The 113,366-nt window shown below is 73.1% G+C and carries 105 protein-coding genes, 1 tRNA gene and 1 pseudogene (1 of these 107 running past the window's edge); 67 read left to right on the plus strand and 40 right to left on the minus strand.

Features of this window, described 5'->3' with window-relative positions:
* On the minus strand, positions 1–269 hold a 269-nt coding region (locus ASD19_RS11500; RefSeq protein WP_055992865.1), incomplete at its 3' end, for a hypothetical protein.
* A gap of 86 nt (positions 270–355) precedes the next feature.
* Here ASD19_RS11500 and ASD19_RS11505 point away from each other — a divergent pair.
* A complete protein-coding gene (locus ASD19_RS11505) occupies positions 356–1,327 on the plus strand; it encodes an SDR family oxidoreductase (protein ID WP_055992868.1) in 972 nt (323 codons plus the stop codon).
* 9 nt (positions 1,328–1,336) lie between these two features.
* On the opposite strand, the gene ASD19_RS11510 is transcribed toward ASD19_RS11505, so the two are convergent.
* Genes ASD19_RS11510 through ASD19_RS11525 form a run of 4 tightly spaced genes read right to left on the minus strand, consistent with a single transcriptional unit; the run spans position 1,337 to position 4,916 of the window.
* Positions 1,337–2,689 (minus strand): plasmid pRiA4b ORF-3 family protein, encoded by a 1,353-nt coding sequence (locus ASD19_RS11510; protein WP_055992871.1) that lies wholly within the window; start codon positions 2,687–2,689, stop codon positions 1,337–1,339.
* 9 nt (positions 2,690–2,698) lie between these two features.
* Entirely contained in the window at positions 2,699–3,601 is a 903-nt protein-coding gene (locus ASD19_RS14555) for a hypothetical protein (RefSeq protein ID WP_162246670.1), read from the minus strand.
* Between the two features lie 10 nt (positions 3,602–3,611).
* On the minus strand, positions 3,612–4,130 hold the full coding sequence (locus tag ASD19_RS11520) for a hypothetical protein (RefSeq protein ID WP_055992878.1): 519 nt from the start codon (positions 4,128–4,130) through the stop codon (positions 3,612–3,614).
* 9 nt (positions 4,131–4,139) lie between these two features.
* On the minus strand, positions 4,140–4,916 hold the full coding sequence (locus ASD19_RS11525) for an alpha/beta fold hydrolase (protein WP_055992881.1): 777 nt from the start codon (positions 4,914–4,916) through the stop codon (positions 4,140–4,142).
* Positions 4,917–4,977: 61 nt separating this feature from the next.
* Here ASD19_RS11525 and ASD19_RS11530 point away from each other — a divergent pair, with 61 nt between their 5' ends.
* Complete coding sequence (locus tag ASD19_RS11530; RefSeq protein WP_055993372.1) at positions 4,978–5,403, plus strand: hypothetical protein; 426 nt, start codon at positions 4,978–4,980, stop codon at positions 5,401–5,403.
* Here ASD19_RS11530 and ASD19_RS14120 read toward each other — a convergent pair.
* Genes ASD19_RS14120 through ASD19_RS11540 form a run of 3 tightly spaced genes read right to left on the minus strand, consistent with a single transcriptional unit; the run spans position 5,360 to position 7,633 of the window.
* Positions 5,360–6,124: a nuclease-related domain-containing protein gene (locus ASD19_RS14120; RefSeq protein WP_162246671.1), complete on the minus strand. Its 765-nt coding sequence runs from the start codon at positions 6,122–6,124 to the stop codon at positions 5,360–5,362. The two genes, ASD19_RS11530 and ASD19_RS14120, sit on opposite strands and share 44 nt — an antisense overlap.
* A gap of 13 nt (positions 6,125–6,137) precedes the next feature.
* Entirely contained in the window at positions 6,138–7,202 is a 1,065-nt protein-coding gene (locus ASD19_RS11535; protein WP_156377193.1) for a hypothetical protein, read from the minus strand.
* Positions 7,203–7,240: 38 nt separating this feature from the next.
* Entirely contained in the window at positions 7,241–7,633 is a 393-nt protein-coding gene (locus tag ASD19_RS11540) for a (deoxy)nucleoside triphosphate pyrophosphohydrolase (protein ID WP_055992887.1), read from the minus strand.
* Positions 7,634–7,733: 100 nt separating this feature from the next.
* On the opposite strand from ASD19_RS11540, the gene ASD19_RS11545 reads away from it, so the two are divergent.
* The 6 genes from ASD19_RS11545 to ASD19_RS11570 all read left to right on the plus strand — a co-directional run bounded on the left by ASD19_RS11545 (position 7,734) and on the right by ASD19_RS11570 (position 13,660).
* Positions 7,734–8,888: an exonuclease SbcCD subunit D gene (locus ASD19_RS11545; RefSeq protein WP_055992890.1), complete on the plus strand. Its 1,155-nt coding sequence runs from the start codon at positions 7,734–7,736 to the stop codon at positions 8,886–8,888.
* Positions 8,885–11,872, plus strand: coding sequence for an AAA family ATPase (locus ASD19_RS11550; RefSeq protein WP_055992893.1), 2,988 nt, complete (start codon positions 8,885–8,887; stop codon positions 11,870–11,872). The genes ASD19_RS11545 and ASD19_RS11550 overlap by 4 nt, the downstream gene beginning before the upstream one ends.
* A complete protein-coding gene (locus ASD19_RS11555; RefSeq protein WP_055992896.1) occupies positions 11,869–12,066 on the plus strand; it encodes a YkvA family protein in 198 nt (65 codons plus the stop codon). Before ASD19_RS11550 ends, ASD19_RS11555 begins: the two co-directional genes overlap by 4 nt.
* Before the next feature lie 197 nt (positions 12,067–12,263).
* Positions 12,264–12,446 (plus strand): hypothetical protein, encoded by a 183-nt coding sequence (locus ASD19_RS11560; RefSeq protein WP_055992899.1) that lies wholly within the window; start codon positions 12,264–12,266, stop codon positions 12,444–12,446.
* The gene (locus tag ASD19_RS11565) at positions 12,446–13,060 is read left to right on the plus strand and encodes a nucleoside deaminase (protein ID WP_055992902.1); all 615 of its coding nucleotides are present in this window, start codon (positions 12,446–12,448) and stop codon (positions 13,058–13,060) included. Before ASD19_RS11560 ends, ASD19_RS11565 begins: the two co-directional genes overlap by 1 nt.
* 42 nt (positions 13,061–13,102) lie before the next feature.
* Complete coding sequence (locus ASD19_RS11570) at positions 13,103–13,660, plus strand: hypothetical protein (RefSeq protein WP_055992905.1); 558 nt, start codon at positions 13,103–13,105, stop codon at positions 13,658–13,660.
* A 142-nt stretch (positions 13,661–13,802) separates the two neighbouring features.
* Here the strand turns inward: ASD19_RS11570 and ASD19_RS11575 are convergent, their stop codons facing one another.
* Both ASD19_RS11575 and ASD19_RS11580 read right to left on the minus strand, forming a co-directional pair.
* Positions 13,803–15,257: a lipase maturation factor family protein gene (locus ASD19_RS11575; RefSeq protein WP_055992908.1), complete on the minus strand. Its 1,455-nt coding sequence runs from the start codon at positions 15,255–15,257 to the stop codon at positions 13,803–13,805.
* Positions 15,258–15,464: 207 nt separating this feature from the next.
* Positions 15,465–17,540 (minus strand): NAD(+) synthase, encoded by a 2,076-nt coding sequence (locus ASD19_RS11580; protein WP_055992911.1) that lies wholly within the window; start codon positions 17,538–17,540, stop codon positions 15,465–15,467.
* A gap of 221 nt (positions 17,541–17,761) precedes the next feature.
* On the opposite strand from ASD19_RS11580, the gene ASD19_RS11585 reads away from it, so the two are divergent.
* Entirely contained in the window at positions 17,762–21,301 is a 3,540-nt protein-coding gene (locus ASD19_RS11585) for a TM0106 family RecB-like putative nuclease (RefSeq protein ID WP_235563043.1), read from the plus strand.
* A 21-nt stretch (positions 21,302–21,322) separates the two neighbouring features.
* Here the strand turns inward: ASD19_RS11585 and upp are convergent, their stop codons facing one another.
* Positions 21,323–21,955, minus strand: a complete 633-nt coding sequence (upp, locus tag ASD19_RS11590) for a uracil phosphoribosyltransferase (protein ID WP_055992913.1) — start codon at positions 21,953–21,955, stop codon at positions 21,323–21,325.
* A 96-nt stretch (positions 21,956–22,051) separates the two neighbouring features.
* On the opposite strand from upp, the gene tadA reads away from it, so the two are divergent.
* Together tadA and ASD19_RS14125 are read left to right on the plus strand one after the other, a co-directional pair.
* Positions 22,052–22,483 carry a tRNA adenosine(34) deaminase TadA gene (tadA, locus tag ASD19_RS11595; protein WP_055993375.1) on the plus strand — a complete coding sequence of 144 codons (432 nt, stop codon included), beginning with the start codon at positions 22,052–22,054 and terminating at the stop codon, positions 22,481–22,483.
* Positions 22,484–22,682: 199 nt separating this feature from the next.
* Positions 22,683–23,353 (plus strand): annotated as a pseudogene (locus ASD19_RS14125) (DUF1731 domain-containing protein).
* Positions 23,354–23,427: 74 nt separating this feature from the next.
* Here ASD19_RS14125 and ASD19_RS11610 read toward each other — a convergent pair.
* A complete protein-coding gene (locus ASD19_RS11610) occupies positions 23,428–23,721 on the minus strand; it encodes a DUF503 domain-containing protein (RefSeq protein WP_055992919.1) in 294 nt (97 codons plus the stop codon).
* 16 nt (positions 23,722–23,737) lie between these two features.
* Positions 23,738–24,709 carry a cation diffusion facilitator family transporter gene (locus ASD19_RS11615; RefSeq protein ID WP_055992922.1) on the minus strand — a complete coding sequence of 324 codons (972 nt, stop codon included), beginning with the start codon at positions 24,707–24,709 and terminating at the stop codon, positions 23,738–23,740.
* An 88-nt stretch (positions 24,710–24,797) separates the two neighbouring features.
* Here ASD19_RS11615 and proC point away from each other — a divergent pair, with 88 nt between their 5' ends.
* From proC to ASD19_RS11630, 3 genes are all read left to right on the plus strand, one after another.
* Positions 24,798–25,670 (plus strand): pyrroline-5-carboxylate reductase, encoded by an 873-nt coding sequence (proC, locus tag ASD19_RS11620; RefSeq protein ID WP_055992925.1) that lies wholly within the window; start codon positions 24,798–24,800, stop codon positions 25,668–25,670.
* A gap of 82 nt (positions 25,671–25,752) precedes the next feature.
* Positions 25,753–27,117 carry a TrkH family potassium uptake protein gene (locus tag ASD19_RS11625; protein WP_156377194.1) on the plus strand — a complete coding sequence of 455 codons (1,365 nt, stop codon included), beginning with the start codon at positions 25,753–25,755 and terminating at the stop codon, positions 27,115–27,117.
* 25 nt (positions 27,118–27,142) lie between these two features.
* Positions 27,143–27,838: a potassium channel family protein gene (locus ASD19_RS11630; RefSeq protein WP_200941113.1), complete on the plus strand. Its 696-nt coding sequence runs from the start codon at positions 27,143–27,145 to the stop codon at positions 27,836–27,838.
* Positions 27,839–27,847: 9 nt separating this feature from the next.
* On the opposite strand, the gene ASD19_RS11635 is transcribed toward ASD19_RS11630, so the two are convergent.
* A complete protein-coding gene (locus ASD19_RS11635) occupies positions 27,848–28,519 on the minus strand; it encodes a potassium channel family protein (RefSeq protein ID WP_055992931.1) in 672 nt (223 codons plus the stop codon).
* On the minus strand, positions 28,512–29,951 hold the full coding sequence (locus ASD19_RS11640) for a TrkH family potassium uptake protein (RefSeq protein WP_055992934.1): 1,440 nt from the start codon (positions 29,949–29,951) through the stop codon (positions 28,512–28,514). The genes ASD19_RS11635 and ASD19_RS11640 overlap by 8 nt, the downstream gene beginning before the upstream one ends.
* An 86-nt stretch (positions 29,952–30,037) precedes the next feature.
* Here ASD19_RS11640 and ASD19_RS11645 point away from each other — a divergent pair, with 86 nt between their 5' ends.
* The 7 genes from ASD19_RS11645 to ASD19_RS11670 all read left to right on the plus strand — a co-directional run bounded on the left by ASD19_RS11645 (position 30,038) and on the right by ASD19_RS11670 (position 33,721).
* Positions 30,038–30,451 (plus strand): ArsR/SmtB family transcription factor, encoded by a 414-nt coding sequence (locus tag ASD19_RS11645; RefSeq protein ID WP_055992937.1) that lies wholly within the window; start codon positions 30,038–30,040, stop codon positions 30,449–30,451.
* Between the two features lie 223 nt (positions 30,452–30,674).
* Entirely contained in the window at positions 30,675–30,866 is a 192-nt protein-coding gene (locus tag ASD19_RS11650; protein ID WP_055992940.1) for a helix-turn-helix domain-containing protein, read from the plus strand.
* Between the two features lie 115 nt (positions 30,867–30,981).
* A complete protein-coding gene (locus ASD19_RS14130) occupies positions 30,982–31,080 on the plus strand; it encodes a 30S ribosomal protein bS22 (protein ID WP_003792170.1) in 99 nt (32 codons plus the stop codon).
* A gap of 145 nt (positions 31,081–31,225) precedes the next feature.
* On the plus strand, positions 31,226–32,770 hold the full coding sequence (locus ASD19_RS11655) for a molybdopterin-dependent oxidoreductase (protein ID WP_055992943.1): 1,545 nt from the start codon (positions 31,226–31,228) through the stop codon (positions 32,768–32,770).
* 45 nt (positions 32,771–32,815) lie between these two features.
* Positions 32,816–33,109 carry a rhodanese-like domain-containing protein gene (locus tag ASD19_RS11660; protein ID WP_055992946.1) on the plus strand — a complete coding sequence of 98 codons (294 nt, stop codon included), beginning with the start codon at positions 32,816–32,818 and terminating at the stop codon, positions 33,107–33,109.
* Between the two features lie 11 nt (positions 33,110–33,120).
* A complete protein-coding gene (locus ASD19_RS11665) occupies positions 33,121–33,390 on the plus strand; it encodes a glutaredoxin family protein (RefSeq protein WP_055992949.1) in 270 nt (89 codons plus the stop codon).
* Between the two features lie 31 nt (positions 33,391–33,421).
* A complete protein-coding gene (locus tag ASD19_RS11670; RefSeq protein ID WP_055992952.1) occupies positions 33,422–33,721 on the plus strand; it encodes a Dabb family protein in 300 nt (99 codons plus the stop codon).
* A gap of 7 nt (positions 33,722–33,728) precedes the next feature.
* On the opposite strand, the gene ASD19_RS11675 is transcribed toward ASD19_RS11670, so the two are convergent.
* Positions 33,729–34,196 carry a DUF2231 domain-containing protein gene (locus ASD19_RS11675; protein ID WP_055992955.1) on the minus strand — a complete coding sequence of 156 codons (468 nt, stop codon included), beginning with the start codon at positions 34,194–34,196 and terminating at the stop codon, positions 33,729–33,731.
* Positions 34,197–34,314: 118 nt separating this feature from the next.
* Here ASD19_RS11675 and ASD19_RS11680 point away from each other — a divergent pair, with 118 nt between their 5' ends.
* The 3 genes from ASD19_RS11680 (at position 34,315) to ASD19_RS11690 (ending at position 36,096) form a co-directional block, all read left to right on the plus strand.
* Complete coding sequence (locus ASD19_RS11680) at positions 34,315–34,842, plus strand: sigma-70 family RNA polymerase sigma factor (protein ID WP_055992960.1); 528 nt, start codon at positions 34,315–34,317, stop codon at positions 34,840–34,842.
* Positions 34,839–35,498 (plus strand): zf-HC2 domain-containing protein, encoded by a 660-nt coding sequence (locus ASD19_RS11685; RefSeq protein ID WP_055992963.1) that lies wholly within the window; start codon positions 34,839–34,841, stop codon positions 35,496–35,498. The genes ASD19_RS11680 and ASD19_RS11685 overlap by 4 nt, the downstream gene beginning before the upstream one ends.
* Before the next feature lie 88 nt (positions 35,499–35,586).
* Positions 35,587–36,096 (plus strand): COG4315 family predicted lipoprotein, encoded by a 510-nt coding sequence (locus tag ASD19_RS11690; RefSeq protein ID WP_055992966.1) that lies wholly within the window; start codon positions 35,587–35,589, stop codon positions 36,094–36,096.
* Positions 36,097–36,117: 21 nt separating this feature from the next.
* On the opposite strand, the gene aspS is transcribed toward ASD19_RS11690, so the two are convergent.
* Entirely contained in the window at positions 36,118–37,899 is a 1,782-nt protein-coding gene (gene aspS / locus ASD19_RS11695; protein WP_055992969.1) for an aspartate--tRNA ligase, read from the minus strand.
* A 177-nt stretch (positions 37,900–38,076) separates the two neighbouring features.
* Here aspS and ASD19_RS11700 point away from each other — a divergent pair, with 177 nt between their 5' ends.
* The gene (locus ASD19_RS11700) at positions 38,077–38,736 is read left to right on the plus strand and encodes a DedA family protein (RefSeq protein ID WP_442922540.1); all 660 of its coding nucleotides are present in this window, start codon (positions 38,077–38,079) and stop codon (positions 38,734–38,736) included.
* Positions 38,737–38,789: 53 nt separating this feature from the next.
* On the opposite strand, the gene ASD19_RS11705 is transcribed toward ASD19_RS11700, so the two are convergent.
* Positions 38,790–40,784, minus strand: coding sequence for a hypothetical protein (locus ASD19_RS11705; RefSeq protein ID WP_055992972.1), 1,995 nt, complete (start codon positions 40,782–40,784; stop codon positions 38,790–38,792).
* Positions 40,785–40,877: 93 nt separating this feature from the next.
* Here ASD19_RS11705 and ASD19_RS11710 point away from each other — a divergent pair, with 93 nt between their 5' ends.
* The 4 genes from ASD19_RS11710 to resB all read left to right on the plus strand — a co-directional run bounded on the left by ASD19_RS11710 (position 40,878) and on the right by resB (position 44,947).
* Complete coding sequence (locus ASD19_RS11710) at positions 40,878–41,507, plus strand: histidine phosphatase family protein (protein ID WP_055992975.1); 630 nt, start codon at positions 40,878–40,880, stop codon at positions 41,505–41,507.
* A 327-nt stretch (positions 41,508–41,834) separates the two neighbouring features.
* Complete coding sequence (locus tag ASD19_RS11715) at positions 41,835–42,470, plus strand: TlpA family protein disulfide reductase (RefSeq protein ID WP_235563044.1); 636 nt, start codon at positions 41,835–41,837, stop codon at positions 42,468–42,470.
* 28 nt (positions 42,471–42,498) lie between these two features.
* On the plus strand, positions 42,499–43,257 hold the full coding sequence (locus tag ASD19_RS11720; RefSeq protein WP_055992977.1) for a cytochrome c biogenesis CcdA family protein: 759 nt from the start codon (positions 42,499–42,501) through the stop codon (positions 43,255–43,257).
* On the plus strand, positions 43,238–44,947 hold the full coding sequence (gene resB, locus ASD19_RS11725; RefSeq protein ID WP_055992980.1) for a cytochrome c biogenesis protein ResB: 1,710 nt from the start codon (positions 43,238–43,240) through the stop codon (positions 44,945–44,947). Before ASD19_RS11720 ends, resB begins: the two co-directional genes overlap by 20 nt.
* A gap of 3 nt (positions 44,948–44,950) precedes the next feature.
* Here the strand turns inward: resB and ASD19_RS11730 are convergent, their stop codons facing one another.
* Entirely contained in the window at positions 44,951–45,388 is a 438-nt protein-coding gene (locus ASD19_RS11730) for a VOC family protein (RefSeq protein WP_055992982.1), read from the minus strand.
* A gap of 83 nt (positions 45,389–45,471) precedes the next feature.
* Here ASD19_RS11730 and ccsB point away from each other — a divergent pair, with 83 nt between their 5' ends.
* The 4 genes from ccsB (at position 45,472) to ASD19_RS11750 (ending at position 50,625) form a co-directional block, all read left to right on the plus strand.
* The gene (ccsB, locus tag ASD19_RS11735; protein WP_055992984.1) at positions 45,472–46,464 is read left to right on the plus strand and encodes a c-type cytochrome biogenesis protein CcsB; all 993 of its coding nucleotides are present in this window, start codon (positions 45,472–45,474) and stop codon (positions 46,462–46,464) included.
* Between the two features lie 325 nt (positions 46,465–46,789).
* Entirely contained in the window at positions 46,790–47,569 is a 780-nt protein-coding gene (locus tag ASD19_RS11740) for a DeoR/GlpR family DNA-binding transcription regulator (RefSeq protein WP_055992986.1), read from the plus strand.
* Positions 47,566–48,519 carry a 1-phosphofructokinase family hexose kinase gene (locus ASD19_RS11745; RefSeq protein WP_055992987.1) on the plus strand — a complete coding sequence of 318 codons (954 nt, stop codon included), beginning with the start codon at positions 47,566–47,568 and terminating at the stop codon, positions 48,517–48,519. Before ASD19_RS11740 ends, ASD19_RS11745 begins: the two co-directional genes overlap by 4 nt.
* Positions 48,520–48,603: 84 nt before the next feature.
* Complete coding sequence (locus ASD19_RS11750; RefSeq protein ID WP_055992989.1) at positions 48,604–50,625, plus strand: PTS fructose transporter subunit IIABC; 2,022 nt, start codon at positions 48,604–48,606, stop codon at positions 50,623–50,625.
* A gap of 164 nt (positions 50,626–50,789) precedes the next feature.
* Here the strand turns inward: ASD19_RS11750 and ASD19_RS11755 are convergent, their stop codons facing one another.
* Together ASD19_RS11755 and ASD19_RS11760 are read right to left on the minus strand one after the other, a co-directional pair.
* Positions 50,790–53,075 (minus strand): YhgE/Pip domain-containing protein, encoded by a 2,286-nt coding sequence (locus ASD19_RS11755; RefSeq protein ID WP_235563045.1) that lies wholly within the window; start codon positions 53,073–53,075, stop codon positions 50,790–50,792.
* Positions 53,072–55,840 carry an MMPL family transporter gene (locus ASD19_RS11760; protein ID WP_055992991.1) on the minus strand — a complete coding sequence of 923 codons (2,769 nt, stop codon included), beginning with the start codon at positions 55,838–55,840 and terminating at the stop codon, positions 53,072–53,074. Before ASD19_RS11760 ends, ASD19_RS11755 begins: the two co-directional genes overlap by 4 nt.
* Positions 55,841–55,957: 117 nt before the next feature.
* Here ASD19_RS11760 and ASD19_RS11765 point away from each other — a divergent pair, with 117 nt between their 5' ends.
* Positions 55,958–56,623, plus strand: a complete 666-nt coding sequence (locus tag ASD19_RS11765) for a TetR/AcrR family transcriptional regulator (protein WP_156377195.1) — start codon at positions 55,958–55,960, stop codon at positions 56,621–56,623.
* A gap of 21 nt (positions 56,624–56,644) precedes the next feature.
* On the opposite strand, the gene ASD19_RS11770 is transcribed toward ASD19_RS11765, so the two are convergent.
* Entirely contained in the window at positions 56,645–57,640 is a 996-nt protein-coding gene (locus ASD19_RS11770; protein ID WP_055992993.1) for an o-succinylbenzoate synthase, read from the minus strand.
* 100 nt (positions 57,641–57,740) lie between these two features.
* Here ASD19_RS11770 and ASD19_RS11775 point away from each other — a divergent pair, with 100 nt between their 5' ends.
* The 3 genes from ASD19_RS11775 to ASD19_RS11785 all read left to right on the plus strand — a co-directional run bounded on the left by ASD19_RS11775 (position 57,741) and on the right by ASD19_RS11785 (position 60,737).
* Positions 57,741–58,565 (plus strand): LLM class F420-dependent oxidoreductase, encoded by an 825-nt coding sequence (locus ASD19_RS11775; protein ID WP_055992995.1) that lies wholly within the window; start codon positions 57,741–57,743, stop codon positions 58,563–58,565.
* A gap of 89 nt (positions 58,566–58,654) precedes the next feature.
* Positions 58,655–59,554, plus strand: a complete 900-nt coding sequence (locus ASD19_RS11780) for a 1,4-dihydroxy-2-naphthoyl-CoA synthase (protein ID WP_055993387.1) — start codon at positions 58,655–58,657, stop codon at positions 59,552–59,554.
* Between the two features lie 19 nt (positions 59,555–59,573).
* On the plus strand, positions 59,574–60,737 hold the full coding sequence (locus tag ASD19_RS11785) for an AMP-binding protein (protein WP_055992997.1): 1,164 nt from the start codon (positions 59,574–59,576) through the stop codon (positions 60,735–60,737).
* A gap of 115 nt (positions 60,738–60,852) precedes the next feature.
* Here ASD19_RS11785 and ASD19_RS11790 read toward each other — a convergent pair whose 3' ends face one another.
* Positions 60,853–61,317 carry a MarR family winged helix-turn-helix transcriptional regulator gene (locus ASD19_RS11790; protein ID WP_055992999.1) on the minus strand — a complete coding sequence of 155 codons (465 nt, stop codon included), beginning with the start codon at positions 61,315–61,317 and terminating at the stop codon, positions 60,853–60,855.
* Between the two features lie 35 nt (positions 61,318–61,352).
* Positions 61,353–63,284, minus strand: a complete 1,932-nt coding sequence (locus tag ASD19_RS11795) for an FAD-dependent monooxygenase (protein ID WP_055993001.1) — start codon at positions 63,282–63,284, stop codon at positions 61,353–61,355.
* A gap of 113 nt (positions 63,285–63,397) precedes the next feature.
* Here ASD19_RS11795 and ASD19_RS11800 point away from each other — a divergent pair, with 113 nt between their 5' ends.
* Positions 63,398–64,351, plus strand: coding sequence for a 1,4-dihydroxy-2-naphthoate polyprenyltransferase (locus ASD19_RS11800; RefSeq protein WP_374198152.1), 954 nt, complete (start codon positions 63,398–63,400; stop codon positions 64,349–64,351).
* Positions 64,352–64,438: 87 nt separating this feature from the next.
* Here ASD19_RS11800 and ASD19_RS11805 read toward each other — a convergent pair whose 3' ends face one another.
* Entirely contained in the window at positions 64,439–64,741 is a 303-nt protein-coding gene (locus tag ASD19_RS11805; protein WP_082543169.1) for a DUF4229 domain-containing protein, read from the minus strand.
* A 76-nt stretch (positions 64,742–64,817) separates the two neighbouring features.
* Here ASD19_RS11805 and ASD19_RS11810 point away from each other — a divergent pair, with 76 nt between their 5' ends.
* The 3 genes from ASD19_RS11810 to ASD19_RS11820 all read left to right on the plus strand — a co-directional run bounded on the left by ASD19_RS11810 (position 64,818) and on the right by ASD19_RS11820 (position 67,936).
* Entirely contained in the window at positions 64,818–65,279 is a 462-nt protein-coding gene (locus ASD19_RS11810) for a PLD nuclease N-terminal domain-containing protein (RefSeq protein ID WP_055993005.1), read from the plus strand.
* Positions 65,239–66,981: a 2-succinyl-5-enolpyruvyl-6-hydroxy-3-cyclohexene-1-carboxylic-acid synthase gene (menD, locus tag ASD19_RS11815; protein ID WP_082543170.1), complete on the plus strand. Its 1,743-nt coding sequence runs from the start codon at positions 65,239–65,241 to the stop codon at positions 66,979–66,981. Before ASD19_RS11810 ends, menD begins: the two co-directional genes overlap by 41 nt.
* Positions 66,982–67,069: 88 nt before the next feature.
* Positions 67,070–67,936 (plus strand): polyphosphate kinase 2 family protein, encoded by an 867-nt coding sequence (locus ASD19_RS11820; protein WP_055993007.1) that lies wholly within the window; start codon positions 67,070–67,072, stop codon positions 67,934–67,936.
* Between the two features lie 115 nt (positions 67,937–68,051).
* Here the strand turns inward: ASD19_RS11820 and ASD19_RS11825 are convergent, their stop codons facing one another.
* Positions 68,052–69,380, minus strand: coding sequence for a bifunctional o-acetylhomoserine/o-acetylserine sulfhydrylase (locus ASD19_RS11825; RefSeq protein ID WP_055993009.1), 1,329 nt, complete (start codon positions 69,378–69,380; stop codon positions 68,052–68,054).
* 132 nt (positions 69,381–69,512) lie between these two features.
* Between ASD19_RS11825 and ASD19_RS11830 the strand changes: the two genes are divergently transcribed.
* The 4 genes from ASD19_RS11830 to ASD19_RS11845 all read left to right on the plus strand — a co-directional run bounded on the left by ASD19_RS11830 (position 69,513) and on the right by ASD19_RS11845 (position 72,352).
* Entirely contained in the window at positions 69,513–70,307 is a 795-nt protein-coding gene (locus ASD19_RS11830; RefSeq protein WP_055993011.1) for an SDR family oxidoreductase, read from the plus strand.
* 92 nt (positions 70,308–70,399) lie between these two features.
* Positions 70,400–70,906 (plus strand): phosphoribosyltransferase, encoded by a 507-nt coding sequence (locus ASD19_RS11835; protein ID WP_055993013.1) that lies wholly within the window; start codon positions 70,400–70,402, stop codon positions 70,904–70,906.
* 17 nt (positions 70,907–70,923) lie between these two features.
* Positions 70,924–71,634, plus strand: coding sequence for a uracil-DNA glycosylase (locus ASD19_RS11840; protein ID WP_055993394.1), 711 nt, complete (start codon positions 70,924–70,926; stop codon positions 71,632–71,634).
* 31 nt (positions 71,635–71,665) lie between these two features.
* Entirely contained in the window at positions 71,666–72,352 is a 687-nt protein-coding gene (locus tag ASD19_RS11845; RefSeq protein ID WP_055993015.1) for a GNAT family N-acetyltransferase, read from the plus strand.
* On the opposite strand, the gene ASD19_RS11850 is transcribed toward ASD19_RS11845, so the two are convergent.
* The 7 genes from ASD19_RS11850 to ASD19_RS11880 form a co-directional block, all read right to left on the minus strand.
* The gene (locus ASD19_RS11850; protein ID WP_055993018.1) at positions 72,343–73,170 is read right to left on the minus strand and encodes an NAD(P)H-dependent flavin oxidoreductase; all 828 of its coding nucleotides are present in this window, start codon (positions 73,168–73,170) and stop codon (positions 72,343–72,345) included. The two genes, ASD19_RS11845 and ASD19_RS11850, sit on opposite strands and share 10 nt — an antisense overlap.
* 86 nt (positions 73,171–73,256) lie before the next feature.
* The gene (locus ASD19_RS11855) at positions 73,257–74,048 is read right to left on the minus strand and encodes an ABC transporter ATP-binding protein (protein WP_442922544.1); all 792 of its coding nucleotides are present in this window, start codon (positions 74,046–74,048) and stop codon (positions 73,257–73,259) included.
* A complete protein-coding gene (locus tag ASD19_RS11860) occupies positions 74,042–74,827 on the minus strand; it encodes an ABC transporter ATP-binding protein (protein ID WP_055993019.1) in 786 nt (261 codons plus the stop codon). Before ASD19_RS11860 ends, ASD19_RS11855 begins: the two co-directional genes overlap by 7 nt.
* On the minus strand, positions 74,824–75,705 hold the full coding sequence (locus ASD19_RS11865) for an ABC transporter permease (protein ID WP_442922545.1): 882 nt from the start codon (positions 75,703–75,705) through the stop codon (positions 74,824–74,826). The genes ASD19_RS11860 and ASD19_RS11865 overlap by 4 nt, the downstream gene beginning before the upstream one ends.
* Positions 75,706–75,710: 5 nt before the next feature.
* Complete coding sequence (locus ASD19_RS11870) at positions 75,711–76,661, minus strand: ABC transporter permease (RefSeq protein WP_055993023.1); 951 nt, start codon at positions 76,659–76,661, stop codon at positions 75,711–75,713.
* A gap of 19 nt (positions 76,662–76,680) precedes the next feature.
* Positions 76,681–78,204, minus strand: coding sequence for an ABC transporter substrate-binding protein (locus ASD19_RS11875; protein WP_055993025.1), 1,524 nt, complete (start codon positions 78,202–78,204; stop codon positions 76,681–76,683).
* Between the two features lie 47 nt (positions 78,205–78,251).
* Positions 78,252–79,187, minus strand: a complete 936-nt coding sequence (locus ASD19_RS11880) for an alpha/beta fold hydrolase (protein ID WP_055993027.1) — start codon at positions 79,185–79,187, stop codon at positions 78,252–78,254.
* A gap of 214 nt (positions 79,188–79,401) precedes the next feature.
* On the opposite strand from ASD19_RS11880, the gene ASD19_RS11885 reads away from it, so the two are divergent.
* The 3 genes from ASD19_RS11885 (at position 79,402) to ASD19_RS11895 (ending at position 81,134) form a co-directional block, all read left to right on the plus strand.
* The gene (locus ASD19_RS11885; protein ID WP_055993029.1) at positions 79,402–79,887 is read left to right on the plus strand and encodes a carboxymuconolactone decarboxylase family protein; all 486 of its coding nucleotides are present in this window, start codon (positions 79,402–79,404) and stop codon (positions 79,885–79,887) included.
* Positions 79,884–80,600 (plus strand): tyrosine-protein phosphatase, encoded by a 717-nt coding sequence (locus ASD19_RS11890; RefSeq protein ID WP_055993031.1) that lies wholly within the window; start codon positions 79,884–79,886, stop codon positions 80,598–80,600. Before ASD19_RS11885 ends, ASD19_RS11890 begins: the two co-directional genes overlap by 4 nt.
* A gap of 72 nt (positions 80,601–80,672) precedes the next feature.
* Positions 80,673–81,134: an SIP domain-containing protein gene (locus ASD19_RS11895; protein ID WP_055993033.1), complete on the plus strand. Its 462-nt coding sequence runs from the start codon at positions 80,673–80,675 to the stop codon at positions 81,132–81,134.
* Here ASD19_RS11895 and ASD19_RS11900 read toward each other — a convergent pair.
* The 5 genes from ASD19_RS11900 to ASD19_RS11920 all read right to left on the minus strand — a co-directional run bounded on the left by ASD19_RS11900 (position 81,121) and on the right by ASD19_RS11920 (position 87,516).
* Entirely contained in the window at positions 81,121–81,609 is a 489-nt protein-coding gene (locus ASD19_RS11900) for a Fe-S oxidoreductase (RefSeq protein WP_235563046.1), read from the minus strand. The genes ASD19_RS11895 and ASD19_RS11900 overlap by 14 nt on opposite strands.
* Positions 81,606–82,430 (minus strand): arginase family protein, encoded by an 825-nt coding sequence (locus ASD19_RS11905; protein ID WP_055993035.1) that lies wholly within the window; start codon positions 82,428–82,430, stop codon positions 81,606–81,608. Before ASD19_RS11905 ends, ASD19_RS11900 begins: the two co-directional genes overlap by 4 nt.
* Positions 82,431–82,651: 221 nt before the next feature.
* Complete coding sequence (locus tag ASD19_RS11910) at positions 82,652–83,389, minus strand: PspA/IM30 family protein (protein WP_055993038.1); 738 nt, start codon at positions 83,387–83,389, stop codon at positions 82,652–82,654.
* 54 nt (positions 83,390–83,443) lie between these two features.
* On the minus strand, positions 83,444–85,459 hold the full coding sequence (locus ASD19_RS11915; RefSeq protein ID WP_055993039.1) for a TPM domain-containing protein: 2,016 nt from the start codon (positions 85,457–85,459) through the stop codon (positions 83,444–83,446).
* Entirely contained in the window at positions 85,459–87,516 is a 2,058-nt protein-coding gene (locus ASD19_RS11920; protein WP_235563047.1) for a TPM domain-containing protein, read from the minus strand. The genes ASD19_RS11915 and ASD19_RS11920 overlap by 1 nt, the downstream gene beginning before the upstream one ends.
* 224 nt (positions 87,517–87,740) lie before the next feature.
* On the opposite strand from ASD19_RS11920, the gene ASD19_RS11925 reads away from it, so the two are divergent.
* The 7 genes from ASD19_RS11925 to ASD19_RS11955 all read left to right on the plus strand — a co-directional run bounded on the left by ASD19_RS11925 (position 87,741) and on the right by ASD19_RS11955 (position 96,195).
* Complete coding sequence (locus ASD19_RS11925; protein ID WP_055993040.1) at positions 87,741–88,574, plus strand: DUF3097 domain-containing protein; 834 nt, start codon at positions 87,741–87,743, stop codon at positions 88,572–88,574.
* 23 nt (positions 88,575–88,597) lie between these two features.
* Positions 88,598–89,347: a tRNA (guanosine(46)-N7)-methyltransferase TrmB gene (gene trmB, locus ASD19_RS11930; protein WP_055993042.1), complete on the plus strand. Its 750-nt coding sequence runs from the start codon at positions 88,598–88,600 to the stop codon at positions 89,345–89,347.
* Between the two features lie 12 nt (positions 89,348–89,359).
* Positions 89,360–90,223 (plus strand): CPBP family intramembrane glutamic endopeptidase, encoded by an 864-nt coding sequence (locus ASD19_RS11935; RefSeq protein WP_055993044.1) that lies wholly within the window; start codon positions 89,360–89,362, stop codon positions 90,221–90,223.
* A 43-nt stretch (positions 90,224–90,266) separates the two neighbouring features.
* Positions 90,267–92,084 carry a gamma-glutamyltransferase family protein gene (locus tag ASD19_RS11940; RefSeq protein WP_055993047.1) on the plus strand — a complete coding sequence of 606 codons (1,818 nt, stop codon included), beginning with the start codon at positions 90,267–90,269 and terminating at the stop codon, positions 92,082–92,084.
* A 92-nt stretch (positions 92,085–92,176) separates the two neighbouring features.
* A complete protein-coding gene (locus ASD19_RS11945; protein ID WP_082543172.1) occupies positions 92,177–93,652 on the plus strand; it encodes a serine/threonine-protein kinase in 1,476 nt (491 codons plus the stop codon).
* A gap of 169 nt (positions 93,653–93,821) precedes the next feature.
* A complete protein-coding gene (gene hutH, locus ASD19_RS11950; RefSeq protein WP_055993049.1) occupies positions 93,822–95,402 on the plus strand; it encodes a histidine ammonia-lyase in 1,581 nt (526 codons plus the stop codon).
* A 10-nt stretch (positions 95,403–95,412) separates the two neighbouring features.
* Positions 95,413–96,195, plus strand: a complete 783-nt coding sequence (locus ASD19_RS11955) for an IclR family transcriptional regulator (protein WP_327040896.1) — start codon at positions 95,413–95,415, stop codon at positions 96,193–96,195.
* 39 nt (positions 96,196–96,234) lie between these two features.
* On the opposite strand, the gene ASD19_RS11960 is transcribed toward ASD19_RS11955, so the two are convergent.
* A tRNA-Arg gene (locus tag ASD19_RS11960) sits at positions 96,235–96,310 on the minus strand.
* 451 nt (positions 96,311–96,761) lie between these two features.
* Between ASD19_RS11960 and ASD19_RS11965 the strand changes: the two genes are divergently transcribed.
* Positions 96,762–98,072 carry an HNH endonuclease signature motif containing protein gene (locus ASD19_RS11965; RefSeq protein ID WP_055993053.1) on the plus strand — a complete coding sequence of 437 codons (1,311 nt, stop codon included), beginning with the start codon at positions 96,762–96,764 and terminating at the stop codon, positions 98,070–98,072.
* 8 nt (positions 98,073–98,080) lie between these two features.
* Here ASD19_RS11965 and ASD19_RS11970 read toward each other — a convergent pair whose 3' ends face one another.
* The gene (locus ASD19_RS11970) at positions 98,081–98,893 is read right to left on the minus strand and encodes an SGNH/GDSL hydrolase family protein (protein ID WP_055993055.1); all 813 of its coding nucleotides are present in this window, start codon (positions 98,891–98,893) and stop codon (positions 98,081–98,083) included.
* Positions 98,894–99,047: 154 nt separating this feature from the next.
* Here ASD19_RS11970 and ASD19_RS11975 point away from each other — a divergent pair, with 154 nt between their 5' ends.
* The 11 genes from ASD19_RS11975 to ASD19_RS12025 form a co-directional block, all read left to right on the plus strand.
* Positions 99,048–100,715 (plus strand): arginine--tRNA ligase, encoded by a 1,668-nt coding sequence (locus ASD19_RS11975; protein WP_055993057.1) that lies wholly within the window; start codon positions 99,048–99,050, stop codon positions 100,713–100,715.
* Positions 100,716–100,722: 7 nt separating this feature from the next.
* Positions 100,723–101,523 (plus strand): LmeA family phospholipid-binding protein, encoded by an 801-nt coding sequence (locus ASD19_RS11980; RefSeq protein ID WP_055993059.1) that lies wholly within the window; start codon positions 100,723–100,725, stop codon positions 101,521–101,523.
* 23 nt (positions 101,524–101,546) lie between these two features.
* Positions 101,547–102,347 (plus strand): hypothetical protein, encoded by an 801-nt coding sequence (locus tag ASD19_RS11985; RefSeq protein WP_055993061.1) that lies wholly within the window; start codon positions 101,547–101,549, stop codon positions 102,345–102,347.
* Between the two features lie 244 nt (positions 102,348–102,591).
* Positions 102,592–104,070 (plus strand): diaminopimelate decarboxylase, encoded by a 1,479-nt coding sequence (gene lysA, locus ASD19_RS11990; RefSeq protein WP_235563048.1) that lies wholly within the window; start codon positions 102,592–102,594, stop codon positions 104,068–104,070.
* Entirely contained in the window at positions 104,067–105,401 is a 1,335-nt protein-coding gene (locus ASD19_RS11995; RefSeq protein WP_055993064.1) for a homoserine dehydrogenase, read from the plus strand. The genes lysA and ASD19_RS11995 overlap by 4 nt, the downstream gene beginning before the upstream one ends.
* Positions 105,398–106,330, plus strand: a complete 933-nt coding sequence (gene thrB / locus ASD19_RS12000; protein WP_055993066.1) for a homoserine kinase — start codon at positions 105,398–105,400, stop codon at positions 106,328–106,330. Before ASD19_RS11995 ends, thrB begins: the two co-directional genes overlap by 4 nt.
* 61 nt (positions 106,331–106,391) lie before the next feature.
* A complete protein-coding gene (thrC, locus tag ASD19_RS12005) occupies positions 106,392–107,798 on the plus strand; it encodes a threonine synthase (RefSeq protein ID WP_055993069.1) in 1,407 nt (468 codons plus the stop codon).
* Between the two features lie 208 nt (positions 107,799–108,006).
* Positions 108,007–110,055, plus strand: coding sequence for a transcription termination factor Rho (rho, locus tag ASD19_RS12010; RefSeq protein WP_055993071.1), 2,049 nt, complete (start codon positions 108,007–108,009; stop codon positions 110,053–110,055).
* A gap of 4 nt (positions 110,056–110,059) precedes the next feature.
* The gene (gene prfA, locus ASD19_RS12015) at positions 110,060–111,139 is read left to right on the plus strand and encodes a peptide chain release factor 1 (RefSeq protein ID WP_055993073.1); all 1,080 of its coding nucleotides are present in this window, start codon (positions 110,060–110,062) and stop codon (positions 111,137–111,139) included.
* 84 nt (positions 111,140–111,223) lie between these two features.
* Complete coding sequence (locus tag ASD19_RS12020) at positions 111,224–111,895, plus strand: hypothetical protein (protein ID WP_055993075.1); 672 nt, start codon at positions 111,224–111,226, stop codon at positions 111,893–111,895.
* Positions 111,862–113,366 carry the 5' portion of a DUF4012 domain-containing protein gene (locus ASD19_RS12025; RefSeq protein ID WP_055993077.1) on the plus strand. The gene runs 310 nt beyond the window's last position, so 1,505 of the gene's 1,815 nt are visible here — the first part of the coding sequence; it begins with the start codon at positions 111,862–111,864; the stop codon falls past the right edge of the window. Before ASD19_RS12020 ends, ASD19_RS12025 begins: the two co-directional genes overlap by 34 nt.

A 113,366-nucleotide genomic window follows, 5' to 3' on the forward strand; every position in this document is an offset into this window, starting at 1 on the left:
CGTTCGAGCAGCTCGATCCCGTTCCGGCAGCCGTGCTGCGCGGACAGCCGCTCGTCGAGCATCCGGTCGGAGCGGGCGTCGATCTCCCCGGCGGTGCGGACCCGGACCCCGTCCGTGAGGCGGCCGAGTTCCTCGGCGAGCGGCGCGAACGACACCGTCTCCGCGTCGCTCATCCCCGCGATCTGCGGCTGCACCGACCGCAGCACCGCGATCGCCGCCCGCATCGCCTCGTGCGGGGAGAGAGCTTCGAAGATCGGCTGCTCGGCCATGACCCCAGTATAGTACGCAGCTACGACATTGGAAAGGGTGTGGAGTACTTCAGTTCGAAGATATCTTCGAGCGGTAGCTTGTGCGCATGCGCATCCTGATCATCGGCGGCACCGGCAACATCAGCTCCTACGTCACCGCGCTCGCGGTTGAGCGCGCGCACGACGTCACGGTGCTCAACCGGGGCCAGAGCACGCTGCCCGACGGCGTGCGCGGGCTGGTCGGCGACGCAGGCGATCCGGTGTCCATCGAGAAGGCGATCGGCTCCGAGACCTTCGACGTGGTCGCGAACTTCCGCAGCTTCTCGCCGCAGCAGGTGGCCGACGACATCCGGATCTTCACCGGTCGCACCCGCCAGTACCTCTACATCTCGAGCGCCTCGGCGTATCAGAAGCCGATCGCGCGGCTGCCGATCGTCGAGTCCACGCCGCTGCGCAACCCGTTCTGGCAGTACTCGCGCGACAAGATCGCGAGCGAGGATCTGCTGGTCGCGGCGTATCGCGAGGCGGGCTTCCCGATGACGATCGTGCGACCGAGCCACACGTACGGGCCGTCGCTGATCCCGCTCAAGGGCGGGTGGACGGCGCTGCAGCGCATCCGCGACGGGCGCCCGATCGTCGTCCACGGCGACGGCACCAGCTGGTGGACGCTCACGCACTCGCGCGACTTCGCCCGCGCGTTCGTGGGCCTGTTCGGCAATCCGCACGCGATCGGCCAGGCCGTGCACATCACGAGCGACGAGAGCCTCACGTGGGACGAGATCGCGCGCCTCCTGGCGGCGCCGCTTGGCCGCGAGCCGGAGATCGTGCACGTCCCGTCGGACGCGATCGCGCGCGAGGTGCCGGCGATGGGGCCTGGTCTCATCGGCGACAAGGCGCACTCGGTGCTGTTCGACAACACGCTCATCAAGCAGCTCGTGCCCGGGTGGGTCGCGACGACGCCGTTCGCCGAGGGTGCGCGCGAGATCGTCGAGTGGTACCTCGCGGATGCCGCGCGGCAGAAGGTCGACGCGGACCTGGACGCCGCGTTCGACCGGATGATCGAGCGCTACGGGTCCTGACCGGCTGCGTCAGCGCGTGCCGAGCAGGAGCGCCTCGCGGGCGAGCTCGCGCGCGACCGGGCTCAGGACGCGCTTGGTCGCCGCGAGCGTGCGGACCTCGCCGAGCTCGGTCAGCACGGCGATCGGCATCGTCCAGGGCGTCGCGACGAGGTAGTCGCGCACGCTCGCGCCTTCGCTTTCGCGCCATCCGACCGCGCTCAGGGTGTCCGCGAGTTCCGCCCGGTCGATGGGCGCGCCGATCGTCGTGGCGGCGTGAAGCAGGGCCAGCAGCATCTCGTGCGCCGGGTAGCCGTCGTGCGGGTAGGCCGAGATGGCGCGCCGGATGACGCCCCAGAGCACCGTCGGATCGCTGTGGCAGCGCGTTCCGAGCTTGGTGCGCACGAGGTGTCCGCGATACTTGCGGATCAGCCCGAGGCTCTGCAGGCTCTGCCGGAACTCGTGCACGGGATGCGCGTCGGCCTCGCGGTTCACGCCGCGCACCCAGACCCGCATCGACGGGATGACGTCGGCCGCCTGCTTCACCAGCGTGGGCGGCAGGAATCCGGCTGAGGTGAGCTTGATGCCGTCACCCGCGGTGTGGTCGAGGAACCAGATGTATGGTGCGAGCGCCTCGAGTCGTTCGGCGTCGGACGGCGGGCGGCGCCGCACCAGGAGATCGGCGAGGCGCATCACCAGGCGGTGGCCGAGCTCGGTGCCGTAGAGGCGGTCGACCATGTCGACGAGCCGCCCGTCGACGCCCGCCGTGAGCAGCTGGAACATGAGGCTGTCGAAGGCCGCGTTCAGCGTGTCGGGATCGAACGCCTCGGGATCGTCGAGCAGCCGGGCGAGCGAGGCTCCGTCGGCGCGTCCGCCCGAGTCGTCCGGGGGAGCGGCGCGCCTGCCGTCGATCATCCGGATGGGCGGGTCGACGCGGCGGGGCGCGCGTGTGCTCACGAGCGTGAGGGTGACGGCCCAGTGGTCGCCGTAGTCGTAGACGTAGTGCAGCTCGTCGTCGGGCGTGCCGAGCACCGTGTGCAGCGCGACGCGTCGCTCGGGGAAGGTGCTGTCGTCGTCGGTCTCGCTCTCCTCGTACTCGCCGACGAAGGAGACGAGGTCGTCGCCGAAGAGCGAGGAGTCGTAGGTGAAACGGTGAAGGTGGGTGCCGTTCCAGGCGAACGCGACCTGCAGCACCTCGTGGAGGATGTCGAGCGTCAGATCGGACCGGATCTCGAACTCGCGCCAGATGAGCGGATCGGAGCGGTCGAGCTCCGCGCGGATCGTCAGGATCCGGGTGTTCCGGGTCAGGGGAAGGGTCAGCGGCGTCGATTCCTCGACGCCGGAGATCACCTCGGCGAAGCGCTCGTCGAGGTCGTCGTCGGGCATGTGCCCATGCTAGGCGGGGCACCCGGCGGCGGCCGGGTTCTCGGTGCAGTCGCTCTGGACCAGCGCCGTGTGCACCTCGACGACGCGGATCTCGCGACTCGCGCCGGGCGCCGAGACGACGCCGTCGACGGGGCGGGTTCCGTACGGGCCGAAGTCGACGACGGCGGTGTACAGCGCGGTGATCGTGAGCGTGTAGGTGCCCTTCTGCGCGTAGGCGTGACTCGTCGCGGTGGGCGTGTACTCGGCCTGGCCGAGCGCCGGCCAGGACGCGCCGCCGGTGCCCGACTCGCTCATCGTTCCATCGCCCCAGTCCTGCCGGAAGCCCGCCGGCGTGAAGGCGACCGACACCGGCAACCCGAACAGGTCGCCCGCCACGGTGTGGGCTTCGCTGCCGGCGATGGAGTTCATCGGCATGTTCTTCGCCGCGATGCCGTCGGGCTCGGTCGAGACCGACGGCGGCGTGGGAACAAAGCTGGCGATGTCGGCAAGCGTGATGACGGCCGGGATCTGCGGCTCCTCAGGCTCGTCGGGCTCCGGTTCGGGATCGGGCGCGAACGTGGCGCAGTCTCCGCCGACCACGCCGCCGCTGGAGTCGAGGCACGTGATCGGGAAGTCGGACTCGTCCGGTGGAGGTGGAGGGGGTTCGGAGGGACGGTGGGTTGTGCCGTGGTGGACGGGTGAGCCGAACGGATTTGTGTCTGGCAGGGGCGAACGCCCACCGCCGCTTCCGAGATCGACGGTTTGGCTCAGATCCACTTGGCTGCCTCGATTGGAAGCACCTGGGCCGTTCGAGGCGTTGCAAAGACCGGCTTGAAGCATGTCGATGCTGCAACCTGAGCTGGTTTCGACTGCGCCGATCCCCGCAGGCGCGAGGCTCAGGATCAGAGCAAGTGCAACCGGCAGATGCGGCACGGGCGGGACCTCAACAGTCCTCATCGACGAGCACGCTGTCGATGATCACGAGCTCAGATCGGTCGACCGTTGTGAACTCGACATCGAACGCGAAGCGCGTCGGGACGTCCTCAAGGGTCACGTCGTCTCCATCTGCATTGACGAGCCGACGATCCGAAGAGTCGTGGCACACAATCAGATGGATGGTCGCGGCACCTGCCACGACGTTCGCGGCGTCCTGATCCACTGAGACGATCTTCAGATCGCCCTCTGTACGAAGCCCTGCGTCTTCTGACTGTTTCATCAGTTCGGCTTCGCGCTCGCGCATTTCGCCCGAGAAGTACTTCAGGGGGTCTGCGCCCGGGTCACCCGCGTGGTAGGCGTTCAGTTCGTCGACGTACGCCCGATACGTCTCCTCAGCCGCGGCAAATGCCTCATCCTCGCTCGCGAATCCCGTCGGTGTCGGGGTCGGCGCGGGTGTCGGGGTGCATCCGGTCAGCCCGGCAAGGAGGAGCCCGGCGACGACCAGCGAGACACGACGCGACAGCATGCCCCCACGCTACGGATTCGTGGCGTCGGCTGTCGCGGTTATCCCCAGCCATGCCAGGATCCGGTCGGCCGCGGGATCCGGGTTCTTGATCATGGCCTCGTGCCCGACGCCCGGCACCTCGACCAGCGTTCCGCGGGGGAGCGAGCTCGCGACCTGCTCGCACCAGGCGTGCGGGGCGACCTCGTCGTCCTCGCCGCGCAGCACGAGCGCGTCGCCGGCGACCCGCGGGTATGCGAGCTCCGGCTTGTGGACGAGCATCGCGCGCATCTTGAGCCGCAGATTCGGCCCGGCGCGCAGGTACTCGCGCGCCCCGACGACGAAGACCTTCGGGCTCTCGTCCAGCAGATCCCGCCCGAGCCGGGCGAGCTGGGTCCAGGCGTTCCGCTGGCCGATCTCGACCGTGGGACCGATCAGCACCAGTCGTGCGTCCAGGTCCGGGTGGCGCGCGGCGATCTCGGTGATCACCTGCGTGCCCATGGAATGCCCGATGAACACCGGCGCGGCGATCCCTTCGGAGCGCAGGAACGCGGCGACGATGTCCGCGAGTCGCTCGACCGTGGGCGTGCGCGGCGGCTCGGGTGCCTCGCCGTACCCGGGGAGGTCGATCGCGATGACGCGTCCGTGTTCGGCGAGCCGCTCGGAGAGCCCATTGAACACCGTGCGTCCCATGCCGATGCCGTGGACGAGCACGAACGTCGGCTCACCGGATCCGCGCGCCTCCCAGATCAGCGTCGCGCCCTCGTGCGTGAAGGGGCGGGCGGGCTGGATCGCGGGATCGGAGGACATGCAACGAAGGTAGTCGGCGACACCTGTGGGGCCAGTGCGCTTGACGCGGGACACTGGCCTCATGAAGGGCGTCAAGAAGCGGTTCCTGCGGGTGCTCAACCGCACGCTCAACCCGCTCACGCTACGCGCGGCGAGGGGCGGACGCGGACCGTTCTCGATGGTGGAGCACGTCGGTCGCAAGTCGGGCCGGACCTTCGAGGCGCCGCTGATCCTGGCGGAGGTCCCCGGCGGCTTCGTCGCCGAGGTCACCTACGGCGAGGACGTCAACTGGTACCGCAACGTGGTCGCCGGCGGCGGCAGCATCCTCCACTGGGGACGGTGGTACCGGATCACCGGCGTCGAGCCGTACGGCGTGGAAGAGGGGCTACGCGCGTTCGGGGCGCCCGCGTCGTGGGTGCTGCGGCTGTTGCGGCGGCGGGAGTTTCGGTTGCTGCGGTGGAGGTTCAGTAGCCAAGTAGCTTCAAGGCCGGTGGTAGCCCGACGCTGAACGCAGCTGTCACGACGCCGGTGAGCGCTCCGAGGGCCCAAGCCAAGCGCGTGCGTTTTGCGCCCTTGACCTCACGCTGCAAAGCTGCGAATCGCTCATAGTCGCCTGCAGTCAAACCGACTTGAACGCCCCACCTGCGTGGATCGACGATCGCCTGTCTCGCGGCACTCAGCTGATCGGACGAGAGCACGACGGGTCGTTTCGCCAGCCATCGCGTCAGCTTCTCGGCGCGCAGCACGAAGACGTCAATCGGGGCCGCTTTGACGACCACCTCGCGTGCGCCGACAACCGCGACGATCGGGACGACTGGTGGAGCGCCAATGTCGGACAGCACTTTTTTCACGCGCGATGCCTCGAACCGCGCGTTTCGAATGTGATCTGTCTTCTGACCGTTCACGAGCAGCCGACGGCTTCCCACCCAGACCCTCGCGCCCTCGTGGAACTTGCTGTTGATGGTGAAGACGCCAGCGGGCCCGACCACCAGGTGATCGATGTCGCTTCCGCGCGTCCCGATCGGGATCGAGTGCGCCACAGCCCAGTCCGGGCCGAGTGCGGCGAGGCGTCGCGCGACGTCCAGTTCGCCGAGCGCGCCGAGGTACCAGGGGCGAGAGTCGGCGCTTAGTGGGCTGCGGCCGATGACGCGTGCCAGGCGCTCACGCTTCGCGACGCTCGCCTGTGCACGGAGACATTCGGCGATAACCGATGCCGCAGGGGCGCTCAACAGCTCGTCGCGATCATGCCAAGGGGGCGTCCGGGGTCAGGACGCTAAACCCTGCCCCTGCCTGCATGGCAAGGGCGATACCGTTCGTCCGCACCAGGTCGGTGAGGCTGCCGGTCGGCGCGCCGGGCAGGAGGATCATGGGCTTCGCCTTGTAACCGTGCATCCGTGCAACGTGGGCATAGTCGAGCGATTGGCCGATCGCTGTGCGAACGTGCTCCCGCGCGACCGACCGCTTCGCTTCGACGATCCAGCTTCGGGAAGACACGTACAGATCAGGGGTGATGATCGTGCCGTCGACCGGCAGGCTGAGGACGCTCACGCGCTCGCCCTGCCGAGTAAGCCATTCGCCGAACGAACGTTGCAATTCGAACTCGCGTCGGGAGATGCGGCGGCCTGCAGCGAGTTCACGTGCTCCGGTGGCAACCACATCCGTGGAACTGGGGGCGGTCCACGCGGACTCGGTAGCGACAGCGCTGGACACGTCTGCAGTTGCGAGGAGCGTCGGATCGGCACTGACCGGAATCAGTTTGAAGATGATGCCCGTTCGCATGTTGCCGTTGCGATCGGGAATTTGTCGGAGCTCGTACGCGGGCGTCCCGGTGGCGAATTCCCCGACGTACGTCACATACCGCGGCTCCTGTCGGAAAAGGCGAATCTTTTGACCACGCTGGGCCGACTCAAGGAGGGCCTTGTTACCGCGGAGGAAGGCCTGATCGCCCTCCTGTCCCGCGCCCGTATATGTGTAGCTGCCGTCCGGCATGAGGCGCTCGTATAGGTCGTACCCATGCCGCGCGCCGCGCTCGGGATCGGTAAAGACGAAGAGGTCTGGGAACCGACTGGATGCGATGATCCCGCCTTGAATCGAGCCGCCGTACGCATCATGAAGCTCGCGGCGCAGAACGCGATCACCCGGGACGAGGTGCCAGTGAATCGGGCGGGTAGCGCCTTCGCGTCGTAGTTCTGGGGCGACCGCCTCTGCCTCCGACTCAGTGAGATCGCGGACGTGAAGGCGCTCCCAGAGCTCGTGTTTCCCGAGATTTGTTCGCAGCGCGAGTTGTGCGAGGGAAACCGGAGGCATGGGCACAACCTATCGTGCGCGAATGGTCTGTGTCGACGCTAGATATTGCGTCTGGCAAGGGCGGTCACTGCTGGAATATCCGCGGGTGCCCAGTCAAGGGAATGTAGCTCGCTAGGGCGAAGCCAGGTCACCTCGGAGTGCTCCGTGGGAACGGGGTCGCCGGCAACGATTGAACACACGTACGTATGCAGGGTGATTCGAGCAAACGGATACGAATGCGTGTGGGAGTTGACATTCGCATCGACGCTGATCTCGCAACCAAGCTCCTCGCGGATCTCGCGCACGAGAGCGTCGTGCGGGAGCTCGTTCGGTTCGATCTTTCCGCCGGGGAACTCCCAGAGGCCGGCGAGCGGGCCGCCCGGCCCACGACGCGCACAGAGAATCGCGCCGTCTCGAACGATGGCGGCGCCCACGACGTCGAGCTCCTTCATCGCCCACCTCCGTTCGCAGCCAGCCTAAGTGAGCCCTCCGTCCGAGCAACCCGCGCCCCGCCTCCCGGGCAATGTCCCACCCCGTCCTTACCGTGGAGGCATGCGGATCCTGCACACCTCGGACTGGCACATCGGGCGGTCGTTTCACGGCCACCAGACGCTCGATGCGCTGCGCGGTGTGCTCGCGACGCTGACCGAGCAGGTGCGGGAGCACGAGGTCGACGTCGTGGTGATCGCGGGCGACGTGTTCGACTCCGCGACGCCGGCGGCCGCGTGCTACACGCTGCTGACCGACGTCCTGCGCGACCTCAGCGCAACCGGCGCTCAGATCGTGGTGACGAGCGGCAACCACGACAACGCCGCTCGGCTCGGATTCCTCGCGCCGCTGCTGCGTGACGGCATCCACGTGATCACCGACCCCGCGACCGTCGGCACCCCCGTGAGCCTGAACGACGAGCACGGGCCCGTGCACTTCTACGGCATCCCGTACCTCGAGCCGATCGTCGTGCGCAGCATCTGGCCGGGCGCCGCGCTGCGCACGCAGGAGCAGGCCATCACCCACACGATGGGGCTCGTCGAGGCGGACCGCGCCGAGCGCGGCGGTCGGTCGGTCGTCGTGTCGCACTGCTTCGCCGCGGGCGTCGAGCCGTCGCACGGCGTGGAGCGCGAGATCCGGCAGGGATCGCTCGACGTCGTGCCGCTGTCGGCCTTCGACGGGCCCGACTACATCGCCCTCGGCCACATCCACGGGCGCTCGCGCTTGGCCGAGCACATCCGGTACAGCGGCGCCCCGCTGCACTACAGCTTCAGCGAGGCAGACAAGCCGCGCGGCTCGTGGCTCGTCGACCTCGACGCCGACGGGCTCGCGAACGTCGAGTGGCTCGAGCTTCCCGTTCCACGGCCGCTCGTCACCCTGCGCGGCACGCTCGAGGAGCTGCTCACCGACGCCGCCCACGACGCGCACGTCGCCGCGTGGGTGTGCGCCGTGCTGACCGACGCGACCCCGCAGCCCGAGCCCATGCGCCGCCTGCAGCAGCGCTTTCCGTACTGCGCCACCATCCAGCCCGACCCGCAGAACCGCGCGGCCGACGACGGGCTCAGCTACCGCTCGCGCGTGCAGCAGACGACCAGCGACCCCGAGCTGATCGACACATTCCTCACCCTCGTGCGCGAGGGCGAGGGCGCGACCGACGACGAGCGCGAGCTCATCGCCGACGTCGTCGCCGGCCGCACGCTCGCCGAGGTGTCGGCATGAGGATCCACCGCGTCGAGATCGAGGGCTTCGGCCCGTTCCGCTCGCGGCAGACCATCGACCTCGACGCATACGCCGCCGACGGCATCTTCCTCATCTCGGGCCGCACCGGCGCGGGCAAGTCGAGCATCCTCGACGCCATCTGCTTCGCGCTCTACGGCTCCGCGCCCCGCTACGAGGACGGCGAGAAGCGCCTGCGCAGCGACCACGCCGACCCCGAGGACCCCACCGAGGTCGCGCTCGAGTTCACCACCGGCGGCCGTACCTGGCGTATCGAACGGAGCCCCGAGTTCCAGCGCCCCAAGAAGCGCGGCGACGGCCTCACACCGCAGAAGGCCGAAGCCCGCATGTTCGAGCGGGTCGACGGCGAATGGATCGGACGCGCCGCGCGACCCGTGGACGTCGCCACGCTCGTCGACGAGGTCATCGGGCTCACGCAGCAGCAGTTCCTGCAGGTCATCCTGCTCGCGCAGGGCCACTTCGCCCGCTTCCTGCTCGCCAAGAACGACGAGCGGCAGGCCCTGCTGCGCACGCTGTTCGGCACCAAGCGGTTCGAGGAGTACGAGAAGGCCCTCGACGAGCGCCGCAAGGAGGCCGTCGCGCAGGTCGAGAGCCGCAGCCACGCGCTCACGGCCCAGCTGGGCGAAGCGGAGCGCGTCGCAGAGGGCCTCGTCGACCCCGTCGACGGCGAGCCGCCCCTCGAGGAGCGGATCGAGCGGATCGGCCGCGCCGCCCTGCGGGCACGTCACCTCGCCGAGAGCGTCGACGCCGCCGAGCGCGAGACCGCCCAGGCGCTCGCCGCGGCCGAGAGCCTCCACACCGAGCGCGCCTCGCAGCGCGAGAAGCAGCAGCGCCGCGACGCCGCCCGCGCCACGCTCGCGACCCTCGAGGAGCGCGCGGACGAGATCTCCGGCCTCCGCGCAGAGCGCGACGCCGCACTGCGGGCCGAGCCCGTGCGCGGGGCGAAGGACGCGGCGACCCGCGCGCTCGCCGCCGTGAACGCCGCGGCCGCGCGGCTGGACAGCGCTGCCGCGGCATGGGACGACGCCGAGCGTCCCGAGATCGACGACGACCCGACGGCGCTCGACGCGTTCGTCGCCGAGGCCCAGCAGCGCATCGGCGCGTGGCGCCCGCTCGGCGACATCGAGGCGCGGCTCGACGCCGACGCGGCGGCGCTCGAGGCCCTGCGTGCGGACGCCGACGCCACCGCGGCGCGCGCCGCCGAACTCGAGGAGCGGGCGAAGGCCCTGCCGCAGGAGCAGAAGCGCGTGCAGGATGCGCTCGACGCCGCGACCGGCCTCGCGGCCACGGCGGAGTCGTTGCGCGCCGCCGTCGCGCAACTCGAGGCCCAGCTCGCGGCCGCGCGCTCGATCCCGGCCCTCGCCGAGGTGCAGCGGCAGGCGTTCGAGGCGCTGCAGCAGGCGAAGCGGCGCAAGGACGAGGCCGAGGAGCACCTCGCCGACCTGCAGCGCCGCCGCTTCGCGGGCATGGCCGGCGAGCTCGCGGCCGAACTGGTCGACGGCGAGGCCTGCGCCGTGTGCGGCTCGACCGAGCACCCCGCGCCCGCGACCCGCGGGGACGACGCCGTGTCGGTCGACGACATCGAGGTCGCGGACGCCGCGCGGGTCGCCGCGACCGCCGCGTACGAGGCCGCGAACACCGCCCTGGCCGCCGCCGATCGCGCGCACGCCGACGCGCAGAAGGACGCCGGCGGCCGCGCGGCCGAGGAGCTCGAGGCCGAGCTGGCGACCAAGCGCGAGGAGCTCACCGCGGCCGAAGCCGCCGCGACGGAGAAGGACGCGCTGGCAGCCGAACGGGCGGCGCTCGAGGCCGAGGCGCGTGAGCACAGTGCACGCTCCGAGGCGTTGGTCGCGGAGCGCACGCAGCTCGAGGCGCGCATCGCCGCCGCCACCGAGACCCTCGAGCGGAATCGCGCCGCCGTCGCGGAGGCTCGGGGCGCGGCCGACTCCGTCGGCGCGCGCATCCGGTCCGAGGAGCGGCTCGTCGCCCTCGCCGCCGCCTACGCGGAGGCGCAGCGCGAGGCCGCGCGCGCCGAGACCGCCGCGGCCGAGGCCGCCGAGCTGCTGCAGGCGGCCGTCGACGAGGCCGGGTTCGCCGCGCCGGCCGACGCGCTCGCCGCCCTGCGCGACGCCGCCGCGCGCGAGGCCCTCGACGCCCGCGTGCGCGAGCACGAGACCGCGCTCGCGAGCACCAAGGCCACGCTTATGGACCTCGAGCTCGAGGTGCTGCCTGACGAGCCCGTCGACACCGCCGCCAGCGCCGAGGCGGTCGCCACGGCCAAGGCCGCGTGGTCGGACGCGGTCAAGGCGCACACCGCGGCCGCGCAGCGCGCCCGCACGCTCGAGGACGCGGTCGAGCGCGTCGCCATCCTGCACGCCCAGATCGCCGACCTCGCGGCCGAGGCCGCGCGCATCCGGCGCCTGGCCGACACGGTCGCGGGCCGCGCGCACAACAGCAAGCGCATGAAGCTCGAGACGTTCGTGCTCGCCGCCGAGCTCGAGGAGATCGTCGCGGCCGCGAACATCCGGCTCGGCGAGATGTCGGGGGAGCGGTATCGCCTGCAGCACACCGACGCCCTCGCGGCCCGCGGGGCGGCGTCGGGCCTCGGCCTCGAGGTCATGGACCGCTACACCGGCCGGGCCCGCCCGCCGCACTCGCTCTCGGGCGGCGAGACCTTCCTCGCCTCGCTGGCGCTCGCGCTCGGGCTCGCCGAGGTCGTCACCAGCAGGGCCGGCGGCATCCGGCTCGACACGCTGTTCATCGACGAGGGCTTCGGGTCGCTCGACGCCGAGACCCTCGACACGGCCATGGCCACGCTCGACGAGCTGCGCCAGGGCGGGCGGACAGTCGGCATCATCAGCCACGTCGAGGCCATGAAGGAGCAGATCCCCGCGCAGCTGCGCGTCGAGCAGACGCCGCAGGGCTGGAGCCGGGTCGTCCAGGACATCGCGGTGGGAGCGGCATGAACAAGCGGAAGGCCGTCGGAGCGGTGCTGCTCGGCGTCGCGGGACTCCTCTATGGCGTCTCTCCGATCGATCTCATCCCGGATGTGCTGGCGCCGCTGGGGCTCGGCGACGACGCCGTCGCGATCGTCGGCGCGGCGATCGGCGCCTGGCGGCTGTGGTCGAGCGCGAAGCGGAAGCCGACCGACCGGGGGTGAGGCGGGGCGGTGGGGTGTGAGTCGCGGGAGGCTTCGAAGGTTTCGACTCGCTTCGCTCGCTCAACCCGTTTCGTCTCCGCTCGCTGGCGCTCGCTCCGCTCAACGACCGGGGAGGCCGCGCTCGCTCCGCTCAACGACCGGAGGAGCTCGCTCAACCAGCAACAAAGCGGAAACGTGGCGGAACTAGGGTGGGGAGCATGAAGGTCAGCTCGATCTGGACGATCCTCGGCGTGCTCGTCGCGGTGGTCATCGCGTGGTTCACCGTCGAGCTGATGTTCCGGCTCATGTACTGGATGGCGAAGCTCGGTGCGGTCGTCGTCGTGGCCGTGATCGTCTTCTTCATCCTCAACTGGATCTTCAGCCGCGGAGGCGACGACTGATGGACTTCCCGCCCCTCGCGACCCGGTTCACGATCGAGCTGCCGGAGTGGATCCGCGACGAGCTCGCCGACGTGCCCGACGTGATCCCGAGCCGGGACGAGCGGATGGCGCTCGTCAACCGGCTCGCCGACCGCAACTGGCGTGAGGGCAACGGCGGCCCGTTCGCCGCGATGGTCGCCGAGACCGCGACCGGCCGGATCGTGTCGGTCGGCGTCAACGTCGTACTCAAGACCAACATCTCCTCGGGCCACGCCGAGGTGACCGCGCTCGGGCTCGCGCAGGCCCGCCTCGGCGCGTGGGACCTCGGTGGCGAGGGCCAGGCCGAGCACGAGCTGCTGGTCAACTGGCGCCCCTGTGTGCAGTGCTACGGCGCCGCGATGTGGTCCGGGATCCGCACGCTGATCATCGCCGGTTCCGGCCCCGAGTGCGAGGACCTCACCACGTTTGACGAGGGCCCGATGATCGCGGACTGGGCCGGGGCGTTCGAGGCGCGCGGCATCCGCGTCGTCCAGGACCTGCGTCGCGACGAGGCGGTCGACGTCTTCCGGGCCTACCGCGAGGCGGTCGACGGCGGCGGCGTCACGGTCTACAACGCCCGCAACGGCGCCGCCTGACAGCCCCTTCCGGATCCGCTTCCGCCCGACTTACAGTGGGGCATGGAGAACACGACCGGAACCATCGTCGCCGTCGTCGGATCCGCGTCCGACGAGGTCCTGGCCAGCCTCGAGGGCATCGAGGGGGTCGAGACCCTGTCGCTGCGCGACTCCGACCCGGCGCTCGCCACCCATCGCATCGCCGCCGCATCGCGGCCGTGGGTCGTGCACGACGCCGACCCGCTGGAGCACGTCGCCGCGGCGTGGGTCGAGCTGTTCGAGGAGCGAGCCACGCTCGGGACGCTCGAGCTCGAGGTGCAGCAGGCGCTCGAGCACTTCGCGGGCGGGACCGCGCTGATGCCGGACTACTACATCGTGCTCGAGCCCGAGGAGGCGCCCGACACCTGGCGGCACTGGTGGTGCGGGGCGCTCGGCTACCGCGCGCCGCGCCGCGTGCTGCCGGTGCACGCGCCGGAGTCGTCGCTCGACGGGGCCATCCGGAACCTGCTGCGGGCCCTGCCGTCGTCGCGTCTCTGGCCCGAGCCCGAGACCTGGCTGCCGGGGCTCGCGTTCGAGATCCCGGACCGGATCGGCCTGCGGGACCGCGTCGACGAGGGCTGAACGGGGAGGCTCAGCGGGTTTCGACTCGCTTCGCTCGCTCAACCAGCACGATGTTGGAGCGCTTCACTCGCTCAACCAGCACGAGGTTGGAGCTCGCTCAACCAGCACGAAGTTGGAGCTCGATCAACCGGCACGAAGCGGATCAGCGCGACGACAGCGTCACCGGATCCACGATCACCCTGCGGCGGTCGCGGATCCACACCACGCCGTGCTCGCGCCGCTCCTCGCGCGTCGCGAACCGGTAGCGGTACGACACCACGCGCACCCAGCGGGGGCGCGCCCCCTCGAACGGGTCCCGGCGCAGCAGCCTGAGCAGCTGCGGGTCGGCCTGCAGCAGCTTGACCAGCAGCGCCTGGAACCAGTCGTCGAGGTGCCGCCCGAGCGGCAGGAACCACATCAGCCAGTCCAGGCGCAGGTGATACGGCGCGTACTGGCGAGGGATGCGGCGCTGGTCGCCCGGCTTGCCCTTGAACTCGTACTCGCGCCAGCTCGCGCGGATCGGGTCGTCGTCGAGCGTGCCCTGGACGATCCACTCGATGCGCCGCTTGGTCACCGTGCCGAACGCGCCGTACGCGTTCGCCAGGTTCCAGCGGTTGAAGCTGGCGTTCATCAGCTGATTGCGCGCGAACAGGTTGCGTGCCGGCCACCAGCTCAGCACCGCGTAGAGCGCGGTCACGGCGAGCGTGATCACGAGCCAGTACAGCGGGAGGTCATCGCTCGGCGCCCGCAGGGCCGGCACCGCGATCGCGGACGCACCGAGCACCACGGTCGACCAGTTCAGCCACGCGAAGTTGCCCGTCACGATCAGCCAGAGCTGCGTGCCGATCACGATCACGGCCGCGACCGTGCCGATCAGCTGCGGGATGTCATCCGGCAGCCACAGACCCAGGATGGGCGCGAACAGGAACCACGGCACGACCAGCTGCGCGAAGTGGTTGCCCACGACCTCGCCCATGTGGAACCAGCGCGGCAGCAGGTGCGCCTGGCGGCTGAGCGGGCCGGGCATGGGCTGGGTCTCGTGGTGGTAGGTGAGCGCCGTGAGGTCGCGCCACTCCCTGCCGCCGCGGATCTTGATCATGCCGGCGCCGAACTCGAGGCGGAACAGCAGCCACCAGAACAGGACGATGATGTGGGTGGCTGGCGGCTGATCCTGCGAGCCGAGGAAGGCTGCGAGGAACCCCGCCTCGAGCAGCAGCATCTCCCACCCGAAGCCGTAGAACGTCTGGCCGAGCGACACGACCGACATGTATCCGAACCACAGCGCGAGGAAGCACAGCATCGGCACCCACGGCGGCCCGAGCTGCGGCACTCCCGCGATGAGCAGCGCGGCGACGACCATCCCGCCGATCGCGAGCGCGCGCAGGCGGCGATCGGTGTACCGGATCCAGCGGAACAGCGTCGGGCGCAGCATCTTCGCGCGCCGCTCGGATGAGCGCGCCCACTCGAGCAGCCCCGGCGACGGCAGCAGGCCGCGCTCTCCGAGCAGCGCGGGGAACTGGTTGAACGTCGACATGAAAGCGATCAGGTACAGCGCGGCGATGCCCCGCTGCAGCACCTCTCGCGCGAACCAGAAGTCGACCGCCGCGAACCCGTCCACGCCGCCAGGCTAGGGCGCGGGCCGGGGGATGTCGCGGGGGTTGACGCGGCGGCGGGGCTTCCCCCTGGTGCTCGTTGAGCGGAGGGCGCTCCAGCGCCCGGAGTCGAAACGGAGGAAACCGCTGGTGGGGTCGGATGCAGTGGGCGACTTCGGGCGTTTCGACTCGCTTCGCTCGCTCAACGAGCACGGAGCGCGACGCCCGCGGGGTCAGTCGACGAGGTGGGGGAGCGCGGCCTTCAGCTCCGCGAGCCACGCTCGGGCGTTGCCGTCCGAGGGGGCGCGCCAGTCGCCGCGCGGCGAGAGCGAGCCCGACGGCGCGACCTTCGGTCCGTTCGGGATCGCGGAGCGCTTGAACTGCGAGAAGCCGAAGAAGCGCTTCAGGAACACCTGCTCCCACTTCACGATCGTCTCGAGGTCGTACGCGTAGCGATCCTCGGCGGGGAAGCCGGGAGGCCAGGCGCCGGCATCCGGATCCGACCACGCATGCATCGCGAGGAATGCGATCTTCGAGGGCCGGTAGCCGAAGCGCAGGATGTGGTGGAGCGTGAAGTCGTGCAGCGCGTACGGGCCGATCGTGCTCTCGGTCGACTGGACCTGGCCGTCCTGCCCCGCGGGCACGAGCTCGGGGCTGATCTCGGTGTCCAGCACCGACTGCAGCACCTCGGCCTCGTGCTCCGAGACGCCCTGCTCGTCGCCGTGCGCGATGACCCAGCGGATCAGGTGCTGGATCAGCGTCTTGGGAACGCCCACGTTGACCGCGTAGTGGCTCATGTGGTCGCCGACGCCGTACGTGGCCCAGCCGAGCGACAGCTCCGACAGGTCGGACGTGCCCACCACGATGCCGCCGTGGTGGTTCGCGAGGCGGAACAGGTAGTCGGTGCGCAGGCCCGCCTGGACGTTCTCGAACGTGACGTCGTAGACCGGCTCGCCCTTCGCGAAGGGGTGGCCCATCTGGCCGAGCATCTCGGTCGCGGCCGGGCGGATGTCGATCGTCTCGATCGAGGCGCCCACCGACTCGGCGAGCTTGATCGCGTTCGACTTGGTGTGGTCGCTCGTCGCGAAGCCCGGCATCGTGTAGGCGAGGATGTCGCTGCGCGGCCGGCCCATCCGATCCATGGCGCGCGCGATCACGAGCAGCGCGTGCGTCGAGTCGAGGCCGCCGCTCACGCCGATCACGGGCTTGGGGTCGCCGATCGCGCGCATGCGCTGCATCAGGCCCGCGACCTGGATGTTGAAGGCCTCGTAGCAGTCCTGCGCGAGGCGGGCGGGGTCGTCCGGCACGAACGGGAAGCGGTCGAGGTGGCGCTTCAGCCCCACGTCGCCGGTCGGCGGGTTCAGCGCGAACCGGATCGTGCGGAAGTCGGGCTCGCCCTCGGTCGCCGCGAACACGGTGCGGCGGTTGTCGTCGAACGTGCCCTGGCGCAGGCGGTCCTGGCGCAGGCGGTCGAGGTCCACGTCCGCGATCGAGTGCCGCGGCCCGTCGGGGAAGCGCTCGGTCTCGGCCAGCAGGTTGCCGCCCTCGTAGATCATGGTCTGGCCGTCCCACGACACGTCGTTGGTCGACTCGCCCATGCCGGCCGCGGCATACGCATACGCGGCCAGGCAGCGCAGCGACTGCGACTTGCAGAGGTCCTTGCGGTCCTCGGCGCGCGCGATCGTGATCGGGCTGCCCGAGAGGTTCAGCAGCACGGTCGCGCCGGCCAGTGCGGCGGTCGCCGACGGCGGGATCGGCACCCACACGTCCTCGCACACCTCGGCGTGGATGGTCAGGCCCGGCACGTCCTCGGCGTCGAACAGCAGGTCGGGCCCGAAGGGCGCCTCGGTGCCGGCGACGGCGATCGTGCCGCGCTGGTCGTCGCCCGGCGCGTACCACCGCCGCTCGTAGAACTCGCGGTAGGTGGGCAGGTACGACTTCGGCGCGACGCCGAGGACCTTCCCGCGGTGGATGATCACCGCGCAGTTGAAGATGCGGCTGCCGCGCGCGAGCGGAGCGCCCACCACCAGCACCGGCATCAGGTCGGCCGACTCGGCCGCGATCCGCGCGATCGCCGCGTCGACCGCGTCGAGCAGCGCATCCTGCATCACCAGGTCGTCGATCGCATACCCCGACAGGCACAGCTCGGGGAACACCGCGACCGCGACCGCCTCCTCGTGGCACTCGCGCGCCGACGCGAGCACGTGATCCGCGTTCGTCGCCGGATCCGCGATCGCGAGGGGGATCGTGCACGCCGCGATGCGCGCGAACCCGTGCCGGTAGGCGCTGGCGAAGTCGAAGTCGGTCACGCGTCCAGTCTGGCACGCGGGGTCGGAGGGGGTTCGTGCCGCGAGAGGCACGGGCCGTTTCGACTCCCTCGCTGGCGCTCGGTCGCTCAACGAGCAAGGGGTGGCGCAGCCCCGTGGTGGTTGAGCGAGCGAAGCGAGTCGAAACCCCTGAAGCCTCGCGGTCAGAGCAAGCGCCGCGCCGACGCCCAGGCGGTGTCCGAGGCCCGGGCTAGCCTCGGAACGTGCGATACATCCCCTCCGAGAGCTCCACGGCCGGCGTCCTGACGGCGCCGCGGGTCGTGTGGAGCGCCAGCGACCTGAAGCTCGCCGCCGAGTGCGAGTTCGCGTGGCTGCGCAAGCTCGACGCGAAGCTCGGGCGCGTGCCCGAGGTCGAGGAGCCCGAGGACGAGATGCTCGAGCGCGCCGCCCGCCTCGGAGACGTGCACGAGGCGCGGGTGCTCGAGGCGTATCGCGCGGAGTTCGGCGCCGGTGTCCTCGAGATCGCGGCGACGCGGTCGGCCGACGACGACGGGATGGCCGCGGCGGTCGACGACACGCTCGCGGCCCTGGCGGATCCGGATGCGCGGATCGTGTTCCAGGCCGCCTTCTCCACGGACGAGTTCGTCGGGTTCGCCGACTTCCTCAAGCGCGAGGACGACGGCCGCTGGCGCGTGCAGGACTCCAAGCTCGCGCGGCGGGCCAAGGTCACGGCCCTCATGCAGCTGGCCGCGTACGTCGATCAGCTCGACCGGCTCGGCATCCCGCGCTCCGACGAGGTGGACCTGCTGCTCGGCGACGGCACGACCAGCACGCACGCCGTGTCCGACCTGATGCCGCTCTTCCGCGTCCGCCGCGCGCGGCTGCGCGCGCTGATCGCCGACCGGCGGCTCGACCTGGGCGCGGCGGGGGAGGCGATCGCGTGGGCCGACCCGCGCGGCGAGCTGGGCGTCGTCGCGTGCGGGCGCTGCGCCACCTGCGAGCAGGAGGTCGTCGGGACGCGCGACGTGCTGCTCGTCGCCGGAATGCGCCCGGTGCAGCGCGAGCGGCTGCGCGCCGCCGGCATCCGCACGATCGACGACCTCGCGGCCGCCGCCGCGCCGCCGCAGGGGATGAACCCCGACGTGTTCGCGGGCCTGCGCACCCAGGCGCGCCTGCAGATCACCAGCCCGGCGGGCGTTCCGGGTCCCTCCGGGGAGACGCCGGATGCCGCACCCGCGTACGAGGTGGTGCTGCCGGAGGCGCTCGCGACCATGCCGCGCCCCGACCTGGGCGACATCTTCTTCGACTTCGAGGGCGACCCGCTCTACAGCGAGCCCGGCGCGCACGGCGCCGAATGGGGCATCGACTACCTGTTCGGTTGGATCGACATGCAGGAGCAGTACACGCCGCTCTGGGCCCACGACCTCGCGAGCGAGCGCGAGGCGCTCGAGAGGTTCTGCGACTTCGTCGCGGCGCGGCGCGCGGCGCATCCGCACATGCACATCTACCACTACGCGCCGTACGAGCCCACGCACCTGGCGGCCATGGCCGCGCGGCACGGCGTGCGCGAGGCCGACGTCGACCGGATGCTGCGCGACGAGCTGTTCGTCGACCTGTACCCGATCGTGCGCCGCGCCCTGCGCGTGGGCTCGCGGTCGTACTCGATCAAGAAGCTCGAGCCGCTCTACATGGGCGACGAGGTGCGCACCCAGGACGTCAAGGAGGGCGGCGACTCGATCCTCCGCTACGTCGAGGCGCGCGAGCTCCTCGCCGCGGGCGACGCGGCGGCCGCGCAGCTGATCCTCGACGACCTCGCCGACTACAACCGCTACGACTGCGTCTCGACCCGGCGCCTGCGCGACTGGCTGGTCGAGCGCGCCCGCGAGAGCCGCGTGCTGCCCGCCCGGCCCGACGAGCACGAGGCGTTCGCGTACGAGCCGTCGCAGCTCGCCCTGGCGCTCACCGCGCGGGCCGCGGAGCTCGGGACCGAACACCCGGATGCGCAGGCCCTCCGGCTGGCCGCCGCCGCGATCGACTACTACCCGCGCGAGCGCAAGAGCTTCTGGCAGGGGCACTTCCAGCGCCTGCGCGAGCCGCTGCCGCTGTGGGCGGACACGCGCGACGTGATCGCGGTGGACCCCGCCCGCAGCCGCGTGCTGCACGACTGGCACGTGCCGGAGGGCGGCCGCGCCACCCGCCGTGTGGTCGAACTGCGCGGTGACCTGGCCCCGGGCACGCGACTGAAGGAGGGCGTGCAGCCCTTCCTGCTCTACCCGCGACCCGCGCCGTTCGAGGCCGAGGCGTCGTCGCGCTGGATCCACGTCGGCCGCAGCGCCGAAGTGCTCGCCGAGCTCGAAGACGGCGTCGTGATCGCCGAGGGCTCGATCGGCGGCGCGACGTGGGACGAGCTGCCGATCGCCGTCACCCCGGCCGCGCCGCCGCAGGCCGGCAACCAGCAGAAGTCGATCGACGCGTGGGCCGAGACCCTCGCCATGGGAGCCGAGCTCCCCACGGATCCCGCGACCGACATCCTGCGCCGTCGTCCGCCACGCACCCGGTCGGGCGCGCTTCCGGCGTCGGAGGGCGACGACGTCGCGGCGATCGTCGCGGCCGTGCGTGACCTCGATCGCAGCTACCTCGCGGTGCAGGGCCCGCCCGGCACGGGCAAGACCTACGTCGGGTCGCACGTGATCGCGCGGCTCGTGAACGAGCACGGCTTCAAGGTCGGCGTCGTGGCGCAGTCCCACGCGGTGGTCGAGAACATGCTCGACCGGGTCGTCGCCGCGGGCGTGCCGGCGGCGCGGGTCGCCAAGGCGCCCAAGTCCGGCGCCGGCGCGACGCCGGAGCCGAGCTTCACGATCATCCCCAAGAACGGCGTCGCCGCGTTCACCGCCGAGCGCCCGGACGGGCACGTGATCGGCGGCACCGCCTGGGACTTCGCGCACGAGGGCCGCGTGCCGCGCGGCAGCCTCGACCTGCTGGTGATCGACGAGGCCGGTCAGTTCTCGCTCGCCTCGACGATCGCCGTCTCGCTCGCGTCCCCGCGCCTGCTGCTGCTCGGGGATCCGCAGCAGCTGCCGCAGGTCAGCCAGGGCACGCACCCGGAGCCCGTCGACACGTCGGCGCTCGGCTGGGTGATGGACGGCGCTCAGGTCATCCCGGCCACCCACGGGTACTTCCTCGCGCGCTCGTGGCGCATGCATCCGGCGGTCTCGGCCGCCGTGTCGGGGCTGTCGTACGCGGGACGTCTCGCGTCGCACGAGCCGGCCGCGCTGCGCCGCATCGACGGCGTCGAGCCCGGCCTGCACGTCGTACCGGTGCGGCACCACGGCAACGCGACCGAGTCGCCCGAGGAGGCCGCCGAGGTCGTGCGGATCCTGCGCGAGGTGCTGGGGCGCGCGTTCACCGACATCCGGATCGGCGACGGCGGCACGGGGGAGCCGTGCCCGCCGCGGCCGCTCACGCAGGCCGACGTGATCGTCGTCGCGCCCTACAACGCGCAGCAGCAGTGCGTCGAGCGCGCGCTCGCCGAGGCGGGGTTCCCAGATGTCCGGGTCGGGACGGTCGACCGGTTCCAGGGGCAGGAGGCGGCGGTGTCGATCGTCACGCTCGCCGCGTCGAGCGGTCGCGACGCGCCCCGCGGCAGCGACTTCCTGCTGCTGCAGAACCGCCTCAACGTGGCGGTCTCGCGCGCGATGGTCGCGGCGTACCTGATCCACTCGCCCGCGCTGCTGGACGAGCTGCCCCGCACACCCGAGGGCGTCGCCCGGATGAGCGCCTTCGCGCGGCTGGTCGGGGCGTAGCCGGGGCGGCGGCGCCTGCGCTCAGACGGTGCCGTAGAGGCGGTCGCCCGCGTCACCGAGGCCGGGCACGATGTAGCCCTTCTCGTTGAGGCGCTCGTCGAGCGCACCCAGCACGAGCGTGACGTCGCGGCCGTCGACCTGCTTCTCGATCGCGGCGATGCCCTCGGGGGAGCCGAGGATGCAGACCGCCGTCACATCCTGCGCGCCGCGCTGGAACAGGAAGTCGATCGCGGCGCCCAGCGACCCACCGGTCGCGAGCATCGGGTCGAGCACGAAGCACTGCCGGTCGCTCAGGTCGTCGGGCAGGCGCTCGGCGTAGGTCATGGGCTCGAGGGTCTCCTCGTTGCGCGCCATGCCGAGGAAGCCGACCTCGGCGGTGGGCAGCAGCTTCACCATGCCCTCGAGCATGCCGAGGCCCGCGCGCAGGATCGGCACGACGAGCGGCCGCGGGTCGCTGATCTTCACGCCGGTCGTGGTGGTCACGGGCGTCTCGATCTCGAACGGCTCGACGCGGACGTTGCGCGTCGCCTCGTACGCGAGGAGCGTGACGAGCTCCTCCGTCAGCTGGCGGAACACCGGCGACGGGGTGCGCTTGTCGCGGAGCACCGTGAGCTTGTGGGTGATGAGCGGGTGGTCGGCGACGTGCAGGCGCATGAGAACAGGCTACCGGCCGCGCGTCTCGCTCTCCGAGAGAACGCCCGGCGGCCGTAGGCTCGTGACGTGATCCCGGACGACCGCGACGCCGACGCGATGAGGCGCGCCCTCGCGCTCGCGGCCGAGGCGTCGGCGGCGGGGGAGGTGCCCGTCGGTGCGGTCGTGCTCGACGAGGACGGCGCGGTGCTCGGCGAGGGGCGCAACCGGCGCGAGCTCGACCACGACCCGTCGGCGCACGCCGAGATCGTCGCGATGCGCGAGGCCGCCCGGCGGATCGGCTCGTGGAACCTCGAGGGGTGCACGCTCGTGGTCACCCTCGAGCCGTGCGTCATGTGCGCGGGCGCGCTTCTGCAGGCCCGCGTCTCGCGGCTCGTGTTCGGCGCGTGGGACGAGAAGGCCGGCGCCGCCGGATCCATGTACGACGTCGTGCGCGACCGGCGCCTACCGTACCGCGCCGAGGTCGTCGGCGGCGTGCGCGAGGACGACGCCCAGGCGCTGCTGCGCGCCTTCTTCGAGGCGCGGCGCTGACGCGGCGCGAAGCCGCGGGAGGCGCGGCGATCCGGCCTCCCGCCCCCCCTCATAACACGTGTCATGAGCGGCGACACGCGATCTTGGCGCCAGGATCGCGTGTGCTCGCTGACAACACGTGTTGTGAGGGGCAGAGGGTGTGAGGGGCAGAGGGGTAGCGTGAGGCCATGCTGATCGCCGTCCTGTGCACGGTCTCCGGATGACCCCTGTCGCCGTGCTCGCCGGCGCGAGCGGCTTCATCGGCACGGCCCTGCGCGACGCGCTCGCGGACGAGGGCTATGAGATCCGGACGATCGGGCGATCCGGGCCCGTCCGCTGGGGCGACACGGCGGCGATCCGCGCCGCGGTCGACGGCGCCGACCTGCTCGTCAACCTCGCGGGGAAGTCGGTGAACTGCCGCTACACCGACCGCAACCGCGCCGAGATCCTGCGCTCGCGCGTCGAGACCACGCGCGAGCTGCGGGACGCGGTCGCCGCTGCCGCGCACCCTCCCCGGGTGTGGATGAACGCCAGCACCGCCACGATCTACCGGCACGCCATGGACCGCCCGCAGACCGAGAGCGACGGCGAGCTCGGGACCGGCTTCTCGGTGGATGTCGCGCGCGGATGGGAGCGCGAGCCGTGAACCTCGCTTCGCCGGCGCCCAGCGACAACCGGACCCTGATGGCGAGGCTGCGCCGCGCCGTCGGGGCGCCGATCGGGCTGCCCGCATGGCGGTTCATGCTGGAGCCCGCGATGTGGTTGCTCCGGACCGAGCCCGAGCTGGTGCTCAAGAGCCGGTGGGTCATGCCGGAGCGGCTCGAGGCCGTTGGGTACCGGTTCGCGTGGCCGGAGCTCGAGCCCGCGCTGCGCGACGTCGCGGGCGGCTGAGTCCGGGGGAGGCTTCGGGCGTTTCGACTCGCTTCGCTCGCTCAACGAGCACGGGTACAGCGACCGGTGGGGGCTCAGTCTTCGCTGGAGGCGAGGCCGCGGTGTGCCGACAGGAGCGTGACCTCGGGGCGCTCGGCCATGAGCCGCTCGGCGCCGTCCAGCACGTCGCGCACGTGCGAGGGCGAGGTGCCGACCACGGAGACGCCGATGGACGCGCGCCTGTGCAGGTCGTGCGCGCCGACCTCGGCCGCGGCGGCCTCGGTGCGGCGGCTCAGCTCGGCGACGATCGGGCGGATGACCGACCGCTTCTCCTTGAGCGAGTGGACGTCGCCGAGCAGCAGATCGAACTCGATCCAGCCGATCCACATGGCGACCCCTCCGGGGTCAGTCCGAGGACTTGAGGACGACCGCCTCGGTCGACAGCTGCTGCTGCCCAGCCGGGCGGAACACTTCCGGCTCCAGGTAGATCACGCGCGCGAACGGGACCTCGCGGCGGATGCGCGCCTCGACCGAGTTGATGTCGGCGGCGACGTCGCCCAGCGGCTTGTCGTGGGGGACCCCGACCTTGGCGGCGACCAGCAGCTCCTCCGGGCCGATGTAGAGGGTCTTGATGTGGATGAGCTTCTCCACCTCCGGGCCCTTCTCGATGGCCGCGATGATGCGGTTGAGGTCGGCCTCGGTCGCGCCCTCGCCCACCAGGAGGCTCTTGGTCTCGATGCCGACCACGATCGCGATCAGGATCAGCAGCACGCCGATGAAGAGGGTGCCGAGCGCGTCCCAGAACGGGTTTCCGGTGATCACCGTCAGGGTGACGCCGAACAGCGCGAAGATCAGGCCGACGAGCGCGCCGATGTCCTCGAGCAGCACGACCGGCAGCTCGGGAGCCTTCGCGTGCCGGATGAACGACACCCACGACTGGCCCTTCTCGCGCACGGCGTTGCTCTCGACGACCGCGGTGCGCAGCGAGAACGACTCGAGCATGATCGCGACCACCAGGATCACGATCGGCAGCCACCACCACTGCTCGCTCAGCTCGTGGGGGTGCGTGAGCTTCTCGACGCCCTCGTAGATCGAGAACAGACCGCCGATCGAGAACAGGATGATGCCGACGATGAACGCGAACACGTAGCGCTCCCGGCCGTAGCCGAACGGGTGCTCGAGCGTCGCCGCGCGCTTCGCGCGTCGGCCGCCGAGGAGGAGCAGCAGCTGGTTGCTCGAGTCGGCGACCGAGTGCACCGCCTCGGCGAGCATCGATGCCGAGCCCGACAGGAGCCATCCGATGAACTTCGCGATCGCGATGCCCATATTGGCGAGGAACGCCGCGATGATGGCCTTGCTGCCGCCGTGTGCACTCATGCCCCTGAGTCTATTCACGCGGGGCCGCTCGTCCACGGCGGGGCGACGTCGCCGGATGCGCGGCGCGCGCCGTCCCTAGAATCGGAGCATGGTCGACTCGCTGCCCTCGCTCGCGTTCCTCGGTGCCGGATCGATGGGCGGCGCGATCCTGCGCGGCGTGGTCGCGAGCGGCATCCCGGTCGAGGGCGGCATCACGGCGACCAACCGCACGTCCGAGAAGGCCGCCGAGCTCGCGCGGCTCGACGGTGTCACGAGCATCTCGCTGGAGCAGGACCCCGAGGGCAACGTCCGCGCGGCCGCGTCCGCGCGCGTGGTCCTGATCGGCGTGAAGCCCGTCATGGTGCCCGACCTGCTGCGCGAGATCGCGCCGCACCTGCGCGACGACGCGATCGTCGTCAGCCTCGCGGCGGGGGTCACGCTGCGGACGTTCTCGTCCATCCTGGGCGACGGCGTGGCGACCCTGCGCTCGATGCCCAACACCCCGTCGCTGGTGGGCAAGGGCGTCACGGGGCTCGCGGCCGGTCCCGCCGCGGACGAGGAGGCCGTCGCGATCGCGCGCCGCCTGTTCGAGACCGTCGGCACCGTGATCGAGCTCCCGGAGGAGAGGATCGACGCGCTCTCGACCATCTCGGGCTCGGGCCCCGCCTACGTCTTCCTGCTGATCGAGGAGCTCACGCGCGCGGCCCTGGACCAGGGCTTCTCGGAGCACGAGGCGCGCACGATGGCCGAGGGCACGTTCATCGGCGCGACCGCGCTGCTCGAAGCGACCGGCGAGGACCCCGCCGAGCTGCGTCGCCGCGTGACGAGCCCGAAGGGCACCACCGAGCGCGCCATCGCCGTGCTCGAGCGCGCCGACCTGGGCGGCATCTTCCGCGAGGCGACGTCGGCCGCCCTCGCGCGTGCCCGCGAGCTCGCGGGCGAGAGCACGCCGACCACGGGCACGATCCCCGGCGGCAGCTGAACCGCGCCCGCCTCCGGGCGGGGCGTATGGATAGCGTGAGGATCGCGGATCCGCCCGATCCGCGCGAGTAGCGTCGCCACTCGTGGCTTCCCGTTCCCTCGTGCCGGCGCGTCCCCGGGCGCGCCTGCATCTCGCCCCCGCGCAGGCGATCGCGACCGGCTTCGGCATCGCCGTGCTCGCCGGCACCCTGCTCCTGATGCTGCCGATCGCATCCGCGGACGGCCGCTGGACCGGATTCGTGGACGCGCTGTTCACGTCCACGTCGGCCGTGTGCGTGACCGGGCTGATCGTGGTGGACACCGCCACCTACTGGAGCCCGTTCGGCAAGGTCGTGATCATGCTGTTGATCCAGCTCGGCGGTCTCGGCATCATGCTGTTCGCCGCGCTGGTGGGCCTCGCCCTCGCGCGCAAGCTGTCGGTGCGATCGCGGCTCATCGCGAGCGCCGAGACCAAGGCCGGCGGCATCGGCGACGTGCGCCGCATCGCGCGCGGCATCCTGGCCACCACGCTCCTGATCGAGGCCGTCACGGCCGCGATCTTCTTCGTGCGGTTCCTCACGGGGTACGGCTACGACCTCGGCAAGGCGGCCTGGCACGCGGTGTTCCACGCGGTCTCGTCGTTCAACAACGCAGGCTTCGCGCTCTACACCGACAGCATCATGGGCTTCGTGGCCGATCCCTGGATCTGCCTTCCCATGTGCGCCGCGATCATCCTGGGCGGGCTCGGGTTCCCCGTGCTGCGGCAGCTGCACCACGAGCTGCGCCGCCCGCTGCACTGGACCATGAACACGCGCGTGGTGCTGGCGGCGACCGCGACGCTGCTCGTCGTCGGCACGGTCTTCACGACGGCCGTCGAGTGGGACAACCCCGCCACGCTCGGCGGCCTCGACCCCGCGGCCCGGGTGCTCGCCGGGTTCTTCCACTCGGTGCAGGCCCGCACCGCGGGCTTCAACTCGATCGACACGTCGCAGCTGCACGACGAGACCTGGCTCGTCACGGATGTGCTGATGTTCATCGGCGGCGGCCCGGCGGGCACCGCGGGCGGCATCAAGGTCACCACGTTCGGTGTGCTGTTCTTCATCATGTGGACCGAGCTGCGCGGCGGCACGGCCGTCAACGTGTTCGGCAAGCGCCTCTCGCGCGCCGTGCACCGCGAGGCCATCACGGTCGTGATCGTCGCGATCGGCGCCATCATGGCCGTCGTGATCGCCATCCTCGCGATGACCGACCTCGACCTGGACCGCGTGCTGTTCGAGGCCGTCTCGGCCTTCGGCACGGTCGGGATGTCCACGGGCATCACGGCCGGGCTGCCCGACGCCGCCCTCGTCCTCCTGACGCTCCTGATGTTCCTGGGCCGCCTCGGCCCGCTCACCCTCGGCTCGGCCCTCGCGCTGCGCGAGCGCCACGCCCCCTACGAACTCCCCAAGGAACGGCCGGCGATCGGCTGATCCGCACGCATCGAAAGGATCCCTCGTGGTCAAGTTCCTGTCGTTCGGCGAGGACGCGCGCCGCATCGCCGAGGCCGACTCGGTCGCCGTGATCGGCCTGGGCCGCTTCGGCTCGTCGCTCGCGCTCGAGCTGATGGCCTCGGGCACCGAGGTGCTCGGCATCGACTCCGACGAGGAGCTCGTGCAGTCGCTGAACGGCGAGCTCACGCAGGTGGTGCGCGCCGACTCCACCAAGCTCGAGGTGCTGCAGCAGCTCGCCGTCGGCGACTTCGACCGCGTCGTGGTCGCGATCGGCACCGACATCAAGGCGTCCATCCTGACCGCCTCGCTGCTGCTGCAGATGCAGGTGCCGGTGATCTGGGCCAAGGCCGTCGACGAGCAGCACGGGCTCATCCTCGAGCAGCTCGGCGTGCACAAGGTGATCTACCCCGAGAAGGACATGGGCCGGCGCGTGGCGCACCTGGTGCGCGGCGCCGCGGCCGACTATCTCGAGATCGACAAGGGGTACGCGATGGTCAAGACCGTCGCGCCCGGGCACCTGCACGGCATCACGCTCACGGAGGCGGGCGTGCGGGCCAAGCACGGCGTCACGATCGCGTCGTACAAGCCGGGCCACGGCGAATGGCGCAACGCCGACGCCGACACGGTGCTGCGCGAGGGCGACATCGTGCTGGTCGTGGGTCCGACCAACCGGGTCGAGGCGTTCGCGCAGCTGCGGTGAGGGGAGCTGTCAGCGGTCGAGGGCTGCGAAGCGCTCCACGTCGACGTTGGTGCCCGACACGATGATGAGGTCGTGGTTGGTGACGACCGTGGTCGCCTCCGCGTAGCGGAACGGCTTGCCGGGGCTCTTCACGCCCACGACCGTGACGTTGTACTTCGACCGCACGCCCGACTCGTTCAGGCCGATGCCGCGCACGAACTTGGGCGGGTACATCTTCGCGAGCACGAAGTCGTCGTCGAAGCGGATGAAGTCGAGCATCCGGCCGCTCACGAGGTGAGCGACGCGCTCGCCGGCCTCGCGCTCGGGGTAGATCACGTGGTTCGCGCCGACGCGGGCGAGGATCTTGCCGTGCGACTGCGAGACCGCCTTCGCCCAGATCTGCGGCACCTTGAGGTCGACGAGGTTCGCCGTGATCAGGACGGACGCCTCGATCGAGGAGCCGACCGCCACGACCGCGACCTGGAAGTCCTGCGCGCCGATCTGCTTGAGCGCGTCGATGTTGCGCGCGTCGGCCTGGACCGTGTGGGTCACGCGCTCTGACCACTTCTGCACGAGGCCGAGGTCCTCGTCGATCGCGAGCACGTCGCGATCCAGTCGGTCGAGCTCGCCGGCGCACGCGGCGCCGAAGCGCCCGAGTCCGATCACGAGCACGGGCGCGTCGCTGCGGATCTGCTCAACCAACGATCGGCCTCTCGACGGGCAGCGCGTAGAGCTGCGAGCGGGACGTCGCGGCGACCGCCGCGGCGAGAGTGACTGTACCAACGCGCCCCATGAAGATCGTCAGGGCCAGCACGTACAGCGCGGAGTCCGGCAGCTCGGCCGTGAGTCCCGTCGAGAGGCCCACGGTCGCGAACCCCGAGATCACGTCGAACAGCACCTCGGCGATCGGCGCCTTCGTGATCTGAGCGATGACGATCGTCGCGAGCGCGACGATCGTCGCGCCCCACGCGAGGACCGCGACCGCGACGCGCTGCACGTCGCTCGGGATGCGTCGGCCGAACGCCTCGACGCTCGAGCGGCCCTTCGCCTCCGACCACACGGCCAGCGCCAGCACCGCGAGCGTCGTGACCTTGATGCCGCCGCCCGTCGACGCGGAGCCGCCGCCCACGAACATCAGCATCGAGCCGACCACCAGGGAAGAGCCGTTGAGCTCCCCGATGTCGATCACGGAGAACCCGCCCGAACGCGTCATCGCCGAGAGGAAGAATGCCTGGAACGTCGTGTCCCACGCGTCGCGCGTGCCGAACGTGCCGGGGTTCTCGTACTCGAGGGCGAGGAAGGCGGCCGCGCCGAGCACGAACAGGATGACCGTGGTCACGAGCGTCAGCTTGGCGTGCAGCGGCCAGCGGCCGGGAGCGGTCAGCTGCTTGGAGAGCGCGTAGATCACCGGGAAGCCGATGCTCCCGAGGAAGACTCCCGCCATCAGCACCGTCATGAAGAAGTAGTCGTACTGGAATGCCTCCAGGCCGCGGTCGTTGAGCGTGAACCCGGTGTTCGTGAACGCCATGGCCGCGTACTCGGGTGCGATCCACAGTGCGTCCATCCAGCCGTAGCCCGCGCGGACGATCGGCAGGTAGAGGAGCACCGCGACTGCGGCCTCGATGATGATCGTCGAGAGAGCGACGGTCCGGAGCAGCTGGCCGACCTCGCCGAGCCGCACGGCCTGGCTCTCGCTCACGGGCCCGCCGTGGGAGCGCAGCGGGTTCGTATCGCCGGCCGCGATGAGCTTGGCCCGCAGGCCCAGCTTCTTGGACACGATGAGCCCCAGCATGGAGGCGAGCGTCAGCGCGCCCATCCCGCCGATGTTGACACCGACGAAGATCACGACCTTGCCGAACACCGACCAGTGCGCGGCCATGTCGACCGTCGTGAGGCCGGTCACGCAGATGGTCGACACGGCGGTGAAGAGCGCATCCGCGAACCGGGTCCGCTCACCCGCAGCCGCCGCGATCGGCAGCGACAGCAGGGCCGTGAAGATCAGGATGAGCGAGACGAACACGAGGATCGCGAACCGCGACGGCGACGACGTCGCGAAGTCTCGGAAGAAGTCGCCGACGCGATCCCAGAAGCGGTTCCATGCCTCGCGGGGCACGGACGACGCGCTCGCCGTCATCGTCTGCCCCCTCGATCCCGAATCCGACCCCGGCCTGCCGGGACTGTGACATGGTACTCCGGTGCCTGCGCGGCTACCCTAGCCACATGGCGGACATCTTCGACGTGATCGCGGACGGCACGAGGCGCGAGATCCTGCAGCTGCTGCTGAGCCGATCGTCGGAGGGGGATGCAGGCACGAGCGTGTCGCAGATCGTCGCCGCGCTCGGCGTCAGCCAGCCCACGGTCTCGAAGCACCTCAAGGTGCTGCGCGAGGCCGAGCTCGTGTCCGTGCGCGAGGAGGGCCAGCACCGCTACTACAGCCTGTCGCCCGCGCCGCTCGAGGCCGTCGACGACTGGCTCGTCCCCTTCTTCGTCGAGGAGGGCGACTACGAGGGCGTCGTCGACTTCAGTGCGCACCAGCTGCCCGAGCCCGCCGCCCGCGCGGCCGAGGCTGTCGGCCGCGCCGCCGCGTCGGCGAAGGTCGTCGTGCAGTCCGCGCTCAAGCGCCTCGGGGCATAGATCCCGGGCTCTCATGCCATCGGGAGAGCGCACCGCACTCGGGGGAGGCGGTGCTCTCGTTCCGCGCGGGTGCCGAACGGCGCCTCATTCCGTGCCCGGTACGCGCCTGGTCGATCCGCGCGAGGATATCGTCATCCGTCACACGGGTCACACGGGCACCTCGGGTTTACACCAGACCCGGGATGCCCCTAAAGTGAACGTCAGTTGAAGAGGGGGAGGCTCCGTGCCCGAGATGCCGGATGTGCGGTTCCTGACCGTCGCCGAGGTCGCCGAGATCATGCGCGTGTCGAAGATGACGGTCTACCGGCTCGTCCATTCGGGCGAGCTCCCCGCCGTGCGCTTCGGCCGGAGCTACCGCGTGCCCGAGTCGGCCGTGACGGCCGCCCTGCAGCGTCCCATCGCCGACGCGGGCTGACGCCCGCAGGGCGCGCTCGCCGCATACGGTAAGCTGTCCCGAAGGCACGCTTCTGCTGTGCCCGTTCCCGGACGCCGCGGCTCGGCGTCCAACCCCCTGACATTGTGAGGTTTCCGTGGGTTCTGTCATCAAGAAGCGCCGCAAGCGCATGGCGAAGAAGAAGCACCGCAAGCTGCTTCGCAAGACTCGCCACCAGCGTCGCAACAAGAAGTAAGCGACTGCAACCACTGACGCCGGTCCCGCTTCGGGCCGGCGTTTCTGGTTTCCGGGGGGCTCTCGGCCGGGGCCTGGCGGCCGGGGCCGCCGCGGCGGACGATGAGACCGGGCCGGCCGCGGAGCGCCGGCATCGGGAGGACGCCATGAGCGACGACCGCGGGCGGGCGACGAGCCGAGCCGTCGTGCGGTGGGCGGCGGCGGGAGCCGGGGTCGCGGCCGTGGTCGCGGGAGCCGGGCTGGGGGAGCTGATCGCCGCGTGGCTCGCGCCGCGCGCCAGCCCGGTCGCCGCCGTGGGCGGCGTGCTCGTGGACCTCGCGCCCGCGTGGGCCAAGGACCTCGCGATCGCGCTGTTCGGGACGGCCGACAAGATCGCGCTGCTCACGGGGATCGCGCTGGCGCTCGCCGGGGTCGCCGCGGCGGCGGGGCTGCTGCAGCGCGCGCGGCCGCCGTGGGGCGCCGTGCTCGCGGCGCTGCTCGGCGGGCTCGGCGTCGCGGCGGCCCTCAGCCGCGAGAACGCCGGGCCGTTCGCGGCCGTGCCGTCGATCGTCGCGGGTGTCGTGGCGTCCGCGGCGGTCACCTGGCTCGCGCCCAGGGCGGACGCGACGCCGGCGCCGGACGCGTCGGGCGTCTCGCGTCGGCGCGTGCTGATCGGGGGCGTGGGCGCCGCCGTGGCGGGCGCGCTCGCGATCGCGTGGGCCGCGTCGCTGCGGGCGGGGGAGAGCGCGGTCGCCGCGGTCCGGGCGGGACTGCGGCTGCCCGCCGCCGCGCGGCGCGCCGAGGTCCCGGCCGCCGCCGAGCTGGGCATCCCCGGCCTCGCGCCCGTCGTCACCCCGAACGTCGACTTCTACCGCATCGACACCGCGCTGATCGTGCCGGAGCTGGACCCGGCCGACTGGCGGCTGCGGATCCACGGCATGGTCGAGCGCGAGGTCGTGATCACGTGGGGCGAGCTGCTCGCGCTGCCGCTCGAGGAGAGCGTCACGACCCTGGCCTGCGTGTCCAACCCGGTCGGGGGCGACCTGATCGGCACCGCGGTCTGGCTCGGGCATCCGATCCGCGAACTGCTCACGCGGGCCGTGCCGCTGCCCGAGGCCGACATGGTGCTGTCGCGTTCGCACGACGGCTTCACGGCCGGCACGCCGCTCGAGGCGCTCACCGACGGGCGCGACGCGATCCTCGCGGTCGGCATGAACGGCGAGCCGCTGCCCTTCGAGCACGGCTTCCCCGTGCGGATGGTCGTGCCCGGCCTGTACGGGTACGTGTCGGCGACCAAGTGGGTCGTCGAGCTCGAGGTGACGCGGTTCGACCGCGCCCGCGCGTACTGGACCGACCGGGGCTGGTCCGAGCGCGGGCCGATCAAGCTGCAGTCGCGGATCGACGTGCCCCGCGCCGGCGAGGTGCCGGCCGGCGAGACGGTGCTCGCGGGAGTCGCGTGGCAGCAGCACGTCGGCATTGTAGGCGTCGAGGTGCAGGTCGACGACGGGCCCTGGCAGCGGGCCGATCTCGCGACCGCGATCTCGGCGGACACGTGGGTGCAGTGGTCCGCCCGCGTGCCGCTGGAGGCCGGCGGGCACGTCATCCGGTGCCGCGCCGTGAGCGCGGCCGGCGAGACCCAGACGCGCGAGACCGCGCCGCCCGCGCCCGACGGCGCGACGGGATGGCACGAGCGCCGGATCACCGCGGTCTGATCCGGCCGGACGCCCCGGCCCCCGTGCGGCGTCGATAATGGACGCATGAACGAGATCTCGGTCCAGGAGCTCCACGACCGCAAGGACGTCCCGCTGGTGGACGTGCGCGAGGTGCACGAGTACGAGGCCGGTCACGTGCCCGGCGCCGTGAACATCCCCATGTCGCAGCTGGGCGAGCGGATCGGCGACCTTCCGGCCGAGCCGTTCGACGTGATCTGCGAGCTCGGCGGCCGCTCCGGTCGCGTGGTCGAGGCGCTCAGCGAGCGCGGCTACGAGGTCACCAACGTCGCGGGCGGCACGAGCGCCTGGCGCGAGGCCGGCTACCCCGTCGAGCTCTGAGCCCCGCTCACGTGACGACGCTCACGCTGATCGGCAAGCCCGACTGCCACCTGTGCGACGTCGCGCGCGAGGTGATCGACCAGGTGCTGGCCGACCTCCCCGATCCCGTCGCCGACGCCGTCGAGGTGCGCGAGGCGTCCATCCAGGACGACCCCGCGCTGTACGACCTGTGGTGGGAGAAGATCCCGGTCGTGCTGATCGACGACCGACTGCACGGCCACTGGCGCGTCGCGCCCGAGCGGCTCCGCGCCGCGCTGATCGACGCCGCTCCCACCGCCTGACCCACGACCCTCTTCCCCGAAGGATTCCCGGATGCTCCGCCACATCGTCATGTTCCAGCTGACCGCCACCGACCCCGCCGAGAAGGACGCGCAGGTCGCCGAGGCCAAGGCGCAGCTGGAGGCGCTCGTCGGCGTCGTGCCCGGCCTGCGCGCCATGGACGTGTCGCGCAACGTCGCGTTCGAGGGTCAGAACATGGACTTCGCGCTCGTCGCCGACTTCGACGACCTCGCCGCGCTCGAGGCGTACGGCACGCACCCGGCCCACGTGAAGGCGGCCGAGTACATCGGCACCATCCGATCGGGCCGCGCGGCGATCGACGTCGAGATCTGACGCCGGCTCAGCCCAGCAGCCCGCCCCACACGGCGCGGGCACCCGATTCGCCCGCGAGCACCACGGCCACGACCACGCCGACTGCGACGACCAGGACCGCGGCGCCGATCCCGAGCGTGATCGCCCGCGCGGCGCCGTCTCGCCGGATGCGGTCGTGGCCCCGGCGGAACCACGCCCACTGACCCGCCGCCACGACCGGCAGCGCGAGCGCCCAGGGCTGGACGGCGCGTCCGCGCGCCTCGTGCGCCTGCACATCCGGGAGCGGCCCGACGACGGCCGCCAGCGCCTCACCGGCCGCGATCGTGAAGGGCACGAGCGCCGCGACCGCGACCGCCGCGATCAGCGGCACGAGGCCCAGCCGCCGCCGCGCGGCCGGCCACAGCTGCGCGAGGATCAGCGCGAGCGCCGTCAGCGGGATCAGCACCACGACGAGGTGCACCACGAGCGGGTGCGCCGGGAGCCCCTGGATCTCCATGCCGGGACCACGCGACCGGGTGTCGCGCGGTTCACGCAGTGACCACAATGAACCTGACGGGCGCCGGCGACGTGTGCACGGCATGGACGATCGGCCCCGAGGGCGGAGCGCGTGGCCGATGACGGCGCAGCCGAGGCGGGCGGACCGCGGCCGGGACGCGGCCCTGCGGGAGCTGCACGACCGCCACGCGGGCGCGATCTGGCGGTACGTCGTGGCCCTGACCGGCCGTCCGGCCGACGCGGACGACGTCGTGCAGGAGACGCTCCTGCGGGCCTGGCGCACGCCCGGCATCCTCGACGAGGAACCGGATCAGCTGAGCGGCTGGCTGTTCACGGTCGCGCGGCACCTCGTGATCGACCAGGCGCGCAGCGCGCGCCGCCGGCACGAGCAGACCCAGGACGAGCCGGCCGACGAAGCCGTCGAGGACCGCACGGAGGAGCTGCTGGACGCGATCCTGCTGCAGGACGCGCTCGCGTCGCTGCACGAGCACCACCGGGAGGTCATCGTGCGGGCCTACTTCGGCGGGCGCAGCACCGCCGAGCTCGCGCGCGAGCTGCAGATCGCCGAGGGCACCGTGAAGTCGCGGCTGCACTACGGGCTGCGCGCGCTGCGGCTGGCGTTCCAGGAGAGGGGCGTGACGCGATGAGCGACCACGACGCGCTCGCCGAATGGGACGCCGCGTACGTGCTCGGCGCTCTGACTCCCGCCGACCGGCGCCGGTTCGAGGCGCACCTCGAGGAGTGCGCGCGGTGCCGCGCAGCCGTCGGGGAGCTCGTGCCCATGCCCGGCCTTCTGGCACGGGCGGGCGCACCCGACGCCGCGCCGCCCGCCCCTCCCGCCGACCTCCTCGATCGCATGCGGGAGCGGGAGCGGCGCCGCGTGCGCGGCGTCCGCGCGCGGATCGCCGGATGGGCGGCGGCCGCCGCGGTCGCGCTCGCACTCGCGATCGGGGTGCCCGCGGCGATGGAGGCGCCGGACGAACCGGACGTCACGGTCGCCCTGGAGTCGGCCGCGATGTCGGTCGAGGTCGGGCTCGAGCCCGTCGCGTGGGGCACGCGGCTGGTCATCCGGTGCGAGTACCCGGACGCCGGATACGGCTATGGCGCCGGCGCCGGCTACGCGCTCGTCGTGACCGACGTGGACGGGCGCTCGCAGCAGGTGTCCACGTGGGGCGCGATGCCGGGCCGCGCGGTCGAGCTCGAGGCCGCGACCTCGCTCCCGGTCGAGCGGATCGCGAGCCTGGCCGTCCGCGCGGAGGGCGGCGACATCCTGATGAGCGTCCCGGTTCCGCGCGAGGGGTGAACGCCGGGGACCCGCGGCTCGTGTTCCCGTCGGACCGTCTTCGCGGCCCGCGACCCCGAGGGGTCGACTCCGACGAGGGGAGCACGTCATGAGGACGAGGTTCAGCCGCCGCGCCGCGGCGGTGCTGCTGGGCGCGACGGCGCTCGCGACCGCGCTGGCCGGATGCGGCGGCGGTGCGGGCGACGGGCCGATGTCGCCCGGGACGGATCCGTACGGCTCCGACGGCGGCGAGACCGGCACGATGGGCGCGGTGTCGCTCACCACCGCCGAGACCGACCTCGGCACGATCGTCGTGGACGGCGACGGCAAGGTCGTCTACCAGTTCGACAGCGACGAGCAGGGTGCGGGCGTCTCGACGTGCGAGGGCCAGTGCCTGGGGAACTGGCCGCCCGTGCCCGGCGGCGAGGACGTCGAGGCCGAGGGCGTGACCGGCGAGGTCGGCACCATCACCGGCGTCGACGGCGAGCCGCAGCTCACCCTGAACGGCTGGCCGCTGTACTACTTCGCGGGCGATCAGGCGGCCGGCGATACGAACGGCCAGGGCGTCGACGAGGTCTGGTGGGTCCTCGATCCCGCGGGCGAGCCCATCCGGGACTGACCGCGGTCAGTCCCGGGGGGCTCAGGCCTCGGCGGGCTCAGGCACGGCGTCCACGCCGGCCTCGGCGCGCTGCTGCGGCGTGATCGGCGCGGGCGCCTCCGTGAGCGGGTCGAAGCCGCCGCCCGACTTCGGGAACGCGATGACCTCGCGGATCGAGTCGGTCTTGGTCAGGTGCTGCAGCACGCGGTCCATGCCGAGCGCGATGCCGCCGTGAGGCGGGGCGCCGAACTTGAAGGCCTCGAGCAGGAAGCCGAACTTCTCCTGCGCCTGCTCCTCGTCGATGCCCATCACCTTGAAGACGCGCTTCTGCACGTCCTCGCGGTGGATGCGGATGGATCCGCCGCCGAGCTCCGAGCCGTTGCAGACGATGTCGTACGCGTAGGCGAGAGCCGATCCGGGGTCCGTGTCGAACGTGTCCTCGAACTCGGGCTTGGGGCCCGTGAACGCGTGGTGCACGGCCGTCCACTCGCCGGCGCCGACCGCGACGTCGCCCGATGCGACAGCGTCGCCCGCGGGCTCGAACATCGGGGCGTCGACGACCCACGTGAACGCGAAGGTGTCGGGGTCCATCAGGCCCAGGCGGCGGCCGATCTCGACGCGCGCGGCGCCGAGCAGCGCGCGCGAGGCCTTGGTCGTGCCGGCCGCGAAGAACGCGCAGTCGCCGGGCTGGGCGCCCACGAGCTCGGCCAGGCCCGCCTGCTCGGCCTCGGACAGGTTCTTGGCGACCGGGCCGCCGAGCGTGCCGTCCTCGTTGAACAGGACGTACGCGAGGCCGCGGGCGCCGCGCTGCTTGGCCCACTCCTGCCACGCGTCGAGCGTCTTGCGAGGCTGGCTCGCGCCGCCCGGCATCAGCACCGCGCCGACGTACTCGGACTGGAAGACGCGGAACGGGGTGTCCTTGAAGTACTCGGTCGCCTCGACCAGCTCCAGGCCGAAGCGCAGGTCGGGCTTGTCCGAGCCGTACTTCGCCATGGCGTCCGCGTACGTGATGCGGGGGAGCGGGGTCTGCACCTCGACGCCGATCGTGGCCCACATGGCCCGGATGACGTCCTCCATCATCTCGATGACGTCCTCCTGGTCCACGAAGCTCATCTCGATGTCGAGCTGCGTGAACTCGGGCTGACGGTCGGCGCGGAAGTCCTCGTCGCGGTAGCAGCGCGCGATCTGGAAGTACTTCTCGACGCCGCCCACCATGAGCAGCTGCTTGAACAGCTGGGGGCTCTGCGGCAGCGCGTACCAGCTGCCCGGGTGCAGGCGCGCCGGCACCAGGAAGTCGCGGGCGCCCTCGGGCGTCGAGCGGGTCAGGGTCGGGGTCTCGACCTCGACGAACTCGCGGGCGTGCAGGACGTCGCGGATGGCCTTGTACACCTGCGAGCGCAGGCGGATCGCGTGCGCCGGGCCCTGGCGGCGCAGGTCGAGGTAGCGGTGCTTGAGGCGCGCCTCCTCGCCGATCGGGTCGGCGTCGGCCAGGCCGCTCGCGACCTGGAACGGCAGCGGCGCGGACTCGTTGAGCACCTCGACGTCGCTCGCGATGAGCTCGATCTCGCCGGTCGGCAGGTTCGGGTTCTCGTTGCCCGCGGGGCGCTTCGACACCTCGCCGGTGACCTTCAGCACGAACTCGCTGCGCAGCGGATGCGCCACGGACTCGTCGCGGATCACGACCTGCGAGATGCCCGACGCGTCGCGCAGATCGATGAACGCCACCCCGCCGTGATCGCGTCGGCGGTCGACCCAGCCCGTGAGGGTGACGGTCTGACCGATGTGCTCGGCTCGCAGCGAGCCGGCGGTGTGGGTGCGAAGCACTTCAGGATCCTCCTGGGGCGTGACGGAACCCGACAAGTCTAGGCGGTGCGGTTTTCCGCGGCGGATCGCGGCGGTTCGGGACAGCCGGAAGCGGATCCGGGGGCCCGCACCCAGGATCCGGACACCTCCGCTCGATAGCGTCGGAGGGATCGTGCCCCGACCGGAGGATGCCGCCACATGATGACGACGACCGAGACCACGACCGACGGCTCCTGGCTGGGGTCGCTCGTCGACTTCGTCGTCTCCCTGATGGACGTGATCGGCCCCTACGGCGCCGGCATCGCGATCGCAGCCGAGAACCTGTTCCCGCCGCTGCCCAGCGAGGCCATCCTGCCGATGGCGGGCCTGGCGGCGTCCCGGGGCTCGTTCGCGCTGTGGGAGGCCATCCTGTGGACCACGGTCGGATCGATCGTGGGCGCGCTCGTGCTCTACGGCATCGGCGCGTGGTTCGGCCTCGAGCGCCTGCGCCGGATCGCCGACCGCCTGCCGCTCATGAAGGTCGAGGACGTCGACCGCACGGTGGCGTGGTTCCACCGCCACGGCGGGGCCGCGGTGTTCTTCGGCCGGTTCATCCCGATCTTCCGCAGCCTGATCTCCATCCCGGCCGGCGTCGTGCACATGCCGCTGTGGCGCTTCGTGCTCTTCACGGGCGCAGGCAGCCTGATCTGGAACACGATCTTCATCCTGGTCGGCTGGTACCTCGGCGAGGCCTGGCACATCGTCGAGCAGTACATGGACGTGTTCCAGAACATCGTGATCGCGGTCGTGATCGTGGCGGTGGCCTGGTTCGTCGTGGCCCGCATCCGCGCGCTGCGCGCCGAAAACCGCGCCGACTGACCCGCCGTTGCCCCGAGTCGCCGCCACGTGGCGACAACTCGGGGCAAGCCCTTTCAGTCGGCGGTCAGCGCCGCGGCGATGCGCTCGACGGCCTCGACGCCCTCGCGCATGCGCCACTGCGCCGGGTCGTCGGTGCTCGTCGTCGTGACCACGATGCGGTAGCCGGGGAGCCAGGACTCGAGCTCGAGGCCCGTGGGCACGTACGCGCCGACCACGAATCCGCCGGCGGCGTCCAGGATGTCCGAGCGCTGCACGCCGCCCAGCTCCGTCTTCTCGGCCTCGGAGCGGCGCTGCGCGACCTCTTCGGCGTCGGCGCTCTCGCGCGACACCCACACCTGCACGCGCGACCGGATGCCCGGGTCGGTGACGGCCTTGCCGCGCTCGCTCGCCCAGCCGCACGCCACGCGGCCGGTGCCCGAGGCGGTGATGCCGCGCAGGCCGTGGAAGCCCTCGGCCAGCGGAGCCGCGAGCTCGTAGATGTCGTCGCACGACAGCAGCGAGAGCCCGAGGCCGGCGAGCGCGTCGACCGCGAGGCGGGCGGCCTCCGGATCCGCCCACTGGTCGGGCAGCTGCGCCGCGAAGCGGGCGCGGTCGTCGGGGGAGCAGGATGCGAAGGGCGCGACCGCCGCGACCGTCGCCGTCGGCCACCCGGGATGCGTCGCGAGCGAGCCGTCGGTGCCCGCGAACTCCGGCGCACCCGCCAGGTTCGCGAAGAGCGCGGCGGCGTCCGCCTCGGCGTCGTCGCACGTCGGCTCCCACGCGCCGAGCTCGGCCGGGTCGGATCCGCCCAGCACGGTCCAGGATGCGCCGCCCGCAGGCGCCGCGGCGGCCGCCACGAGCGCCTCCGAGCGCGCCTCCGCCAGCTCCTCGAAGGCGCCGGATGCGCCGATGCGCGCCGCGGCCTCGGCCGCGCGGCGGCCCTGGACCTCGGCGGCGGTCGAGGTCTCGCCCGCCCCCGGCACCTGCCGCGCGCACGTCGTGAGCTCGGCGCCCAGGGCCGCGACCGCGGATGCGTCCTGCACGTCGCCGCCCCCCGCGGTGGCGCAGCGGAACAGGTGGGACAGCAGGCCCGTCGTGGACGCATCCGGGACCTCGCCGAGCGAGACGCGTCGCGCGAACGCGGCGAGCAGATCCAGCGCGGCCGTCCGGACGTCCACGTACGCGACCGCGCGGTGCGCGCCGCCGTCGGGCTCGCTCAGGCCCACGTCCACGCCGCCGCCCGGAGGCAGCAGCGCGGTGCGCTCGTCGTCCACCAGGCTCGCCGCCAGCGTCCAGAACCGCGATCCGCCGCGCTCGCGCGTGATCCAGTCGAAGGCGGCCTCGCCCGTGAGGGTGAGCGCCCGGGGGACGTCGCCACGGCTGCGCGTGCGCACCGTCAGCACATCGGAGCGGTGCGTCTCGACGCACGCCGTGATCGCCGACTCGGGGCGCTCGGCATCCGGATCGGCGTAGGTCGCGACCCAGCCGGGCAGGTCGGCGTCGCCGCACGCGGGCAGGTCCACCGCGGGAGTCGGCGCGGGGCCGTCCTGCACGGACGCCGCGGCCCACGCGACTGTCCCCGGCTGCGTGATCCCGGCGGTCAGGCGGCCGCCCTCGACCACGGCGCCGGGCTCGGGCGCCCACACGCGCAGGTCGGGATCCCAGCGCACGAGCGACGCGCTCGCCGCGGCCTCGGCCGGCAGGGTCGACAGATCCCACGTGACGGTGATCGGATCGGCGAAGGTGCCCGCCGACTCCAGCCGGACCGGCGTGCCGAAGACCTCGCGCGCGATCCCGGAGTCGGCCTCGCCGATCCGTGCGCCGACCGTGACGTTGGCGACGTTCGTGCGCACGGCGCCGTCGGGCACGTCGATCGCGACGCCGGCCGCGCCCCAGCGCGCGCCCTCGGCGTCGACCTGCGTCGTGCGCGCGTCGGCGAAGGACGGAGCCGGGTCGCGCTGCGCTTCGCCGTCGGAGGGCTCCGCGACACACGCGGTGAGGGAGAGCGCCACGGCGGCCGCGATCGCGCCCGCCGCGAGGCGGCGGATCCGGCGCGGGCGACTGATCACGCGCCCACGGTATCCGGGGTGCCCGGGGCGAGCCCGACGGCGCTCCGGCGCACGTCGGAGAGGGCCGCGCGCGGCTTCCGTAGGATGGGGCACGTGACGGCCGAACGGATCCACCTCGTGCGTCACGGCGAGGTCTACAACCCCGATCGCGTGCTCTACGAGCGGCTGCCCGGCTTCCGCCTGAGCGACGACGGGCGCCGGATGGCGCGCGCGGCGGCGGAGCACATCCTGTCGCTCGACCGGCCGGTCTCGGCGCTGCTGAGCTCGCCCCTGCAGCGCACGCAGGAGTCCTCGGAGCCGCTCGCCGAGCTGCTGGGGCTCGAGGTGCGGCTCGAGGAGCGCGTGATCGAGCCGACCAACGTCTTCGCGGGCATGCGGATGAGCCGCGCGCTGCGCAAGCCGTGGAACTGGCACCACCTGCGCCGCCCGTCGCTCCCCAGCTGGGGCGAGCCGTACTCCCAGGTCGTCGACCGGATGCACGCCGCGCTCGACGAGGCGTGGCACGGCACGCACTCGGGCGACGTCGTGATCGTCTCGCACCAGGCGCCCATCTGGCTCACGCACCTCTCGGTCGCCGGTCTGCCCCTGCCGCACGACCCGCGCACCCGCCGCTGCGCGCTCTCGAGCGTCACGTCGTTCGAGCGCCACGGCGACGTCTGGCGCGAGGTCGCGTACGCCGAGCCCGCCCCGCTGCAGGACGCGGTCGACGTCGGCGCGGTCTGAGCCAGACGGTCGCTTCGCTCGCACGACGGTCGCCCCCTCGTGGTCGTTGAGCGGAGCGAAGCGGAGTCGAAACGGGCTGAGCGAGCGCAGCGAGTCGAAGCCGACACCCCCGTGGTCGTCTCGCTCTGAGCGCCAGCGAGGATCCGAAACGGCGCCGATGCTCCTCGGCCGGTCGGGTTGATCCGGCCACGTTTCGACTCCGGCGCTGGCGCGCCTCCGCTCAACGACCACGGGGAAGATGTCGGTCGTCGAGCGGGCGCGCCCCGGCGGGCGGCGCTTTCGGCTGGCGCACAGCCGCCGCATATGCGCGAACGTAGGATTGGGGGCGTGCCTCCCGTCGCCGTCCCGACCGTCTCGCCGCGCGTGCGCGGCGCACGCCGGATCGCCGCGGCGCTGGTCGCCGCCGGGCTCGCGTTCGCGCTCGCCGCGTGCGCTCCCGATCCCGTGAGCCAGCAGTATCTGGAGGGCGGGAACCAGGGCTACATCTCGGGCGAGTTCGCCGTCACCGAGATCGGCGAGGCCGATCGGGGCGAGCCCGTCGAGTGGGCGGGCGTCACCGAGACGGGCGAGGCCCTCTCGAGCGAGGACGTCGCCGGCGAGGTCGTGGTGGTCAACTTCTGGTACGCCCAGTGCGACCCGTGCCGCGCGGAGGCCGCCGACCTCGAGTCCGTGTGGCAGGAGTACCAGGCCGAGGGTGTGCGCTTCGTGGGCATCAACACCCGTGACCAGGCCGACCAGGCGATCTCGTTCGCCGAGAAGCACGGCGTGACTTACCCCAGCATCATCGACGTGCACGACGGCGCCGTGAAGCTCGCGTTCGTCGCCGCCACGCCCGTCAACGCGACCCCGGTCACGCTCGTGCTCGACCGCGAGGGCCGCGTCGCCGCCCGCATCATCGGCCAGCTCGAGAGCGCGTCGATCCTGTCGACCCTCGTGGGGGAGACCCTCGAGGAGGGCGCGTGACCCAGCGGTCGCGCGCGGCGGGCCGCGGATGAACCCGGGCTCGGTCGTCTTCGACGGCGCGCTGTGGGCCGCGATCCCGATCGCGCTTCTGGCGGGCCTGATCTCGTTCCTGTCGCCGTGCGTGCTGCCGCTCGTGCCGGGCTACCTCGGCTTCATCGGCGGCGCCGTCTCGCCCAAGGGCGCCGAGGCGCCCGCCGGACGCGGCCGGCTGCTCGGCGGCGTCCTGCTGTTCATCGCCGGGTTCACGCTCGTGTTCGTCACGATCATCGTGCTCGGCGGCATCGCGGGAGGCGCGACGCAGCGGTTCTCGCTGCTCTACGGCGACGCGATCACGCGCGTGCTCGGCGTCCTGATCATCCTGCTCGGCCTCGTCTTCATCGGCTTCTTCGGCTTCGCGCAGCGCACCGCGAAGCTCCACCTGAAGGGCGACCTGGGGCTCGTCGGGGCGCCGCTGCTCGGCGTCGCTCTGGGCCTCGGCTGGGCGCCCTGCATCGGCCCGACCCTGACCGCGATCCTCGCGATCTCGTACGACCAGGGCGACGCGGGCCGCGCGACCCTGCTGGGGCTGGCGTACTCGCTGGGCCTCGGCATCCCGTTCCTGCTCGTCGCGCTCGGCTTCGGCTGGGCCACCCGCTCCCTCGCGTTCCTGCGCCGCCACGTGCGCGTCGTCAACATCGTCGGCGGCGTGCTGCTGGTCATCCTGGGCGTGCTCATGGTGACCGGCGTGTGGACCATGATCATGAACCGCCTGCAGGGGGTGTTCGCGAATGTCCCGCTCCCTCTCTGACCAGACCGACGCCCGGAAGGCCGCGCGGGACGGATCCGAGCCCCTGCGCCCGTCGGACCACGTCGAGAGCGACGCCGACTCCGGCGTGAACCAGCCGGCGCTCGGCGTCGTCGGATGGCTGCGCTGGGGCTGGCGGCAGCTCACCAGCATGCGCACCGCGCTCGTCCTCCTGCTGCTGCTCGCGATCGCGGCCGTGCCCGGGTCGATTTTCCCCCAGCGGATGGCCAACCCCAACGGCGTGACGCAGTGGGAGCGGGAGAACCCCGACCTGTTCCCGATCCTCGACGCCATGCAGATGTTCGACGTCTACGTGTCGGCCTGGTTCTCCGCGATCTACCTGCTGCTGTTCGTCTCGCTCGTGGGCTGCATCCTGCCGCGCACCAAGCACCACTGGAAGGCGATGCGCTCGCGCCCGCCGCGCACGCCGGCGCGGCTCGCGCGCCTCGACGACCACCTCGAGGACCGGATCGCCGGCGACGCGGACGACGCGGCCCACGCGGTCGACCTGGCCGAGGCGCAGCTGCGCTCGAGCGGCTACCGGGTCGAGCGCTACGACGGGCGAGGCGCGTTCTCGGTCTCGGCCGAGCGCGGCTACCTGCGCGAGACCGGCAACCTGGTGTTCCACGCGTCCCTCGTGGGAGTGCTGGTATCGGTCGGGGTGGGCGGCGGCTTCGCGTACACGGGTCAGCAGGTGATCATCGAGGGCCAGTCCGTGGTCAACTCGCTGGTCGACTACTCGTCCATGAACCGCGGCCGCTTCGTGGGTGACGACGCCCTGACGCCGTACGCCATGCGCCTGGACTCGTTCGACGTCACGTACCAGCCCATCGGCACCAGCGGCGCGGGCCAGGCGGGCGACTTCCAGGCGAACGTCACGGTCGTCGAGCCGGGTGGCGCCGAGCGCCAGGAGGCCGTCCGCGTCAACCACCCGCTCGACGTCGCGGGCGACCGGGTCTACCTGCTGGGCAACGGCTACGCGCCGACCATCACGGTCAAGGCGCCCGACGGCACCACGGTCTACAGCGAGCCCGTGCCGTTCCTGCCGCAGGACGCCAACATGACCTCGCTCGGCGTCGTGAAGATCCCCGACGGCCTGCCGGAGCAGGTCGGCATGATCGGCTTCTTCTACCCGACCCAGATGCAGCTCGCGAGCGGCGCTTTCTCGTCCGGATTCGGCGAGCTGCTCAACCCCGTGCTGACCCTGAACGTGTACGTCGGCGACCTCGGGGTCGACGACGGCGTGCCCAGCTCGGTGTACGAGCTCGACCCGAGCGGCATGGAGCAGATCGCCGGGCCGCAGGTCGACATCGACTCGCTCGAGCTCGCGCCCGGGGAGACCGTCGAGCTGCCGAACGGCCTCGGCACGGTCACGTTCGAGGACGAGACCCCGGCGGATGCCGACCGCTCGCAGGTGGGCCTCACCGAATCGGTCAAGCGCTTCGTGTCGCTGCAGACGCACCACGACGGGTCCGCGATCTTCGTGCTGGCGTTCGCGGTGCTCGCGATGCTCGGCCTGCTCACCGCGCTGTTCGTGCCGCGCCGCCGCGTCTGGGTCAAGGCGACCGCGGACGACGCGGGCATCCGGCTCGAGTACGCGGCGCTCGCACGCGGCGAGGACCCGACGCTCGCGACCGCGATCGCGGACCTGCGCACCAAGCACCGCGCCGCGCTCGGCGCCGACGACGCGTAAGCGTCAGCCTTTCCGCAGATCTTGAGCCAGCATCACCAGGATGCCGCTCGGGCCGCGCAGGTAGGTCAGCCGGTAGAGGTCCCGATACGTGGCCACGCCCCGCAGCGGGTGGCATCCGTGCCGCGCGGCGATCTCGAGCGACGCGTCGAGGTCGTCCACCGAGAACGCGACGCGATGCATCCCGATCTCGTTGGGGCGCGTCGGCTCGGTCTCGATCACCTCGGGATGCAGGTATTCGAAGAGCTCCAGGCGCCCCTGGCCGTCGGGGGTCGCCAGCATCACGATGCGCGCGTGGTTGCCGTCCAGCCCGACGGCCGTGTCGGTCCATTCACCGCTGACCGTGTCGCGTCCGACGACCTCCAGGCCCAGGTCCGTGAAGAAGGCGATCGCCTCATCCAGATCCCGGACGGCGATGCCGACGTTCTCGAGCGCGATGGCCATGCCCGCACGCTACCGGGGCCCGGGCCCCGCGGACAGGGCCCGCCCACAGAGAGCGCGAAGCGGGCGCTCGTATAATCGGGCTCATGCACCCTGACGCGCTCTCGCTGGACGAGATCTCGGTTCTTCTGATCTGGACGGCGATCTCGGTCTACGCCCTCGCGTTCGTCGCGTACGCGTTCGACCTGGCGCGCCGCTCGCAGCTCTCGCTCGAGCGTCAGGATGCCGCGCGCGAGCGCGTGCTGGTCGGGGCCGGATCGGGGACCACCGTGAACGGCGTCGCGCAGGACGCGCCTGCCGCCGCGAAGCCGCGCATGGTCATGGGCCGGATCGGCACCTCGCTCACGGTGCTCGGCTTCCTGTTCCACCTCGGCGGCACGGTGCTGCGGGGGATCGCGGCGGGACGCGTGCCGTGGTCGAACATGTACGAGTTCGCGATGACCGGCACCCTGCTCATCACGGCCGTGTATCTGGGCGTGCTGTTCTGGCGCGACCTGCGCTTCCTCGGCACGTTCATGGTGGGGCTCGTCACGGTGCTGCTGGGGGCGGCGACCCTGTCGTTCTACGTGCAGATCGTGCCGCTCATGGATCCACTCAAGTCGGTCTGGCTCGTCATCCACGTGTTCGTCGCGTCGCTCGCCACGGCCTTCCTCGCCCTCGCGTTCGGGCTCTCGGTGCTGCAGCTGCTGCAGGCGCGCCGCGAGCGGCTCGCGCTCGAGGCGAAGGACGCCGAGCCCCAGCGCTCGTTCCTGCGCACGCTCCCCAGCGCCGAGGCGCTCGAGGGGATGGCCTACCGCTTCGCCATCATCGGCTTCATCTTCTGGACGTTCACCCTCATCGCCGGCTCCATCTGGGCGCAGGACGCGTGGGGCCGCTACTGGGGCTTCGACACCAAGGAAGTCTGGACCTTCATCATCTGGGTTCTCTACGCCGGCTACATCCACGCCCGCGCGACGCGCGGCTGGCGCGGCACCCGCTCGGCCTGGCTCTCGATCGTCGGCTTCACCGCCGTGATCTTCAACTTCACGATCGTGAACATGTTCTTCGAGGGTCTGCACGCGTACAGCGGCCTGAGCTGAGAAGGACTTCTTTTCTAGAAGCGATCGCACGCTCGCGCGACGGTAGATGACCGGCCTGTTCCCGGTCGTTGAGCGGAGCGAAGCGGAGTCGAAACGGGCTGAGCGAGCGGAGCGAGTCGAAGCCGGGACCCTCATTCGTGGTCGTTGAGCGACGAGCGCCAGCGAGGAGTCGAAACGGGCTGAAGCGACCCAGCCGGTCGGGGAGGTTCGGCCACGTTTCGACTCCGGCTCGTTCCTCGCCTCCGCTCAACGACCACCCGCAGAAACAACATCTGTGTTTCTGTGGGATTGTGTTGTAGTCTGTGGGCATCCGAAGGAGGGTGCCATGTACGCGACGGAGCGACGAGAGCTCATCGAGCAGGTGCTGCGGGACGAGGCGCGCGTCGCCGTCGCCGACCTCGCGGAGCGGCTCGACGTCACGACCGAGACCGTGCGCCGCGACCTCGCGCTGCTGGAGCGCGCCGGCGTCCTGCGCCGCGTGCACGGCGGGGCCGTCGCCGCCGACCGGGGGAGCGCCGCCGAGGCCGACCTGCGCGAGCGCGCCGGACAGCGCGGCCCCGCCAAGCACGCGATCGCCCGCCGGGCCGTCGAGGCGCTGGGGGACGACTTCCGCGGATCCGTGCTCCTGGACGCGGGCACCACGACCGGCGCGGTCGCCGAGCTGCTGTCCGACCGGCTCGCCGGCCCCGACGCCCAGGTCGTGACCCACTCCGCCGTGCTCGCCGCGCTGCTCACCACGCGCGGCGGCGTGCCCCTCACCACGATCGGCGGGCGCGTGCGCGGAATCACCGGCGCCGCGGTGGGCGCGGGAACCGTGCAGGCCATCGAGTCGATGCGCCCCGACATCGCGTTCGTGGGCACGAACGGGCTGAGCGCCGCCTTCGGGGCGAGCACCCCCGACCCGGACGAGGCCGACGTCAAGCGCGCGATCGTCCGCTCCGCGCGTCGCGTGGTGCTGCTCGCGGACGCGTCCAAGTTCGGCGACGAGTCGCTGCAGCGGTTCGCGCGCCTGGACGAGATCGATCTGCTGGTGACCGACCGCGCGCCCTCCGGCGCGCTCGCCGCGGCCCTCGAGGACGCCGACGTGGAGGTGTGGATCGCATGATCGTCACCCTGACCGCCAACCCGTCGCTCGACCGCACGATCCAGCTGGCCGGTCCGCTCGAGCCGGGGGCCGTGCAGGCCGCGGAGTCGTCGAGCGTTGATCCGGCCGGCAAGGGCGTGAACGTGTCGCGCGTGGTCGTCGCCTCCGGCGCCGAGACGCTCGCGGTGCTGCCGCTCGCGGACGACGACCCCTACGGCGAGCACACCGCGGGGCTCCCCGTGCGCGCGGTGCCGATCGAGGGGCACGCCCGCTCCAACATCACGCTCACGTCGCCCGACGGCGAGACCACCAAGATCAACCTGCCGGGCGCCGGGCTCGCGCCGGCCGAGGCGGCCGCCCTGATCGACGCGGTCGTCGAGGCGGCCGACGGCGCGCGCTGGCTCGCCCTGTGCGGCTCGCTCCCGCCGGGCGTCGCCGCCGACTTCTACGTCGAGGTCATCCAGGCCGTGCGGACGCGCGCCGCCCGCGCGCCGCGCATCGCGGTCGACACGTCGGGCCCGGCCCTCGCCGAGGTGCTCGCCTGTGGCGCCGTCGACCTCATCAAGCCGAACGACGAGGAGCTCGTCGACGCCGTGGCCCGCCTGGGTCTCGCGACCTCGAGCGAGGCGGACCAGGACACCGTCGCGGACGCCGTCCGGCTCGCCTCGACCCTCGTGCCGCATCGCGTGGGCGCGGTCCTCGTCACGCTCGGCGGCGACGGCGCGGTGCTCGTGGACGCCGAGGGCGCCCACCACGCCGCGGCGCCGCCCACCGATGTGCGCAGCACGGTCGGAGCGGGCGACAGCGCCCTCGCCGGCTTCCTGCTCGCCGACCTCGCCGGAGAGGACGCCGACGGCCGGCTGCGCGCAGCCATCCGATACGGCTCCGCCACGGCCGCCCTTCCCGGCACGCGCATCGCGACGCCGGCCGACCTGCCCGGCGGGGACATCCCCGTCCGGAGGCTTCCCTGACCCGCGGCTCGCCGCATCCACCCCCACCCGATCCACCCGCCGCCTCGCGGCGCACCACGGACGCTCAGCCTCGAGGAGGAGACCATGTCCACCATCACCCCCCAGCTCGTGAGCCTCGATGAGGACCTCGGCACGGACAAGCAGGCGGTGCTCCGCGCCCTGTCGCAGCGCTTCGTCGCGCAGGGCCGCGCGACGGACGCCGAACAGCTGTTTGCCGCCGCCTGGGCCCGCGAGGAGCAGGACGCCACGGGCCTGCCCGGCGGCATCGCGATCCCGCACGCCAAGAGCGCGGCCGTGTCGCAGGCGTCGCTGGCGTTCGCCCGCCTGAACCCGCCGGTGGACTTCGGCGCCGAGGGCGAGCCGAGCGACATCGTGTTCATGATCGCCGCGCCCGACACGGCGGCCGAGGAGCACCTCGCGGTGCTGTCGTCGCTCGCGCGCAACCTGATGGACGAGGATTTCCTCGCCGCGCTGCGTTCGGCCGCGACGCCGGATGAGGTGGTCGGCATCGTGCGCCGCGCGATCGGCGAGGAAGAGGCGGCCGAGGCGCCGGCACCCGCCGCCGCGGCTCCGGCTCCGGCCGCGGCCGCCGCCGGCGACGCCATCCTGGTCGACGGCCGCCCCGCGCGGATCGTCGCGGTCACGGCCTGCGCGACGGGCATCGCCCACACCTACATGGCGGCCGACGGCCTGGCCGCCGCCGCGCGCAAGGCCGGTGTCGAGCTCCACGTCGAGACCCAGGGCTCGAGCGGCTACACCCCGGTCCCGGCCGACACGATCGCGGCGGCCGACGCCGTCGTGTTCGCGGTCGACGTCGACGTGCGGGAGCCGCAGCGGTTCGCGGGCAAGCCCGTCATCCGGCGGACGGTCAAGGCGGGCATCGAGAAGCCCGCGGAGCTGCTCGCGCTCGCCGCGGCCGCCGCGAAGGATCCGTCCGCCGAGCGGGTGAGCGGCACGGCCGAGACGGCCGCCGCCTCGAACGTGCCGGTGGAGTCGTTCGGCGCGCGCATCAAGCGCATCCTGCTGACCGGCGTCTCGTACATGATCCCGTTCGTCGCGGGCGGCGGTCTGCTGATCGCGCTCGGGTTCCTGCTCGGCGGCTTCGACATCAACGAGTCGGCCAACGCGATCGTGCTCGAGAACGCCCTGTGGAACCTGCCCGAGGGCGGGCTGCTGCAGTACCTCGGCGCCGTGTTCTTCACGATCGGCGGCGTCTCGATGGGCTTCCTCGTGGCGGCGCTGGCCGGGTACATCGCGTTCGCGATCGCCGACCGGCCCGGCATCGCTCCCGGCTTCGTGGCCGGCTCGGTCGCGGTGCTGATGAGCGCGGGCTTCCTCGGCGGCATCGTCGGCGGCCTGCTCGCGGGACTCGTCGCCTGGTGGCTGGGCCGCCTGGACGTGCCGCGCTGGCTGCGCGGCCTCATGCCGGTCGTGATCATCCCGCTCGTCGGCTCGATCGTCGCCTCCGGCCTGATGATCCTGTTCCTCGGCTGGCCGATTGCGGCGCTCATGACCGCCATGACCGACGGCCTGAACAACCTCGCCGACAGCGGCCTGATCGTCGTCGTGGGCGTGCTGCTGGGCCTCATGATGTGCTTCGACCTGGGCGGCCCGGTGAACAAGGTCGCGTACGCGTTCGCGGTCGCGGGCCTCGGTGCCGCGTCCGACCAGAACACCGTGCCCTACGTGATCATGGCGACCGTGATGGCGGCGGGCATGGTGCCGCCGCTCGCGATGGCGCTCGCCTCGACCGTGCTGGCGCGCGGCGCGTTCACGCCGGTCGAGCAGGAGAACGGCAAGGCCGCGTGGCTGCTCGGGGCTTCGTTCATCTCGGAGGGTGCGATCCCGTTCGCGGCCGCCGACCCGCTGCGCGTCATCCCGGCGTCGATGATCGGCGGCGCGGTCACGGGCGCCCTGACCATGCTGCTGGGCGTGGGATCGCGCGCTCCGCACGGAGGCGTGTTCGTGTTCTTCGCGATCGACCCGATCTGGGGCTTCCTGCTCGCGATCGCCGTCGGCACCGTCGTGTCGGCCCTCGCGGTCGTGGCGCTCAAGAAGTACGCGCACCGTCGCACCGCGGCGGCCCCTGTGGCCGTCGCCGCCTGATCCCGATGCCCGAACGGCCCGGCCCTCGTCTCGAGGACCGGGCCGTTCCGGCGTCGTGGCGACCCGACCGGCTTCGACTGGTCTTCGGCGACGAGACTGGTCTCGGCGGGACCAGCCTCGTCGCCCGGGACCAGTCGAAGCGCAGGGGGACGACCCCCGCGGCATCAGGCGGGCTGGGCCAGCAGCGCCTGGGCGGGGATCGTGCGGCGGCGCGCCACGGCCAGCGTCGTGGCCGCGAAGGCCAGCACGGCCCACACCAGCAGCGCCGTCACCGCCGCGCCGGTGCCGCCCGCGTCCGTGACCGCGCCGAGGAGCGCGCGGTACGCGGGGGCGGTGGGCAGGATGTCCGCCAGCTCGCCGAGCCATCCCGGCATGGTCGAGACCACGCCGGTCGCGATCGCGATCGCGCCGACGAGCGCCGCGACCCAGCGTCCCGCGCCGCCGAGCGCGGCCACGAGGGCCTGGTGCACGGCCGCGAATGCGACGCCGATCAGGGCGCACAGCGCGAACAGCGCCGCCGCCGTGCCGCCGTCGTAGCCGCTCACGGCCTGGATGACCGCGGCCACGAGCACGCCCTGCACCGCGCCGACCAGCGCGGCGGGCAGCAGTGCGCCGCCGGCGAGCAGCGCGGATGCGCGGCGCGACGTCAGGGCGCGCGCCGTGACGGAGCGCATCACGACGAACGTCGCGAGACCGCCGAACCACAGCACGACCGCGGCGAGCAGCGGCACGGCCGACGACCCGAACATGGTCAGGTCGTCGCCCGCGGTCGCCGACACCGGATCCGCGAGCACGGTCGCGAGATCGCCCGCCTCCGCGTCGCTGTACGACGGGATCTGCTCGGTCGCCCGGCCGAGGCCGTCCGCCAGCGAGCGCGTGCCCTCGGACAGGTCGCCGATGCCGTCGCCGAGCTGCGTCGTGCCGGTCGCCAGCCGCCCGGCGCCCTCCGACAGCCGCGTGGCGCCCGACGCGAGCTCGCTCGTCCCGGTCGCGAGGCCGCCCGCACCCGTGGCGAGCTGCGCCGCGCCGGTCGACAGCTCGCCCGCGCCGCCCGCGAGCTGCGATGCCCCGGCCGACAGCCGGTCGGCGCCGCCCGTCAGCTCCTCGAGCCCGGCCGTGAGCTGAGACGCCCCGGCCGCCGCGCCGTCGGCGCCGGTCGCGAGGGCGCCGAGGCCGCCGGCGAGCTCCGTCGCGCCGCCCGACGCCGCGCGCAGCTGGGCCGCGAGCTCCGTGGGCAGCTGGGTCGCGAGCTGCTCCAGCCCGCCGGACGTCCCCGATGCCGCCGCATCGGCCGTGTGCGCGGCCTGAGTGATCGCCGCGAGCTGCGCGCAGAACTCGGCGCCCGCCCCCGAGGCCGCGCAGGATGCGCTCAGCCCGTCGAGTCCGTCCGCGACGCCCGCGGCCGCCTGCGCCGCGCCGGCCGCGGCGCCCGTGAGCTCGGCCGGCACGACGCCGTTCCGCTCGATCGCGTCGGCTCCCGCGCCCAGCTCGGACGCCAGCGTCTGCGCACCGGAGGTCGCGTCGTGCAGACCGGGCGCGAGGCCCGGGTTCGCGGCGGTGCCGTCGCCCGCGAGGCCGGTCGCGAGCTGCCTGGCGCCGTCCGCCAGCTGCGACGCGCCGCCCGCGAGGTCGGCCGCGCCGCCCGCGACGCCCTGGGCGCCGTCGGCCAGCGCGCCGGCGCCGCCCGCCACGCCGGCCGCCCCGCCGGCCAGCTGTGACGCGCCGTCCGCGAGCTGCCGCGCGCCTGACGCGAGCTCGCCCGCGCCCGTGCCGAGCTCGGCGGCGCCGCCCGCGAGCTCCTCCGCGCCGTCCCGCGCGGCCCCCGCGCCGTCGGCCAGCTGCGCGGCGCCGTCGGCCGCCTCGCCGAGCTGCTCGCCCAGCGTCGTGTAGCCGATGAAGACGTTCTCGAGCGTCGCCTCCGACAGCATCCGGCCCATCGACGCGGTCGCGACCGACGCGATCTGGTTCGCGATGGCCTCGTCGACGATGCGCGCGTCGGGTGCCGTCACGACGTCGATCGTCGCCTGCTCGGGGGCCTCCTCAGACCCCGACAGGTTCTGGCCGGCCGAGGTCGCGGCCGCCGAGAACTCCTCCGGGATGGTCACGACCGCCTGGTACGTGCCGTCGGCCAGGCCCTCGGCGGCGTCGTCCTCGTTGGACAGCACCCAGGTCAGATTGCCGTCGACGTCATCCGAGCCCTCGACCAGGCCCGCCGCCAGCTGGCGACCCAGCGGCGTGTACTGGTCCTGGACGGTCACGGGCTCGTCGAGGTTGACGATCGCGGCGGTCATGTTGTCGAGGCGCTCGGCCGGGTCGTACAGCGCGGCGACGAGCACGCCGCCCACGAGCGCCGGGAGCAGCAGCACGCCGAGCACCGTGAGCCACGAGACGGGCCGGGTGCTGCGGGCGCGCTCGACTCCGGCGAGGGTCAGGCTGCGGAGGCGGTTCATGCGGAGACCTCATTCGGGATGGTCGCGGGAGTGGGGGAGACGTCGACACGACGGACGCCGACCCAGCCGGCGTCGGACAGGAGCCGCTGCGCGGCGGACGGGTCGGATGCCGTCAGCACCACGGTGAGCGGATCCGGCGCGAGCGCGTGCCGCGCGTCGCGCAGCACGGCGGCGACCTGGTCGCGCGCCGCCGGCTCGAGGGCGTCGGCGCCGTCGATCACGACGATCGGGGCGCGCGCCGCGGCGCGCACCGCCCGGGCGGGCGCCTCGCCCGGCTGCGGGTCGGCGAGCAGGGCCAGGCCGACGTGGGCGCGCACCCAGGCGGCGCGGCCGGGGAGCAGGTGCCCGGCGACGCGGAGCAGGCCGCCGGTCGCCGGCGTGCGGCCGGCGATCGCGAGCCCCACGGCGCGGGCGCCGCGCGGATCCGCCGAGGCCAGCACCAGGGCGTCGCCCGGCTCGGCGCGCAGCGTCACGCCCGAGGCCAGGACGGGGCCGTCCTCCACCGCGACCTCCAGGTCGTCCGCCGCAATCACCGCGGTCGATCCGGGCTCGGGCCAATCCGCCAGCGCGCGCTCGCGCTCGACCGCCTCGCCCTCGATGTCGAAGTGCGGCAGCATCCGGTCGAGCCACCGGGGCATCCACCACGCCTTGTCGCCCAGCAGCGCCATGACCGCGGGCACGAGCGTCATCCGGACCACGAACGCGTCGACCGCGATCCCCACCGCGAGCGCGAGCGCGATGGGCTTGAGGTTCGCGTCGCCCTCGGGCACGAAGGCCGCGAACACCGCGAACATGATGATCGCCGCCGCGGTGACCACGCGCGCCGAGGCCGCGAACCCGCTGCGCACGGCCTCGACCGCGACCTCGCGCGAGCCGCCGAGCCGGCGCGCGGCGTGCACGAAGTCCTCGCGCATGCGCGAGACCAGGAACACCTCGTAGTCCATCGCGAGGCCGAACAGCACGCCCATCACCACGATCGGCATGAACGCGATGACGGGGCCCGTGCGCGTCACGTGCAGCAGGTCGGCGCCCCAGCCCCACGAGAACACGGCCGCGACCACGCCGAACGCCGCGAGGATCGACAGCAGGTAGCCGAGCGCGGCCTTGAGCGGCACCCAGACCGAGCGGAACACGATCATCAGCAGCACGAAGGACAGGCCGACGACGAAGATGCCGAACGGCACGAGCGCGGCGCCGAGCCGGTCGGAGATGTCGATCGACACCGCCGTCGTGCCCGTGACCTTGAGGTCGATGCCGTACTCGTCGAGCCATTCGTCGTGGTGCGCGCGCAGCTCCCGCACGAGCTCGCTCGTGGCCGGGTCGTCGGGCGCGGTCTCGGGCACGATCTGCACGATGCCGGTGTCCGCGGTCTCGTTCGGGGTCGCGAGCGCGACCTCCTTGACGCCGTCGATCTGCTCGACCTCGGCGCGCAGATCGTCCATCAGGCCGACCGGATCGGTGGACGTCACGATCGTGCCGGTCAGGATGAGCGGGCCGTTGAAGCCCGCGCCGAAGTGCTCCGACGTGAGGTCGTAGCCGATGCGCGCCTCGTTGTCCTCGGGCAGCACGCCGGCGTTCGGCAGCGCGAGGCCCAGGCTGCCGACCGGCAGGGCCATGAGCCCGAGACCCAGGACGACCGCGACCGTCGTGATCACGGGATGCCGCGTGACGCCGCGCACCCAGCGCGTGCTGAAGCCCTCCCGCGGCGCCCGGGCCGGCTCGGCCTTATGCGCGCGGCGCGGGCGGCCCACCACGCGGTGCTTCACGAAGCCGAGCAGGGCGGGCGTGAGCGTGACGGCGATCAGCACGGCCACCGCGACCGCGACGGCCGCCGCGATGCCCATCGTGGTGAGGAACGGGATGTTCGCGAAGCCGAGACCGATCAGCGCGATCAGCACGGTCACGCCCGCGAACACGACGGCGGATCCGGCCGTTCCGGTCGCGCGGCCCGCGGACTCCTCGAGCTCCATGCCGTCGCGCGCCTGGTCCTGGTGCCGCGCCGCGATGAACAGCGCGTAGTCGATGCCGACCGCCAGCCCCAGCATGAGCGCGAGCATCGGGGTCGTGGCCGACACCGTCGCGAACTGCGTGGCCGCGACGATCCCGAGCAGCGAGACGCCGACGCCGATCAGCGCGACGCCGAGCGGCAGGCCCGCCATCACGAACGACCGGAACGTCACGATCAGCACCAGGAGCGCGATCACCACGCCGACCGCCTCGGTCAGCGTGACGGTCGGCAGCTCCGTGGCGAACAGCTCGCCGCCGAGCGCGAGCTGCGAGCCCTCCGGCAGGTCGGGGCGGAGCGCGTCGACGACCTCCTGGAGCGACTCCTTGTCGTCGTCCGTGACATCCGTCATGGTGCCCTCGAACTGGAGCCGAACGATGGCCGCGGACTCGTCGCCCGACACCATGCCGGTGACCAGCTCGTCGTACGGCGAGGTGGCGCTGCTGACGCCGTCGACGTCCTCCAGCTCGGCGACCGCGTCCTCGATCGGCGTCCGGTAGGTCTCCTCCGTGACGTCGTCGCCCGGGGCCGCGACCACGATGAACTGCGCGCTCGTGCCCGACACCTGCGGGAACGTCCGGCTCAGCTGCTGCAGCCCCTCCTGCGCCTCCGTGCCCGGGATCGAGAACGCGTTGTCGAAGCCCCGATTGAGGCCGAGGGCTCCGCCGCCGACCGCGAGCAGGATGAGCAGCCAGCCCAGGAGCACCCGCCACGGGTGACGGAACGACCAGCGGCCGAGCGAGTAGAGCAGGGTGGACACAGGCGCCTCCGGATGAGGGGAATGGCAGGGTTCGATACAACGCTGTATCCGATACAAGTGTGTATCGTAATCGCCGGCCCGTGCAAGCGGCTGGGCGTGCGGTGGGAGAATCGCAGGATGGAGACCCGGATGACCGAGACGAGCGAGGAGCGCGTGCCGACCCGCAGCCGCGAGAACACGCGCGCGCGGCTGCTCGACGCCGCCGCCCAGGTGTTCGCCGAGGTCGGGCTCGGCGAGGCCTCGGTCGAGGCCGTGTGCGAGCGCGCGGGCTTCACGCGCGGAGCCTTCTACTCGAACTTCGACTCGAAGGACGAGCTGTTCGTCGAGCTCGCCGGCCGGTTCGTGAGCCAGCAGGTCGAGGCCGTGCGCGAGCGCGTCGCCGCGCTCATCGAATGCGGCCCCGCCGCCGACGGCGCGCCCGACGACATGGTCGGCCTGGTCGAGGCGCTCGACGTGCCCGGCGACGTCCGCCTCGGCGTGCTGCTGATGAGCGAGATCCGCAACCGCGCCATGCGAGACGCCAAGACCGCCGAGGCCTACCTCGCGCAGGATGCGCGGATGCTGCGCGAGGTGTCGCAGCTCCTCGAGGACATCGCCCAGGCCAAGGGGCTGCGCCTCACGCTCCCCGCGGAGGAGGCGGCCCGCATCGTTCTCACCGCGTGGGAGGGCGTCTCGGCCCGCGCGATCATCGCCGGCATCCCCGAGCCCGAGCTGCTCGAGGTCCGCGCCCGCGAGATGGCGCGGATCGGGCATCTGATCATCGACGACCAGCCCGGTCGCTGAGCGAAGCGGAGGCGCAGCGGCTTACGCGCCCCCGCGCTCCAGCACCGCGTGGCAGCGGCGGATGCGGTCGAGCCACCAGGCGCGGCGGTCGTCCGCCGCCGCGTGGCGGTCGAGCAGCGCCGCGTCGGGGGTGAGCCGCCCCACGGGGATCACGCCGCCGCGGGGGGCCAGCGGCTCGGTCACGACGTCCGCCGCGAGCAGCGACGCGGTGCCGAGGCCGCAGTCGAACTCGAGCGACGGCAGCGCCGCCGCCAGCGCCGCGCCCTGCGACAGGCCGATCGACGTGTCGAGCGCGCTCGATACGATGGCCGGAAGTCCCGCCTCGGCGACGATCTCCAGCGCGCGGCGCACGCCCCCGAGCGGCTGGGCCTTCACGACCAGCAGGTCGGCCGCTCCCGCGCGCGCCACGGCGAGCGGATCCGCGGCCTTGCGCACCGACTCGTCCGCCGCGATCGGGATGTCCCAGTCGTGCAGGCGCGCGCGGATCTCGGCGAGCTCCTCGACCGTCGCGCACGGCTGCTCGGCGTATTCCAGGTCGAACTCCGCCAGCTCGTGCAGCGCGTGCTCCGCCTCGTCGACGTTCCAGCCGCCGTTCGCGTCGACCCGGATGCGCCCCTCGGGCCCCATCGCCGCGCGCACCGCCCGCACCCGGGCGACGTCGTCCGCGCGGGTCTGACCGCGCTCGGCGACCTTGACCTTGGCGGTGCGGCAGCCGTCGAAGCGCGCCAGCACCTCGGCGACGCGATCGGCCGGCACCGCCGGGACCGTGGCGTTCACCGCGATCTCCGCGCGGTGGGGCTGCGGCTGCGGATGCCAGGCGAAGTCCAGGGCCGCCGCGAGCCACGTCGCGGCCTCGGCGTCGTCGTACTCGAGGAAAGGAGAGAACTCCGCCCATCCCTCCGGCCCCTCGATCAGAGCGGCCTCCCGGTGATCCACTCCGCGGAACCGCGTCGCGAGCGGCAGTGACACCACGCGTGCGGTGCCGAGGATGTCGTCGAGCGGGGGGAGTGGCGTCATGGACTCATCCTGCCTTTCCTGATGCCCGGACGCAGTGCTCGCCCATCCGGAATCCGCGCATCCGGAGCCCGCCCCGTCCGGGCGCCTCTAGTCTGGCGGCATGCCAGCCATCGACATCCCCGTGCGCCTCGGCGTGCAGCTCCAGCCCCAGCACCACGCGTCCTACGGCGCCGTCCGCGACGCGGTCACCCGGCTCGAGGACATGGGCGTGGACGTCCTGTTCAACTGGGACCACTTCTATCCGCTGAGCGGCGACCCGGACGGCACGCACTTCGAGTCGTGGACCATGCTCGCGGCGTGGGCCGAGCAGACCGAGCGGGTCGAGTTCGGGGCCCTGGTCAACTGCAACTCGTACCGAAACCCCGACCTGCAGGCCGACATGGCCCGCACGGTCGACCACATCTCGAAGAAGGGCGGCGACACGGGTCGGTTCATCTTCGGCACCGGATCCGGGTGGTTCGAGCGCGACTACGTCGAGTACGGGTACGAGTTCGGCACGGCGGGATCCCGCCTCGACGACCTGGCCGAGGCGCTGCCGCGCATCGAGGCGCGCTGGGACGCGCTCAACCCCGCACCGACCCGGAAGATCCCGGTGCTGATCGGCGGCAAGGGCGAGCAGAAGACGCTGCGCCTGGTCGCCCGTCACGCCGACATCTGGCACAGCTTCGTGAGCCCCGAGGAGATGCCGCACAAGCTCGACGTGCTCGCGCGCTGGGCTGACAAGGAGGGCCGCGACCTGTCGGCCCTCGTGCTGTCGAACGAGCTCGGCCACCGCGACGAGCGCGCCGACGCGCTGTTCGACGCCGGCGTGCGGCTGTTCACGCTCGGCATCTCGGGCGACAGGCTCGACTACGACCGCGTGCAGCACTGGCTCACGTGGCGCGACGAGCGCAACGGATCGGCCGGCACGGTCGTCGACGCCTGATCCGGCGCCGCCGGGGGGAGGGGCGCCGGGCCGTGGGCCGACCGCGGGAATAGGCTGGACGGGTGAGCGACACCCCGAATCCGACGCCCGTGGTCTCCGAGCTGTTCGACGCGGCGGAGTGGGATCCCGCGCCCGGGTCCGAGGGATTCCGGGACATCACGGCGCACATCTCGAAGGACGGCCGGATCGCCCGTATCGCGTTCGACCGGCCGGAGGTCCGCAACGCGTTCCGCCCCGCCACGGTCGACGAGCTGTACCGCGCGCTCGACGCGGCGCGCCAGGATCCGCGGATCGGCGTCGTGCTGCTGACGGGCAACGGCCCGAGCCCGAAGGACGGCGGCTGGGCGTTCTGCTCGGGCGGCGACCAGCGCATCCGCGGCCGGGATGGCTACAAGTACAGCGAGGACGAGACCTCGGTCACCGACGCGGCGCGCGCGGGCCGCCTGCACATCCTCGAGGTGCAGCGCCTCATCCGGTTCATGCCCAAGGTCGTCATCGCGGTGGTGCCCGGATGGGCCGCGGGCGGCGGCCACTCGCTGCACGTCGTGTGCGACCTCACGATCGCCTCGGCCGAGCACGGCCGGTTCAAGCAGACCGACGCGGACGTGGGGTCGTTCGACGCCGGGTACGGCTCGGCCTACTTCGCGCGGCAGATCGGCCAGAAGCTCGCGCGCGAGGTGTTCTTCCTCGCCGAGGAGCATTCCGCGCAGCGCATGTACGAGATGGGCGCCGTGAACCGCGTCGTGCCGCACGCCGAGCTCGAGCGCGAGGCGCTGAGCATGGCCCGCACGATCCTGACCAAGTCGCCCACCGCGATCCGGATGCTGAAGTTCGCGTTCAACGCGGTGGACGACGGGCTCCCGGGCCTGCAGGTGTTCGCGGGCGAGACCACGCGCCTCGCGTACGGCACGGACGAGGCGGTCGAGGGGCGCGACGCGTTCCTCGAGAAGCGCGACCCCGACTGGTCGGCCTACCCCTGGCACTACTGAGCGCGGGGCCCGGCCGGACATGAGGCTCGAGCGGCTCGACTCGGACGACCCGCGTGACGTGCTGCGCGCGCTGCGCACGGCGCTCGGCGCGGGGCCGGCCATCGCGCTCGGCGCGGGAGAGCGCGAGCTGCCCGCCGAGGTGCCGGCCGGCACGGCGGTCGTGGTGACGACGTCCGGCTCGAGCGGGGTGCCGAAGAGCGTGATGCTGTCGCGCTCGGCGCTGACCTCGAGCGCGCTGGCGACCGCCGCGCGGATCGGTGCGGGGCAGTGGCTGCTGCCGCTCGCGGGCGGGTACATCGCGGGCGTGCAGGTGCTGGTGCGCTCGCTCGTGCAGGGCACCGAGCCCGCCATTCTGTCGGGCCGCTTCTCGGCGGCCGCGTTCGCGCATGTCGTCTCGGGCATGCACTCGTCGCGCGGGGGAGAGCGCGTCCCCACGTACACCTCGCTGGTGCCCGCGCAGCTGCAGACGCTGGTCGACGCCGCGGACGAGGACCCGGGCGTCCGTCGCGCGCTCGCGTCGTTCGAGACGATCCTGGTGGGCGGCCAGGCGCTGCCGCAGCCGATGCGCGAGCGCGCCGAGGCGCACGGCGCGCGCATCGTGCGCACGTACGGCTCGAGCGAGACGGCGGGCGGATGCGTGTACGACGGCGTGCCGCTGGACGGCGTGCGCGTGGTGGCCGTCGACGGTGAGCTGCGGGTCGCAGGGCCCACCCTCGCGGACGGCTACTTGGGCGATCCGGGCCTGACGGAGCGGGTGTTCGTGCGCGACGCCGACGGCGTCCGCTGGTACCGCACGGGCGACGCGGGCGTCGTGGAGGACGGTGTCGTGCGCGTGACCGGGCGGATCGACAACGTGATCGTCTCGGGAGGCGTGAACGTGTCGCTCGACCGGGTCGAGCGCGTCGTGCGCGAGCTGCCCCCCGTGCCGGGCGCGTTCACGCTCGCGGACGCCGTGGTGGTCGGCGCGTCGGACGAGCGCTGGGGCGAGACGCCCGTGCTCGTCGCGCGCCGGGCCGACGTGGGGTCTCCCGACGCCGCGCTCAGCGCGGCCAGGGCCGCGGTCGGCGCGCAGGTCGGCAAGCCCGCGCGGCCGTCGCGCATCCTGCTCGTGGATGCGCTGCCGCGCCTGGCCTCGGGCAAGCCCGACCGCGTCGCCCTCCGCCGCCTGGCGGCGGCCGGCTGACTCCGACACAACGCAGGACCTCCGCCGCCGAACGGCGTGTCGCAGCCGGCAGACCGTCCCGACACGCCCGGGATCGCGCAGAGGTCCTGCGTTGTGTCGGGGAAGGGGCGGGCGGTCACTCGCCCGACAGCAGACCCTGGCGCTGGGCGCCCGCGAGCATGGTGCGGAGCATGCGGCGCAGCTCGCGTCGGTCGCCCGCACTGAGGTCGCCCGCCAGCACGGTCTCGAGCCCGTCGACGCGCGGGCGCAGCTCCGCCACGCGGGCCCGGCCCTCGTCGGTCAGCTGCAGCACGTTGCGGCGGCGGTCGTCCGGGTCCTGCGCGCGCTCGATCAGGCCGCGGCGGGTCATCCGGGCGACGAGATCCGCGATGGTCGAGCGGTCCAGGTCGAGCTCGGCGCCGAGCGACGCCTGGCTCGATCCGGGCAGCCGCTCGAGCACCGTCAGCACCGCGTACTGCACGCTCGTGATGTCGCGCGACACGTCGCGCTGCCACGCGGCGAGGTGCAGCTGCTGCGCGCGGCGCAGCAGGTGACCCAGATGGCGCAGCGGCTCCGGTTCGTCGTCGAGAGGGGCGTCCACCCGATCATCCTGCCCCAGCCGGGGCCTCACGGCCGTCAGGACGCGGGCACCGGCTCGGCGGCGGGCAGCAGGATGCCCTCGAAGAACGCCGCCAGCTCGTCGTGCGCGTCGAGCGGCAGCACGTGCGCGACGAACTGGTCGGGACGCACGACGACCAGCGCGCCCGAGGCGCGGTCGACGCCGCGGTCGCGGTAGACGTCGATCCCGGCCGTCACGGCCGAGCCGACCGGCGCGGCGGTGAACGCCTTCTCATAGTCGACGAGACCGAGCCGGCCGGTGTGCGGGCGCAGGATGTCCGGGAGCCCGGCGAAGTCGATGTCGTGCAGGTGCGCCTGCAGGACGCCGCGCACGTCGAAGACCGCGTCGACGTCGTCGCCGTCGCGGCGGGTCCGCACGACCGGGGAGGCCGGATCCGTCTCGAGCCAGTCGCACAGCGCACGCAGGCGGGTCTCGTCGGCGTCGGCGAACGCGTACAGCCGCCAGCGGCCGTCGGCCTCGTGGGCGTGGCCGAGCTCCATCAGGCGCCCGTCGCCGACCCGCACGACCGGCGCGGAATGGAAGCGCGTGCCGATCTCGAACCCCGTCGCGAGGTGCTGGTGCTCGTCCGTGCCGGTGAGGGTCGACGCGGTGTACCGGGCCGCGACCCCCGCGGTGTAGCGGCCCTGCCGCATCCAGTACCGCGCGAGCTCCTCGGGGGAGATACCGCCCCGTTCGGGGTGCGCCGGATCCTTCGCGGGCTGCGCCAGCATGGCCGACCACTCCCGGTCGAAGTCGATCAGCTCCTGCGCGATCGGGCGGCGCTCGGCGTCGTACGTCTCGAGCAGCGTCGCGGGCGCGCGCCCCTCGAGCACGGCCGCGAGTTTCCAGCCGAGGTTGTAGGCGTCCTGCATCGAGACGTTCATGCCCTGGCCCGCCTTGGCGCTGTGGGTGTGGCACGCGTCGCCGGCGATGAAGACGCGCGGCGTGCGGCCGCGCCCGGCGGCGTCGTCGAAGCCGTCCGCGATGCGCTGCGCGACCTCGTACACCGAGAACCACACGGTCTCGCGGACGTCGAGCGTGTATGGGTGCAGCACGCCGTTTGCGACCTCGACGAGCTCCTCGGCGGACATCGCGCGCACGCGCTCGCGGCTCTCCTCGGTGACCGTCCCGAGGTCGACGTACAGTCGCGCGAGCCGCCCGCCCTCGCGCGGGATGATCAGGATCGAGCCCTTGCCGGCCGACTGGATCATGGTCTTGAACCGCAGGTCGGGGAAGTCCGTGTCGGCGAGGACGTCCATGACGCCCCACGCGTGGTTCGCGGCGTCGCCCGAGAGCGAGCGGTCGATCGCCTTGCGCATGGCGCTGCGCGCCCCATCGGCCCCGACGACGTACCGGGCCCGGATGGTCCGGGTGCGGCCGGTCGGGCCCTGGCCGTCCACGTGGGCGAGCGTCACCCGCACGGGGCGATCATCGTCGTCGTCGACCTCGAGGCCCTCGAATGCCCACCCGTAGTCCGGCTCCAGGCGCGACGGCTGCGCCTTCATCGCGTCGAGCAGGTAGTCGTGCACGCGCGCCTGGTTCATGATCACGTGCGGCATCTCGCTCAGGCCGTCCTCGACGTCCTGCACGCGGCTCGTCCGCACGATCCGGCTGCGGTCGTCCGGATCCGGCTGCCACATGATCGTCTCGTTGACCCAGTACGACTCCTCGAGCAGCCGGCGGGCCACGCCGAACGCCTGGAGCATCTCGACCGAGCGGCACGCGACGCCGTCGGCCTGGCCCCGCAGCAGCCGGCCCGTGCGGCGCTCCACGATGCGCGTCCGGATGCCGGGAAAGCGCGCCAGTTGGGCCGCCAGGACGAGGCCGGCGGGACCGGTGCCGACGATCAGGACGTCGACCTCGTCGGGCAGGCCGGGGGTCCAGTGCGCCGGCGCGGCCGGGGCGATCGTCGGGTCGCCCCCGTGGTACCCGTCCTGGAAGAACTGCATCGGAGCTCCTTCGGTCCTGTGCGCGCGGCGCCGCGCGGTGGTCCGAGAATATAGTCCGTACCCCAACGATCGCAAGACCGGAGGGCGCGGCGTCCGCCGTAGGATCGTGCATCGTGGCGAACAAGAAGACCCGTGGAGTCAGCGGCAACCCGGCCAAGCGCGCGCGTGTGCACACGCCGACCCCGGCGCGGCGTCCCGTCACGGTCGGGGACTGGATCGGCGCCGCGCGCCTGCGCACGCTGCCGCTCGCCGTGTCGCCGGTCGTGATCGGCACGGGCGCCGCGATCCTGGTCGGAGACGTCTTCCACTGGGTGATCGCGCTCGCGTGCCTCGTCGTCGCGGTGTCGCTGCAGATCGGCGTCAACTTCGCGAACGACTACAGCGACGGCATCCGCGGCACCGACGCGCACCGCGTGGGGCCGGCGCGGCTCACCGCCTCCGGGCGTGTGAAGCCGCGCAGCGTGCTGATCGCGGCCTTCGTGTTCTTCGGCATCGCGGCGATCGCGGGCCTGGCGATCACGATCCGGACGCAGCAGTGGTGGTTCCTCGCGGTGGGCGCGGCGTGCATCGTCGCCGCGTGGTTCTACACGGGCGGCCGGCGGCCGTACGGATACAACGCGCTCGGCGAGGTGTTCGTGTTCGTCTTCTTCGGCCTGGTCGCCACGCTCGGCACCACGTGGGTGCAGGCGCAGGCCCTGCCGCAGGAGGCGTGGTTCGGCGCGATCGGCGCCGGCCTGCTCGCCTGCGCCGTGCTGCTCGCGAACAACCTGCGCGACATCGAGCAGGACGCGCGCGTCGGCAAGCGCACGCTCAGCGTGCTGATCGGCCGGCGCTGGACGCAGGTGCTGTACACCGCGTTCGTCCTGCTGGCCTTCGCGACGTCGTGGTACCTGGCGTTCTTCTATCCCGTCGCCTGGCTCGCCTCGCTCGCGCTGCTGGCGGCGGGTCCGGCCATCCTGATCGTCTGGACCTACCGCACGCCGCGCGAGCTGATCACGGCCCTCGCCCTGACCTCGCTCACGTCGCTCGGCTACGCCGGCTTCCTGTTCTGGGCGTTCGTGGGCTGACCTCGTCCGGCTCGAGTGCACACCAGATTTCGTGTGTGTTCGCGTGCCGAATCCACACGAAATCTGGTGTGCACTCGCGGCGGCGGGTCAGCGGTCGTCGCGGAGGGCGCGCTCGTTGGCGGCGTCCTCGAGCTCGTCCTCGAGCTGGCGCTCGGTCTTGGGGCGGTCCGCGGCGGCGCGGCGGGCGGCGAGAGACTCCGAGACGTCGGAGAGCGGGCGCCGGAGGAACAGCACCGAGATGCTCAGCCCGATGAGGGCCGCGAAGATCGCCGCGAGCCACCACAGGCCCTGGAACGCCGGCAGCAGCATCATGAGACCGAAGGGCACGAGGAACGCCGCGAGACGCAGCACCGAGTAGAGCAGGAGCGACAGGCCGGCGGACTTCTTCACCCCTCGAGTCTAGGAGCGGCGCCTGTGCGCCCGCCGGGCCGAGGGGACGCCCAGCCGGCGAGCCTAGGATGAGAAGGTGACACGCCTCTTGATCGTCCTCGGCATCGCGGCCGTGGTGTTCTGGGTCTTCAGCATCGTCGACTGCGCGGTGCAGCCGGCCGGCCGCCACCGCGGCGTCTCGAAGGGCGCCTGGATCGCGATCGTCGTGCTGATCCCGGTGCTCGGCGGCGTGCTCTGGTTCGCGCTGGGCCGCACCCGCCGGCAGGGGCCCGGTCGCGTCGTCGCCCCCGACGACGACCCGAACTTCCTCGGCACGCTGCACGGCGTCTCGGCGCAGGACGAGCGCATCCGCCTCCTGGAGGAGGAGCTCGCGCGCCTCGACGCCGAGACCGACCCGCGCGCGCCGAAGCCCGACGACGTGGAGGCGCGCGCGGAGCCCGGGGACGTGAAGCCGGACGGCGACGGCGACGCGGACGGCGGGTCGCCGACGGATCCGGATGAGCCCGGCCCGGACGACGCGCCGCGCCGGACCCGCTGACGTGACGCCGGACGACCCCCGCGTGCTGCGGTCGCCCGCCGGCGACGCCGCGGCCGCGCTGCTGGACGAGCTCGTCGCGCGGGGCGTGCGCCACGCGGTGGTGAGCCCGGGGTCCCGGTCCCAGGCCCTGGCGCTCGCCGCCGCGGCCCTCGAGCGCTCGGGCAGGATCCGCCTGCACGTGCGCATCGACGAGCGCGTCGCGGGGTTCACGGCGCTCGGCATCGGCCGCGAGACCGGCGCGCCCGCGGCCGTGATCTGCACGTCCGGCACCGCGGTCGCGAACCTGCTGCCCGCCGCGCTCGAGGCGCACCACGCGGGCGTGCCGCTGCTGCTGCTCACGGCCGACCGGCCGCCCGAGCTGCGCGGCGTCGGCGCCAACCAGACGACGGTCCAGCCGGGCATCTTCGGCGGCGCGACGCGGTTCGCGGCGGACGCCGACGTGCCCCAGGGCGACCCGGGAGAGGACGAGGCCGTGCGTGCGCTCGCGCGCGACGCCTACGACGCCGCCACGGGGCCGGTCCCGGGTCCCGTGCACCTGAACCTGCCGTACCGGGAGCCCCTCGCCGGTTCGCTGCCGGAGTGGTTCGCGGCCGGGGAGACCCGCGCGGCCTCCGGTGCGCCGCCGGCTCTTGCGCCCGAGCCCGTCGCGCTGGCCCGCGGCCCGCGCACCGTGGTCGTCGCCGGTGCCGACGCCGGTCCGCGCGCGGAGGAGATCGCGCACGCCGGCGGATGGCCGTTGATCGCCGAGATCGTGAGCGGATCCCGCTTCGGGCGCCAGATCGTGCACGGCTACCGCGCCCTGCTCCGCGACCCCGAGCTCGGCGGACGCATCGAGCGCGCGGTCGTGCTGGGCCACCCGACCCTCTCGCGCGAGGTGACCGCCCTGCTGTCGCGCCCCGACGTCGAGGTCGTCGCGGTGCGCGGCACGGGCGAGGCGCTGGACCTGAACCACCGCACGACGGCCGCCGACGCCGTCGCGGTCGCGCCGGGCGAGCCCGACCGGGAGTGGCTGGGCGCCTGGATGCGGGCGTCGGCCGCGGCCGTCGTCGACCTGGACGCGCCGGCCCCCGATCTCGCGGGCCTCACGTCCACGGACCCCCGCAAGCGCTCGCACGCGGTCGAGGCCGAGCTCGCGGCCGTCCGGCGGCCGCTCGACCGCGAGCAGCTCGTCGCGGCGGTGTGGGCGGCGACCTGGCCGCACGACCGGCTGATGTTCGGCTCCTCGCGCCTCGTCCGGGTCGCCGACGCGGTGCTGCCGGGCAAGCGCGTGCCCGTGCACGCCAACCGCGGGCTCGCGGGCATCGACGGCACGATCGCCACGGGACTGGGCATCGCCCTCGCCAGCCAGGCCGACGGGCGCCCGGGCGTCACTCGCGTGCTGCTGGGCGACCTGACGCTGCTGCACGACGTGGGGGCGCTGCTGCTTCCGGAGAGCGAGACCGAGGGCGAGGGCGGGCCGCGCATCCAGCTCGTGGTCGGCAACGACGGCGGCGGCACGATCTTCGACGGCCTCGAGGTGGCCCGGGTCGCGAGCCCCGACGACATGGCGCGCGTGCAGTACACGCCCCAGGCGGCGAGCCTCGCTGACCTCGCGCGCGCCTACGGCTGGGAGCACACGCGGGTCACGACGCGATCCGCGCTCGACCAGGCGCTCATCGCGCCGGGCGCGCGCCGCATCATCGAGGTGCCGCTCGACCGCTGACCCGGCGGCCTGACACGCGCTCCCGCGCCGGGACACGCGGCCGATCCGTCCTCGTCAGCGGGCGCCGCCGGATGCTTGAATGTCCCGCATGACGGCGAAGAGTCAGGTGCAGTGGACCGAGGACGCGCTGACCGCGCTCCGCGTGGGCAAGGGCTTCCGGCTCGACGACGTCGACCCGGAGTCGACCCCCGGCTACGCGGGCGACAAGGCCGCGAGCAAGGCCGACCTCGCGGCGGGCCTCGCCGAGCTCGCGGAGTACCAGGAGCGGCTGTTCGCCGCGAGCCGCGGGGGCACGTCCAAGGACTCGGTGCTGCTCGTGCTGCAGGCCATGGACTCCGCGGGCAAGGGCGGGATCATCCGGCACGTCGTGGGCGGCGTCGATCCGCAGGGCATCGAGCTGGCGGCGTTCAAGGCGCCCACCGAGGAGGAGCTCGCGCACGACTTCCTGTGGCGCATCGAGAAGCGCGTGCCGCGGCCCGGCATGATCGGCGTGTTCGACCGCTCGCACTACGAGGACGTGCTCATCGGCCGCGTGCGGGGCCTCGCCGAGCCGCAGGAGATCGAGCGCCGCTACGGCGCGATCGTCGACTTCGAGCGGCGCCTGGCGGAGTCCGGCACCCGCATCATCAAGGTCATGCTGCACATCTCGCACGCCGAGCAGGGCGCGCGGCTGATGGAGCGCCTCGAGCGCCCCGACAAGCACTGGAAGTACAACCCCGGCGACGTGGACGAGCGCGCGCGGTGGCCCGAGTACATGGCGGCCTACCAGACCGCCCTGTCGCGCACGTCCACCGACGAGGCGCCGTGGTTCGTGGTGCCGGCGAACCGCAAGTGGTACGCGCGGCTCGCGGTGCAGGCGCTGCTGCTCGAGGTGCTCGAGTCCATCGACCCGCAGTGGCCCGTCGCCGACTTCGACGTCGCCCTCGAGAAGGAGCGCCTGCGGGCGACCCTCTGACGCCGCGCCGGTGGCGCCCCGGCGCTCGACGACGCGAGACCGCAACCCCGCGCCGAGACGGCAGTGGACCACTGCTGTCCGAGCGCGGGATCGCGGTCTCGTCGAAGCGGCGTCGTCAGACGCGCGCGGCGCGGCTCACCTCGCGCGCGGCGGCGAGCGCCTGGTCGAGGTCGGCCAGCAGGTCCTCGACGTTCTCGAGGCCGACCGACAGGCGCACCAGGCCGGGCGTGACGCCCGCGCTGAGCTGCTGCTCGGGCGTGAGCTGCGAGTGCGTGGTCGAGGCGGGGTGGATGACCAGCGAGCGCACGTCGCCGATGTTGGCGAGGTGGCTGAACAGCTTCAGCGAGTCCACGAACGTGCGGCCGGCGTCCACGCCGCCCTTGAGCTCGAACGACAGCACCGCGCCGACGCCCTTGGGGGCGTACGCGTTGGCGGCCGAGTACCAGGGCGAGGTCGGCAGACCCGAGTAGTTGACGGTCGCGACATCCGCGTGGTTATCGAGCCACTCGGCCACGAGCTGCGCGTTGTGCACGTGGCGCTCGACGCGCAGCGACAGGGTCTCGATGCCCTGGATGAGCTGCCACGCGCTCTGCGGCGAGATCGAGGCGCCGAGATCGCGCAGCAGCTGCACGCGCGCCTTGATGATGTACGCGAGCTCGTCGCCCACCGCCTCGGTGTAGACGGCGCCGTGGTACGAGGGGTCCGGCGTGGTCAGGCCGGGGAAGCGGTCGCCGTGCTGCGACCACGGGAACGTGCCGCCGTCGACGATCACGCCGCCGATCACGGTGCCGTGCCCGCCGAGGAACTTGGTCGCCGAGTGCACCACGATGTCGGCGCCGTGCTCGAACGGGCGGATCAGGTACGGCGTCGCGATCGTGTTGTCGACGATGAGCGGCACGCCGGCCTCGTGCGCGGTGTTCGCGACGGTGCGGATGTCGAGCACGTTGATCTGCGGGTTGCCGATCGTCTCGGCGAAGAACAGCTTGGTGTTCGGGCGGACGGCGGCGCGCCACGCGGCAGGGTCGTCCTGGTTCTCGACGAAGGTCACGTCGATCCCGAGCTTCGCGAGCGTGTACTTGAAGAGGTTGTACGTGCCGCCGTAGATCGAGCTCGACGAGACGATGTGGTCGCCGGACTGCGCGATGTTCAGCACCGCGAACGTCGCGGCCGCCTGGCCGCTCGCGAGCAGCAGCGCGCCCGTGCCGCCCTCGAGGGCCGCGAGCCGCTGCTCGACGACCTCCTGGGTCGGGTTCTGGATGCGCGTGTAGATGTTGCCGGTCTCGGCGAGCGCGAACAGGTTCTTGGCGTGGTCCGAGTCGCGGAAGACGTACGACGTGGTCTGGTAGATCGGCGTCGCGCGCGCGCCCGTGACCGGATCCGGCGCCGCACCGGCGTGGATCTGCAGGGTCTCGAAGCGCAGCTGCGCCTGCGGGGCATCGGTCATGACGGACCTCCGGGATCGGAACGAAGTCTGGCGGCCGAGAGAAGGGCCTGATGAGACGTTACGTCGGCCTCCCTGGACGGGCAATGGACGGGAAACGCGGCGTCACATTCTCCGGCCGGTACGGTTGATGTCATGGCGAACAGCGGGGCAGGCGCGGGTCGGCGGGCGGTCGTGACGGGCGCGAGCTCCGGGATCGGGCAGGCGACGGCGCGCGCCCTGCGCGCATCCGGATGGGACGTCGTCGGCGTCGCCCGGCGCGCGGACCGGCTCGAGGCCCTCGCAGCCGAGACGGGGGCCGGCGTGTTCGCGGCCGACCTCACCTCGCAGGCCGACGTCGACGCGCTCGCGGCGCACCTGCGCGCGACCGGCGGGGTCCACGCTCTCGTGCACGTGGCGGGCGGGGCGCGCGGCGCGGACCGCGTCGAGGACGGCGACCCCGGCGACTGGACCTGGATGTACGAGGTCAACGTGCTCTCGGCGCAGAGGCTCGTGAAGGCGCTGCTGCCGCAGCTGCGCGCCGCCGTGCGCGCCGGATCCGGGCACGCGGACACCCTATTCGTCACCTCGACCGCCGCGCAGACCGCGTACCCGGGCGGCGCGGGCTACAACGCGGCCAAGGCGGGCGAGGCCATGCTCGTGAACGCGCTCCGGCTCGAGCTGAACGGCGAGCCGATCCGCGTGATGGAGATCGCGCCCGGCATGGTGCACACCGAGGAGTTCAGCCTCAACCGGCTGGGCAGCCAGGACGCGGCGGCCGGCGTCTACGAGGGCGTCGAGGCGCCGCTCATGGCCGAGGACGTCGCCGACGTGATCGCGTACGCGCTGAACGCGCCGGGCCACGTCAACCTCGACCTGGTCACGATGCGCCCCGTCGCGCAGTCGGCGCAGCACCTGCTCGCGCGCGGCCCGCTGAAGCCGCGCGACTGATCCATCCCCCTTCCCGTGTCTCACTTCGGCGCGGAATCCGGGTCGGATTCCGCGCCGAAGTGAGACATCCGAAAAACACGAAAGGACCCCGCGTGGGAGACACCGACATCCGCGAGCGGCTCACCTGGGACGGCTTCGGCGAGGCGACGCGCGACCTGGCGCGGCGCGTCCTCGACGACGGCTTCGAGCCCGAGGTGGTCGTCGCGATCGCGCGCGGCGGCCTGCTGCCCGCGGGCGCCATCGCCTACGGCCTGGGCGCCAAGAACTGCGGCGCGCTGAACGTCGAGTTCTACACGGGCATCGGCACGGTGCTGGACGCCCCCGAGGTGCTGCCGCCCGAGCTCGACATGGCCTACCTCGACGGCCGCCGGGTGCTGCTGGTGGACGACGTGGCCGACTCGGGCCGCACGCTCGCGCTCGCCGTCGAGCTGCTCAAGGCGCAGGGCGCGGATGTCCGCTCGGTGACGATCTACACCAAGCCGTCGACCATCATCACGCCCGACTACGCGTGGAAGGCCACGGACCTGTGGATCGACTTCCCGTGGTCGGCGAAGGGCACCGTGCGCGAGGAGGACGCCGGGCTCGAGGCGTCGGCCTGAGCATGGTCGGGGCCGTCATGCCGATGACGCTGCCGGAGCTGGCCGACGCGGGGCTCATGGACCGCGGCTGGGCCGAGGCGCTCGCGCCGGTCGCGGGCGACATCGCGGCGCTCGGCGAGCGGCTGCGCGGCGAGGTCGCGGAGGGGCGTGGGTACCTGCCCGCGGGCGACAAGGTGCTGCGCGCGTTCCAGCGCCCGCTCGCCGACGTGCGCGTGCTGATCGTCGGACAGGATCCGTACCCGACCCCCGGGCATCCGATCGGCCTGTCGTTCGCGGTCGAGAGGCACGTGCGCCCGCTGCCTCGCAGCCTGCAGAACATCTACCGTGAGCTGAACGACGACCTGGGCATCCCGCCCGCGCCGCACGGCGACCTGTCGGCCTGGAGCGACCAGGGCGTGATGCTGCTGAACCGCGTGCTCACGGTTCGCCCGGGCGAGGCCGCGTCGCACCGCGGCTGGGGGTGGGAGCGCGTGACCGAGCACGCCATCCACGTGCTCGTCGACCGCGGCGGTCCGCTCGTGGCCATCCTGTGGGGAAGGGACGCGGCGGGGCTCAAGCCGCTGCTGGCCTCGACGGACGGCCGTCCCGGCGTGCCGTGGGTCGAGTCCGCGCATCCGTCGCCGCTGTCGGCGAGCCGGGGGTTCTTCGGCTCGCGTCCGTTCTCGCGCGTGAACGCGCTCCTCGAGGCGCAGGGCGGCAGGCCCGTCGACTGGCGGATCCCCGCCTAGCGGCCGGTGCGCACCATCTAGGCTTGTGCGCATGCTGGAGGAGGAGTACCAGAAGCGCCGCGTGCTGCCCCGACACCTGCGCCGCAAGCCCGAGCCGGAGCGGCCCTTCTCGTACGAGATCCGCCCGGCGACCCTCGCGGACATCCCGGACATCCGCGAGATCTACAACTACTACGTCCGCAACTCGGTCGTCACCTTCGACGAGAAGGCCTGGTCGATCAAGAAGTGGCGCGAGAAGTTCGAGCACCTGCAGAAGCTGGGCCTGCCGTTCCTCGTCGCAGTGTCGCCGACCGGGCAGGTGCTGGGCTACGCGCTCGTCTCGCCGTGGGCGGGCAAGTCGGCGTTCCGCTACACGGTCGAGAACTCGATCTACCTCGGGCAGGCCGCCACCGGCAAGGGCCTCGGCCGCGCGCTCCTGGAGGCCCTGATCGAGGCGTGCGAGGAGATCGGCCTGCGCCAGCTCGTCGCCGTGATCAGCGACAAGGGCGCCGAGGGCTCCATCGCGCTGCACGAGAAGCTCGGCTTCGTCGAGGTCGGCCGGATGGGCAAGGTCGGCTACAAGTTCGACCGCTGGCTCGGCACCGTCTACCTGCAGAAGCAGCTGCACCCCAAGAAGAAGCCGGGCGTGCTGAAGCGGATACTGGGCGCCGCTGCGCCGGCGAGCAGCGACAAGCGAAGCGGGGGAGACAAGGCGGAGGAGTCGACGCCTCAGGCGTAGAGCCCCGCCGCGAGCGACTCCACGACGTCGCCGGCCGGCCGGGCCGCGGTCAGCGCGCGCACTCCGAGCCCGGCGTCGATCGAGCGCGGCTCGCCCGCGAGCACTCGCTCGGGCACGTCCTCGGGCCACGCGTAGCCCGAGCGCCGGTCGAACTCCGACGTGAGGACCGTGTCGGTTCCGCGCAGCATCGCCGTCCGGTCGGCGTCGTCGAGCAGCGACTCCGGGCACGCGGCGAACGCCGTGCCGACCCACACGCCGGCCGCGCCCGTGTCCCTCACGCGCCGCACGTCGTCGGCCGTGGCGATCGCGCCGGCCGCGAGCACGGGCACTTCGACGGCCGCGAGCACGCGGGACAGCAGGTCGGCGAGCCCCGAGAGCGGTCGGCCGTGGCCGCCGCCCTCCAGCCCGCGCGCGACGATCAGGTCCACTCCGGCGGCGGCCGCGCGCTCGGCCCCCGCCACATCCGGCACCTGGGTCACGGTGGCGACGCCGACGTCGTGTGCCCGCGCGACCCAGTCGAAGTCGTCGCCGAAGCTCACCGACAGCAGCACGGGCCGCGCCGCGAGCGCCGCGTCGAGCAGTTCGGGGCGGGAGCGCATGACCCAGTCCACGAGCCCGATCCCGACGCGCACCCCGTCGGGCACTAGGGCCAGCTCGCGCGCGAGGGCTTCGGGCGAGCCGGCGCTGCCCATCCCGATCATGCCGAGCGCTCCCGCCCGCGACACGGCCGTCGCGAGCCGTCCGCCGGCGACGCCGCCCATCGGGGCGCACACGAGCGGATGACGGATGCCGAGGCGGTCGGACCAGGCGGTGCTCACGCCTCGATCCTGCCACGCGGCCGCCGGCCCGATGGCGCGTCCGTGGCGTCGAGGTGGACGCGCCGTGAAGGTCCGGAGGCGCCGTGTCAGCCGATGACGGGGATGGATGCCAGCAGGCGCCGCGTGTACGCGTGCTGCGGGCGCAGCAGCACGTCGGCGGTCGCGCCGTGCTCGACGATCGCGCCGTCCTTCATGACGGCGACCGTGTCGCACAGGCTCTGCACCACGCCGACGTCGTGCGACACCAGCAGGAGCGTGAGCCCGTCGCGCCGCCGCAGCCGGGCGAGCAGCTCGAGGATCTGCGCGCGGACCGTGACGTCGAGCGCGGACAGCGGCTCGTCGCCCACCAGCACGGCCGGCCGGTGCGCGATCGCGCGGGCGAGCGCGATGCGCTGGCGCTGCCCGCCCGAGAACTCGTGCGGGTAGCGCGAGGCCATGTCGGGCTCGAGGCCCACATCCGCCAGCACCTCGCGGACGCGCCCGCGGTGGTCGCCGCCGACGCCGAGCGCCCACAGCGGCTCGGCGACGATCCGCTCGACGGTCATCCGGGGATCGAGCGACGCGTACGGGTCCTGGAACACGATGCCGGTCTGCCGCCGCAGCCAGTGCAGCGACCGTGCGGACGCGGCGGCGTCGACCGGGCGCCCGTCGACCTCGACCGTGCCGGTCGTGGGCCGGTCGAGCCCGAGCAGCAGCCGGATCAGCGTGGACTTGCCCGAGCCGGACTCGCCGATCACGCCCAGCGACGAGCCGCGCGCGACGTCGAGGTCGGTCGGGGCCAGCGCGACGTTCTCGCGCCGCGCCGAGAACAGCGTCTCGCGGGGCAGCGTGTATCGGCGGCTGAGGCCGCGCGCGCGGATGACCGGCTGCGTCACGATGCCTCCCCGCGGAAGAGGGTCGCGGTCGCATCGCGCAGCAGGCCCCGCGTGACCGGATGCGCGGGCGCGCTCAGCAGCTGCGACACCGCGCCGTGCTCGACGACGCGGCCGTGCTCCAGCACGACCCCGTGGGTCGCGACCTGCGAGAGCACGGCGAGGTCGTGCGTGATGAACACCAGCGACATGCCGGAGTCCGCGACCAGCCCCAGCAGCAGCTGCAGGATCTCGGCCTGGATCGTCACGTCGAGCGCCGTGGTGGGCTCGTCGGCGATCAGCAGCCGCGGCCCGCACGCGAGCGCCATGGCGATCGCGACGCGCTGGCGCTGACCGCCCGAGAGCTGGTGCGGGTAGCGGCGGACGATGGCGTCGGGGGCGGGCAGCAGGACACGTCGCGCCTCGTCCACCGCGATGCGCCGGGCCTCGGCGCGCGTGACGTCGCGGTGGATGCGCACGGACTCGGCGATCTGACGGCCGACGGTGCGGATGGGGTTGAGCGCGGTCTGCGGCTCCTGGAACACGATGCCGATCTCGTCGCCGCGCAGCTTCGCGAGCTCCCGGTCCGGGAGCCCGATGAGCTCGCGTCCGTTCCAGCGGATGCTGCCGCGCGCGGTCGCGCCATCGGGCAGGAGCCCCAGGATCGCGAGGGCCGTGAGCGACTTGCCCGAGCCGGACTCGCCGATCAGGCCCACGCGCGCGCCGTCGGGCACCGCGAACGAGATGCCGTCGACGACCGCCCGGCCGCCGATCTCGATCGCCAGGTCGCGCACCTCGAGACTCATGCGACCACCCCCGGAGCGGTGTGCGGAATGGCCTTCGGGCCGGGCACGTGCCGGCCGCGCAGGGTCGGGTCGGTCGCCTCGCGCAGCGCGTCGCCCAGCAGGTTGAGCGCCAGCACCGTGAGGGTGATCGCGAGGCCCGGCCACACGACCGACAGCGGATGCACCTGCAGGTACTGCTGCAGGTCGGCGAGCAGCAGCCCCCACGACGGCTCCGTGACCGAGGCGCCGAAGCCCAGGTACGACAGGCCCGCCTCCGCGAGCACGGCGACGGCCATCGACCACGACAGCTGCACGATGAACACGGGGGCGACGTTGGGCAGCAGGTGGCGGCGCAGGTTCTGCAGCGCGGTGAGGCCCGACGCCCGCCCTGCGAGCACGTAGTCGCTGCGGCTGACGCGGCGCAGCTCGGGGCGCGTGACGCGCGCGATGCTCACGCCGAAGCCGATCCCCACCGACCAGACCACGACCCAGAGCGAGCCGCCCCAGACCGACGAGATCATCATCGCGATCAGCAGCACGGGGAACGCGATCAGGATGTCGATCAGCACAGCGACGGCCTCGCGCGTCCAGCGGGGCGTGAGCGCGCCGATCGAGGCGAGCAGCACGCCCACCGCGGTCGACACCAGGCCCGCGCCGATCGCGACCAGCACGGTGGTGCGGGCGCCCGCCATCACGAGGCTCAGGATGTCGCGCCCCGTGCCGTCGGTGCCGAGCACGTGCGGCCAGCCGGGCAGCCCCCAGCGGTGGGAGATGTCGACCGTGCGGGGGTCGAACGGCGTCCACACGAGCGACACCAGCGCGGTGAGGACGACGACGCCGGCGACGATCAGGCCGAAGCGGCCGGTCGACAGGCGCCACAGTCGCGACGGCAGACCCATCCGGCTCATCCCGCCTCCCTCTGGCGCGGGTCGATCGCGTGGTGCACGAGGTCGACGACGAACCCGATCAGCAGCACGAAGCCCGTCAGCACCAGCAGCTCGCCCTGCACCATCACCAGATCGCGCGAGCCCACGTCGGTCGCGAGCATCCGGCCGATGCCCGGCAGGTTGAACACCAGCTCGATCACGACGGCGCCGACCACGATGCCGGCCACCTGCAGACCGAGCACGGTCACGATCGACAGGCCGACCGACGGCAGCCCGTGACGGATGAGCGCCTGCGTGCGCGTGAGGCCCTTGGCGGCGCCCGTGCGCACGAAGTCCTGGCCGACCGCCTGAAGCGTGGCGCTGCGCACGAAGCGCAGCAGCATGGCCCCCTCGACGACGCCGATGGTGAGCGCGGGCAGCATGAGCGACCGCAGGGCAAGGCCCGGGGCGGCCCATCCGGACCGCGGGAACCCCTGCGCGGGCAGCCAGCCCAGCACCACCGCGAACAGCACGACCAGCATCATGCCCGCCCACACGACCGGAACGGCCGCGAGGCCCTGCGACACCACGCTGATCGCGGTGCCGTCCGCGCGTCCCCGCCGCACGGCCGACAGGACGCCGAACGGCACCGAGATGAGCAGCGCGATGAGCATGGACAGGATGCCGAGGGGCAGCGTCACCTGCGCCTTCTCCCACAGCTCGTCCGCGACGGGGGACCCCGTCAGCATCGAGACGCCGAGGTCGCCGTGCAGCACGCCGCCGATCCAGTCGGCGTACTGCTCCCACAGAGGCCGGTCGAGCCCCAGCTGCCGCCGGATCTCGGCGACCTGCGCGGCCGATCCCTGCGTGCCGGCGATCAGCTGCGCCACGTCGCCCGGCAGCACGCGCAGCACCGTGAAGATGAGCGCGCTCGCGACGAGCAGGCCGACCGCCAGCAGGGTCAGTCTCGTCAGCAGGTATCGGATCACCGGCGCTCCGGCGCTCGCGTCACTCGGTCGCGAGCGTGACAGCGGACAGGTCGATGCGCGAGTTGATCGAGTGCACGGGGAAGCCCTGGACGCCCGGACCGACCGCCGTGATGGTCTCCCCCGTGTACAGCCAGTCGGCCGCGTGGTCCTCCGACACGATGCGCGCCGCCTGGGCGAGCAGTTCGGCCGACTCGTCGGGGTCGACCGTGCTCGTCGCCTCGGCGTACAGCTCCTGCACCTCGGCGTTGTCGTAGCCGAAGTAGTAGTCGGGGTTCGCGAAGTTGCCGAAGTCGCGGGGCTCCACGTGCAGCACGAAGCTCAGCTGGTAGTCCTTGTTCGTGTACACGTCCTGCAGCCACGTCGGGAACTCGACCGGGTCGACCTTGAGCTCGACGCCGATGTCGTTGAACGCCGACACCAGGAACGTCGACACGGTCGTGCCGTAGAACGACGGGATCGTGAGCTCGAGCTCCAGGTCCTCCTGACCGGCCTCCGCGAGCAGCTCCTTGGCGCGCTCGGGGTCGAACGGGGCGACATCCGACAGGTCCTCGTAGCCGGGGTCGAGCGCCGGGATCGGGCCGTACTGCGTGGTCGCGGCGCCCACGGCCTCGACCAGCGCCTCGTGGTCGATCGCCAGGCGCAGCGCCTCGCGCACGCGCACGTCGTCGAGCGGTGCGGCCTGGTTGTTGAACGCGAGCGTCGCCTTGTCGGTGGTCGCGCCCCGCGTCAGGGTGAAGCCGTTCTGCCCGTCCAGCTGCGGCGCCAGGTCGGCCTGCACGGCCGTCAGGACGTCGAGGCTGCCGTCGAGGGCGGCGTTGACGCCGGCCGTGAAGTCGGGGATGTAGCTGACCTCGACCGCGGCGACGCCGGCGGCCTCGCCCCAGTACTCGTCGTTGCGCGTGAAGGTGATGCCGTCGCCCTGGCTCCAGTCGGCGAGGGTGAACGGCCCGGTGCCGTTCGCGGCGGTCTTCAGGTCGGTCTCGTCGCCCTCGTCGAACACCAGGCCCGCGCGGCCCGTCAGGGCGAAAAGCAGGTTCTGGTCGGGCTGGTCGAGCGTCAGGACGACCGTGCGGTCGTCGGGCGCGTCCACGGCCACGACGTGCGCGAGCTGGTCGTGTCCGATCAGCGTCTCGTCGTTGCGGACCTGGTTGTAGGTCTCCACGACGTCCGACGCCGTGAGCTCACCCCCGCCGTGGAAGGTCACGCCCTCGTTGAGCGTGAACGTGTAGGTGAGGCCGTCCTCCGACACCTCGTACTCGCTCGCGAGCGACGGCACGATCTCGTTCTCCTCGGTGCGGGTCACGAGACCCTCGTACACGTTGTCGATCAGGATCTGCTCGAGCGCGGCGCCCGACGTGTGACGGATGTCGAGGTTGTCGGGCTCCAGCACCAGGCCCAGCCGCAGAGTCGCGTCGGGGTCGGGCTCGCCTGTCGGGCCCGGCTGAGGCGAGCCGGTGCACCCGGCCAGCGCGAGCGCGGCGATGCCGAGGCCCGCCACGGCGGAGCGGCGCAGAAGCGCGGGGCGCGAGGAGAAGCTGTGCATGGGTGTCCTTTCGGATCGGCGCGGCGGGCGCCGGCTGGGGCCGGCCCTCAGGGCCGCGTCCCGTTCGGGTGGATCCGGGAGGCGATGAGCTCGGCGAGCTCGACGGGTGCCGCCTCCTGGACGTTGTGCGGGGCCGCGAGCGCGACCACCTCGGCATCGTGCAGGCGTCGGGCGAAGTCGTCGGCCGCTGCGGTGTCGACGTAGCCGCGCTCGCCGCGGATCAGCAGGAGGGGAGCGCGGACGGCGGCGAGGTCGTCCCATCCGGACTCGTCGACCAGCGCCGGGGTCGCGGCGTCGGCCGGCGCGGCGAGCGCCTGCTGGGCGATGCGGGCGAAGTGGTGCTTCCACTCGACGCGACCGTCGTCGCGCACGCGCGTGTTGTGGAAGACGCCACGGCGCGCGTCCTCGAGCGAGCCGCCGAGCCCGAAGCCCATGGCGTGCTCGACCGCGGCCTCGCGTGAGTCGAAGTCCGTGCGCTCGTAGAACCGGCGCAGCTCGGCCGATCCGCCGCCCCCGCTCGCGCCCGGCGTGATGTCGACGAGCACGAGCGAGGCCACCAGATCCGGGCGCTGCGCGGCGACCGCGGCGGCCGTGATGCCGCCGAGCGAGTGGCCGACGAGCACCACGGGGGCCGCGGCCCACTCCTCGATGCCCAGGATGACGTCGGGCGCGAGCGTGCGCGGCCGGTAGTCGGCGTCGTCGCGCCAGGTCGAGTCGCCGTGACCCGGCAGGTCGATCGCGAGCACGGGCGCGCCGAGGGCCAGTGCCGTGGTGTCCCACGTGTGCGCGTTCAGTCCCGCGCCGTGCAGCAGGACGACCTGGGGGAGGCCGGTGCCGAGGCGCAGGGCGCTGAGCGCGCGACCGTCGGGCAGGTCGAGGGCGAGGCGCTCGGCGGAGGGCGCCTCGCGGCCCCGGCGCTCGGCCTGGCCGGGCAGGTACGCGAACTCGTCGCGCGTGCGCGCGGCGGTCGGGTTCTCTGTCACGGATCCGGCTGCTTCCTGCGAGGATGGTGCCCGGTGGCGGGCGGGACGCGTCCATTCTGCCGCTCCCGCGAGGCCTCGGGATGCTCGCGGAGCAAGGTGCACGGTCTTGGTCCCATTGTGGTGCGCTTAACCCGAAGTCATACGTTCATCCATTGTGCACTCTGATTTCGTGCCTTCCGGGCGGGCGCTCTGATCGCCTCGGTAAAGTGTCAGCATGGACCAGCCGCGGGTGCATCTGTCGAAGTCCGAGCCGACCGCCTACAAGGCGCTCGACGCGTTCTCGCGCGAGGTCGGCCGCATCGCGCGGGAGAACGGCATCGACGACCGCCTCAAGGAGCTCGTGCTGATGCACTGCTCGCAGCTCAACGGCTGCGCGTACTGCACGCGCATCCACTCCGACCGCGCGCTGGCCGCCGGGGTCACGTTCGACGACCTCGCCCAGCTTCCCGTCTGGCGCGAGTCCGGCGTCTTCTCCGATCGCGAGCGCGCGGCGCTCGAGCTCGCCGAGGCGTACACGTTCATCCATCGCGGCGGCATCCCCGAGGACGTCTACGAGCGCGTGGGCGCCGTGCTCACCGAGAAGGAGTACCTCGGCGTCAGCTGGCTGTGCGTCTCGATCAACTCGTTCAACCGCGTGGTGATCGCCGGACGCTACCCGGTTCCCCGGCGCGACCCCGCCGGCGCCCCGGCCGGAGCGTGACCGCGGGAGAGAGCCTCGTCCCGGGCTCGGTCAACTTCCGCGACGTCGGAGGGCTGCCCGCCGGCGAGGGTCGGACGCGGTCGGGGGTGCTGTATCGCTCGGGCAACCTGGCCGCGGTCGACGAGCTCGGCGGCGCGGCGTTCCGCGCACTGGGCGTGCGCCGGATCGTCGACCTGCGCGACGACGACGAGGTCGAGCACGCGCCGAGCCGCGTCGGGGACGTCGAGACGCTGCGGGTGCCCCTGTTCCTCGGGTCGCTCGCGTCCTTCTTCCTCGACGACATGACGCTCATCGAGATGTACCGCGCGCTCCTCGAGCGCGCGGGCGACCGGCTGGTCACGGCCGTGCGCGGCATCCTGGGTGCGCAGCCCGTGCTCGTGCACTGCACGGTCGGCAAGGACCGCACGGGCGTGACGGTCGCGCTCGCGCTCGCCGCGGTGGGTGTGGACGAGGACGCCGTGATCGCGGACTACGCCCGGACCGAGGGGATGCTCCCCGCGTGGCGCAACGAGCAGGCGCTGGCGCGGATGCGCGCCGTGTATCCGCACGCCCGGAACCTCGAGGAGCTCGCGAGCCGGTCGCCCGCGCACGTGATGCGGACCATCCTCGACGAGATCCGCGCGCAGCACGGCTCCGCGGCGGGGTTCCTGCACGCGCACGGCCTGCGCGACGACGAGCTCGCCGACCTGCGCCGCGTGCTGATCGAGGAGTGAGCCGCGCGCTCGCCCCGGTCAGTGGCGGGTGAGGTAAGGCAACCCTGAGTTGGGGCGTATGATGGAGGCATCATGACCGCCGTCGAGCACAACCCCTCCGCCTGCCGCGCCTCGCGCCACACGCGGGTGCAGCACCTCGTGACCGCGGACGAGCAGTCGTTCGCCGAGCTCGAGGCGCTGCTCGCGACCCTGCCGATCTGCGCCACGGGCCGCGTGTTCATCGAGGTGCCGGACGCCGGCTGGATCGCGCCCATCTCGGCGCCGCCGCGCATGGTCGTGACCTGGCTCGATCGCTCCGCCCGCACGGGCGCCCCGGGATCCGGCCGCTCGTGCACGCCGGGCACCGCGCTCGCGCGCGCCGTCACGGCGTGGGCCGACGAGATGATGTGCGACGAGCACGACGAGACGCGCGTCGACCTGCTCGGCGGCTACCTCGGCACCGCCGACATCGTCGACCACCTCACCGAACGTCTCGACGTCGCGCCCGAGCGCATCCACGCGCCCGAGCGCTTCCGCCTGTTCAGCCGCGGCTGACCCCGGGTCCGCGCCGCGTGCGCACGTAGCCGCCCGCGCGCAGGCCGGCCGCGATCTCGAAGCGGTTGCGCAGCGGATCGCGCCCCGCGAGCAGGTAGAGCAGCGGCATCAGGAACCCGTAGCGGCGCCACTGGTCGCGGTGCACCGCCTCGTGCCGCAGCAGCTCGGCCGTGACGGGCCCGTCCCCGGTCAGGAAGCAGCCGCCCACGCACACGCCCCCGCGCGGGAACGCCCACTTCGGCAGGCCCCGGAAGACCCACAGGCCCTCGCGGCGCTCGACCGGGCCCGTGCTCCACAGGGTGCCCCAGACCCATCCGATCGCCGTGCCCCATGCGTAGCCGACCAGGCTCACGGGGGAGTCCAGCAGGATGCGCGGCAGCAGCCCGTCGACGCGCTCGCCGCGGCGGAGCGCGCGCTCGGCGCCCGTCCGGATCGCGCGGGGCAGGGCGTCGAGCTCGGCGTGCGGCCAGCTCACGCCAGCGCCCCGATGATGCGCAGGATCGCGCCCATGTCCTCGACGGCGGCGGAGGGCGTCGCGGGCGTGAAGCCGGCGACCGTGGCTCCCGCGAGCTCGACGCGCGCCCGCAGGGCGCCGATCGCGGCGACCAGCGCGGCCGGGGCGACGCCGAAGGGCTCGGGGGAGGAGACGCCCGCGATGTGCGCGGGGTCGAGCACGTCGAGGTCCACGTGGACGTACACGCGGCGCGCGCCGGTGGCCGCGACCGCGTCGGCGAGCGCGTCCGCGCGCTCCAGGTCGGCGGGCGCGAGCGAGGCCATCCCGGACTCCGCGAGCAGCTCGTCCTCCTCGGGGTCGAGCATCCGGACGCCGGCCAGCACGACCCGCTCGGGCGGGACGAGACCGGGCGGCAGGACGAGCCCCGGCGCCCCCTCACCGAGCACCGCGCGCAGCGCCATGCCGGCGTAGGCGCCGCTCGGCGACGAACCGGGCGCGTGCAGGTCGCCGTGGGCGTCGAACCACACGAGCGCGAGCGGCTCGTCGGTCTGGGCGGCGACGTGCCCGATCGCCGCGACCGAGACGCCGCAGTCGCCGCCGACCACGATCACGGGTGCCGGCAGGTCCTCGAGCGCGGCGCGCACGCCGTCGGCGGTGCGCAGCAGCGCGCTCGCGCGCAGCACGCCGGTCTCGAGCGTGTCTCCCGCCTCGAGCGGCACGTCGACGAACGTGCACGCGGCGCGCGGCAGGTCGCCCGCGATCGCCTCCGCGCCGTCGATGTGGGCCATCGCGCGCGACGAGGGTGAGCCCTGCCACTGAGGGACGACGAGGAACCGGGCCATGCAGTCATCCTGCCCCGGATCGCGCCCTCGCGCACGGATCCCCGTACCGACACAACGCAGGACCTCTGCCGTGTCGATGGCGTGTCGCGGGGCGCGAAGCGGGCGGCACGCCCGGGATCCGTGGGAAGTCCTGCGTTGTGTCGGCGTGGGCGGCCCACATGCGATCGAGCGACCGCGGAGCTGCACCCGATCGAGTGCAGCCCCGCGGTCGTGACCGAGCGTCAGGAGCCGAGCTGGCCCTGCGGCTGACCGCCCGACTTCAGCTGCGCGAGGCGCGCCTCGACCTCGGTCAGCTCGCCGAGGTCCTCTAGGCTCTCGAACTGCGCGTCGAGGCTCGACGCCGCGAGCTCCGCCTTGCCCTGGGCCTGCGCCTCGACGCGGCGCACCTTCTCCTCGAAGCGACCGAGCTCGCTCGTGGGATCGAGCACGTCGATCGACTTGACGGCGTCCACGACCTTGGTCTGCGCCTCGGCGGTCTTCTGACGCGCGAGCAGCTCGCTGCGCTTGCTGCGCAGCTGCTCGAGCTTGACCTTCATGCCGTTGAGGCCGGCCTTGAGCTTCTCGACGACCTCGCTCTGCGCCTCGAGCTGCGGCGCCGTGGCCTTGATGTCGTTCTCGGCCGAGATCTGGCGCTGCAGCGCGACCTTCGCCAGCGCGTCGAACTTGTCGGCGTCGACCGGGTCGCCCGCCGCGCGCAGCTCGTCGGCCTTGCGGCTGGCGGCGAGCGCCTTGTTGCCCCACTCGACCGCGGCCTGCTTGTCCTCGGCGTGGTCGCGCTCCAGCAGCCGCAGGTTGCCGATGGTCTCGGCGATGGCCGCCTCGGCGTCCGCGATGTTGTTGGTGTAGTCGCGCACCAGCTGGTCGAGCATCTTCTCCGGGTCCTCGGCCTGGTCGAGGATCGCGTTGATGTTCGCCTTCACGAGCGTCGAGATGCGCCCGAAGATGGACTGCTTTGCCATGTTGTGCCTTTCGTGTGGCGGTTGAGGTGTGCGTGAGGTGCCTCGAGGGCGAGTCTAGAAGCGCCGCCCTCCCGAGCGGCCGGACGATCGGCTTCCGCCGAACGAGCGGGACGAGCGCGAGGACGACCGGCCGGATGACCGACCGCCGGATGAGCGGCCGCCGAACGAGGAGCGGCCGGACGAGCGGGACCGGGATCCGGACGAGGACGATCCGCCCCAGCCGGAGGACGATCCGCCGCCCTCGCCGTTGCCGAACCAGCCCGACAGCGCGCCGAGCACGACGCCGCCCAGCGTGAACAGCAGGACGATCCCCGCCGCGCCGTCCGATTCGTCCGCGACGCCGAGGCTCGAGAACAGCCCGACCGCGCCGCCGCTGACCGCGCCCCACAGGGCGCGCCCGCCGGCGCCGTCGTCCTCGTCGGCGGATCGTGTCGGAGACGACTCGCCGCCGTTCGAGCCGAAGGCGCGCACCCGGCGCCGCCCGGGGCGCTCGTCGGACCGGATGCCCGCGGCGGTCAGCGCGGTCTCGGCGTGCCGCACGGCGTCGCGGGCGTGGCCGGTGGCCGCGGCGGCATCCGTCGCGAGTGCCGCGCGGGCCAGCGCCAGGGCGGCGTGCGCCTGCCGCAGCGCGCCGAGCGCGGCGGCGGACACGCGCCCCGCGCGCGCCGTGACGGTCGCCTCGGCGGTGCGGACCGCGGAGGCCGCGCGGTCGAGTTCCCGGTCGCCCGTCGGCTCCCCGGTGGTGACGGGAGAGGAAGGCAGGGCCGACGAGCCGTGGCCGAGGTCGCCGCCCACGACGGCCGAACCGACGGCGGGCGCGCTGCTCGCGGCCGTGACCCCGAGCGTCGCGGCGTGGGCCTCGACCGCGGTGTGCAGTGCGGTCGTCTCCGCGATCAGGCGCTCGATCTCGTGCACCGCGGCGGAGATCTGGGCCGCCCTGCCGTGCGAGACGGCGTCGCGCAGCCTGCCGAGCCACTCGTCGGCCGCCTCGAGCCGTCGTCGCATCTCCGACGCGTTGTCGGCCACGGGCGCCACCTGGGCGGGCGCGTAGGCGGCGGACATCGTGGCGATCCGCTCGGCGGCCGAGGCGACGAGCCGGTCCGCCTCGGCGCGGGAGCGCTCCAGGCGTCCGAGCGTCGCCTGCGCGTCCTTCGCGAGCGCCCGCAGGCGTGCGAGCGAGTCGCGGCGACGCTCGAGCTCGCGGTCCACTGCCGCGCACGCCGCCAGGATCTCGTCGGTCCACGAGCGGGTGTCGGCGGGAGAGTCCTCGGTCGCGTCCTCGAGGCGGCGCTGCAGCTCGAACGCGCGGTCGATGCGGGCTCGCCCGTCCGCGAGCGCCTGCGCGTACTCGCGCGTGGCGTCCTCGCCGAACTCGGCCGTGACGAAGTCGAGCTCCTGCTCGCTGGTGCGCAGGGCCTCATCTGCGCGCACGAGCGCGATCGAGGCGCGCCGGCGCTGCCCCGCGAGCGTGCGCAGCTCGAGGGCGCGGGCCGCGCGGCGCCGCCCCAGCAGCACGAACTGCACGATCACGAACACCAGGAGGGCGGCGGCGCCGATGCCGATGAGCCATACCCACCAGGGCGGGGGCACCTCGTCGAACTCGTCGGCGACGAACTCGACGCCCCCGACCCAGTCGTCGTTCGCCAGGTGCTCCGAGCCGAGCCGGTCCTCGATCTCGAGAACGCGGCTCTCGCGGAGCGGACCGCCCTCGTACTCGGCGGAGATCGCCAGCGCGCGGCCCTCGGTCGCGATCGCCAGCAGGTACTGGTCCGCGGCGAGGTTGTTCTGGAGCGACGCGCGGTCGGCCCACTGCAGCGCGTTGGACGGCGACGTGAAGTCGTCCACGAACACAACGTAGAGCTCGGGCCGATCGGGCGCCGCGGCGAGCGCCTCGAGGCGCTGCTCGAGACGGCGCTCCTCGGATGCCGACAGCACTCCGGCGCGGTCCGTGACGTAGCCCGGGTCGAGGTCGCCCGGCGGCTCCGCATGGGCGGCGAGCGGCGCGAGCGCGAGCGCACCCGCCAGGACCGCCGTGGCGACGGCGTGCGCGGTGCGCGGCGCGGGGCTCATCAGAAGCGGCCGCCTCCGCGACGCCCGCGGCCCCCGCCGAATCCGCTGCCGCCGCGGCTGCTGCGACCGCCGAGGCCGCCGCCCAGTCCTCCGCCCAGGCCGCCGAGCACGGAGCCCCCGCCCCAGCCGCTCGTGCCGCCTCGTGTGCCGCCCCCGCCGAGGCCGCCGCTGATCAGGCCGCCCAGCAGGCCGCCGACGAGCCCGTCCACCATGCCGCCGCCTCGTCCGCCGCCGCCCAGCATGCCGCCGCCCATGCCGCCGCCGAGCATGCCTCCGCCGAGGCCGCCGCCCCAGTCGGCCGACTCGACGTCGGCCTGGGCGAGGCGCGCGGCCTCGGACGCGAGCTGCAGCGCGCGCTGCGCGCGCTGCAGCGCCTGCGCGGGGTCGCCGGACTGGAGGGCCTCGGCCCGCGCGAGCTCGGCGCCCGCCTCGGCCAGCCGTGTGCGCGCCTCCGCGCCCACCGCGCCGCGCCGCGCCGCGATGTACTCCTCGGCGCCCGTGACCTGGCTGCGGGCCTGCAGCAGCGTCTGCCCCAGCATCTGCTGCGCGCGCTGCGCGCTGCCGACGACCGCGTCGATCTGCGCGTTCGCGGCCTGCAGCGCCTCGAGGAGCGCCTGCGGGCTGCGGGCCGATCCGGACAGGTTGTGCCGAGCCTGCGCGACGGCCTGCTCGGTCGCGGCGACCGCCGCCGCCACCTCGCCCGTGGCGGGAAGCGTGCGCGCGCGGGCGAGGTCCTGCTCGAGGTCGGCCACGAGCGCCGCGGCCTGCTGCTCGGCCGTCGCGAGCGTCGCGCCGAGATCGGCGACCGCCTTCTCGAGCTGCGCGGCCTGCGCGACCGCCTGCTCGGCGGCGCGGATCGCGACGGCGGCCTCGCCGCCGTCGCCCGCGCCGACCAGCTGCTGCGCGCGGGCGAGCTGCTCGTCGGCGAACGCCAGCCGCGCCCGCGCCTGCGCGGGGTTGTCGGCGACGGTCGTGATCGCGTCGGCCGCGTAGCGGGACCGCAGCTCGGCGACCCCGGTCTCGATCCGCTCGGGTGCCCCGTCCGCCGCGGCGCGACGCTGCTGCACCTCCGCGAGCGCGGCGGGGGCGTCCTGCTCGATGCGGCGCAGCTCGCCGAACGCGGCCTGCTTGTCCTGGAGCGTGGTCGCGGCCGCCTCGCACAGCCGGATGATCTCGCCGTTCCACGCACGCACGTCCTGCTCGGCGTCGGGCTCGTGGTCGTCCAGGCGCTGCTTGAGCTCGAACGCCTTGGCGAGGTCGGCCTTGGCGGCCTGCAGCGCCTGCTCGAACTCGCCGGTCGCCTCGCGGCCGAACTGCGCGATCGCGAAGCCGAGCTCCTGCTCGCTCGCCCGCACGGCGTCGTCCGTCGCGACCAGGGCCGAGGCTGCGCGGCGCGCGAGCTCCTCGGTCGTGACCTCGGGCTCGGCGCCCGGGCCGGCCTGGCCGCCGGAGGTGCCCTTGCGGCGGCGGGAGGCGAGGTACCACGCCGTGCCGCCGACCGCCGCGACCCCGGCCCCGCCGATGACCCACGGCAGGACGGAGCCGCCGCCGGCCGCGCCGCCACCGGGTCCCGAGCCGTCCAGTCCGTCGGCGGCCGCGTCGGCGGCGCCGACCCAGTCCTCGGCCGACAGGAAGGGCTGTACCGCCGACTCGATCTCCGCGATCCGCTGCTCGCTCACGGGCCCCTCGGTCGCCGCCGAGAGATAGTAGTTGCGGTCCTCGACCGCGACCGCCAGCAGGTACTGGTCGATCCCGAGGCCGTTGGACTCGGCCGTCGTGTTGGCCCAGTCGTCGGCGGCGGACGGGTTCTCGAACGTGTCGACGTAGACGACCCACAGCTCATAGCCGGTGTCGGCGCTCAGCTGCGCGAGCCGCGTCTGCGCCTCCTGCTCCTCGGCCGGGCTCAGCACGTCGGATTCGTCGAGCACGAAGTCGTCGTCGAGCTCCACCGGGTCCTCTGCGTGCGCGGGCGTCGCGATCAGCGCGGCCCCCGTCGCCAGCCCGATCGCCAGCATCGCGCGCATCGACCGCGCCGTCCTCGTGCCCCACGCCGTCATCGCGCCCCCCTCCGCGGCAGCGCCGCAACCGGGCGCTCCGTCCTCGATCCTATGCACCGTGCGGCATGCCGGAAAGGGCCGATCGGCGCGGCATCCGTTCGCTCCCCGCGGACGCGCGGACCCCTCCTCGGGGCGCGTCGCGAGGGCTCCCGTGGGCGGCTCGAACGTAGGCTGGTGCGTCGCGCGCGCCCGCCGCACGCCCCCTGCTCGCCGGACGGAGGACCATGGACGATCGCTACGGGACCGACGTGCTCGCGACCGGATGGCGCCAGCGCGGCGCGAAGCAGGTGCAGACCGTGCCGGCCGAGATCGACCTGGTCGTCGAGGTCGCCGGCGACGGGTTCTGCGGCGCCGTGACCCGGCTCGAGGCGGGCAGCGTCGAGCTGGAGGACGGGAAGGGCCGCCGCCGCGTGTTCCCGCTCGGCAAGGGCTTCCTGATCGACGGCGAGCCCGTCGAGCTCGTGGTGCCGAAGGCCGCGCCGCAGGGGCGCCGGAGGACCGCATCCGGCTCCTTCGCCGTCGAGGAGCAGCGCGCCCGTGTCGCCCTGCCGCACCGCATCCTGGTCGAGGGTCGGCACGACGCCGAGCTGGTCGAGAAGGTGTGGGGCGCCGACCTGCGGGTCGAGGGCGTGGCGGTCGAGTACCTGGAGGGCGTCGACAGGCTGCCCGACCTGCTGCGGGACGAGCCGCCCGGTCCCGGCCGGCGGTACGGCGTGCTGGTGGATCACCTGGTGCCCGGTTCGAAGGAGCAGCGCATCGCCCGCGCGATCGAGCAGGGCCCGCACGGGCGCCACATGCGCATCGTCGGCCATCCGTTCATCGACGTCTGGCAGTGCGTCAAGCCGTCGTCCGTCGGCATCAGGGCGTGGCCCGAGGTGCCCAAGGGCGAGGAGTGGAAGAAGGGCGTGTGCCGCCGTCTCGGATGGCCGCACGCCGAGCAGGCCGACACCGCCCGCGCGTGGCAGCACATCCTGTCGAAGGTCACCACTTTCCGCGACATCGAGCCGGCGCTGCTCGGCCGCGTCGAGGAGCTCATCGACTTCGTGACGGCGCCGTAGGCTGCGCCGAATACGCTTGAGGGATGCCCGAGGAACCCGCTGACGACGCGCCGTCGTTCCGCAAGCAGCCCGTGTCGTTCGTCCGCCGCAGCGGGCGGATGTCGGACGCGCAGGAGCGCGCCTGGAGCGAGCTGGCTCCGCGGTACGCCTTCGACGTGCCGCGCGACATCGCGTCGACGTCCGTGCACCCGGACGCGCGCCTGATCCCGGCCGAGGTCTACGGCCGCACGGCGCCGCTCATGGTGGAGATCGGATCGGGGCAGGGCCACGCGATCGTCTCGGCGGCCGCGGCGCGTCCCGACGTCGACTTCCTCGCGGTCGAGGTGTTCCGCGCCGGCCTCGCCCGCACGATGCTCGACGCCGACCGCGCGGGCGTGCGGAACCTCCGGCTCGTGGAGGCCAACGCGCCCGAGGTGCTCGAGCGCCTGCTGCCCGAGGGCGCGGCCGACGAGGTCTGGGTCTTCTTCCCCGACCCGTGGCACAAGAGCCGGCACAACAAGCGCCGCCTGGTCAAGGAGGGCTTCGGCGCGACGGCCGGCCGCGCGCTGCGCGACGGCGGGCTGCTGCGCCTCGCGACCGACTGGGAGGACTACGCGCTGCAGATGCGCGAGGTGCTCGACGCCGAGCCCGAGTTCGAGCGCGCGTTCGACGGCGGCGAGGACGCCTGGGCGCCGCGGTTCGACGGCCGCGCCATGACCGCGTTCGAGCGCAAGGGCATCGCCAAGGGGCGCGAGATCCGCGACCTGACCTACCGCCGCGTCGCGCGGGGCTGAGGGCCGATCCGGATGGCGGCGAAGACGGGGCAGGTGCGGGCGCCGGACGCGCACGCGGTCGAGCCGCTCGTCCTGACCGCGGGTCTGCTCGTGTGCCTGGCCGCGCCCGCGTTCTTCGTGGTCGAGATCGAATGGCTGGGCATCGCGCTGCTGGCGGCCGGGCTGGCGCTCGCCGCCGTGCGCGACCGCCGCGATCCGGCGGGCATCCGGCGTCGCCCCGGCCTGCTGCGCGACCTGGGGCTCATCGCGATCGGCATGCTGATCGTGAGCGTGATCTCGCTCGAGGCGCAGCTGGACGACCTCTCTATGCTGCGGTTCACGCTGGCCCTCGGCGGGGCCGTGGCGGTGCCGTACGTGCTGTCCCGCTTCGTGTTCCGGGATCATGCCGTGCGCTTCCCGTGGCGCGGCGGCGGGCGCTGGGGGCGGCTGCAGTGGGGGTGGCTCGTCGCCGTGCTCGCGCTCGGCTGGCTCATCCTGCCCTTCTATTTCGTGACGAGCGGCGTGTACCGCAACTGGCCCGTGGTGGACACGCCGGATCTGATCGCGCGGCTGTTCGTCGGGGTGGGCGCGGTCGGCATCTGGGACGAGCTGTTCTTCATCTGCACGGTGTTCGCGCTGCTGCGCCGCCACCTGCCGGATCTGGCGGCGAACCTGCTGCAGGCGATCGTGTTCGTGTCGTTCCTGTGGGAGCTCGGCTACCGCGAATGGGGGCCGGTGCTCACCATCCCGTTCGCCCTGCTGCAGGGGCTGATCTTCCTCCGGACGCGCTCGCTCGCCTACGTCGTGACGGTGCACCTGCTGTTCGACGCGGTCGTGTTCCTCGTGCTCGTGCACGGCCACAACCCGGGGATGCTGGACGGCCTGTTCCTGGTCTGACGCGTGGGCTGAGCGGGTGCGCGCGGCTGATTGACTGGAGCGCATGAGCTTCACCCCGCCGCCCGCGCACCTCACTCGGCCCGACCTGCGGGGCCGCTTCGGCATGGTCGCATCGACGCACTGGCTGGCCAGCGCGAGCGCGCAGGCCGTGCTGGAGCGGGGCGGCAACGCGTTCGACGCGACGGTCACGGCGGCGTTCGTGCTGCACGTGGTCGAGCCCCACCTGAACGGCCCGGGCGGCGACATGACCGCGGTGTTCGCGACCGCCGAGGCGCCGTCGACGCCCGTCGTGCTGATGGGTCAGGGGCCCGCGCCGGCCGGCGCGACCATCGCGCACTATCGCGCCCAGGGCCTCGACCTGGTGCCCGGCTCCGGCGCGCTCGCGGCGGCCGTGCCCGGAGCGGTCGACGCGTGGCTCCTGCTGCTGCGCGACCACGGCACGTGGCCGCTCGCCGACGTGCTCGACTTCGCGATCGGGTACGCGACCGACGGCCATCCGGCGCTGCGCAACGTGTGCACGACCATCGCGGGCGTCGCCGACCTGTTCCGCGACCACTGGCCGACCTCGGCCGACCGCTGGATGCCGGATGGGCGGGTGCCCGAGCCGGGCGACATCCTGTACGCGCGCACGTACGCAGCCCTGCTCCGCGAGCTGGGGGACGCGGCCTCGGCGGCGGCGACCCGCGAGGAGGGCGTGGACGCCGCGCGGGAGCTGTGGCGCGAGCGCGTGGGCCGCGCGGCCGAGGAGTTCGTGCGCGCGCCGCACCGCCATTCGGACGGCGGCGACCACGCGGGGGTTCTCACGGCGGCGGATGTCGCGGCCTTCGCCGCGTCGTACGAGGACGCCGTGTCGATCGAGTTCCGCGGCCACACGATCGCCAAGACCGGCCCCTGGGGTCAGGGGCCGGTGCTGCTGCAGGCCCTGCGCATCCTGGACGGGTTCGAAGACGAGCGGCTCGACCCCTCGAGCGAGCTGGGCGCCCACACGGTGCTCGAGGCGCTCAAGCTCGCGCTCGCGGACCGCGACGCCTGGTACGGCGAGGACGTCGCCCCGGACGTGCTCGCGCATCTGCTCTCGGAGGAGTACGCGGCCGCGCGCCGCGCGCTGATCGCCGACACCGCCTCGCGCGAGGTGCGCCCGGGTGCCGTGCCGGGGCATCCGATCCCGACCCTGCCGCCGCTGCGCGAGGCGCGGGCCGTAGGTGCCGGTGTGGGGGAGCCGACCGTGCGCGCGGCCGGCGCCGATCTCGACCCCGACGCGCAGGGCCGCACGCGCGGCGACACGTGCCACGTCGACGTGGTCGACCGCTGGGGCAACATCGTCTCGGCCACCCCGTCGGGCGGCTGGCTGCAGTCGTCTCCCGAGATCCCCGAGCTCGGGTTCTGCCTCGGCACGCGGCTGCAGATGTCGTGGCTCGACGAGTCCTCGCCCTCGCGGCTGCAGGCGGGGCGCCGGCCGCGCACGACGCTGACGCCCACCCTCGTGCTGCGCGACGGCCGGCCCGTGATGGCCCTCGGGTCGCCCGGCGGCGACCAGCAGGACCAGTGGCAGCTGCTGATGCTGCTGCGGGTGCTCGTGGGCGGGTACACGCCGCAGCAGGCGATCGACGCGCCGGCGCTGAACACGACATCGATGCACGGCTCGTTCTGGCCTCGCACCGGGACGCCCGCGGGCGCGGTCGTGGAGGACCGGTTGGGGGACGACGTGATCGCGGGGCTCGTCGCCCGCGGCCACGCGGTGACGCGCGCGGGGGAGTGGGCGCTCGGTCGGCTGTCGGCCGTGACGCGCGATCCGCGGAGCGGCCTGCTGGGAGCCGCGGCCAACCCGCGCGGAGCGCAGGGCTACGCCGTGGGACGTTAGCGCACGAAAGGTTAAGAGCCGACGGATTGCACAGGCCCTGCCGGGTTGTCAAGCCTTTCGAGACAATTCACCACGCCCCGCATCCTGGATACATGACAGATGCGAGCGTCCTCGAGGCGGATCCCCGGGCGCAGGCCCCGGCCGTCGACGTTCGCCCGGGTGACGTCCTGGACGGCCGGTACCGCCTGGAGGAGCTGGTCGGGCGCGGGGGCATGGGTGCCGTGTTCCGTGCGACCGACACGGTCCTCGAGCGCACGGTCGCGATCAAGCTGTTCGCCGCCGCTGCCGCCGACGAACGGGATCGCGAGCGCCGCGCATCGGAGACCCGCCTGCTCGCCTCGCTCAGCCACCCGTCGCTCGTGACGCTGTACGACTCGCGCACGGCCAAGGACGGCTCCGGCTACATGGTGCTCGAGTACGTGGACGGCGGCACGCTCTCGGACCGGATCGCGCGCGGCGCGCTGGCGCCCGCCGAGGTCGCCGAGATCGCCGCCGAGCTTGGCGACGCGCTCGACGCCGTGCACGGCGCGGGCGTCATCCACCGCGACGTGAAGCCGGCCAACGTGCTGATGCATGCGGCCCCGAGCCCCGTGCGCGTGTCGCTCGCCGACTTCGGGATCGCCTACCTGGTCGACGCCGCCCGCCTGACGACGCCGGGCATGGCCGTCGGCACGGCCGCCTACTTCTCGCCCGAGCAGGCCCGGGGCGCCGAGCCCTCGCCCGCGTCCGACATCTACGCGCTGGGCCTCGTGCTGATCGAGGCGCTCACCGGCCGCCGCGCGTTCCCGCAGACCACGCCGATCGAGGCCGCGGTCGCGAGGCTGCACACGGCGCCCGAGGTGCCGGGCGGGTTCGGCTACGGCTGGCGTTCGCTGCTGACCGCCATGACCGCCACCGACCCCGCCGAGCGGCCGACCGCCCGGCAGGTGGCCGAGCGGGCGCGCGCGCTGACCGGCGCGGACGCCGACCCCGGCGCGACCGCGGCGGCGTTGCCCGCGGCGGCCGATGTGACCGCGCCCGTGAAGCTCGACGACGGCCCCGCGACCCAGGCCGACGCGCCGGTCGTGGCGCCCGCGCCGCGCATCGCCGACGAGGCAGAGCTCACGCGCGTGCTTCCGGTCGCCTCGGCGTCCCGCCGCGGGCGCCGCCGAGCGTCGCGGCGCCGGCCGGGGGCGCTCGGCGTGACCGGCCTCGCGGCCGTCGGCGCGCTGGTGCTCGGCATCGGGGCGTGGGGTGCCACGGCGGCGCTTCCGGCCGAGTCGCCGACGGTCGGCGCGCGTCAGGTGGAGACGCGCGTGGACGAGGCACGTGTGGCGCCGAGCGAGGCGCCCGCGGAGCAGCCCGCGCAGGGCCCTGCCGCCGAGCCCGCCGTCGCCGAGACCGCGAGCCGGCCGGCCGCGCCGGCCGAGGCCGAGCCGGCGCCGCAGCAGAAGGCTTCGACCACTCCGAGCGGTGAGGGCCCGGCCGTGCCGGCGCACGCCGCGTCGGAGGGCAAGACCCGTGGGAATGGGAACGGGAACGGGGAGCCCGCCGTGGGGACGTCGGGCAAGGGGCGCGACGGCGACTGAGGCTGCAAGGGACGGCATGCCTCGTCGCCGTCGCCCCACACCTTCCCGGATGACCCGCGGGGCGACGCGCGCGGCGCGTGCGGCATCCGTGCGCATCCGTTCTGGGATCCCAGACGCGATCATCGCGCGACGGCTCGCCGCGGGCGCCCGACCGGAGTCGAATGGCTCCATGACCTCGCATCCTGACCTCTCGACCGGACCCCGGCGGACCATCGCGCTCGGGGGTGCGGGCCTCGCGCCGGCAGACGCTGTGGCGATCGCGCGCGAGGACGCGCGCGTGGAGCTGTCCGACGCGGCCCTGAGGGACATGGCCGCGAGCCGCGCGCTGATCGAGTCGCTCGCCCACGACACCCGGCCGCACTACGGCGTCTCGACCGGATTCGGGGCGCTCGCGACCGTGCAGATCCCGGTCGAGAAGCGCCGCCAGCTGCAGCGCGGGCTCATCCGCTCGCACGCCGCGGGCACGGGGCCCGAGGTGGAGCGCGAGGTCGTCCGCGCGCTCATGCTGCTGCGTCTCGACACGCTCGCGACGGGGCGCACGGGCGTCCGCCCCGAGGTGGCGCGCGCGTACGCGGCGCTGCTGAACGCGGGGATCACGCCGATCGTGCACGAGTACGGCTCGCTCGGCTGCTCGGGAGACCTGTCGCCGCTGGCGCACTGCGCGCTCGCGGTCATGGGGGAGGGGCGCGTCCGCGACGCGTCCGGTGCGCCGCGCGAGGCCGCCGACGCGCTCGCCGAGGCCGGGATCGAGCCCGTCGTGCTCGAAGAGAAGGAGGGCCTGGCGCTCATCAACGGCACCGACGGGATGCTCGGGATGCTGCTGCTCGCGCTGCACGACCTCGAGGCGCTGCTGCGCGTGGCGGACGTCGCGGCGGCCGCGAGCGTCGAGGCGCTGCTCGGCACCGACACGGTCTTCGCCGCCGACCTGCACGCGCTGCGCCCCCATCCGGGGCAGGCGGCGTCGGCCGCCAACATCGCCCGCATCCTGCGCGACTCGGGTCTGATCTCGCGGCCCGGGGCCGGCGAGTTCACGCGCGTGCAGGACGCCTACTCGCTGCGGTGCGCGCCGCAGGTCCACGGCGCCGCGCGCGACACGGCCGCGCACGCGGCATCCGTGGCCCGCGTCGAGCTGGCCAGCGCGATCGACAACCCCGTGGTCACGCCGGATGGGCGCGTCGAGTCCAACGGCAACTTCCACGGAGCGCCGGTCGGCTACGTCCTCGACTTCCTCGCGATCGCCGCGGCCGACGTCGCCTCGATGTCGGAGCGCCGCACCGACCGCTTCCTGGATGTCGCGCGCAGCCACGGCCTGCCGCCGTTCCTCGCCGACGACCCCGGCCTCGACTCGGGCCTGATGATCGCGCAGTACACCGCCGCGGGCATCGTCTCGGAGCTCAAGCGGCTCGCCGTGCCGGCGTCGGTGGACTCCATCCCGTCGTCCGCGATGCAGGAGGACCACGTCTCGATGGGGTGGGCGGCCGGCCGCAAGCTGCGCCGCGCGATCGACGGCCTGTCGCGCGTGCTGGCGATCGAGCTGCTGGCGTCGACGCGCGCGCTCGACTTCCGCCTGGCGGCAGGTGCCGGGCGGCCCGGGCCCGCGACGGAGGCCGTGCACGCGCTGTTCCGCACCGACATCGCGGCCCCGGGGCCGGACGTCTTCACGTCGCCCGACATCGACCGCGCGGTCGCGCACGTGCAGTCGGGGCGCGTGCTCGCGGCCGTCGAGGAGGCGGTCGGCGCCCTGGCGTAATGTCGTGCCGGTGACGGAGTCGAGCCGCGTCCCGGCGTTCGAGAACGGGCTGCGCATCCTGAGCCTGCTCGCCCGGTCGAGCGGTCCGCTGCAGGCCGCGACGATCGCGCAGCGCCTGGACCTGCCGCGCTCGACGGTCTATCACCTGCTCAACGTCGCCGAGCGCGAGGGCTACGTCATGCGGCTGCCCGAGGAGAGCCGCTACGGCCTCGGGATCGCGGCGGTCGATCTGGGCTCGTCGTACGCCCGCACGGACCCGCTCGCGCGCGTGGGCCGCGTGCTGGTCGGCCGGCTGGTCGACCGGATCGGGCTGAGCGCGCACCTCGCGGTGCTGCACGGCCGGGAGGTGCTGTACGTGGTCGAGATGCGCGCGAAGCACGCGCCGGATCTCGTCAGCGGTGTGGATGTGCGCCTGCCCGCGCAGCTCACGGCGAGCGGGCGCGCGATCCTCGCGGCGCTCCCGAAGGCGCAGCTGCGCGCGCTGTATCCGGGCGCGCAGGCGTTCGTGCAGCGTCACGCCGAGCATCCCGCCGTCACGACGTACTCCGAGCTGCGCCGGGTGCTGGAGGCCGTGCGGCAGCGCGGCTGGGCCGAGGAGGTGGGCGACATCACGCCGGGTATGTCGTCGGTCGCCGTGCCCGTGCTCGACCACCGCGACTGGCCGGTCGCGGCGATCGCGGTGACGTATCCCGACGATTCCGTGCCGCCCGGGCGCATCCCGGAGCTGGTGGAGGCCGCGCGCGCGACCGCGGAGGAGATCTCGCGGCGCATCCACGGCGCGCGGCACGCCTGACAAGAGGAAGGCCCCGCCTCTCGGCGGGGCCTTCCCGGTTGGTGCGCCCGAAGGGATTCGAACCCCCGACACCTGGCACCGGAAGCCAGTGCTCTATCCACTGAGCTACGGGCGCATACCTGATCGAGGATATCAGTCGACGGCGGTGGTCCCGACCGACAGTCGTCAGACGAAGCGCGTCGTGAGGCGGGCGCCCGCGACGTCCACCCTCCGGTCGTTGAGCGGAGGGGCGCCGGCGCCGGCCCCACCCTCCGGTCGTTGAGCGGAGGCGCGCCACTGTCGGTCCACCCTCCGGTCGTTGAGCGGAGGCGCGCCAGCACCGGAGTCGAAACGTGTCCAAACCCTCCCTGCCGACCAACCCACCGCTCGTCCACAGGGCACCGCCCGCGAGGACTTCTCCACAGATTCGGTTTGAATCGCTGATCTGCGCTTTCCGGCCCGGTGAATGTCGGTGGCCCGGAGGAGAATCGGGCCGCCCGCGAGGACTTCTCCACAGATTCGGTTTGAATCGCTGATCTGCGCTTTCCGGCCCGGTGAATGTCGGTGGCCCGGAGGAGAATCGGGCCATGACGRCACAGGCGACTTCGACCCGGTGGGCTCCCACCCCGGCCGAACGCGCCCGCACGTCAGAGCTCGTCGACGGCTACCTGGAGCAGCAGGTCATCATCGCCCAGGCYCATGCCCGGCAGGCGCGGATCCTCGCCGAGGGCCGCGCGATCGCCGAGGCCCAGACCCGCCGGGGTGGGACGGGTTCGGAGTTCGAGCACCCGCTGAGGTCCATGGCCGCCGAGTTCGCGGTCGCCGGGCGGATGTCAGACCGCACGATCCGGGCCCGGATGGAGTGGGCGGTCGACCTCGTCGACGGGTTCCCGGCCACGTTCGCCCTGTTCGAAGAAGGCCGCATCAGCGAGGCCCATGTCCGCACGATCCTCGACGCCGGGTCACGGCTGGACGACGAGGACGCTCGCGCCGAGTTCGAGCAGATCATCCTGCCCCGCGCGGTGAAGCTCACCGCCGGACAGCTGGGCTCCGTCGCACGGAAGCTCGCGGACGACATCGAGCCGCTACCGTTGGAGGAGCGTCACGAAGAGGCCATGACCGACCGCTCCGTGAGCGTGGCTCCGCTGCCGGACGGGATGGGGGAGTTGACGTACATCGGTCCGGCGGTGACGGTGTACGCGATGCATGACCGGGTCACTCAGATGGCCCGCACGATCTACCGCACCAAGGGCGAGGGTGACGTCCGGACTCTGGATCAGATCCGGGCGGACGTGTTCGCTGAGATCGCCCTCGCCGGGCTGCCGACCGCGGAGCTGATCGACCAGCACGGCGGCGACGCCCTGACCAAGATCAAGGCCACCGTGCAGGTCACCGTCCCGTGGCAGTCTCTCACCGGCGTCGGTGACGAGTCGGCGTTCCTCGCGGGCTACGGACCCATCCCCGCCGAAGCGGCGCGCAGGCTGGCCGGCGAGGCCGCCAGATGGACGCGCCTGTTCACCGACCCCGACACCGGGTGCCTGAAGACCGTCGACACCTACACGCCGACCCAGGCCCAGCGGCGCTTCCTCATCGCCCGGGACGAGCACTGCCGCTTCCCCGGCTGCCGGCAACCGGCGATCCGGTGCGAGGACGACCACACCATCCCGTACTCCGACGGTGGCCCCACCGACGTCGGGAACCTCGCCAACCTCTGCCGGGCCCACCACGTGTTGAAACACAACTCCGCCTGGGGCTTCCGCCACGGCCCAGGCGGCGTCATCGAGGTCATCAGCCCCACCGGCAGGGCCTACAAGCACAGACCCACACCGGTGGTGAGGTTCGAGGCATCAGCCGAGATCGCCCGCGCCGACTTCGGCGCCGACCCGCCCCCGTTCTGACGGTCCCGCTACGGGAGCGTCGCGGGCTCGGGCATCTCCTCGTCGGAGGCCTCGAGGCTCGTCACCGGATCGGTGATCTCGGCGAGCGCGTCGGCCAGCCGCTGCGCCAGGTAGGCGTGGCCGGCGACCGACGGGTGGTTGCGGCCGTAGTCGCTCGTGTCGATGACCGAGAGGTAGTTCTGCTCGGTGATCCACCCGTCCTGGATCGGCGAGATGTACCACCACTGCCGCTCGGTGGCGAGCTCGGCGAGGTCGCGGTCGATGCGCGCGGTGGCGGGCTCGACCGGAAGCACCTGCGGCGCCGGGCCGAGCACGACGACCGGCGTGCCGGGGTAGATCTCCACGAGGGCGTCCCACGCGGCGGTGACCGCGGCGCGGTACCCGGCCGCGGGCTCGCGACGGTCGTTGATCGAGCCCTGGATGATGATCAGGTCGTACTCGGCGGCCGGGTCGAGCGCCGCGATGCGGGTGCCGAAGTCTGGCCGGTCCAGCCCGGGCCGCAGATAACCGCTGCCGCGGCCGCCGTCGACGGTCGTGGTGCCGTCCAGCAGCTCGGCGAGCACGTATGCGTAGCCGCGGTCGATCGGCGTCGCGGCCGAGCCGTACGTCCAGGAGTCTCCGAACACCAGCACATCCGGGTGCGGCGGGAGGCGGATGGGCGGCGGCGTGAGCACGGCCTGGTCGGACGACGCCTGCTCCACCTCGGCGACGGGGGCGGCCCACGGGCGCAGCGCCCCGGCCGCGAGCGCCGCGAGTACGGCGAGCACCGTCGTCACGGTGAGCGCGACGACGGCAGGGCGGGAGCGGGTCGCGGGCGCCATCACCGATCAGGGTAGGCGATCCATCTGAACAGAAGGAAACGCTCCCGCACGGCGGCGCAACGCGGCCGGGCGCGGGGTCGCCTGGCCGTGTCGCCCGTCGCCTGAGGATCCCCCGGCGGTCGCCTCGCCCGCCGACCAATAGACTTGTCGGGCTATGAACCCGGATGCCCTCGCCGCCGCCCTGCTCGCCGTCATCACGCCGATCGCCGAGCGACGACGCCCGGAGGAGGACCTGGGGCTCGCGGCCGCGGACATCACGCTCGAGCGCCCCAAGAACCGCGACCACGGCGACTGGGCCACGAGCATCGCGCTCAAGCTCGCCAAGCGCCTCGGCACGAACCCGCGCGAGCTCGCGCAGGAGATCGCCGACGGGCTCGCCGCGGTCGACGGCATCGCGAGCGTCGAGGTCGCCGGCCCCGGCTTCATCAACGTGCGCCTGGACGCCGCAGCGGCGGGCGCGCTCGCCAAGACGATCGTCGACGCGGGCGCCGACTACGGCCGCAACGACTCCCAGGCGGGCAACTCGATCAACCTCGAGTTCGTGAGCGCCAACCCGACGGGTCCGCTCCACATCGGCCACACGCGCTGGGCCGCGCTGGGCGACAGCATCGGCCGCCTGCTGCAGTTCTCGGGCGCCACCCTGGCCCGCGAGTTCTACATCAACGACGCCGGCGCGCAGATCACGCGCTTCGGCGCCTCGGTGCTGGCCGCCATCAAGGGCGAGCCGAAGCCCGAGGACGGCTACGCGGGAGAGTACATCGACGACCTCGCGCGCCGCGTGCTCGAGGGGCGCCCCGACATTCTCGACCTCGACCCCGAGGCCCAGCTCGAGGCGGCGCGCGACGACGCCTACGCGCTGCAGCTCGCCGAGATCAAGGAGTCGCTCGCGCAGTTCAACGTGCACTTCGACGTCTGGTTCTCGGAGCGCATCCTGCACGCCAAGGGCGAGGACGGCGGCCCCAGCCTCGTGGACCAGGCCGTCGAGCGTCTGCGCGCGCAGGGCCACGTGTTCGACGCGGACGACGCCGTGTGGGTGCGCACGACCGACTTCGGCGACGACAAGGACCGCGTCATCCGCCGCTCCAACGGCGAGTACACGTACTTCGCCGCGGACGCGGCCTACTACCTGAACAAGGGCGACCGCGGCTTCGCGCACAAGATCTACCTGCTGGGCGCCGACCACCACGGCTATGTGCACCGCCTGAGGGCCCTCGCGGGCGCGGCGGGCGAGGACCCGGACAAGGACATCGAGATCCTGATCGGCCAGCTGGTGTCGATCAACGGCGCCAAGCTCTCGAAGCGCGCCGGCAACATCATCGAGCTCGACGACCTGCGCGAGTGGCTCGGAACCGACGCGCTGCGCTACTCGCTCGCGCGCTACCCGGCCGACTCGCCCCTGTCGCTCGACCCCGACCTGCTGCGCAAGCGCACGAACGACAACCCCGTCTTCTACGTGCAGTACGCGCACGCGCGCACGCACAACGTCGGACGCAACGCCGCCGACGTGGGCGTGGACCGCTCGGAGTTCGCCCCCGAGCTGCTCACCCACGAGACCGAGGCGGCGCTGCTCGGCGCGCTCCAGGAGTTCCCGCGCATCGTCGCGTTCGCGGCCGCGGTGCGCGAGCCGCACCGCGTCGCGCGCTACCTCGAGGAGCTCGCGGGCCTGTACCACCGCTGGTACGACAACTGCCGCGTGACCCCGCTCGGCGACGCCGAGATCGAGCCCGTGCACCGCACCCGCCTGTGGCTGAACGACGCCACCGGCCAGGTGCTGCGCAACGGCCTCGACCTGCTCGGCGTGAGCGCGCCGGAGCGGATGTAGCCACCGGATGACGGCGAGCGCCCACGCATCCCCCGCGCCCCGCAGGCGCCGGCGTCGCTGGCCGTGGGTGCTGGCGGCGACCCTCGTCCTCCTGGCGGTCGCGGCGGTCGTCGTCGCGGAGGGCGTCGCGCGCTCGATCGTGCCGCAGCGCGTGCGCGAGACCGTCGTGGCTCAGCTCGGGCTGCCCGAGGACCAGCCGCTCGACGTGACCGTCGGCGGCGTGCTGGTGCTGCCGCAGCTGATCGCCGGCCGCCTCGACGACCTGCGGGTCGCGGGCGCCGACGTGCCGCTGCCGGGCGAGGCCGCCGCCGGGCTCACGGTCGACGCCGACGTGCGCCTCACCGGCGTCCCGCTGCGCGAGGGCGTTCAGGGTGGGCCCGGCACGGCCGAGCTGCGCCTGGGGGCCGACGACCTGCAGCTGCTGCTCGCGGACGCCCGGCTGCCCGACGCGCTCGCGGATCCCACGGTGACGCTCGCCGAGCCCGACGCCGTGCTGACGAGCGAGGTCTCGATCCTCGGCGCGTCCATCCCGATCGAGCTGTCGCTCGCCCCCGGCGCCGCCGACGGCGACCTCACGCTGGAGCCGACGGGCGCGCGCATCGGGGGAGCGCAGCTCTCCCTCGAGCAGCTGGCGGCGATGGCCGGCATCGAGCTCGGCCCCGTGCCGCTGTGCCTCGCCGACCGCCTGCCCTCGGGCCTTGCGCTCACGGCCGTCGCGGTCGAGGGCGACGCGCTCGTCGCCGACCTCGACGTCGCGGCCGGCATGATGACGGATCCCGCCCTCCTGGAGCCCGGCACCTGCGATTGAGCCGCCTGGCTAGCATCGGTCGCGTGCCGATCAGAGATCAGACGACCTGGACCGACGACGACGTGCTCGACGCGGCCGCCCGGTGGAGCTGGGTGCCGGACGGGTCCCGTGTCGCGGAGGGCGAGCTCACGATCATCCAGCGCCCGGCGTGGGTGGGCGGCCACGTCGCCGTGGAGCGCACCCCGCGCGGGCGCGCGGCAGCCGAGCTGGTGGACGAGGCCGCGGCCGTCGCCCGGGAGTGGGGCGACGTCGCGCTGGAGTGGGCGCTCGCCGACCGCGACGACCCGGCCTTGGCCGCCGAGCTCGAGGCCCGGGGTGCGACCGTGATCGAGCGGCTGGACGTGCTGGCGCGCCCGCTGCCCGCGGACCCCGCGCCTTCCGCGCCGGGGGTCTCGGCGCGCCGCGTCGCATCCCGCGAGGACGTGATCGCGATCGGCGCGATCAACGCCGCCGTGTGGGGCAACGCCGTGCCGAGCGAGGAGCGGATCGCGCAGGTGCTCGAGGAGGAGCGGCGCGGCGCCGCCGAGGGCACGGGCTTCCGCGTGCTCGCGACCCTCGACGGCGAGGTCGTGTCGACCGGAGGCGTGACGCTCGCCCCGGGACCGCGCGGCACGGTCGCGCGCCTGTGGGGCGCCGCCACGCTCGAGGGCGCCCGCGGCCGGGGCGCGTACCGGGCCGTGCTGGCCGAGCGCCTGCGGCTGTCCGCCGAGCACGGCGCGACGCTCGCGCTCGTCAAGGGCAGGATCGCGACGTCCGCGCCCATCCTCGCCCGCGCCGGGTTCCGCCGCGTGGGCGGCGAGCGGCGCTTCCGCCTGCCGCTCTGATCGATCGCTCGCCACGCATTTCGCCCAGCCGTAGCGAAGGGATCTGCACATCCGAAGCCGTGCGGATGCCGGATCGCCTTCCGATCTGCTGATCCCCTCGGATGCGCCGGCCGGGTCGGCCGCGGGCGGCGCCCATCCCCGTCGGGAGGCGCGGTGCAGGTGTCATAGACTCAGTGGTCACCGGCGGCGCGTGAGCGTACCGTGCCGCGGCATCCACCGAACGCCCCACCCGATTGAGAAAGTCGTGCCCGACGACGCAGCCGCAGCTGTTGTGAGCGGAGCCCTCGCGCCCGAGTGGCTCGCCCTGCCCGACGACCCCAACGACCTCGCGCCGGGCGTGTGGCCCGCCTCCGCGCACCGCGACGCGGACGGCGCCCTCGTGATCGCCGGCATCCCCGCTCCCGAGCTCGTCCGGACCTTCGGCACCCCCGTGCTGGTGCTGGATGAGGACGAGGCGCGCGACCGCGCCCGTCGCACGCTGCGCGCCTTCGGCGACGCCGCCGCCCGCCACGGCGGCCGGGCCCGCGTGTACTACGCGGGCAAGGCGTTCCTGTCGACCGAGGTCGCGCGCTGGATGATCGACGCCGGCCTGAACGTCGACGTGTGCTCGGCCGGCGAGCTGGCCGTCGCGCTCGCGGCGGGCGTCCCGGCCTCGCGCATCGGCTTCCACGGCAACAACAAGCGCGTGTTCGAGCTCGAGCGCGCGGTCGAGGTCGGGGTCGGCACGATCATCGTCGACTCGGACATCGAGATCGAGCGCCTCGCGGCGATCACCGAGCGCCTCGACCGCCGCCAGACCGTGCTGGTGCGCGTCAACAGCGGGGTGCACGCCGAGACCCACCACTTCCTCGCGACCGCGCACGAGGACCAGAAGTTCGGGTTCACGCTCGAGGCCGCCGAGCGCGCGGTCGAGCGCATCCACGAGCTCGAGCTGGTCGACTTCGCCGGCCTGCACTGCCACATCGGCTCGCAGATCTTCGGCACCGCGGGCTTCCGCGAGTCGGCCTCGCGCGTGCTCGAGCTGCACGCGCGCCTGCTGGAGCAGGAGCGGTTCACGGCCACGGGCGCGGACGGCTCGGTCGAGCCCGTCCTCAACCTGGGCGGCGGCTTCGGCATCGCCTACACGCGCGCCGACACCCCCACGCCGATCGCGGAGCTCGCGGACGGCATCGTCGACGCGGTCGCCGACGAGTGCGCCGTGCGCGGCATCCCGCTGCCCGTGCTCGCGTTCGAGCCCGGCCGGTCGATCATCGGCACCCCCGGGGTCACGCTGTACGAGGTCGGCACGACCAAGTCCGTCCAGGTGGACACCGGATCCGCGGTGGCCGAGCGCCGCTACGTGAGCGTGGACGGCGGCATGAGCGACAACGCGCGCCCCGCGCTGTACGGCGCCCAGTACTCGGCGCGCCTCGCGTCGCGCGAGGGCGTCGAGGGCCCCGTGCTCAGCCGCGTCGTGGGCCTGCACTGCGAGTCGGGCGACGTCGTCGTCGACCACGAGTACCTGCCGGGCGACGTCACGCCCGGCGACCTGCTGGCCGTGCCCGCGACCGGCGCGTACTGCGCCCCGCTCGCCAGCAACTACAACCACGTGCCCCGCCCGCCCGTCGTGGCGGTCACCGGCGGCACGGCGCGGATCATCGTGCGCGGGGAGCGGATCGAGGATCTGCTCGCCCGCGATGCGGGAATCGACACGGGATCCGCCGTCGCAGAGGGAGAAGAATGATCGATCACCGCCGCCTCCGTGTGGCCCTGCTCGGGGCCGGTTCCGTCGGATCCCAGGTCGCGCACCTGCTGCTCACCCATGCCGAGGAGCTCGCCGAGCGCTCCGGCGCCGAGCTCGAGCTCGCCGGCATCGCCGTGCGCGACGTCGACGCGCCGCGCGACGTGGACCTGCCGCGCGAGCTGCTGACCACCGACGCGGAGAGCCTCATCGTGGGCTCGGACATCGTGATCGAGCTGATGGGCGGCATCGAGCCGGCCCGCACCCACATCCTCGCCGCGCTGAACTCCGGCGCCGACGTCGTGACGGGCAACAAGGCGCTGCTCGCCACGCACGGCGCCGAGATCTTCGACGCCGCCGACCAGGTCGGCGCCTCGGTGTCGTACGAGGCGGCCGTCGCGGGCGCGATCCCGATCATCCGCCCGCTCAAGGACTCGCTCGCCGGCGACCGCATCAAGCGCATCTTCGGCATCGTCAACGGCAGCACCAACTTCATCCTCGACAAGATGGACCGCGAGGGGCTGAGCGCCGACGAGGCCCAGCGCATCGCGACCGAGCTCGGGTACCTCGAGGCCGACCCGACCCTGGACCTCGAGGGCTACGACGCCGCGCAGAAGGCCGCGATCCTCGCGAGCCTGGCGTTCCACACGCACGTCTCGATCGACGACGTGCACCGCGAGGGCATCGAGAGCATCACGGCGGACATGATCGAGGGCGCGCGCCGCGCGGGCTTCGTGATCAAGCTGCTCGCGGTGTGCGAGCGGCTCGCGGCCGGCGGCGCCGAGGGCGCCGACACGGCCGACGCGGACGGCGAGTCCATCTCGGTGCGCGTGTACCCGGCGCTCATCAGCCGCGACCACCCGCTGGCCAGCGTGCACGGCGGCAACAACGCCGTGTTCGTCGAGGCCGCCGCGGCGGGCGACCTGATGTTCTACGGCGCGGGCGCCGGCGGCCTGCAGACGGCCTCGGCCGTCATGGGCGACGTCGTGTCGGCCGCGCGCCGCCACATCGCGGGCGGCGTCGGCGTCGGGGAGTCGCCGCGCCAGAACCTGCCCACCGCGCCCATCGGCCGCATCATGACCCGCTACCAGGTCACGCTCGAGGTGGACGACGAGCCCGGCGTGCTGGCCCGCATCGCCGGCATCCTGAGCGAGGGCGGCGTCTCGGTCGCGACCGTCGAGCAGACCCCGTCGACCGATGCCGAGGGCCGCGCCCACATCGTGATCGGCACCCACCGGGCCCGCGAGCAGGCGCTGAGCGACACGGTCGCCCGCCTGCAGGCGAGCGATGTCGTCGAACGCGTGGTGTCGGTGCTGCGCGTCGAAGGGGAGTGACGGTGCCGCCCGCGGGCGCGCGCACGGTGCACGTGCGCGTCCCCGCGACCAGCGCCAACCTCGGCCCCGGCTTCGACACGCTCGGCCTGGCTCTCAGCGTGTACGACGAGCTCGAGGTCACGGCGCTGGCGCCGGGCGAGCTCGAGATCGAGGTCACCGGCCCGGGCTCGGACGAGATCCCGCGCGACGAGTCGCACCTGATCGTCCGCACGATCCGCTACTGCTACGAGTCGGTCGGGCGGACCGCGCCGGGCCTGCGCCTCGTCGCGCGCAACGGCATCCCGCACGGCAAGGGAATGGGCTCGTCGGGGGCGGCCGTCACCGCGGGCGTGCTCGCCGCCAAGGGCCTGCTCGAGGGCGAGGCCGTGCTGACCGAGAACGACCTGCTGCGCCTGGCGACCGAGCTCGAGGGGCACCCCGACAACGTGGCGCCCGCCCTGTTCGGCGGCCTCACGATCGCGTGGACCGAGAACGGCGTGCCGCAGCACAAGAAGCTGCTCGTGCACCGGGGCGTCGCACCGGTCGTCTTCGTGCCGGACCACACCATGTCGACCTCCAAGGCGCGCAGCGTGCTGGCGACCGAGGTGTCGCGCGAGGACGCGGTGTTCAACGTGTCGCGCTCCGCGCTGCTGATCGCCGCCCTGACGCAGAGCCCGGATCTGCTCCTGTCGGCGACCGAGGACAAGCTCCACCAGGAGAAGCGCGCGCAGGCGATGCCCGAGACGTTCGCGCTCGTCAGCGCCCTGCGCGAGCGCGGCTTCGCGGCCGTGGTGTCCGGCGCGGGCCCCAGCGTGCTGGTGCTCGCGGACGGCCCCGGCCGCCGCCTCGAGGCCGCCGCGGTGGTCGAGGAGGTCGCGGGCGGATCGTGGCAGCCGCTCATGCTGGCCGTCGACTTCAAGGGCGGCACCGTGTCGCCCGCGGCGGAGTGACGCCGTCGCCGGATGTGAGGATGGAGACCCACCCGTGACTTCCCCCGAGCCGAGGAGTGCCGTGCAGTACATCTCCACCCGCGGCGGCGGCGAGCCGCTGTCCTTCGGCGAGGTGCTCCTCGAGGGCCTCGCGCGCGACGGCGGGCTCGCGGTCCCCGCGCAGATGCCGCGCGTCGACGGCGAGACGCTGGACCGCTGGCGCGCGCTCACCTACCCGCAGCTCGCGACCGAGGTGCTGGCGCTCTTCGCGACCGACATCCCGCGCGACGACCTCGCGCGGATGACCGCCGCGGCGTACGCGTCGTTCCCGGCGGAGGTCGTGCCGCTGCGCCCGATCGGCGACGGGCTCACGCTCGTCGGCCTCTCGGAGGGGCCCACGCTCGCGTTCAAGGACATGGCCATGCAGTTCCTGGGCCAGGTCCTCGAGTACGCGCTCGAGCGCAACGGCTCGGTGCTCAACGTGCTGGGCGCCACGTCGGGCGACACGGGCTCGGCCGCCGAGCACGCGCTGCGCGGCAAGGAGCGCATCGCGGTCTTCATGCTGTCGCCGCAGGGCCGGATGAGCGCGTTCCAGCGGGCGCAGATGTTCTCGCTGGACGACGCGAACATCCACAACATCGCGATCGACGGCGTGTTCGACGACTGCCAGAACCTGGTCAAGCAGCTCGCGGGGGACATCGAGTTCAAGCGCGCGCAGAACCTCGGCGCGGTCAACTCGATCAACCTCGCGCGCATCACGGCGCAGGTCGTCTACTACTTCTGGGCGTGGCTGCGCGCGACCGACGCCGGGGGCCCCGCCGAGGTGTCGTTCACGGTGCCGTCCGGCAACTTCGGCAACATCCTGTCGGGCCTGTACGCGAAGCTGATGGGCCTGCCGATCCGCCGCCTCGTGCTCGCGACCAACGAGAACAACGTGCTCGACGAGTTCTTCCGCACGGGCGTGTACCGCCCCCGGAGCGCGGCCGAGACCCTGGCCACGTCGAGCCCGTCGATGGACATCTCGAAGGCCTCGAACCTCGAGCGCTTCATCTTCGAGCTGTTCGGCCGCGACGCCCAGCTCGTGGTGCAGGCGTGGAACGAGCTCGACGAGCAGGGCTTCTTCGACGCCTCGGCCGACCAGCCGCGCTTCGCCGACGAGTTCGGTCTCGTGAGCGGCACCTCGACGCATGCGGACCGGATCGACACGATCCGCTCGGTGCACGCGAGCGCGGGCGAGATCATCGACCCGCACACGGCCGACGGCGTGAAGGTCGCGCGCGAGCACGTCGAGCCCGGCGTGCCGATGCTCGTGCTCGAGACCGCGAAGCCGCAGAAGTTCGCCGAGACGATCCGCGAGGCGCTCGGCGTCGAGCTCGAGTACTCGGACGAGCTGCGCGCCATGCTGGACGCCCCTCAGCACGTGACCGAGATGGCCGACGACGCGCAGGCCCTGCGCGCGTTCATCGAGGCCGCCGCCCTGAAGGGGTGATACAGTGAACGACATCACGGCGGGTGCCGCTCGGCACACTTCTTGACCGTCGTTTCGCAATCTGCGAAGCCCCGCACAGGTCCCCGAACAGCTCCCTGAGTCCGCTCACCGAGCGCCTGGGCGACCGGCGCGTGTCGTGGCGCGTGCCGCGATTCATCCCGTACGTGCGATCGGGCATCATCCCCACGTTCCATACAGAGGAGTACTCGTGGAGTCCATCTCCGAGACCCAGACGGATGCCGCCGCCGTGAGCGACGAGCAGACAGCCGAGACCACCTCGCCCGCGGGCGAGACCACGCAGGACGCCGGTCAGGACGCGTCGCAGGACGCCGTCCAGGACGCCGCAGTCGCGGCGCCGGCCGAGGACGACGCGGAGGAGGAGCCGACGGAGGCTCCCGCCGAGGACGCCCCCGCCGAGGAGCCCGCGGCCGAGGAGCCGGCCGCCGAGGAGCCGATCGTGCCCGTGAAGGCCGCGCCGCGCAAGCGCGCGCCCCGCCGCGCCAAGTCGACCGACGTCGCGCCCGCCGAGGCCGAGACGGCCGAGGCGCCCGCCGCCGACGCGACCGAGGCCCCGGCCGAGGACGCGCCCGCCGAGAAGCCCAAGCGCGCGCCCCGCAAGCGCACCCCCAAGGCCGCGCCGGCCGAGCCCGCCGCCGAGAGCGCGCCGGCCGAGCCGGCCGAGGCGTCCGCCCCGCAGGCCGAGACCGCGGCTCCCGCCGAGGGCGCCGAGCAGGCGCCCGAGGGCGGCGACCAGGCCGCCGCGCAGGACGCGGGTCAGCACGCCGGCGGCCAGGAGAACGCGGGCCAGGAGAACGCGGGCCAGGAGGGCACGGGCCTGGAGGGCACCGGCCGCCGCAGCCGCAGCCGGAGCCGCAGCCGCAACCGCAACAAGGGCGACCGCACCGAGGGCGCCCAGGACGGCCAGAACGGCCAGAGCCAGGGCGGCCAGAACGCGCGCGGCCCGCAGGCGCAGGCGCAGGACGCCGACGACGACGCCCAGGGCGGTCGCGGCGGACGCAGCGCGCGCAGCAAGCGCCGCGGCGGCGGCCAGCCGGCCGACGAGTTCGAGACCGAGATCACCGAGGACGACGTCCTGATCCCGATCGCGGGCATCCTGGACGTGCTCGACAACTACGCGTTCGTGCGCACCACGGGCTACCTCCCCGGCCAGCAGGACGTCTACGTCTCGCTCGGCCAGGTCAAGAAGTACAACCTGCGCAAGGGCGACGCGGTCGTCGGCGCCATCAAGCAGCCCCGCGAGGGCGAGCAGCAGGGCCGCCAGAAGTACAACGCGCTCGTCAAGGTCGACTCGGTCAACGGCCTGTCGGTCGAGGACGCCGCGAACCGCGTCGAGTTCTCGAAGCTCACGCCGCTGTACCCCCAGGAGCGCCTGCGCCTGGAGACCGCGCACGAGAAGCTGACGCAGCGGATCATCGACCTGGTCGCCCCGATCGGCAAGGGCCAGCGCGGCCTGATCGTCGCGCCCCCGAAGGCCGGCAAGACCATCGTGCTGCAGCAGATCGCCAACGCGATCGCGCAGAACAACCCGGAGGCCCACCTCATGGTCGTGCTCGTGGACGAGCGCCCCGAGGAGGTCACGGACATGCAGCGCACGGTCAAGGGCGAGGTCATCGCCTCGACCTTCGACCGCCCGGCCGAGGACCACACCACGGTCGCCGAGCTCGCGATCGAGCGTGCCAAGCGCCTGGTCGAGCTCGGCCGCGACGTGGTCGTGCTGCTCGACTCGATCACGCGCCTGGGCCGCGCCTACAACGTGTCGGCCCCGACCTCGGGCCGCGTGCTCTCGGGCGGCGTGGACGCGTCGGCGCTGTACCCGCCCAAGCGCTTCTTCGGCGCCGCGCGCAACATCGAGAACGGCGGCTCGCTGACCATCCTCGCGACCGCGCTGGTCGAGACCGGATCCAAGATGGACGAGGTCATCTTCGAGGAGTTCAAGGGCACCGGCAACATGGAGCTGCGCCTGTCGCGCCAGCTCGCCGACAAGCGCATCTTCCCGGCGGTCGACATCAACGCGTCGTCCACGCGCCGCGAGGAGATGCTGCTGAGCCCCGACGAGGTCAAGATCACCTGGAAGCTGCGCCGCGCCCTCGCGGGTCTGTCGCCGGAGCAGGCGCTCGCGACCATCCTCGACAAGCTCAAGGAGACGCAGTCGAACGTGGAGTTCCTCGTGCAGATGCAGAAGAACATCCCGGCGGCCGGCGGACGCTCCTCGGGCCACGAGAACGACATCCGCTGACCGGATGTTCGAGTCCGTCGATGCGCTGATCGACGAGCACCGGCGGGTGCAGGAGGAGCTCTCCGACCCCGCCGTGCACGCCGACGCCGCGCGCGCCAAGCGGGTCAACCGGCGCTACGCCGAGCTGAGCCGCATCGTCGCCGCGCACGAGGCGTGGACCGCCGCGGGGGACGACCTCGCGGCGGCCCGCGAGCTCGCGCGCGAGGACGAGGCGTTCGCCGCCGAGGTCCCCGCGCTCGAGGAGAGGCTGGCCCAGGCGCAGGAGCGCCTGCGCCGCCTGCTGATCCCCCGCGACCCGGATGACGCGCGCGACGTGATCATGGAGATCAAGGCCGGCGAGGGCGGCGCGGAGTCGGCGCTGTTCGCCGCCGACCTGCTGCGCATGTACATGCAGTACGCCGCGTCGAAGGGCTGGAAGACCGAGCTGCTCGACCGCAACGAGTCCGACCTGGGCGGCTACAAGGACGTCCAGATCGCGATCAAGGGCTCCTCGTCCGACCCCGCGCAGGGCGTGTGGGCGCACCTGAAGTACGAGGGCGGCGTGCACCGCGTGCAGCGCGTTCCCGCGACCGAGTCGCAGGGGCGCATCCACACGTCGACGACCGGCGTGCTGGTGTTCCCCGAGGTGGACGAGCCCGAGGAGATCCACATCGACCCCAACGACCTGAAGATCGACGTCTTCCGGTCGTCGGGCCCGGGCGGGCAGTCGGTCAACACGACCGACTCGGCCGTGCGGATCACGCACGTGCCCACGGGGATCGTGGTGTCGATGCAGAACGAGAAGTCGCAGCTGCAGAACCGCGAGGCCGCGCTGCGCGTGCTCCGGGCGCGCCTGCTCGCACGGCAGCAGGAGGAGCTGGACGCCGCCGCGGCGGATGCGCGCAAGTCGCAGATCCGCGGCATGGACCGCTCGGAGCGCATCCGCACGTACAACTTCCCCGAGAACCGCATCGCGGACCACCGGACCGGCTACAAGGCGTACAACCTCGACCAGGTGATGGACGGCGCGCTCGAGCCCGTCGTCCAGTCGTGCATCGAGGCGGACGAGGCCGAGCGCCTCGCCGCGCTCGGCGACGGGGCCTGATCCCGAGGTATCAGCGCGCCCCCATCGGGCTCGTACCGGGTGACGCCCGCCGCCGGCGGGCGCTGACCGGACGGGGACCCCATCGTGCTGCACGCCATGGCCGGAGGAGCGGCGATCGCCCTGCTGCTCGCGCCCGGGGCGAGCGCGGGCGTCGACGACGACCTGTACGCGCCCTACCAGCCCCCTCCGCGCACCGAGCCCTCGCTCAACGCGAGCGCGTTCGCCGAGTGCGTGGACGATGCGCCCTGGATCACCTACGACGTCACGCTGATCGACCCCGACGGGCTGAGCACCTCGCGTGACGCGTCGCTCGTGTTCGCGAAGGGCGGCGAGCTCTTCGAGCTGCCGCTCGGCACGCTGGGGCCGGATGACCGGCTCGCCGGGCGCGTGCTGTGGCCGGCCGCCGCGGTCGGACCCGACGGCGCGGGATCGGCCTGGCCCGGATGGCTGCTCGAGGACGGCGTGTGGCGCGACGTCGGCGAGGCCAACCTCGGCTGGACGCGATCGGGTGCCGTGATCACGCTCGAGGTGAACCCCGCGGCGGTCGTGGCCGCCTCGTATCCGCCGTCGACGCCCGGGTGCGTGCTGGGGCCGCGCCCCGAGGCCACCCCGCCGGCGCCCGCGCCGGCCGCAGCGCCGGGCGGTGGGCTCGCCGCCACCGGCGCCGAGTTCGCCACCCCGCTGGGGGTCGGCGCCGCCATGCTCGTCGGAGGCGTACTCGCGTGGATGCGCGCAAGCCGTCGGCCGCGGCGCTGACCGACGCGGCCGCGCGCCGGCGGCGTCGCCGTCGCGCGGTCGTCCGCGTCGCGACGTGGGGCGGCGCGCTGCTCGCCGCGGCGATCATGCTGCTGGGCGTCCGCGCGCTCCTCGCGTACGGCGAGGCGAGCGCGCTGCTGCGCACGGCCGAGCGGCTCGAGGCCGCGGTGGCCGCCGAGCCCCTCGACCACGCCGCGGTGGCGGCCGAGGCCGACGAGCTCGCGGCCCACGCCGCCGCGCTCGCGGCGCACACGGCCGACCCCGTGTGGCGCGCCGCGGAGCTCGCGCCGTTCGCGGGCCCCACGCTGAGCGCCGTGCGCGTCGCGGCCGACGCGCTGGACGAGGTCGCCGCACGCGGCGTGCGACCGGGCGCCGACGCGGCCGCGGGGTTCGCCGAGGCGCTGCGCCTCGACGGCGAGCGGATCGACGTGGGCGCGACCCGCGCGCTGGCCGACGTCGCCGCCGAGGCGCGCCGGGCGGTGGACGAGGCGCGCCGCGAGCTGGCCGAGGTCGACACCCCGGCGGTGCTGGAGCCCGTGCGGCGGATGCTGGCGCGGGTCGACGGCGCGCTCGAGCGCGCCCAGCCGATGCTCGCCGCGCTCGAGCCGGTCTCGGCGCTCGCGGCGTCGACGATCGGCTCCGCGGAGCCGCGCCTGATCCTCGTGATCGTGCAGAACAACGCCGAGCTGCGCGCCGGCGGCGGGATCACCGGCACGTTCCTCGCGATCGAGGCGCACGAGGGCGCCCTCGAGCTGGTGGGGAACAGCGACAGCTCGGCGTTCGCGGTCGCGGACCATCCCGTCGTGCCGCTCGGCGACGCGCCGGGCGGGCCCACGACCGGGCGCTTCGTGCAGAACCTCACCATGACGCCCGACTTCACGCTGTCGGCGCGTCTGGCCGCGGAGTGGTGGCGGCTCGAGAAGGGAGAGCGGCCCGACGCGGTCGTCTCGATCGACCCGGTCGTGCTGCAGGCGCTGCTCGAGGTGATCGGCCCGTTCGAGCTCGCGGGGGAGCGCATCGACGCGGCCGGCATCCTCGACGCGCTGCTGCGGCGCCCGTACCTGACCCTGTCGCAGGACGAGCAGACCGGGTACTTCCGCGACGTGGTCGCCGCCGCGACCGAGGCCGTGCTCGCCGCGAGGTCCCAGCTGCCGCGCTTCGCCGCCGTGCTCGGGCCGCTCGCGCAGGAGGGCAGGGTCTCGGCCTGGAGCGCGGATCCCGACGAGCAGCGGCTCATCGCCGCGACCCCCGCGGCCGGGATGCTCGCCCGTCTCGACCAGGCGGACGGGCAGGGCGCCCACGGCTTCGGGCTGCTGCTCGACAACCTCTCGGGCAGCAAGCTCGACGCTTATCTGGAGGCGTCGTTCTCGGCGCGCGCGTCCTGCCGGCCGGACGGCCGCGCCGCCGTGACCCTGGCGGCCACGATCCGCAGCGCGGTGCCCGCCGAGGTCGACTTCCCGTTCACGGCGGC

It is taken from the genome of Microbacterium sp. Root53, from assembly GCF_001426925.1.
Lineage (GTDB): Bacteria > Actinomycetota > Actinomycetes > Actinomycetales > Microbacteriaceae > Microbacterium.

What these genes read in the sequence shown, in the direction of transcription:
- ASD19_RS11910 (WP_055993038.1), bottom strand. Translation starts at nt 83,389, where the DNA reads ATGGCAAAGCAGTCCATCTTCGGGCGCATCTCGACGCTCGTGAAGGCG.
- ASD19_RS11540 (WP_055992887.1), bottom strand. Translation starts at nt 7,633, where the DNA reads ATGAAGGAGCTCGACGTCGTGGGCGCCGCCATCGTTCGAGACGGCGCG.
- ASD19_RS11525 (WP_055992881.1), bottom strand. Translation starts at nt 4,916, where the DNA reads ATGTCCTCCGATCCCGCGATCCAGCCCGCCCGCCCCTTCACGCACGAG.
- ASD19_RS11905 (WP_055993035.1), bottom strand. Translation starts at nt 82,430, where the DNA reads ATGGCCCGGTTCCTCGTCGTCCCTCAGTGGCAGGGCTCACCCTCGTCG.
- proC (WP_055992925.1), top strand. Translation starts at nt 24,798, where the DNA reads ATGGTCGACTCGCTGCCCTCGCTCGCGTTCCTCGGTGCCGGATCGATG.
- ASD19_RS11775 (WP_055992995.1), top strand. Translation starts at nt 57,741, where the DNA reads ATGCCAGCCATCGACATCCCCGTGCGCCTCGGCGTGCAGCTCCAGCCC.
- ASD19_RS11610 (WP_055992919.1), bottom strand. Translation starts at nt 23,721, where the DNA reads ATGTGGATCGGCTGGATCGAGTTCGATCTGCTGCTCGGCGACGTCCAC.
- ASD19_RS11640 (WP_055992934.1), bottom strand. Translation starts at nt 29,951, where the DNA reads ATGACGGCGAGCGCGTCGTCCGTGCCCCGCGAGGCATGGAACCGCTTC.
- ASD19_RS11875 (WP_055993025.1), bottom strand. Translation starts at nt 78,204, where the DNA reads ATGCACAGCTTCTCCTCGCGCCCCGCGCTTCTGCGCCGCTCCGCCGTG.
- ASD19_RS11615 (WP_055992922.1), bottom strand. Translation starts at nt 24,709, where the DNA reads ATGAGTGCACACGGCGGCAGCAAGGCCATCATCGCGGCGTTCCTCGCC.
- ASD19_RS11945 (WP_082543172.1), top strand. Translation starts at nt 92,177, where the DNA reads ATGACAGATGCGAGCGTCCTCGAGGCGGATCCCCGGGCGCAGGCCCCG.
- ASD19_RS11555 (WP_055992896.1), top strand. Translation starts at nt 11,869, where the DNA reads ATGAACAAGCGGAAGGCCGTCGGAGCGGTGCTGCTCGGCGTCGCGGGA.
- ASD19_RS11860 (WP_055993019.1), bottom strand. Translation starts at nt 74,827, where the DNA reads ATGAGTCTCGAGGTGCGCGACCTGGCGATCGAGATCGGCGGCCGGGCG.
- ASD19_RS11505 (WP_055992868.1), top strand. Translation starts at nt 356, where the DNA reads ATGCGCATCCTGATCATCGGCGGCACCGGCAACATCAGCTCCTACGTC.
- ASD19_RS11545 (WP_055992890.1), top strand. Translation starts at nt 7,734, where the DNA reads ATGCGGATCCTGCACACCTCGGACTGGCACATCGGGCGGTCGTTTCAC.
- ASD19_RS11770 (WP_055992993.1), bottom strand. Translation starts at nt 57,640, where the DNA reads ATGACGCCACTCCCCCCGCTCGACGACATCCTCGGCACCGCACGCGTG.
- ASD19_RS11785 (WP_055992997.1), top strand. Translation starts at nt 59,574, where the DNA reads ATGAGGCTCGAGCGGCTCGACTCGGACGACCCGCGTGACGTGCTGCGC.
- hutH (WP_055993049.1), top strand. Translation starts at nt 93,822, where the DNA reads ATGACCTCGCATCCTGACCTCTCGACCGGACCCCGGCGGACCATCGCG.
- ASD19_RS11975 (WP_055993057.1), top strand. Translation starts at nt 99,048, where the DNA reads ATGAACCCGGATGCCCTCGCCGCCGCCCTGCTCGCCGTCATCACGCCG.
- ASD19_RS11660 (WP_055992946.1), top strand. Translation starts at nt 32,816, where the DNA reads ATGAACGAGATCTCGGTCCAGGAGCTCCACGACCGCAAGGACGTCCCG.
- ASD19_RS11820 (WP_055993007.1), top strand. Translation starts at nt 67,070, where the DNA reads ATGACGGCGAAGAGTCAGGTGCAGTGGACCGAGGACGCGCTGACCGCG.
- resB (WP_055992980.1), top strand. Translation starts at nt 43,238, where the DNA reads ATGTCCCGCTCCCTCTCTGACCAGACCGACGCCCGGAAGGCCGCGCGG.
- ASD19_RS11755 (WP_235563045.1), bottom strand. Translation starts at nt 53,075, where the DNA reads ATGAACCGCCTCCGCAGCCTGACCCTCGCCGGAGTCGAGCGCGCCCGC.
- ASD19_RS11720 (WP_055992977.1), top strand. Translation starts at nt 42,499, where the DNA reads ATGAACCCGGGCTCGGTCGTCTTCGACGGCGCGCTGTGGGCCGCGATC.
- ASD19_RS11645 (WP_055992937.1), top strand. Translation starts at nt 30,038, where the DNA reads ATGGCGGACATCTTCGACGTGATCGCGGACGGCACGAGGCGCGAGATC.
- prfA (WP_055993073.1), top strand. Translation starts at nt 110,060, where the DNA reads ATGTTCGAGTCCGTCGATGCGCTGATCGACGAGCACCGGCGGGTGCAG.
- ASD19_RS11670 (WP_055992952.1), top strand. Translation starts at nt 33,422, where the DNA reads ATGCTCCGCCACATCGTCATGTTCCAGCTGACCGCCACCGACCCCGCC.
- menD (WP_082543170.1), top strand. Translation starts at nt 65,239, where the DNA reads ATGAGCCCGGCCCGGACGACGCGCCGCGCCGGACCCGCTGACGTGACG.
- ASD19_RS11925 (WP_055993040.1), top strand. Translation starts at nt 87,741, where the DNA reads ATGGACGATCGCTACGGGACCGACGTGCTCGCGACCGGATGGCGCCAG.
- ASD19_RS11510 (WP_055992871.1), bottom strand. Translation starts at nt 2,689, where the DNA reads ATGCCCGACGACGACCTCGACGAGCGCTTCGCCGAGGTGATCTCCGGC.
- ASD19_RS11830 (WP_055993011.1), top strand. Translation starts at nt 69,513, where the DNA reads ATGGCGAACAGCGGGGCAGGCGCGGGTCGGCGGGCGGTCGTGACGGGC.
- trmB (WP_055993042.1), top strand. Translation starts at nt 88,598, where the DNA reads ATGCCCGAGGAACCCGCTGACGACGCGCCGTCGTTCCGCAAGCAGCCC.
- ASD19_RS11685 (WP_055992963.1), top strand. Translation starts at nt 34,839, where the DNA reads ATGAGCGACCACGACGCGCTCGCCGAATGGGACGCCGCGTACGTGCTC.
- ASD19_RS11980 (WP_055993059.1), top strand. Translation starts at nt 100,723, where the DNA reads ATGACGGCGAGCGCCCACGCATCCCCCGCGCCCCGCAGGCGCCGGCGT.
- ASD19_RS11560 (WP_055992899.1), top strand. Translation starts at nt 12,264, where the DNA reads ATGAAGGTCAGCTCGATCTGGACGATCCTCGGCGTGCTCGTCGCGGTG.
- ASD19_RS11655 (WP_055992943.1), top strand. Translation starts at nt 31,226, where the DNA reads ATGAGCGACGACCGCGGGCGGGCGACGAGCCGAGCCGTCGTGCGGTGG.
- ASD19_RS11940 (WP_055993047.1), top strand. Translation starts at nt 90,267, where the DNA reads ATGAGCTTCACCCCGCCGCCCGCGCACCTCACTCGGCCCGACCTGCGG.
- ASD19_RS11550 (WP_055992893.1), top strand. Translation starts at nt 8,885, where the DNA reads ATGAGGATCCACCGCGTCGAGATCGAGGGCTTCGGCCCGTTCCGCTCG.
- ASD19_RS11920 (WP_235563047.1), bottom strand. Translation starts at nt 87,516, where the DNA reads ATGACGGCGTGGGGCACGAGGACGGCGCGGTCGATGCGCGCGATGCTG.
- ASD19_RS11740 (WP_055992986.1), top strand. Translation starts at nt 46,790, where the DNA reads ATGTACGCGACGGAGCGACGAGAGCTCATCGAGCAGGTGCTGCGGGAC.
- ASD19_RS11675 (WP_055992955.1), bottom strand. Translation starts at nt 34,196, where the DNA reads ATGGAGATCCAGGGGCTCCCGGCGCACCCGCTCGTGGTGCACCTCGTC.
- ASD19_RS11895 (WP_055993033.1), top strand. Translation starts at nt 80,673, where the DNA reads ATGACCGCCGTCGAGCACAACCCCTCCGCCTGCCGCGCCTCGCGCCAC.
- ASD19_RS11680 (WP_055992960.1), top strand. Translation starts at nt 34,315, where the DNA reads ATGACGGCGCAGCCGAGGCGGGCGGACCGCGGCCGGGACGCGGCCCTG.
- ASD19_RS11535 (WP_156377193.1), bottom strand. Translation starts at nt 7,202, where the DNA reads ATGCCTCCGGTTTCCCTCGCACAACTCGCGCTGCGAACAAATCTCGGG.
- ASD19_RS11915 (WP_055993039.1), bottom strand. Translation starts at nt 85,459, where the DNA reads ATGAGCCCCGCGCCGCGCACCGCGCACGCCGTCGCCACGGCGGTCCTG.
- ASD19_RS11845 (WP_055993015.1), top strand. Translation starts at nt 71,666, where the DNA reads ATGCTGGAGGAGGAGTACCAGAAGCGCCGCGTGCTGCCCCGACACCTG.
- ASD19_RS11570 (WP_055992905.1), top strand. Translation starts at nt 13,103, where the DNA reads ATGGAGAACACGACCGGAACCATCGTCGCCGTCGTCGGATCCGCGTCC.
- ASD19_RS11700 (WP_442922540.1), top strand. Translation starts at nt 38,077, where the DNA reads ATGATGACGACGACCGAGACCACGACCGACGGCTCCTGGCTGGGGTCG.
- ASD19_RS11765 (WP_156377195.1), top strand. Translation starts at nt 55,958, where the DNA reads ATGGAGACCCGGATGACCGAGACGAGCGAGGAGCGCGTGCCGACCCGC.
- ASD19_RS11530 (WP_055993372.1), top strand. Translation starts at nt 4,978, where the DNA reads ATGAAGGGCGTCAAGAAGCGGTTCCTGCGGGTGCTCAACCGCACGCTC.
- ASD19_RS11745 (WP_055992987.1), top strand. Translation starts at nt 47,566, where the DNA reads ATGATCGTCACCCTGACCGCCAACCCGTCGCTCGACCGCACGATCCAG.
- ASD19_RS11935 (WP_055993044.1), top strand. Translation starts at nt 89,360, where the DNA reads ATGGCGGCGAAGACGGGGCAGGTGCGGGCGCCGGACGCGCACGCGGTC.
- ASD19_RS11825 (WP_055993009.1), bottom strand. Translation starts at nt 69,380, where the DNA reads ATGACCGATGCCCCGCAGGCGCAGCTGCGCTTCGAGACCCTGCAGATC.
- tadA (WP_055993375.1), top strand. Translation starts at nt 22,052, where the DNA reads ATGAGGCGCGCCCTCGCGCTCGCGGCCGAGGCGTCGGCGGCGGGGGAG.
- ASD19_RS11840 (WP_055993394.1), top strand. Translation starts at nt 70,924, where the DNA reads ATGCCGATGACGCTGCCGGAGCTGGCCGACGCGGGGCTCATGGACCGC.
- upp (WP_055992913.1), bottom strand. Translation starts at nt 21,955, where the DNA reads ATGCGCCTGCACGTCGCCGACCACCCGCTCATCACCCACAAGCTCACG.
- ASD19_RS11885 (WP_055993029.1), top strand. Translation starts at nt 79,402, where the DNA reads ATGGACCAGCCGCGGGTGCATCTGTCGAAGTCCGAGCCGACCGCCTAC.
- ccsB (WP_055992984.1), top strand. Translation starts at nt 45,472, where the DNA reads ATGCACCCTGACGCGCTCTCGCTGGACGAGATCTCGGTTCTTCTGATC.
- ASD19_RS11795 (WP_055993001.1), bottom strand. Translation starts at nt 63,284, where the DNA reads ATGCAGTTCTTCCAGGACGGGTACCACGGGGGCGACCCGACGATCGCC.
- ASD19_RS11520 (WP_055992878.1), bottom strand. Translation starts at nt 4,130, where the DNA reads ATGCTGTCGCGTCGTGTCTCGCTGGTCGTCGCCGGGCTCCTCCTTGCC.
- ASD19_RS11565 (WP_055992902.1), top strand. Translation starts at nt 12,446, where the DNA reads ATGGACTTCCCGCCCCTCGCGACCCGGTTCACGATCGAGCTGCCGGAG.
- ASD19_RS11970 (WP_055993055.1), bottom strand. Translation starts at nt 98,893, where the DNA reads ATGGCGCCCGCGACCCGCTCCCGCCCTGCCGTCGTCGCGCTCACCGTG.
- ASD19_RS11690 (WP_055992966.1), top strand. Translation starts at nt 35,587, where the DNA reads ATGAGGACGAGGTTCAGCCGCCGCGCCGCGGCGGTGCTGCTGGGCGCG.
- ASD19_RS11750 (WP_055992989.1), top strand. Translation starts at nt 48,604, where the DNA reads ATGTCCACCATCACCCCCCAGCTCGTGAGCCTCGATGAGGACCTCGGC.
- ASD19_RS11730 (WP_055992982.1), bottom strand. Translation starts at nt 45,388, where the DNA reads ATGGCCATCGCGCTCGAGAACGTCGGCATCGCCGTCCGGGATCTGGAT.
- ASD19_RS11865 (WP_442922545.1), bottom strand. Translation starts at nt 75,705, where the DNA reads ATGGGTCTGCCGTCGCGACTGTGGCGCCTGTCGACCGGCCGCTTCGGC.
- ASD19_RS11995 (WP_055993064.1), top strand. Translation starts at nt 104,067, where the DNA reads ATGATCGATCACCGCCGCCTCCGTGTGGCCCTGCTCGGGGCCGGTTCC.